101 protein-coding genes, 1 tRNA gene, 1 pseudogene and 1 riboswitch (1 of these 104 only partly in view) are annotated in these 114,033 nt (G+C 74.9%); of the genes and pseudogenes, 69 read left to right on the plus strand and 34 right to left on the minus strand.

The window, feature by feature from the left end; translation table 11 throughout:
• Positions 1-160: 160 nt before the first annotated feature.
• From LGQ04_RS09880 to LGQ04_RS09900, 5 genes are all read right to left on the minus strand, one after another.
• Positions 161-1,135, minus strand: coding sequence for an alpha/beta hydrolase (locus LGQ04_RS09880; protein WP_229243545.1), 975 nt, complete (start codon positions 1,133-1,135; stop codon positions 161-163).
• Between the two features lie 76 nt (positions 1,136-1,211).
• Complete coding sequence (locus LGQ04_RS09885; protein ID WP_229243546.1) at positions 1,212-1,922, minus strand: maleylpyruvate isomerase N-terminal domain-containing protein; 711 nt, start codon at positions 1,920-1,922, stop codon at positions 1,212-1,214.
• 58 nt (positions 1,923-1,980) lie between these two features.
• On the minus strand, positions 1,981-3,216 hold the full coding sequence (metX, locus tag LGQ04_RS09890) for a homoserine O-acetyltransferase MetX (RefSeq protein WP_372470039.1): 1,236 nt from the start codon (positions 3,214-3,216) through the stop codon (positions 1,981-1,983).
• A gap of 64 nt (positions 3,217-3,280) precedes the next feature.
• A complete protein-coding gene (locus LGQ04_RS09895; RefSeq protein WP_229243547.1) occupies positions 3,281-4,618 on the minus strand; it encodes a bifunctional o-acetylhomoserine/o-acetylserine sulfhydrylase in 1,338 nt (445 codons plus the stop codon).
• Positions 4,619-4,953: 335 nt separating this feature from the next.
• Positions 4,954-5,457: an inorganic diphosphatase gene (locus LGQ04_RS09900; RefSeq protein ID WP_229243548.1), complete on the minus strand. Its 504-nt coding sequence runs from the start codon at positions 5,455-5,457 to the stop codon at positions 4,954-4,956.
• A gap of 162 nt (positions 5,458-5,619) precedes the next feature.
• On the opposite strand from LGQ04_RS09900, the gene dacB reads away from it, so the two are divergent.
• From dacB to mshA, 21 genes are all read left to right on the plus strand, one after another.
• On the plus strand, positions 5,620-7,104 hold the full coding sequence (gene dacB, locus LGQ04_RS09905) for a D-alanyl-D-alanine carboxypeptidase/D-alanyl-D-alanine endopeptidase (protein WP_308016388.1): 1,485 nt from the start codon (positions 5,620-5,622) through the stop codon (positions 7,102-7,104).
• A gap of 44 nt (positions 7,105-7,148) precedes the next feature.
• Positions 7,149-8,273, plus strand: a complete 1,125-nt coding sequence (locus LGQ04_RS09910) for an Rv3626c family coenzyme F420 biosynthesis-associated protein (RefSeq protein ID WP_229243549.1) — start codon at positions 7,149-7,151, stop codon at positions 8,271-8,273.
• Positions 8,274-8,277: 4 nt separating this feature from the next.
• Positions 8,278-9,363 (plus strand): tRNA lysidine(34) synthetase TilS, encoded by a 1,086-nt coding sequence (gene tilS / locus LGQ04_RS09915; protein WP_229243550.1) that lies wholly within the window; start codon positions 8,278-8,280, stop codon positions 9,361-9,363.
• Between the two features lie 5 nt (positions 9,364-9,368).
• Positions 9,369-9,923 carry a hypoxanthine phosphoribosyltransferase gene (hpt, locus tag LGQ04_RS09920; protein ID WP_229243551.1) on the plus strand — a complete coding sequence of 185 codons (555 nt, stop codon included), beginning with the start codon at positions 9,369-9,371 and terminating at the stop codon, positions 9,921-9,923.
• Between the two features lie 121 nt (positions 9,924-10,044).
• Positions 10,045-12,144 carry an ATP-dependent zinc metalloprotease FtsH gene (ftsH, locus tag LGQ04_RS09925; RefSeq protein ID WP_229243552.1) on the plus strand — a complete coding sequence of 700 codons (2,100 nt, stop codon included), beginning with the start codon at positions 10,045-10,047 and terminating at the stop codon, positions 12,142-12,144.
• Positions 12,144-12,785 carry a GTP cyclohydrolase I FolE gene (gene folE, locus LGQ04_RS09930; RefSeq protein WP_229243553.1) on the plus strand — a complete coding sequence of 214 codons (642 nt, stop codon included), beginning with the start codon at positions 12,144-12,146 and terminating at the stop codon, positions 12,783-12,785. Before ftsH ends, folE begins: the two co-directional genes overlap by 1 nt.
• A 98-nt stretch (positions 12,786-12,883) precedes the next feature.
• Entirely contained in the window at positions 12,884-13,738 is an 855-nt protein-coding gene (gene folP, locus LGQ04_RS09935; protein WP_229243914.1) for a dihydropteroate synthase, read from the plus strand.
• A gap of 123 nt (positions 13,739-13,861) precedes the next feature.
• The gene (folK, locus tag LGQ04_RS17730; protein WP_308016389.1) at positions 13,862-16,270 is read left to right on the plus strand and encodes a 2-amino-4-hydroxy-6-hydroxymethyldihydropteridine diphosphokinase; all 2,409 of its coding nucleotides are present in this window, start codon (positions 13,862-13,864) and stop codon (positions 16,268-16,270) included.
• Positions 16,270-16,776, plus strand: coding sequence for a DUF3180 domain-containing protein (locus tag LGQ04_RS09945; RefSeq protein WP_229243554.1), 507 nt, complete (start codon positions 16,270-16,272; stop codon positions 16,774-16,776). Before folK ends, LGQ04_RS09945 begins: the two co-directional genes overlap by 1 nt.
• Positions 16,777-16,815: 39 nt before the next feature.
• Complete coding sequence (locus LGQ04_RS09950; RefSeq protein WP_229243555.1) at positions 16,816-17,349, plus strand: PH domain-containing protein; 534 nt, start codon at positions 16,816-16,818, stop codon at positions 17,347-17,349.
• A complete protein-coding gene (locus LGQ04_RS09955) occupies positions 17,346-18,962 on the plus strand; it encodes a PH domain-containing protein (protein WP_229243556.1) in 1,617 nt (538 codons plus the stop codon). Before LGQ04_RS09950 ends, LGQ04_RS09955 begins: the two co-directional genes overlap by 4 nt.
• Positions 18,959-19,909: a Rossmann-like and DUF2520 domain-containing protein gene (locus LGQ04_RS09960; protein ID WP_229243557.1), complete on the plus strand. Its 951-nt coding sequence runs from the start codon at positions 18,959-18,961 to the stop codon at positions 19,907-19,909. Before LGQ04_RS09955 ends, LGQ04_RS09960 begins: the two co-directional genes overlap by 4 nt.
• Complete coding sequence (panC, locus tag LGQ04_RS09965) at positions 19,906-20,895, plus strand: pantoate--beta-alanine ligase (protein WP_229243558.1); 990 nt, start codon at positions 19,906-19,908, stop codon at positions 20,893-20,895. Before LGQ04_RS09960 ends, panC begins: the two co-directional genes overlap by 4 nt.
• A gap of 44 nt (positions 20,896-20,939) precedes the next feature.
• The gene (panD, locus tag LGQ04_RS09970; RefSeq protein WP_229243915.1) at positions 20,940-21,395 is read left to right on the plus strand and encodes an aspartate 1-decarboxylase; all 456 of its coding nucleotides are present in this window, start codon (positions 20,940-20,942) and stop codon (positions 21,393-21,395) included.
• On the plus strand, positions 21,392-23,059 hold the full coding sequence (locus LGQ04_RS09975; RefSeq protein ID WP_229243559.1) for an L-aspartate oxidase: 1,668 nt from the start codon (positions 21,392-21,394) through the stop codon (positions 23,057-23,059). Before panD ends, LGQ04_RS09975 begins: the two co-directional genes overlap by 4 nt.
• A 113-nt stretch (positions 23,060-23,172) precedes the next feature.
• Positions 23,173-24,162, plus strand: a complete 990-nt coding sequence (gene nadC, locus LGQ04_RS09980) for a carboxylating nicotinate-nucleotide diphosphorylase (RefSeq protein ID WP_229243560.1) — start codon at positions 23,173-23,175, stop codon at positions 24,160-24,162.
• A 323-nt stretch (positions 24,163-24,485) separates the two neighbouring features.
• Positions 24,486-26,024 carry a lysine--tRNA ligase gene (gene lysS, locus LGQ04_RS09985; RefSeq protein ID WP_229243561.1) on the plus strand — a complete coding sequence of 513 codons (1,539 nt, stop codon included), beginning with the start codon at positions 24,486-24,488 and terminating at the stop codon, positions 26,022-26,024.
• Positions 26,025-26,038: 14 nt separating this feature from the next.
• A complete protein-coding gene (locus tag LGQ04_RS09990) occupies positions 26,039-26,245 on the plus strand; it encodes a hypothetical protein (RefSeq protein WP_229243562.1) in 207 nt (68 codons plus the stop codon).
• A gap of 125 nt (positions 26,246-26,370) precedes the next feature.
• Complete coding sequence (locus LGQ04_RS09995) at positions 26,371-26,700, plus strand: histone-like nucleoid-structuring protein Lsr2 (RefSeq protein ID WP_229243563.1); 330 nt, start codon at positions 26,371-26,373, stop codon at positions 26,698-26,700.
• A 91-nt stretch (positions 26,701-26,791) separates the two neighbouring features.
• Positions 26,792-27,931 carry a lactonase family protein gene (locus LGQ04_RS10000; RefSeq protein ID WP_229243564.1) on the plus strand — a complete coding sequence of 380 codons (1,140 nt, stop codon included), beginning with the start codon at positions 26,792-26,794 and terminating at the stop codon, positions 27,929-27,931.
• A 59-nt stretch (positions 27,932-27,990) separates the two neighbouring features.
• Complete coding sequence (gene mshA, locus LGQ04_RS10005; protein ID WP_229243916.1) at positions 27,991-29,244, plus strand: D-inositol-3-phosphate glycosyltransferase; 1,254 nt, start codon at positions 27,991-27,993, stop codon at positions 29,242-29,244.
• A 20-nt stretch (positions 29,245-29,264) separates the two neighbouring features.
• Here mshA and LGQ04_RS10010 read toward each other — a convergent pair whose 3' ends face one another.
• Positions 29,265-29,702 (minus strand): nitroreductase family deazaflavin-dependent oxidoreductase, encoded by a 438-nt coding sequence (locus tag LGQ04_RS10010; protein WP_229243565.1) that lies wholly within the window; start codon positions 29,700-29,702, stop codon positions 29,265-29,267.
• A gap of 125 nt (positions 29,703-29,827) precedes the next feature.
• On the opposite strand from LGQ04_RS10010, the gene LGQ04_RS10015 reads away from it, so the two are divergent.
• Positions 29,828-30,565, plus strand: coding sequence for a phosphoglyceromutase (locus LGQ04_RS10015; protein ID WP_229243566.1), 738 nt, complete (start codon positions 29,828-29,830; stop codon positions 30,563-30,565).
• Between the two features lie 114 nt (positions 30,566-30,679).
• Here the strand turns inward: LGQ04_RS10015 and phoU are convergent, their stop codons facing one another.
• Positions 30,680-31,363, minus strand: coding sequence for a phosphate signaling complex protein PhoU (gene phoU / locus LGQ04_RS10020; RefSeq protein WP_229243567.1), 684 nt, complete (start codon positions 31,361-31,363; stop codon positions 30,680-30,682).
• A gap of 220 nt (positions 31,364-31,583) precedes the next feature.
• On the opposite strand from phoU, the gene LGQ04_RS10025 reads away from it, so the two are divergent.
• The 6 genes from LGQ04_RS10025 (at position 31,584) to pstB (ending at position 37,869) form a co-directional block, all read left to right on the plus strand.
• A complete protein-coding gene (locus tag LGQ04_RS10025; RefSeq protein WP_229243568.1) occupies positions 31,584-32,828 on the plus strand; it encodes a sensor histidine kinase in 1,245 nt (414 codons plus the stop codon).
• A complete protein-coding gene (locus tag LGQ04_RS10030) occupies positions 32,825-33,529 on the plus strand; it encodes a response regulator transcription factor (RefSeq protein ID WP_229243569.1) in 705 nt (234 codons plus the stop codon). The genes LGQ04_RS10025 and LGQ04_RS10030 overlap by 4 nt, the downstream gene beginning before the upstream one ends.
• A 183-nt stretch (positions 33,530-33,712) precedes the next feature.
• Complete coding sequence (gene pstS, locus LGQ04_RS10035) at positions 33,713-34,855, plus strand: phosphate ABC transporter substrate-binding protein PstS (protein ID WP_229243570.1); 1,143 nt, start codon at positions 33,713-33,715, stop codon at positions 34,853-34,855.
• A 97-nt stretch (positions 34,856-34,952) separates the two neighbouring features.
• A complete protein-coding gene (gene pstC, locus LGQ04_RS10040) occupies positions 34,953-35,933 on the plus strand; it encodes a phosphate ABC transporter permease subunit PstC (protein WP_372470041.1) in 981 nt (326 codons plus the stop codon).
• A complete protein-coding gene (gene pstA / locus LGQ04_RS10045) occupies positions 35,933-36,997 on the plus strand; it encodes a phosphate ABC transporter permease PstA (RefSeq protein ID WP_229243571.1) in 1,065 nt (354 codons plus the stop codon). Before pstC ends, pstA begins: the two co-directional genes overlap by 1 nt.
• A 92-nt stretch (positions 36,998-37,089) precedes the next feature.
• Complete coding sequence (gene pstB / locus LGQ04_RS10050) at positions 37,090-37,869, plus strand: phosphate ABC transporter ATP-binding protein PstB (RefSeq protein WP_229243572.1); 780 nt, start codon at positions 37,090-37,092, stop codon at positions 37,867-37,869.
• 109 nt (positions 37,870-37,978) lie between these two features.
• Here pstB and LGQ04_RS10055 read toward each other — a convergent pair whose 3' ends face one another.
• The gene (locus LGQ04_RS10055) at positions 37,979-38,461 is read right to left on the minus strand and encodes a hypothetical protein (RefSeq protein ID WP_229243573.1); all 483 of its coding nucleotides are present in this window, start codon (positions 38,459-38,461) and stop codon (positions 37,979-37,981) included.
• A 321-nt stretch (positions 38,462-38,782) separates the two neighbouring features.
• Here LGQ04_RS10055 and LGQ04_RS10060 point away from each other — a divergent pair, with 321 nt between their 5' ends.
• The 3 genes and pseudogenes from LGQ04_RS10060 to ispF all read left to right on the plus strand — a co-directional run.
• Positions 38,783-39,265 (plus strand): CarD family transcriptional regulator, encoded by a 483-nt coding sequence (locus tag LGQ04_RS10060; protein WP_024841917.1) that lies wholly within the window; start codon positions 38,783-38,785, stop codon positions 39,263-39,265.
• A gap of 112 nt (positions 39,266-39,377) precedes the next feature.
• Positions 39,378-40,163 (plus strand): IspD/TarI family cytidylyltransferase, encoded by a 786-nt coding sequence (locus LGQ04_RS10065; RefSeq protein ID WP_229243574.1) that lies wholly within the window; start codon positions 39,378-39,380, stop codon positions 40,161-40,163.
• Positions 40,160-40,660, plus strand: a pseudogene (ispF, locus tag LGQ04_RS10070) (2-C-methyl-D-erythritol 2,4-cyclodiphosphate synthase); the annotation flags it as partial. The gene LGQ04_RS10065 and the pseudogene ispF, both read left to right, overlap by 4 nt.
• Before the next feature lies 1 nt (position 40,661).
• Here ispF and LGQ04_RS10075 read toward each other — a convergent pair.
• On the minus strand, positions 40,662-41,252 hold the full coding sequence (locus LGQ04_RS10075) for a DUF1795 domain-containing protein (RefSeq protein ID WP_229243931.1): 591 nt from the start codon (positions 41,250-41,252) through the stop codon (positions 40,662-40,664).
• A gap of 162 nt (positions 41,253-41,414) precedes the next feature.
• On the opposite strand from LGQ04_RS10075, the gene LGQ04_RS10080 reads away from it, so the two are divergent.
• Positions 41,415-42,053, plus strand: coding sequence for a TetR/AcrR family transcriptional regulator (locus tag LGQ04_RS10080; protein WP_229243575.1), 639 nt, complete (start codon positions 41,415-41,417; stop codon positions 42,051-42,053).
• 58 nt (positions 42,054-42,111) lie between these two features.
• On the opposite strand, the gene LGQ04_RS10085 is transcribed toward LGQ04_RS10080, so the two are convergent.
• The gene (locus LGQ04_RS10085) at positions 42,112-43,509 is read right to left on the minus strand and encodes a D-arabinono-1,4-lactone oxidase (RefSeq protein WP_229243576.1); all 1,398 of its coding nucleotides are present in this window, start codon (positions 43,507-43,509) and stop codon (positions 42,112-42,114) included.
• Between the two features lie 49 nt (positions 43,510-43,558).
• Here LGQ04_RS10085 and LGQ04_RS10090 point away from each other — a divergent pair, with 49 nt between their 5' ends.
• The 3 genes from LGQ04_RS10090 (at position 43,559) to rlmB (ending at position 47,421) form a co-directional block, all read left to right on the plus strand.
• Positions 43,559-44,842, plus strand: coding sequence for an alanine racemase (locus LGQ04_RS10090; RefSeq protein ID WP_229243577.1), 1,284 nt, complete (start codon positions 43,559-43,561; stop codon positions 44,840-44,842).
• A gap of 53 nt (positions 44,843-44,895) precedes the next feature.
• Entirely contained in the window at positions 44,896-46,323 is a 1,428-nt protein-coding gene (gene cysS / locus LGQ04_RS10095; RefSeq protein WP_229243578.1) for a cysteine--tRNA ligase, read from the plus strand.
• Between the two features lie 102 nt (positions 46,324-46,425).
• Positions 46,426-47,421, plus strand: a complete 996-nt coding sequence (gene rlmB, locus LGQ04_RS10100; protein ID WP_229243579.1) for a 23S rRNA (guanosine(2251)-2'-O)-methyltransferase RlmB — start codon at positions 46,426-46,428, stop codon at positions 47,419-47,421.
• Positions 47,422-47,493: 72 nt separating this feature from the next.
• On the opposite strand, the gene LGQ04_RS10105 is transcribed toward rlmB, so the two are convergent.
• From LGQ04_RS10105 to LGQ04_RS10125, 5 genes are all read right to left on the minus strand, one after another.
• Positions 47,494-48,744 (minus strand): DUF4032 domain-containing protein, encoded by a 1,251-nt coding sequence (locus tag LGQ04_RS10105; protein ID WP_229243580.1) that lies wholly within the window; start codon positions 48,742-48,744, stop codon positions 47,494-47,496.
• A 103-nt stretch (positions 48,745-48,847) separates the two neighbouring features.
• Complete coding sequence (locus tag LGQ04_RS10110) at positions 48,848-50,548, minus strand: discoidin domain-containing protein (protein WP_229243581.1); 1,701 nt, start codon at positions 50,546-50,548, stop codon at positions 48,848-48,850.
• 253 nt (positions 50,549-50,801) lie between these two features.
• Positions 50,802-51,926: an ABC transporter ATP-binding protein gene (locus tag LGQ04_RS10115; RefSeq protein ID WP_229243582.1), complete on the minus strand. Its 1,125-nt coding sequence runs from the start codon at positions 51,924-51,926 to the stop codon at positions 50,802-50,804.
• A 211-nt stretch (positions 51,927-52,137) separates the two neighbouring features.
• Complete coding sequence (otsB, locus tag LGQ04_RS10120) at positions 52,138-52,962, minus strand: trehalose-phosphatase (RefSeq protein WP_229243583.1); 825 nt, start codon at positions 52,960-52,962, stop codon at positions 52,138-52,140.
• Entirely contained in the window at positions 52,959-54,425 is a 1,467-nt protein-coding gene (locus tag LGQ04_RS10125; protein WP_229243584.1) for an alpha,alpha-trehalose-phosphate synthase (UDP-forming), read from the minus strand. The genes otsB and LGQ04_RS10125 overlap by 4 nt, the downstream gene beginning before the upstream one ends.
• A gap of 94 nt (positions 54,426-54,519) precedes the next feature.
• Here LGQ04_RS10125 and LGQ04_RS10130 point away from each other — a divergent pair, with 94 nt between their 5' ends.
• The 4 genes from LGQ04_RS10130 (at position 54,520) to LGQ04_RS10145 (ending at position 57,923) form a co-directional block, all read left to right on the plus strand.
• Complete coding sequence (locus tag LGQ04_RS10130; protein WP_229243585.1) at positions 54,520-56,196, plus strand: protein kinase domain-containing protein; 1,677 nt, start codon at positions 54,520-54,522, stop codon at positions 56,194-56,196.
• A gap of 70 nt (positions 56,197-56,266) precedes the next feature.
• Positions 56,267-56,839 carry a hypothetical protein gene (locus LGQ04_RS10135; protein WP_229243586.1) on the plus strand — a complete coding sequence of 191 codons (573 nt, stop codon included), beginning with the start codon at positions 56,267-56,269 and terminating at the stop codon, positions 56,837-56,839.
• 79 nt (positions 56,840-56,918) lie between these two features.
• Complete coding sequence (locus tag LGQ04_RS10140; protein ID WP_229243587.1) at positions 56,919-57,773, plus strand: DsbA family protein; 855 nt, start codon at positions 56,919-56,921, stop codon at positions 57,771-57,773.
• Between the two features lie 77 nt (positions 57,774-57,850).
• Positions 57,851-57,923: transfer RNA gene (locus tag LGQ04_RS10145), tRNA-Thr, on the plus strand.
• A gap of 96 nt (positions 57,924-58,019) precedes the next feature.
• Here the strand turns inward: LGQ04_RS10145 and LGQ04_RS10150 are convergent.
• Positions 58,020-58,886, minus strand: coding sequence for an SGNH/GDSL hydrolase family protein (locus LGQ04_RS10150; protein ID WP_229243588.1), 867 nt, complete (start codon positions 58,884-58,886; stop codon positions 58,020-58,022).
• A gap of 303 nt (positions 58,887-59,189) precedes the next feature.
• Positions 59,190-59,891 (minus strand): uracil-DNA glycosylase, encoded by a 702-nt coding sequence (locus tag LGQ04_RS10155; protein WP_308016390.1) that lies wholly within the window; start codon positions 59,889-59,891, stop codon positions 59,190-59,192.
• 125 nt (positions 59,892-60,016) lie between these two features.
• Between LGQ04_RS10155 and LGQ04_RS10160 the strand changes: the two genes are divergently transcribed.
• The 4 genes from LGQ04_RS10160 (at position 60,017) to LGQ04_RS10175 (ending at position 62,945) form a co-directional block, all read left to right on the plus strand.
• Entirely contained in the window at positions 60,017-60,337 is a 321-nt protein-coding gene (locus tag LGQ04_RS10160; protein ID WP_229243589.1) for a DUF3263 domain-containing protein, read from the plus strand.
• Positions 60,338-60,415: 78 nt separating this feature from the next.
• Positions 60,416-61,063, plus strand: coding sequence for a LytR C-terminal domain-containing protein (locus LGQ04_RS17735; RefSeq protein WP_229243590.1), 648 nt, complete (start codon positions 60,416-60,418; stop codon positions 61,061-61,063).
• A gap of 98 nt (positions 61,064-61,161) precedes the next feature.
• Positions 61,162-61,365: a cold-shock protein gene (locus LGQ04_RS10170; protein WP_024841969.1), complete on the plus strand. Its 204-nt coding sequence runs from the start codon at positions 61,162-61,164 to the stop codon at positions 61,363-61,365.
• 47 nt (positions 61,366-61,412) lie between these two features.
• The gene (locus tag LGQ04_RS10175) at positions 61,413-62,945 is read left to right on the plus strand and encodes a phytoene desaturase family protein (RefSeq protein WP_229243591.1); all 1,533 of its coding nucleotides are present in this window, start codon (positions 61,413-61,415) and stop codon (positions 62,943-62,945) included.
• Between the two features lie 260 nt (positions 62,946-63,205).
• On the opposite strand, the gene LGQ04_RS10180 is transcribed toward LGQ04_RS10175, so the two are convergent.
• Entirely contained in the window at positions 63,206-64,699 is a 1,494-nt protein-coding gene (locus LGQ04_RS10180; RefSeq protein ID WP_372470043.1) for a glycoside hydrolase family 15 protein, read from the minus strand.
• Between the two features lie 302 nt (positions 64,700-65,001).
• Between LGQ04_RS10180 and groL the strand changes: the two genes are divergently transcribed.
• The 9 genes from groL (at position 65,002) to LGQ04_RS17740 (ending at position 75,949) form a co-directional block, all read left to right on the plus strand.
• The gene (gene groL, locus LGQ04_RS10185; RefSeq protein ID WP_229243593.1) at positions 65,002-66,627 is read left to right on the plus strand and encodes a chaperonin GroEL; all 1,626 of its coding nucleotides are present in this window, start codon (positions 65,002-65,004) and stop codon (positions 66,625-66,627) included.
• 165 nt (positions 66,628-66,792) lie between these two features.
• Positions 66,793-67,095 (plus strand): urease subunit gamma, encoded by a 303-nt coding sequence (locus LGQ04_RS10190; RefSeq protein WP_229243594.1) that lies wholly within the window; start codon positions 66,793-66,795, stop codon positions 67,093-67,095.
• Between the two features lie 51 nt (positions 67,096-67,146).
• On the plus strand, positions 67,147-67,560 hold the full coding sequence (ureB, locus tag LGQ04_RS10195) for an urease subunit beta (RefSeq protein WP_229243595.1): 414 nt from the start codon (positions 67,147-67,149) through the stop codon (positions 67,558-67,560).
• Position 67,561: 1 nt separating this feature from the next.
• The gene (locus tag LGQ04_RS10200; RefSeq protein WP_229243596.1) at positions 67,562-69,280 is read left to right on the plus strand and encodes an urease subunit alpha; all 1,719 of its coding nucleotides are present in this window, start codon (positions 67,562-67,564) and stop codon (positions 69,278-69,280) included.
• A gap of 8 nt (positions 69,281-69,288) precedes the next feature.
• Positions 69,289-70,101 carry an urease accessory UreF family protein gene (locus tag LGQ04_RS10205; protein WP_229243597.1) on the plus strand — a complete coding sequence of 271 codons (813 nt, stop codon included), beginning with the start codon at positions 69,289-69,291 and terminating at the stop codon, positions 70,099-70,101.
• Complete coding sequence (gene ureG / locus LGQ04_RS10210) at positions 70,094-70,909, plus strand: urease accessory protein UreG (protein WP_372470044.1); 816 nt, start codon at positions 70,094-70,096, stop codon at positions 70,907-70,909. Before LGQ04_RS10205 ends, ureG begins: the two co-directional genes overlap by 8 nt.
• A 13-nt stretch (positions 70,910-70,922) precedes the next feature.
• Positions 70,923-71,768: an urease accessory protein UreD gene (locus LGQ04_RS10215; protein ID WP_229243598.1), complete on the plus strand. Its 846-nt coding sequence runs from the start codon at positions 70,923-70,925 to the stop codon at positions 71,766-71,768.
• 1 nt (position 71,769) lies between these two features.
• Positions 71,770-72,753, plus strand: coding sequence for an energy-coupling factor ABC transporter permease (locus LGQ04_RS10220; RefSeq protein ID WP_229243599.1), 984 nt, complete (start codon positions 71,770-71,772; stop codon positions 72,751-72,753).
• 28 nt (positions 72,754-72,781) lie between these two features.
• Complete coding sequence (locus tag LGQ04_RS17740; protein ID WP_229243600.1) at positions 72,782-75,949, plus strand: hypothetical protein; 3,168 nt, start codon at positions 72,782-72,784, stop codon at positions 75,947-75,949.
• Positions 75,950-76,000: 51 nt separating this feature from the next.
• Here LGQ04_RS17740 and LGQ04_RS10230 read toward each other — a convergent pair whose 3' ends face one another.
• The 4 genes from LGQ04_RS10230 to LGQ04_RS10245 form a co-directional block, all read right to left on the minus strand.
• Complete coding sequence (locus LGQ04_RS10230; RefSeq protein ID WP_229243601.1) at positions 76,001-76,294, minus strand: WXG100 family type VII secretion target; 294 nt, start codon at positions 76,292-76,294, stop codon at positions 76,001-76,003.
• 130 nt (positions 76,295-76,424) lie between these two features.
• Complete coding sequence (locus LGQ04_RS10235; RefSeq protein ID WP_229243602.1) at positions 76,425-77,168, minus strand: HD domain-containing protein; 744 nt, start codon at positions 77,166-77,168, stop codon at positions 76,425-76,427.
• 208 nt (positions 77,169-77,376) lie between these two features.
• Entirely contained in the window at positions 77,377-78,924 is a 1,548-nt protein-coding gene (locus tag LGQ04_RS10240) for a sensor histidine kinase (protein WP_229243603.1), read from the minus strand.
• Positions 78,921-79,661 (minus strand): response regulator transcription factor, encoded by a 741-nt coding sequence (locus LGQ04_RS10245; protein ID WP_229243604.1) that lies wholly within the window; start codon positions 79,659-79,661, stop codon positions 78,921-78,923. The genes LGQ04_RS10240 and LGQ04_RS10245 overlap by 4 nt, the downstream gene beginning before the upstream one ends.
• Positions 79,662-79,743: 82 nt before the next feature.
• On the opposite strand from LGQ04_RS10245, the gene LGQ04_RS10250 reads away from it, so the two are divergent.
• Positions 79,744-80,973: a winged helix DNA-binding domain-containing protein gene (locus tag LGQ04_RS10250; RefSeq protein WP_229243605.1), complete on the plus strand. Its 1,230-nt coding sequence runs from the start codon at positions 79,744-79,746 to the stop codon at positions 80,971-80,973.
• A gap of 66 nt (positions 80,974-81,039) precedes the next feature.
• Here the strand turns inward: LGQ04_RS10250 and LGQ04_RS10255 are convergent, their stop codons facing one another.
• Genes LGQ04_RS10255 through LGQ04_RS10265 form a run of 3 tightly spaced genes read right to left on the minus strand, consistent with a single transcriptional unit; the run spans position 81,040 to position 83,106 of the window.
• Positions 81,040-81,633: an NYN domain-containing protein gene (locus LGQ04_RS10255; RefSeq protein ID WP_229243606.1), complete on the minus strand. Its 594-nt coding sequence runs from the start codon at positions 81,631-81,633 to the stop codon at positions 81,040-81,042.
• 22 nt (positions 81,634-81,655) lie between these two features.
• On the minus strand, positions 81,656-82,333 hold the full coding sequence (locus LGQ04_RS10260; RefSeq protein WP_229243607.1) for a class F sortase: 678 nt from the start codon (positions 82,331-82,333) through the stop codon (positions 81,656-81,658).
• Positions 82,333-83,106: a GVDTG sorting domain-containing protein gene (locus LGQ04_RS10265; RefSeq protein ID WP_229243608.1), complete on the minus strand. Its 774-nt coding sequence runs from the start codon at positions 83,104-83,106 to the stop codon at positions 82,333-82,335. The genes LGQ04_RS10260 and LGQ04_RS10265 overlap by 1 nt, the downstream gene beginning before the upstream one ends.
• A 157-nt stretch (positions 83,107-83,263) precedes the next feature.
• On the opposite strand from LGQ04_RS10265, the gene LGQ04_RS10270 reads away from it, so the two are divergent.
• Positions 83,264-84,046, plus strand: coding sequence for a type 1 glutamine amidotransferase (locus LGQ04_RS10270; protein ID WP_229243609.1), 783 nt, complete (start codon positions 83,264-83,266; stop codon positions 84,044-84,046).
• A gap of 28 nt (positions 84,047-84,074) precedes the next feature.
• On the opposite strand, the gene LGQ04_RS10275 is transcribed toward LGQ04_RS10270, so the two are convergent.
• The 5 genes from LGQ04_RS10275 to LGQ04_RS10295 all read right to left on the minus strand — a co-directional run bounded on the left by LGQ04_RS10275 (position 84,075) and on the right by LGQ04_RS10295 (position 92,907).
• Positions 84,075-84,872 (minus strand): PspA/IM30 family protein, encoded by a 798-nt coding sequence (locus LGQ04_RS10275; RefSeq protein WP_229243610.1) that lies wholly within the window; start codon positions 84,870-84,872, stop codon positions 84,075-84,077.
• An 87-nt stretch (positions 84,873-84,959) separates the two neighbouring features.
• On the minus strand, positions 84,960-87,074 hold the full coding sequence (locus tag LGQ04_RS17435) for a TPM domain-containing protein (RefSeq protein ID WP_308016391.1): 2,115 nt from the start codon (positions 87,072-87,074) through the stop codon (positions 84,960-84,962).
• A 447-nt stretch (positions 87,075-87,521) separates the two neighbouring features.
• Entirely contained in the window at positions 87,522-89,219 is a 1,698-nt protein-coding gene (locus LGQ04_RS10285) for a DNA repair helicase XPB (RefSeq protein WP_229243611.1), read from the minus strand.
• On the minus strand, positions 89,216-91,801 hold the full coding sequence (locus LGQ04_RS10290; RefSeq protein ID WP_229243612.1) for a helicase-associated domain-containing protein: 2,586 nt from the start codon (positions 91,799-91,801) through the stop codon (positions 89,216-89,218). Before LGQ04_RS10290 ends, LGQ04_RS10285 begins: the two co-directional genes overlap by 4 nt.
• Positions 91,802-91,935: 134 nt before the next feature.
• Positions 91,936-92,907 (minus strand): hypothetical protein, encoded by a 972-nt coding sequence (locus tag LGQ04_RS10295; RefSeq protein ID WP_229243613.1) that lies wholly within the window; start codon positions 92,905-92,907, stop codon positions 91,936-91,938.
• A gap of 267 nt (positions 92,908-93,174) precedes the next feature.
• Here LGQ04_RS10295 and LGQ04_RS10300 point away from each other — a divergent pair, with 267 nt between their 5' ends.
• Genes LGQ04_RS10300 through LGQ04_RS10310 form a run of 3 tightly spaced genes read left to right on the plus strand, consistent with a single transcriptional unit; the run spans position 93,175 to position 97,561 of the window.
• Positions 93,175-93,558 (plus strand): cold-shock protein, encoded by a 384-nt coding sequence (locus tag LGQ04_RS10300; RefSeq protein ID WP_229243614.1) that lies wholly within the window; start codon positions 93,175-93,177, stop codon positions 93,556-93,558.
• Between the two features lie 2 nt (positions 93,559-93,560).
• A complete protein-coding gene (locus tag LGQ04_RS10305; RefSeq protein ID WP_229243615.1) occupies positions 93,561-94,499 on the plus strand; it encodes a DUF3027 domain-containing protein in 939 nt (312 codons plus the stop codon).
• Positions 94,496-97,561, plus strand: coding sequence for a sacsin N-terminal ATP-binding-like domain-containing protein (locus tag LGQ04_RS10310; protein ID WP_229243616.1), 3,066 nt, complete (start codon positions 94,496-94,498; stop codon positions 97,559-97,561). The genes LGQ04_RS10305 and LGQ04_RS10310 overlap by 4 nt, the downstream gene beginning before the upstream one ends.
• A 16-nt stretch (positions 97,562-97,577) precedes the next feature.
• Here LGQ04_RS10310 and LGQ04_RS10315 read toward each other — a convergent pair whose 3' ends face one another.
• Complete coding sequence (locus LGQ04_RS10315) at positions 97,578-97,829, minus strand: DUF2530 domain-containing protein (RefSeq protein ID WP_229243617.1); 252 nt, start codon at positions 97,827-97,829, stop codon at positions 97,578-97,580.
• A gap of 426 nt (positions 97,830-98,255) precedes the next feature.
• On the opposite strand from LGQ04_RS10315, the gene LGQ04_RS10320 reads away from it, so the two are divergent.
• The 9 genes from LGQ04_RS10320 to LGQ04_RS10360 all read left to right on the plus strand — a co-directional run bounded on the left by LGQ04_RS10320 (position 98,256) and on the right by LGQ04_RS10360 (position 107,850).
• Positions 98,256-99,773, plus strand: coding sequence for a sugar transferase (locus tag LGQ04_RS10320; RefSeq protein WP_229243618.1), 1,518 nt, complete (start codon positions 98,256-98,258; stop codon positions 99,771-99,773).
• A gap of 18 nt (positions 99,774-99,791) precedes the next feature.
• A complete protein-coding gene (locus tag LGQ04_RS10325) occupies positions 99,792-100,520 on the plus strand; it encodes a hypothetical protein (RefSeq protein WP_308016392.1) in 729 nt (242 codons plus the stop codon).
• 48 nt (positions 100,521-100,568) lie between these two features.
• A complete protein-coding gene (locus tag LGQ04_RS10330; RefSeq protein WP_229243620.1) occupies positions 100,569-102,044 on the plus strand; it encodes an NCS2 family permease in 1,476 nt (491 codons plus the stop codon).
• A 14-nt stretch (positions 102,045-102,058) separates the two neighbouring features.
• Positions 102,059-103,333, plus strand: a complete 1,275-nt coding sequence (gene manA, locus LGQ04_RS10335) for a mannose-6-phosphate isomerase, class I (protein WP_229243621.1) — start codon at positions 102,059-102,061, stop codon at positions 103,331-103,333.
• A 43-nt stretch (positions 103,334-103,376) separates the two neighbouring features.
• Complete coding sequence (locus LGQ04_RS10340; RefSeq protein ID WP_229243622.1) at positions 103,377-103,835, plus strand: MarR family winged helix-turn-helix transcriptional regulator; 459 nt, start codon at positions 103,377-103,379, stop codon at positions 103,833-103,835.
• Positions 103,832-105,178: an MFS transporter gene (locus tag LGQ04_RS10345; protein ID WP_229243623.1), complete on the plus strand. Its 1,347-nt coding sequence runs from the start codon at positions 103,832-103,834 to the stop codon at positions 105,176-105,178. The genes LGQ04_RS10340 and LGQ04_RS10345 overlap by 4 nt, the downstream gene beginning before the upstream one ends.
• 135 nt (positions 105,179-105,313) lie before the next feature.
• On the plus strand, positions 105,314-105,985 hold the full coding sequence (locus LGQ04_RS10350) for an ABC transporter permease (protein WP_229243624.1): 672 nt from the start codon (positions 105,314-105,316) through the stop codon (positions 105,983-105,985).
• Positions 105,986-106,086: 101 nt separating this feature from the next.
• Positions 106,087-107,067, plus strand: a complete 981-nt coding sequence (locus LGQ04_RS10355; RefSeq protein WP_229243625.1) for an ABC transporter ATP-binding protein — start codon at positions 106,087-106,089, stop codon at positions 107,065-107,067.
• A gap of 3 nt (positions 107,068-107,070) precedes the next feature.
• Positions 107,071-107,850, plus strand: coding sequence for an ABC transporter permease (locus tag LGQ04_RS10360; RefSeq protein WP_229243626.1), 780 nt, complete (start codon positions 107,071-107,073; stop codon positions 107,848-107,850).
• Between the two features lie 157 nt (positions 107,851-108,007).
• Here the strand turns inward: LGQ04_RS10360 and serC are convergent, their stop codons facing one another.
• Positions 108,008-109,177, minus strand: a complete 1,170-nt coding sequence (gene serC, locus LGQ04_RS10365; RefSeq protein WP_229243627.1) for a phosphoserine transaminase — start codon at positions 109,175-109,177, stop codon at positions 108,008-108,010.
• Positions 109,178-109,375: 198 nt separating this feature from the next.
• Here serC and LGQ04_RS10370 point away from each other — a divergent pair, with 198 nt between their 5' ends.
• The 3 genes from LGQ04_RS10370 to LGQ04_RS10380 all read left to right on the plus strand — a co-directional run bounded on the left by LGQ04_RS10370 (position 109,376) and on the right by LGQ04_RS10380 (position 112,341).
• Positions 109,376-110,083, plus strand: a complete 708-nt coding sequence (locus LGQ04_RS10370) for an iron-dependent transcriptional repressor DtxR (protein WP_229243628.1) — start codon at positions 109,376-109,378, stop codon at positions 110,081-110,083.
• Between the two features lie 137 nt (positions 110,084-110,220).
• A riboswitch (cyclic di-AMP (ydaO/yuaA leader) is annotated at positions 110,221-110,410 on the plus strand.
• Positions 110,411-111,214 (plus strand): C40 family peptidase, encoded by an 804-nt coding sequence (locus LGQ04_RS10375; RefSeq protein ID WP_229243629.1) that lies wholly within the window; start codon positions 110,411-110,413, stop codon positions 111,212-111,214. It begins immediately after the preceding riboswitch.
• A gap of 185 nt (positions 111,215-111,399) precedes the next feature.
• Positions 111,400-112,341, plus strand: coding sequence for a universal stress protein (locus tag LGQ04_RS10380; RefSeq protein ID WP_229243630.1), 942 nt, complete (start codon positions 111,400-111,402; stop codon positions 112,339-112,341).
• Between the two features lie 19 nt (positions 112,342-112,360).
• On the opposite strand, the gene LGQ04_RS10385 is transcribed toward LGQ04_RS10380, so the two are convergent.
• Entirely contained in the window at positions 112,361-113,212 is an 852-nt protein-coding gene (locus LGQ04_RS10385) for an ABC transporter permease (protein ID WP_229243631.1), read from the minus strand.
• A protein-coding gene (locus LGQ04_RS10390; RefSeq protein WP_229243632.1) for an ATP-binding cassette domain-containing protein crosses the window boundary here: on the minus strand, positions 113,212-114,033 show its 3' portion. 177 nt of this gene lie beyond the right edge of the window; the window shows 822 of its 999 coding nt (coding positions 178-999); the start codon falls outside the window, past its right edge; the stop codon is at positions 113,212-113,214. The genes LGQ04_RS10385 and LGQ04_RS10390 overlap by 1 nt, the downstream gene beginning before the upstream one ends.

Raw genomic sequence — 114,033 nt, forward strand, 5'->3', positions numbered from 1 at the left:
AGCTAAGCCCTTCAGCGCCGATGGTACTGCCCTGGAGACGGGGTGGGAGAGTAGGACGCCGCCGGACAACCCTTCACCGAAGGCCCACCCCACACGGGGTGGGCCTTCGGCATTTCCGCATGCAGGATCTTCACGACCAGAATTCTCGCGACCAGCGTTCTCACGACCAGCCGTACCCCGCGGTCCAGCGCACGATCTCGGCGAAGAACCGGGCGCGCGGGCCGGGCGCCGAGAGGGCGAGGTCGTGCATCCCGCCCGGGATCCGCACGAGGGTGACCACAGGCCCGAGGTGCTGCGCACGGCGGGCGAGCGGCTCGACGTCGAGCACGATGTCCGCGCCCCGCATGTCCTCCGTCCACCGAGTGCTGAACAACGACCGCTCCGCGAGCAGCACGAGGACCGGGCAGTCCACGGCCAGACCGGCGGCGACCCGGGCGTGGCCGGCGATGATCGCGCGCAGCCACCCTGCGCGGACGGGGAACGAGGGCACAGGACGCCACGCGTCGTCGATCGTCCACGTCGCGTCCGCGCGGTCGCGCAGCGTCCGCGCGTAGTAGCCCGGGTCGACGTTCGGCAGCGGTGCGCGCGGCTGGAACCGCGCGAGCTGCCGGATGGCCGGACCCGACACCGTCCGTGCCAGGGACGACCCCTGGAGCTCGAGCCACGGACTGTTGAGGACCAGGCCGCGCACCCGTCCCGGGTGCCGGTGCGTCCACAGCGCGGCGACGAGACCACCGGTGGAGTGGCCCATGAGCATGACCGCCGCGTGGTCGCCCAGGTCTGCCCGGATCGCCGACAGCGCGGCCTCGATGTCCGCGTCGTACGCGTCCAGGCTGTCGACGTAGCCCGGCGTGTGGTGCGGGCGTAGGCTCCGCCCGTACTTGCGCAGGTCGAGGGCGTAGAAGGCGGCGCCCTGCCCGTGCCAGAGCTCCGCCAGCTCCGTCTGGAAGAAGTAGTCGCTCCAACCGTGCAGGTAGAGCACCGCGCGCGCCGGCCGCAGGGCCTCCGGTGCCGGCGGTGCGTAGCGCACCAGGGTGGCGACGACGCCGCCCTCGTCGTCGTCGGGCAGCTCGAGGGTGCGGTGCTCGTACCCCGCGCCCAGGACGTCGGGCTGCCAGCCCCCGCCGGCCGTCATGAGCGGTCGGCGGACGCGCCGGACGAGGCCTCGACGGACGCGGTGCGCCGGGAGCGTGCCGGGAACGGGTGGTACGTCACAGCAGCGGGAGCATCCTGCCGAGGTCGGGCACCGCCTCGGACGTGTGCACGGGGACGAGCGCAAGGGCGAGCCGGTCCACGTCGTACGGTTCACGACCCGTCGCGAGGCGCGTCCACAGGAGCGGGTCGCGGATCTCGAGGCTCCAGCCGCCCCGTGCGACGACCACCCGCAGGAGCTCGTCGGCGACGGCGTCGAGAGCGGCACGGTCGACCGCGGACCCCGCGGCCGCGGGCAGCGAGCGGGCGAGGTCGTCGGCGTGGACGACGAGCTCGACGACCCGGGAGACCACCATGTCCCGGAGGGTGATCGGCCCGCGCCGCGCCTGGACGACCCGCTCGGTCGCGAGCTCGTCGAGACGGGTGAAGGCCTCGGCGGCCATCCGCTCGACACCACCGAGGCGGTCGGCGGCGAGCTCGTGGTCGAGCTCGCGCGTGACGGCGGTGATCTCGTCGGCGCGCTCGGGGTAGCTGCCGATGTACTCGGCGAACGTCAGGGGCACGGTGCCCGGCGGGACGGGCGTGCACCGTGCGAGGGCGCCGAGCGCGCGGCCGAGGTGGGAGACCAGCTCGCCGACGGTCCAGCCGTCGAGGACGCTCGACCGGTCCGCCGCACGGTCGAGCTCCGAGCCGAGCGCTCGTAACCACCCGTCCAGGAGGTCCCACTGGGTGCGCAGATGACCGCTCGCGGTCGAGGTCTCGGAATCCATGGGCCCATCGTGCCGCACGCGCGGCCGGGGGGCGGCCCGGACGGACCGGACGGACCGGTCAGCGCGCCGCGGTGCGCTCGCCGAGGAAGTCGGCGACGAGCGGGCCGAGCTGGTCGTGCTCGATGAGGAAGCCGTCGTGCCCGTAGTCGCTGTGCAGCACGCGCAGCGGCTCCGCGCCGGGGACGCCGGCGGCGATCCTCGCGCAGTCGGCGGGCAGGAACAGCCGGTCGGAGTCGACGGCGACGACGAGCGTGCGCGCGGTGATCGAGGCGAGGGCGGCGTCGACCCCGCCGCGGTCCCGCCCGAGGTCGTGCGTGAGCATCGAGCGGGTGAGGACGACGTAGGAGTTGGCGTCGAACCGTCGCGCCAGCTTGTCCCCGTGGTGGTCGAGGTAGGACTGCACGGCGTAGCGGCCGTCGGTGAAGGGGTCCTCGCCGCCCTGCGGGAGACGGCCGAACCGTGCGTCGAGCTCGTCGGCGGTGCGGTACGTGGCGTGCGCGATCTGCCGGGCGAGCCCGAGACCGACGTGCGGCCCGTCGCCGTCGGACGCGTCGTAGTAGTCGCCCCCGCGGAACCGCGGGTCGGCGTGGATCGCGCCGATCTGCGGGTGGGCCCAGGCGATCTGGTCCCCGGTGGTCTGCGCGCCCGTGGCGACCGCGGCGATCGCCTCCACCTCGATCCCCGCCTCGGGGCCGAGGACCGCCCACTCGAGCACGCGGTGGCCGCCCATGGAGGCGCCGATGACCAGGGCCCACGACGTGACCCCGAGCGTGCGGGCGAGCTCGATCTCCACCGCGACCTGGTCACGGGCGGTGACGCGCGGGAACCGGCTGCCCCAGGGGGCGCCGTCGGCGGCGGGGGAGGCGGGCCCGGTGGTGCCCTGGCACCCGCCGAGGACGTTCGGTGCGACGACGAACCAGCGGTCGGTGTCGATGGGGGCGCCGGGGCCGATCATGTCCTGCCACCAGCCGGCGGTGCGGTGTCCCGGACCTGCGGGGCCGGTCACGTGGGAGTCGCCGGTGAGGGCGTGGAGCACGAGCACCGCGTTGGAGCCGTCGGGCGCGAGGGTGCCCCAGGTCTCGTACGCGACGCGCACGTCGGCGATCCGTGCCCCGGACTCGAGGTCGAACGTGCCGACGTCCGCGAACCGCCGCTGCCCGGCGTCGTCCCCCTCGAGCCACGCCCCGGTGACGGGCACGGGGCCCGCCGTGCGGGCGCGCGCCGACGCGCCCGCGCGCCGCGTCGCGGAGCGGGCCTGCCGGGGACGGGGGTGCTCGTCGGTCACGGTGCTCACCGTCGGCCACTGTACGGCCGGGGCACCGGCGGCGCCCCGGCCGTCCAGATTCGCCATCGCGCGCTCAGGCGCCCAGCGCGGACTTCGCCGCGGTGAACCCGAGCTCGAGGTCGGCGAGGATGTCGTCGACGTGCTCGATACCGACGGCGAGACGCACCAGCCCGGGGGTGACCCCGGACAGCGCCTGCTCCTCGGGCGTGAGCTGGCTGTGCGTCGTCGAGGCCGGGTGGATGACGAGGGAGCGCACGTCGCCGATGTTCGCGACGTTCGAGTGGAGCTGCAGGGCGGAGACGAACGCCTGCCCTGCCTCGCTCCCGCCGTCGAGCTCGAACGCGAGCACGGCGCCCGCGCCGCGCGGCAGGTACTTCTGCGCGTTCGCGTGCCACGGGCTCGACGGGAGGCCGGCGTAGTGGACGGTGCGGACGTCGTCGCGCGCCTCCAGCCACTCGGCGACCCGCTGCGCGTTGGCGACGTGGCGCTCGACGCGCAGGGAGAGCGTCTCGATGCCCTGGGCGATGAGGAACGCGTTGAACGGGGAGATCGCCGAGCCGAGGTCGCGCAGGAGCTGCACCCGCGCCTTGAGGACGTAGGCGAGGTTCGCGCCGAGGATGCCGTTCACGCCGAGGTCGCGGGCGTAGACCAGGCCGTCGTACGACGGGTCGGGCGTGTTGAAGGTGGGGAACCGCTCGGGGTCGGCCGCGAAGTCGAACGTGCCGGCGTCGACGATGACACCGCCGATGGCCGCGCCGTGGCCGCCGAGGTACTTCGTCGCGGAGTGCACCACGACGTCGGCGCCGTGCTCGATCGGCCGCACGAGGTACGGCGTCGCGACGGTGTTGTCCACGACGAGGGGCACGCCGCTGGTGTGGGCCACCTCGGCGACGGCCTCGATGTCGAGGACGTCGGCGCGCGGGTTGGGGATCGTCTCGGCGAAGAAGAGCTTGGTGGTGGGGCGCACGGCGTCGCGCCAGGCCTGAGGGTCGTGCGGGTCGGTGACGAACGTGGTCTCGACGCCGAACCGGGGGAGCGTGTGGTGCAGCAGGTTGTAGGTGCCGCCGTACAGGCTCGGGGAGGCGACGACGTGGTCGCCCGCCTGCGCGACGTTGAGGATCGCGAACGTCTCGGCCGCCTGGCCCGAGGCGAGGAGGAGGGCGCCCACGCCGCCCTCGAGCGACGCGATGCGGTTCTCCACGACCTCCTGGGTCGGGTTGCCGATGCGCGTGTAGATCGGGCCGAGGTCCTTGAGCGCGAACCGGTCGGCGGCGACCGAGGCGTCGGGGAAGACGAAGGACGTGGTCTGGTAGATCGGCAGGGCGCGCGCCCCGGTGGCGGGGTCGGCGGACTGTCCGGCGTGGACCTGGCGGGTCTCGAAGGACCAGGCGGGGGACTGCTCGGTGCTCATGGGTTCGCTCCTGCGGTGGCGGGGATCGGACGGGAGGGGCCGTGGGGAGCGGCACGGTCGTCGACCGGTCCCACGGCACGAGCGGCGCACGCGGGTCGGGGGTGCCCGGGCGGTCGCCGCCGTCGGCGACCTCTCTCAGGGCAGGCGAACGTGCGCTGCGGTCAGCAACACATTCGACGGGTCATGGCTCGACAGTAGGCACGCACCTCCGGGAGCGACACCCCGTTCTCGCGATGTGAGACCAGATGGTGAGAAGCCGTCCGGGGCCGGGACGCACGACGGCGCCCCGCACCGCGAGGGTGAGGGGCGCCGTCGGGCAGCGGGGAGGGCCGGGGTCAGTGCCCGGGCGTGTGGTACCCCGAGTCGATCGCGCGCTGCAGCGACCGCTCGATCTCGGCCTCGGCCTCGGTGCGGCCCACCCAGTGGGCGCCCTCGACCGACTTGCCGGGCTCGAGGTCCTTGTAGACCTCGAAGAAGTGCTGGATCTCCAGGCGGTGGAAGTCCGAGACGTCGTCGATGTCCTGGCGCCACGCGGCACGCTGGTCGCCCGTGGGCACGCACAGCACCTTGTCGTCGCCGCCTGCCTCGTCGCGCATGCGGAACATCCCGAGCGCACGGCAGCGGATGAGGCACCCGGGGAACGTGGGCTCCTCCAGGAGGACCAGGGCGTCGAGCGGGTCGCCGTCCTCGCCGAGGGTGCCCTCGATGAAGCCGTAGTCGTCCGGGTAGCGCGTCGACGTGAAGAGCATGCGGTCGAGACGGATCCGGCCGGTCGCGTGGTCGACCTCGTACTTGTTGCGCTGGCCCTTCGGGATCTCGATCGTGACGTCGAACTCCACTGCTGTCCTCCAGTCGTACCGGCACCGCGGTCGTCGGGCGGTGGCTGGTCGGGTGTGATCGACGGACGACGCCGTCGTGCGGCTCCTAGTGTGACACGTGCGTCCCCGCCGTGAGGGCGCCGCGAGGCGGGTCCACGGCCTCCCGTGAGTGATAATGCGCACGTGCTCGAGACCGGACCCGTCCTGCGCGACGGCCGGCACGCACGCACGGCAGGTCACGACCGAGGGAGCCGCATGGGCTGGGGCACGCGCGCCGGTGTCGCCGTCGGCGTCGTCGTCGCGCTCACGGGTGGCTACCTCGTCGCGGACGCGGTCGACGTGGTCCCGGGCATGCTCACCACCGCCCCCCCGCCGCCCGAGCCCGCCCCCTTCCCCGACGCGCCCGGCGCCGTCCCCGCGCCGGCGCTCGCCGCGGGCCTCCCCGCGCTCGACCCCGCGGCCCCCGTGCCCGCCGTCGCGACCGTGCAGGACCTCACCGACGACCTCGTCGCCGACCAGCGCCTCGGGCCGCGCGTCGGCGCGCTCGTCGTCGACGCCGCCACGGGCGACGTCCTCGGCACGGCGGGGGAGACCACGGGCCACGTGCCCGCGTCCACGCTCAAGGTGCTCACCGCCGCCGCCGCCCTCACGTCGCCCGGCCCGCACGCCACCCTGCCGACCCGCGCGGTCCTCGACGGGCAGGACACGGTCGTGCTCGTCGGGGGCGGGGACATGATGCTCGCCGCGGGCGCCGGCGACCCGACGGCCGTCAACGGTCGCGCCGGGCTCGCCGACCTCGCCGCCCAGGTCTCCGCCGAGCTGCGGCTCACCGGCGCGACCACCGTGGCGCTGCGCCTCGACGACACCCTCTTCACCGGCCCGGCGGTCTCGCCGGCGGTCTTCGCCGGCAACGTCACCGCCGGGTACGTCGCCCCCGTCGCGGCGCTCGCCGTGGACATCGCACGGCTCGAGGACGAGGAGTACGCGCCACGCGCCGCCGACCCCGCCCTGGCGGCCGCCGAGGCGTTCGTCGCCGCCCTCGACGCCGAGGGGATCACCGTCTCCGGCGACGTGGCCCGGGCGCCCGCACCCGACGACGCCCGCGTCCTCGGCGAGGTCGAGTCCGCGCCGCTCGGCGAGGTCGTCGACTACCTGCTCCAGCACTCGGACAACACGATCACCGAGGTCGTCGGCCGGGTCGTCGCGCTCGACGCCGGGCTCCCCGGCTCGGGCGAGGGCGCGACCCGGGCCGTGCGGGCCGCGGTCGAGGGGCTCGGCGTCGACCTCACGGGCGCGACCCTCGCCGACCTCTCCGGCCTCGGGGACGGCTCCGTGCTCACGCCCCGCCAGCTCGCCGACGTCGTGCTGCTCCTCGCCGACCCCGGGCACCCGCAGCTGCGGACCGGCGCCGTGGGTCTCCCCGTCGCCGGGCTGTCCGGGACGCTCGACGACCGCTTCCTCGACAACGCGGGGCGCGGCGTCGTCCGCGCGAAGACGGGCAGCCTGCCCGACGTCACCTCGCTCGCCGGGACGGTCGTCACCGCGGACGACCGCCAGCTCGTCTTCGCGCTCATGACCGACGCCGTGCCCGACGGCGGCACGTACGGCGCGCGGATCATCCTCGACGACTTCGTGGGGTCGCTCGCGGAGTGCGGCTGCGGCCCCTGACGCGTCGACCCGTCGGTGCGCCGGGTGCGGGATACCGTGGAGCGGTGACGCTCGTCGAGAACGCCGACCGCCCGCCGCGGACCGCGATCGTGGATTGGGGCGCGGCCGCGCAGATCGCCGGACGGCTCGCCCCGCCCGGCCCGACCGCCTCGCGCGACGAGCTGGCCGACCTCGTCGAGGACCTGCGGGACGCGGCCTCCCGGGCCGTCCCCCACGTGCTCGACGTCACCCGCATGACCCCGGCCGGGGACCCGCGCCCGCACGAGCTGGGCACCGTCTTCGTCGTCGACCGCGCCCGGTGGGCGCGCGCCAACACGGAGATCATGAGCGCGCTCACCGAGGGCGTCGCCGACACGCTCCTCGACGACGGCACCGGTCGGCCCCCGCGCGTCCCCCAGGCGACCGCCCTCGTCGGCGCCGCCCAGGTGGGGTCCGTCCTGGCCGTCCTCGCGAGCCGCGTGCTCGGGCAGTTCGACCCCTACAGCGCACCCGCCGACGCCCCCGGGCCGGGCCGGCTCGTCCTCGTCGCGCCCAACGTCCTGCAGGTCGAGCGCGCGCTCGACCTCGTCCCGGCGGACTTCCGCCTGTGGGTCTGCCTGCACGAGCAGACCCACGCCCTGCAGTTCGCCGCCGCCCCCTGGCTCGCCGCCCACCTGCGCGAGCGGGCCGGCCGCCTCCTGGCCGACCTCTCGGCGTCCTCCCGGCGGCTCGCCGAGGCGCGCCTGCGGGAGAAGCTGCGGACCGTCGGGCGCGCCGTCCTCGACGCCGTGCGGGGCGAGGGCACCACGCTCGTCGACGGGTTCCTCACCGACGACGAGCGGCACCAGCTCGAGGACGTCTCCGCCGTCATGGCCCTGCTGGAGGGGCACGCCGACGTCGCGATGGACGCCGTCGGCCCCCGGACGGTCCGCACCGTGCGGAGCATCCGCCGCACCTTCGAGGCGCGGCGCGACGGCGCGGGCGCCTCCGGGGCGGACGTCGTGCTGCGGCGTCTCCTCGGCATGGACGCGAAGATCGCCCAGTACCGCGACGGCGCCGCCTTCGTCCGCGCCGTCGAGAAGGAGGTCGGCCGGGACGGTTTCAACGCCGTGTGGGCCGCGCCCGAGAACCTCCCCACGGCCCGCGAGATCGCCGACGCGCGCGCCTGGGTGCGCCGCGTCCACGGCTGAGCCGGTGGGCGGTCCCGACCCGGTCGTCGCCACGGCGCGTCGCGCCGTGCGCGGCGCGCTGCGCGACCTCGCGCCCCACGACCTCGTCCTCGTCGCGTGCTCCGGCGGGGCGGACTCGACGGCGCTCGCGGCCGCGACCGCGTTCGTCGCCCCCCGGCTCGGGCTGCGGGCGGGGGCTGTGGTCGTCGACCATGGTCTCCAGGACGGCAGCGCGGACGTGGCGGGCGCGGCGGCGGCGCGGTGCGCAGGACTGGGCCTCGACCCGGTGGACGTGCGCCGCGTCGTCGTCCCGCGCACCGGGGCCGGGCTCGAGGCCGACGCCCGGACCGTGCGGTACGCCGCGCTCGACGCGGCCGCGGACCAGCACGGCGCTCGTGCCGTGCTGCTCGGGCACACGCTCGACGACCAGGCGGAGTCCGTGCTGCTCGGCCTCGCACGAGGGTCGGGCGCGCGCTCCCTCGCGGGCATGGCCGACCGACGCGGCCGCCTGCGCCGCCCCTTCCTCGGGCTGCGGCGCGCCGACACCGAGGCCGTGTGCACCACCCTCGGGCTCGCCTGGTGGGACGACCCCACGAACGTCGTGCCCGACGCCGCGGGGCCCGTCCGCTCGCAGGTGCGGGCCCGCGTGGTCCCGGCGCTCGTCGACGTCCTCGGCCCCGGCGCCGTCCCGGGCCTCGCGCGGACCGCCGACCTGCTGCGCGACGACGCCGACCTGCTCGACGACCTCGCCGCGGACCTCCTCGACCGGGCGCTCGTCGGACCGTCCGGCGGTCCCGAACCGTCCGGCGGTCCCGGCGTGCCTGGCGCTCCCGGTGCCGCCGACAGGGGACCGGTCGGGCTCGACGTCGGCGTGCTCGCGGACGCGCACGCGGCGCTACGGCGCCGGGCGCTGCGGGCCGCGGCGCTGCGAGCCGGATGCCCCGCGGGCGACCTGTTCGCGGTCCACGTCGACGCCCTCGACGCCCTCGTCACGGCCTGGCGCGGCCAGGGGCCCGTGCACCTGCCGGGCGACCTGAGGGCGGCGCGCGCGTGTGGCAGGCTTTCCCTGGGCCCCGCCCCCTCCCACCGCACCCCCCCGACCCAGGAGTGACCCCCGTGGAAGCATCGGACGTCGCAGGCGACCTCGAGAACATCCTCCTCACCGAGGAGCAGCTCGGTACGCGGCTCGACGAGATCGCCGAGCAGATCGACCGCGACTACGCGGGCAAGGACCTCCTGCTCGTCGGGGTGCTCAAGGGCGCCGTCATGGTCATGGCCGACCTGGCCCGCCGCCTGAGCCACCCGGTGGAGATGGACTGGATGGCCGTCTCCTCGTACGGCTCGGGGACGAAGTCGTCCGGCGTGGTGCGGATCCTCAAGGACCTCGACGCGGACCTCACCGGCAGGCACGTGCTCATCGTCGAGGACATCATCGACTCCGGCCTCACCCTGTCGTGGCTGCTGTCCAACCTGCGCTCGCGCGGGCCCGCGTCGGTCGAGATCGCGGCGATGCTGCGCAAGCCCGACGCGGCCAAGACCGTCGTGGACGTGCGCTACGTCGGATTCGACATCCCGAACGAGTTCGTCGTCGGGTACGGCCTCGACTACGCGGAGAAGTACCGCAACCTGCCGTTCGTCGGGACGCTCGCGCCGCACGTGTACTCGGCCTGACCGGGCCACGCCCTGGGCGAACAGGGGCCCGTACCACAGCGGGCCCCCAGGCGGAGCGTGTAGTTTCGAGCCCGAACACTTGCGCGAGCGGAGGGATCCGGGGCCGCGCGCCCCGTCGCCGATGAACATCAAGAAGATTCTCAGCGGGCCGATCATCTGGATCGTGCTCGGCCTCGTGATCCTGTGGATCGCGTTCACGACCCTGTCCCGGCCGAGCGTCCAGCGGATCGACACGTCCGCCGGTCTCGAGCTGCTCGCGGGCGACACGGTGGACCAGGCGCTCCTCGTGGACGGCGACCAGCGCGTACGCCTCACGCTGTCCGACCCCTACGTGACCGACGAGGGCACGGACGACGAGCACGACTACGGGACGAACGTCGAGTTCTTCTACGTCGCGCCGCAGGGCGAGGCCGTCGTGGACGCCGTCGTGGCCGCCGAGCCGGAGGACGGGTACAACTCGGAGGTCGCGCAGCCGTCGTTCTGGACGTCGCTGCTCGGCCTGCTCATCCCGTTCCTCATCATCGGCGTGCTGTTCTGGTTCCTGCTGTCCCGCATGCAGGGCGGCGGCTCCCGGGTCATGGGCTTCGGCAAGTCGAAGGCGAAGCTCGTCTCGAAGGACACGCCCCAGGTGACGTTCGCCGACGTCGCGGGCGCCGACGAGGCCGTCGAGGAGCTGCACGAGATCAAGGAGTTCCTCGCCGAGCCGGACAAGTTCCAGGCCGTGGGCGCGAAGATCCCCAAGGGCGTGCTCCTGTACGGCCCGCCGGGGACGGGCAAGACGCTGCTCGCGCGCGCCGTCGCCGGCGAGGCGGGCGTGCCCTTCTACTCGATCTCCGGCTCGGACTTCGTCGAGATGTTCGTCGGCGTGGGTGCGAGCCGTGTGCGCGACCTGTTCAACCAGGCCAAGGAGAACTCGCCCGCGATCATCTTCGTCGACGAGATCGACGCCGTCGGCCGCCACCGCGGCGCGGGCATGGGCGGCGGGCACGACGAGCGCGAGCAGACGCTCAACCAGCTGCTCGTCGAGATGGACGGGTTCGACGTCAAGACGAACGTCATCCTCATCGCCGCGACGAACCGCCCCGACATCCTCGACCCCGCGCTCCTGCGCCCGGGCCGCTTCGACCGGCAGGTCGCGGTCGAGGCGCCCGACCTCAAGGGCCGCGAGGCGATCCTGGGCGTGCACGCGCAGGGCAAGCCGATCGTCGACGGGATCGACCTCGCCGCCGTCGCGCGCCGCACCCCGGGGTTCACCGGTGCCGACCTCGCGAACGTGCTCAACGAGGCCGCGCTGCTCACCGCGCGCAGCGGCGCCCAGCTCATCGACGACCGCGCGCTCGACGAGGCGATCGACCGCGTCGTCGCCGGGCCGCAGAAGCGCACCCGCGTGATGAACGTCAAGGAGCAGAAGATCACCGCGTACCACGAGGGCGGCCACGCCCTCGTCGCCGCGGCGATGCGCTACACGGACCCCGTCACGAAGGTGACGATCCTGCCGCGCGGCCGTGCGCTCGGCTACACGATGGTCATGCCGACCGAGGACAAGTACTCCACGACGCGCAACGAGCTGCTCGACCAGCTCGCCTACGCGATGGGCGGCCGTGTCGCCGAGGAGCTCGTGTTCCACGACCCGACCACGGGCGCGTCGAACGACATCGAGAAGGCCACGGCGATCGCCCGCAAGATGGTCACCGAGTACGGCATGAGCGAGCGCGTCGGCGCGATCAAGCTCGGCAGCGGGTCGGGCGAGCCGTTCCTCGGCCGCGACATGGGCCACCAGCGCGACTACTCCGAGTCCGTGGCGGGGACCGTCGACCACGAGGTCCGCAAGCTCGTCGACGCCGCGCACGACGAGGCGTGGGAGGTGCTCACCCAGTACCGCGACGTGCTCGACGCGCTCGTCCTCGAGCTCCTGGAGAAGGAGACGCTCAACCAGGCCGAGCTCGCGCGCGTGTTCGCCCCTGTGGTCAAGCGCGACGCGCGCGACGTGTGGCTGTCGAGCGAGCAGCGCGCCGTCTCCCAGCGTGGCCCGGTGCTCACCGAGGCCGAGAAGGCGTCGCAGAACGGCCACCCCGTCATCCCGCAGGACGAGGCCGCGGCGGCGAACGACGAGCTGCCGCCGGAGCGCGTCGGCGAGGTGCCGGCGGACGCCCCGCTCGACCGGGCCGTCGGTCAGGACGGGGCGGGCGACGGCGTCAGCGACGCCACGGGCCGGCCCTGATGACGCACCAGGACGGGGCGGGCGGGATCACCCGCGCGGGGTCCGCGGAGGACCTGCGCGCCCCGGCGGAGGTGCCGCCCTACGACGCCGACCGGGCCGAGGCGGCCGTGCGCGAGCTCCTGCTCGCGGTGGGGGAGGACCCGGACCGCGAGGGCCTGCGGGAGACCCCGGCGCGGGTGGCGCGCGCCTACCGCGAGATCTTCGCCGGGCTGCGGCAGGAGGCGGGCGACGTCCTCACCACGACGTTCGACCTCGGGCACGAGGAGATGGTGCTCGTCAAGGACATCGAGGTGTACTCGACGTGCGAGCACCACCTCGTCCCGTTCCACGGCGTCGCGCACGTCGGGTACATCCCCAACGTCGACGGACGCATCACCGGGCTGTCGAAGCTCGCCCGGCTCGTCGAGGTGTTCGCCCGCCGCCCGCAGGTGCAGGAGCGCCTCACCTCGCAGGTCGCGGACGCGCTCGTCGAGCACCTGCTGCCGCGCGGGGCGATCGTCGTGGTCGAGTGCGAGCACCTGTGCATGTCGATGCGGGGCGTGCGCAAGCCCGGTTCGCGGACGGTGACGTCCGCCGTGCGCGGCCAGATGCGCGACCCCGCGACCCGGGCCGAGGCCATGAGCCTCATCCTGGGCCGCTAGGCCCGGTCGACGCCGTGACCCGCGACACCTCGCCCCTCCCGGGCGACCTGCGCGTCGCCGGGCTCGACGACCTCGCCGGGCTGGGCCGGACGCTCGTCATGGGCGTCGTCAACGTCACGCCGGACTCGTTCTCGGACGGCGGCGAGTGGTTCGAGCCCGACGCCGCCGTGGCCCACGGGCTCGAGCTGCTCGCCGAGGGCGCGGACGTCCTCGACGTCGGGGGCGAGTCCACCCGCCCGGGCGCGGGCCGCGTGCCGGTGGCCGACGAGCTCGCCCGCGTCCTGCCGGTCGTCTCCGCGCTGGCGGAGCGGGGCGCCGTCGTCAGCGTCGACACGACACGCGCGGTCGTCGCGGAACGCGCGGTCGCGGCCGGTGCCCGCCTCGTCAACGACGTCTCGGGCGGGCTCGCCGACCCCCGCATGGCGGACGTCGTCGCCCGCACCGGGGTGGCGTACGTCTGCATGCACTGGCGCGGGCACGCCGACGTCATGGACGACCTCGAGGACTACGACGACGTCGTCACGGACGTGCGGTCCGAGCTGGCCGCCCGGGTCGACGCGCTCCTCGCGGCGGGGGTGCGGCGGGAGCAGGTCGTCCTCGACCCCGGTCTCGGCTTCTCCAAGTCGGGGACCGCGAACTGGCCGCTGCTCGCCCGTCTCGGCGAGGTCCGGGACCTCGGCCTGCCCGTGCTCGTCGGGGCGTCGCGCAAGCGTTTCCTCGGTCACCTGCTCGCCGGCGTCGACGGCGACCCGGCCCCACCGCTGGCCCGTGACGACGCGACCGCCGCCGTCACGGCCCTCGCCGCCGCCGCGGGCGCGTGGTGCGTGCGCGTGCACGCGGTGCGCGCGTCGGCCGACGCGGTGCGCGTCGCCGCGGCGTGGTCGCGCGGTGCCGAACCGTCGGGGCACCCCGACGGCGCCCCGGGCGACTCGACGGAGCGGCCCGCGACCTAGCAGGATGGGGCCGCGGGCCCGAGCACGGCAGGCAGCACGGACCGGACCGCCCGGTTCCACTCACGACAGCGGACCACGACCGCCCCAGGGCGACCGTGGTCCCTCGCCAGGACGGAGTACGACGTGACCACAGCGTTCGCAGGAGCGGTCCTCGACGCGGACGGGCGGCCGTTCGACCGGATCCGGCTCACGGGGCTCAGCAGCACCGGCCACCACGGCGTCTACGACCACGAGAAGGTGGACGGCCAGCTCTTCCGCGCGGACGTGGTGCTGCACCTCGACACGCGCGAGGCGGCCCGGGGCGACGACCTCGCCGACACGGTGAGCTACGCGGGCGTCGCGGAGGACGTCGTGGCGGTGCTCGCCGGATCGCCGGCCGACCTCATCGAGACCGTGGCGGAGCGCATCGCCGCGACGATCCTCACGCACCCGGACGTCGTCGCGGTCGACGTCGCGGTGCACAAGCCGCAGGCGCCGCTGTCCGTCCCGTTCGACGACGTCGAGGTCGTCATCCGCCGCGACCGGGTCGTCGCGCCGGTCGTCGCGCCCTTCGGGCGTCGCGACGGCCACGCGGCCGCGCCGATCCCCGTGGGCTCGGTCGCTCCCGCGCTCATCCACGGGGTGGAGGCGGGTCGCGAGCCGGAGCCCGAGCCGCTGCTCGCCGAGGCGCCGTCGGTGATGCCCCCGAGCATCCCGCCGGCGGGGTCGCCGTCGGCACCGCCCGTCCCGCCGCCCGCGGCGACCGAGCACCCGGCCCTGGTCGACGACCAGCCCGACGCCGCCGGCCCGGACGAGCACGACGACGCCCGCCTCCCGGCCGGGCCCGAGACCGGCCCGGTCGCGGACGAGCGCGACGAGGACGACCGCTCCGCGCCCCCTGCCGCCTTCGAGGAGCTCGCGCACCACGGTGCGACGGCGACCGACGCCCAGGCCGACCACCGTCCCGAGGACCGGGCGGAGACCGTCACCCCGGTGGCCGCGGGCGACGCGTCGCACCTCGCCGTCGCCCCGCCCGTCCCCGTCCCGCCGCCCGTGGACCCCCTGGCGACCGGGCCCACCGCCCCGGACGACGACGCCGCTGCGGCGGACGACGTGGCCGGTACCGACGAGGTGACCGGTGGGGACGACGTCGTGCCGCACCCCGCACCGTTCGACGCGCCCGCACCCCAGGACGTCCGGGACGAGGCGCACGACGTCGTGGCGGCGCCCGCCGAGCAGGAAGCACCGGCGGAGCGCGAGCACGACCGCATGGACGAGGTGCCCGCCGGGTTCGTGGAGGTCGTCCTCGCGCTCGGGGCCAACCTCGGCGACCCGCAGCAGACGCTGCACGACGCGATCACCGACCTCGACAGGATCGCGGGCCTGGAGATCACCGAGGTCTCCCCGCTGGCCCGCACGGCCGCCGTGGGCGGTCCGGAGCAGCCCGACTTCCTCAACATCGTGCTGCTCGCCCGGACCCGCCTGTCGGCCCGCGACCTGCTGCACGCGTGCCAGGGGGTCGAGAAGGCCCACGGCCGTGTCCGCGACGAGCGGTGGGGTCCGCGGACGCTCGACGTCGACCTCGTCGTGTACGGGAACCTGACGGCCGTCGCCGACGACCTGGAGCTCCCGCACCCCCGCGCCCACGAGCGCGCGTTCGTGCTCGAGCCCTGGGCGCAGATCGCGCCGGACGCCGTCCTCCCGGGGCTCGGCGGCGGGCCCGTGGCGGCGCTGGCGGCGACCGCGCCGGACCGGGGCGGCATCCGCTGGCTCGCGCTCGACTGGCTGACGGAGCCGGCGCCGAACCCGACGGGCGCCGTGCCCGTGACGACCGCCCGGCAGGACGCCGCGCCCCCGCCCCCGGAGGCGCCCGTGCACTCGGGGGAGGCCGCACCCGCCGGACCTGCCGCTCCTGTCCCGCCCGCGCCGTCGGCGGCCCCGTCGCCCGCGACCGCGCCGACGCCGCACCCTGCGGCGCGACCGGCCGAGCCGTTCCGCCACGACGAGTCGTTCCGCCCGGAGGAGCAGTTCCGCCTGGAGGAGCAGTTCCGACCGGAGGAGCGGTTCCGACCGGTCGAACCGTTCCGACCGGCCGAACCGACACACCCGGTCGACGACGTGCGCCCGGCCGAGGGGACACGGCCCGTCTTCTCCCCGGTCGCCGACGGACCGGTGCCCGCGCCGAACCCGGGCCCGCCCGCGGTCCGGCTGCCCGAGCCGCCGGAACGCCCTGCGCCCGCGCCGACGCCCGAGCACGACGGCATCATCCGAGGGGTGCCGTTCGCACCGGTCGCCGCCCCGGGGCCGCTCGCGGACCCGGCGCTGCACCCCGCGGCCCGCCCGGCCGAGCCCGCGCCGGCCCCGCCGTCGGCCCCCGCGCCGCCGTCGGCGCCCGTCGCTCCGCACGCCCCCGCGCAGCATCCCCCGGCGCAGCAGTCTCCCGCGCAGCAGCCCCCCGCGCCGCAGGCACCGCCTCGTGAGTCCGCGGAGCCGGTCTCGCCGTGGCCGGCGTTCCCGCCCGTGCACGACCCGTCGCGCGACCCGCAGCGCTGATGCGACGGACCTCGGTCGGCACTCTCCTGCTCGTCGCCGCCGTCACGACGGCGGTGGGCTGGCTCGTGGTGCGCTGGCTGGAGGGCCGGGGGACGTACCTGCCCGCGGTGCCGTGGGTGGTGGACGTCGCGATCGTCGCGCTCGCCGGGGCGGTGCTGTGGGCGGGCTGGACGGTGCGGTCCTACCAGAAGGGCAAGCGGCCGGGCCTGGACCCGATCCGGGCGGCGCGGACGTTCGTGCTCGCCAAGGCGGCCGCGCTCACGGGGGCCCTGCTCGCAGGGTGGTACGGCGCGCAGGTCCTCGCCGTGCTGGGTGACCTGGCGATCGAGGCCCGTCGCGACCGCGCGGTCGCGGCGGGTGTCGCGGTCGGGTGCGCGGTGGTCCTGGCGGTCGTGGGTCTCCTCGCGGAGCGCTTCTGCCAGCTCCCGCCGCCCGGCGAGGAGGACGAGGTGCGCGGGCGGCGTGGTTCGACGGAGGCGGACGGCGAGGCGGGCGCCTCGGCCTGAGCGCTGTCCGGTGCACCGACCGGATGGGAGAATCGAGACATGACCGACCAGGACCGTGCCACGACGTCCGCACCCGCGACCCCGGGCGCCGGCGGCCCGTTCGACCCGCCGGGCGTCGAGTGGACCCGCGTGTCGCCCCGCCTGGCGACGGCGCGGCTGCTGTCGGCCGGGATCGTCCTCGCGGTGCTCCTCGTCGTCGTGGTGGTGCTGCTCCTCCTGGTCGACCACTGGTGGCCGTGGATCCTCGTGGCGCTGCTCGTCGCGGACGCCGTGTGGACGGTGGTCGTCGTGCCACGGCAGGTCCGCGCCATCGGCTACGCGGAGCGGGACGACGACCTCCTCATCCGCAAGGGCATCATGTTCCGGACGCTCGTCGTCGTCCCGTACGGTCGCATGCAGTACGTCGACGTGCAGGCCGGCCCGTTGGCCCGCAGGCTCCGCATCGCGCAGGTCCAGCTGCACACGGCGTCCGCGTCGACGGACGCGACGATCGACGGTCTGGAGCCCGCCGAGGCGGACCGCCTGCGCGACCGTCTCGCGTCGCGCGGCGAGGCCCGGCTGGCCGGCCTGTGAGCGGGGGCGACGCCCGGGTCGAGGCGGTGCCGCGGCCGGGGGCGGACGAGCTCGAGTGGCACCGGGTGCACCCCGTCACCCCGCTGGTGCGGGGGTGGACCGTCATCGCGGTGCTGCTCGTCGTCGTCGGGCAGCAGGCGCTCAACGGGCTGCCGGAGGGGCAGAACGTGTTCGAGGGGGACCTGTGGTGGCAGGTCCTGCTGGGCGTGCTCGCGATCGGTCTCGTGGGTCTCGGGTACTCGGCGCTCGCGTGGCGCATGACGAGCTACGCGGTCGACGACGAGTCCGTGCACCTGCGCACCGGGGTCCTGTTCCGGCAGCAGCGGCGGGCGCGGCTCGACCGGCTCCAGGCCGTCGACGTGTCCCAGCCTCTCCTCGCCCGGTTCTTCGGCCTGGCGGAGCTCCGGCTCGAGGTCGCCGGGGGCGGCGACTCGGGCGTGAAGCTCGGGTTCCTCAAGGACGCCGACGCGAACCGGCTGCGGGTCGAGCTGCTCGCGCGGGCCGCGGGTCTGCGGGTCGACCACCCGGCGGCGACGGCGCCCCACGGCGTGGGGGCCCCGCACCCGGGCACGACGCCCCCGGGCGCCCCGGACGGGACGCCCCCTGGTGCGTCCCCCGTCGCGGGTGACCACGCGGCCCAGGTGCCCGCCCCGACGCTCGAGGCTCCCGAGCAGCCCGTGACGGCCGTCCAGCCGGGGCGTCTCGTCGCGTCGCTGCTGCGCTCGGGCGCCACGCTGGGTCTGGTCCTCGGCATCCTCGGGATCGTGGGCGTGGTCGTGGGCACGCGCGAGATCGGCATCCTCTTCAGCGCGCTGCCGGCCGTGCTCGGCTTCGGCGGCTACCTCTTCCAGCGGTTCACCGGGGAGTTCGGCTTCCGGTCCGCGATCTCGCCCGACGGGATCCGCCTGCGTCACGGCCTCCTCGAGACGCGCTCGCAGACGATCCCGCCCGGTCGCGTCCAGGCGGTGCGGCTGCTCCAGGGCCCGTTCTGGCGCGGACCGGACTGGTGGCGCGTCGACGTCAACGTCGCCGGGTACGGCCCGAGCGCGGACGGGACCCAGACGAAGAGCGTCCTGCTCCCGGTGGGCACCCGGGACGAGGCGCTCGCGGCGCTGTGGCTCGTGCTGCCGGACCTCGGCACACCGGACCCGCGCGCGCTGCTCGACGAGGGCCTGTCGGGGCGCGACGCGGGCGACTACTTCGTCGTGTCGCCGCGGCGTGCGCGCCTGCTCGACCCGCTGTCGTGGCGGCGCAACGGGTTCAGCGTGACGGACCGCGCGCTCGTGCTGCGCAGCGGTCGGGTGTTCCGCAGCCTCGTCGTCGTGCCGCACGAGCGCACCCAGTCGCTGGCGCTCCAGCAGGGGCCGCTGCAGCGCCGGTTCGACGTCGCGACGTTCGCGGTCCACTCGACCCCGGGCCCGGTCGTCCCGATGGCGCGGCACCTGGACGCGGGCGACGCCGCGCGCCTCCTCGACACGCAGGCCGCCCGTGCGCACGAGGCGCGCGCGCACCAGGGGCCCGAGCTGTGGATGCGTCGCGACGAGGTGCCGCTGGACGCGTCCGCGGACGGGCCGGCCGAGCCCGTGGCGTCGGGCGAGGGGCGGGACGCGTGAGCGGAGCACGCCCGGGCCGCCTCGGCGTCGGGGTGGTCGGCGCGGGCCGGGTCGGGGCGGTCCTGGGGAGCGCGCTGTGCGCCGCGGGGCACGCCGTGGTCGGCGCGAGCGGCATCTCGGAGGCGTCGCGGGACCGGGTGGAGGCGTTGCTCCCAGGCGTGCCCGTCCTGGAGGTGCCCGACGTCGTCGAGCGGGCGGAGCTCGCGCTCCTCGCCGTGCCCGACGACGCGCTGCCGGGCCTCGTCCAGGGCCTCGCCGACGTCGGGGCGTGGCAGCCCGGGCAGATCGTCCTGCACACGTCCGGCCGGTTCGGCGCGCGCGTGCTGGACCCGGCGCGCGCGGCCGGCGCGATCCCGCTCGCGGTCCACCCGGCGATGACGTTCACGGGGACGTCGCTCGACCTGGCCCGGCTGGAGGGCACGACGTTCGCGGTGACGGGCCCGGCGCCGGTCCTGCCGATCGGGCAGGCGCTCGTCGTGGAGCTCGGCGGGGAGCCGGTGGTCGTCGCGGAGGAGTCGCGCGGGCTCTACCACGCGGCTCTCGCCCACGGGGCGAACCATCTCGTGGTGCTCGTCGCGCAGGCGGCACAGGCGCTCGAGGCCGCGGGCGTGGAGCATCCGGGACGAGCCCTCGCCCCGCTGCTGTCCGCCGCGCTCGACGGGGCGACGCGCGCCGCCGACCGTGCCGCGGAGTCCGGCGCCGGGGCCGCCGGGGCCATCTCGGCGCTCACGGGACCGGTGTCGCGCGGGGACGTGGGCACCGTCGTCGAGCACCTCGCGGCCCTGCGCGGCCTGGCGGCGACGAGCGACGCCGAGGACGTGCTCGCCTCGTACGTGGCCCTGGGCGGGGCGGCCGCGCGCCGCGCGCACGCGAGCGGCCGGATCGACGCGGCGGCGGAGCGGGCCGTGCTCGACGCGCTGGACGACGCCGAGGAGGTCGGAGGATGACCGCCGGACCCACGCCGGGACCCGTCGCACCCCGGGTCGCGACGACACGGGACGCGCTGCGGGCGGCGCTGCGCGAGCCCGCCCCGGGCCGTGGTGCGCCGGGCGGGCGCGCGGTGGTCATGACGATGGGGGCGCTGCACGCCGGCCACCTCGAGCTGGTGCGTCGTGCCCGCGCCGCGGTCGGGCCGCGGGGCGAGGTCGTCGTGACGGACTTCGTCAACCCGCTGCAGTTCGGCCCGGGCGAGGACTTCGAGCGGTACCCGCGCGACGTCGCGGGCGACGTCGCGCTCCTCGCGGCGGCGGGCGAGGACGCGCGTGTCGACGTGGTCTTCGCGCCGTCGGTGGACGAGATGTACCCGGGGCTGCGTGCGGGCGCGCCGGTCGTGCGGGTGTCGTCGGGCCGGTTCGGGACGGCGCTGGAGGGCGCGGCGCGGCCCGGGCACTTCGACGGGGTGCTCACGGTCGTGCTCAAGCTGCTGCACCTCGTGCGGCCCGACGTCGCGGTGTTCGGCGAGAAGGACGCCCAGCAGCTCCTCGCGGTGCGCCGCATGGTCGCTGACCTCGACGTCGACGTGGAGGTGCTCGGCGTCCCGACCGTGCGGGAGGCGGACGGACTCGCCCGGTCCTCGCGCAACGCGTACCTCGCACCGGCCGAGCGCGAGCAGGCGCTCGCGCTGAGCCGCGCGCTGCGGGCCGGAGCGGACGCGGCGGCGGCGGGCGCGGGCGCGCTCGAGGTCCTCGCCGCGGCGCGGGGAATCCTCGACGGTGCGTCCGGTGTTGACCCGGATTACCTGGTGCTCGTCGACCCGGCTACCGTGGAGGACCTGGCGCCCGGCGCCGTCGGCCCGGGGCTCCTCCTCGTGGCCGCGCGCGTGGGCACCACCCGACTCATCGACAACACGGCCGTCACCCTCGCGCCCGCGACCCGGGCCGCGGGGGAACCCCCCGCGGGCGGCCGGACCCAGCACCCTGGAGGAACCGCGTGACCGCGCCGACCCCCCGTTCGCGCCCGGCGTCGCTGCAGCGCCCCATGATGATCGGCAAGATCCACCGGGCGACGGTGACGCAGGCCGACCTGCACTACGTCGGGTCGATCACCGTGGACGCCGACCTGCTCGACGCCGCCGACCTCTACCCGGGCCAGCAGGTCGACGTCGTGGACGTGACGAACGGGGCACGCCTGACCACGTACGTCATCCCGGGGGAGCGCGGCGCGGGCCAGGTGTGCATCAACGGTGCCGCCGCGCACCTCGTGAACCCGGGCGACGTCGTCATCCTCATCGCCTACGGCACGCTCTCCGACGAGGACGCGCGCACGTACCTGCCCCACGTCGTGTTCGTCGACGAGCACAACCGCGCCGTCGACCTGTCGGACGAGCCGGGGCTCGTCCCGGACGTGCCCGCGGCCGACGGGCTCGCCCCGAGCGGCGTGTCCTTCGCGTCGGTCCGGGCGGGCGTGCCCGACGCCGCGGCCTCCCGCGGGTGAGCCCCCTCGCCCGCACCCTCGCCGCCCCGGAGCCGGGGTGGACGACCACGGCGGACGCGATCGTCGTCGGCTCCGGCATCGCGGGCCTCACGGCCGCGCTCGAGCTGCGCACCCGCGTCCCTCGGGTGCTGCTCGTGACCAAGGGCGAGCTGTCGTCCGGCTCGACGGTGTGGGCGCAGGGCGGCATCGCCGCCGCGCTGGACCCGGAGGACTCCCCGGAGGCGCACCTCGCGGACACCCTCGTCGCCGGGGTGGGGCTGTGCGACCCGGTGGCCGTCGAGGTGCTCGTCACGGAGGGGCCCGCGCGGGTCCGCGAGCTCGTCGCGCGCGGCGCGAACTTCGACCGGGCGGACAACGGCGACATCGCGCTCACGCGCGAGGGCGGGCACCACGCCGACCGGATCGCGCACGCGGGCGGGGACGCGACGGGCGCGGAGATCTCCCGCGCGCTCGTCGCGCAGCTCGACGCGGTGCGCGCCGACCCCGGCATCGAGGTCGTGGAGAACGCCCTCGTGCTCGACGTCCTGACGACGGCCCCGGGCCCGGACGGGCGGCGTCGGGCGTGCGGCGTCACGCTCCACGTCAAGGGCGAGGGCACGCGCGACGGCGTCGGCGCGGCGCTCGCCCGCGCGGTCGTGCTCGCCACCGGCGGCGTGGGCCAGGTCTTCCGCTCGTCGACGAACCCCCCGCAGGCCACGGGCGACGGGATCGCCGCGGCGCTGCGCGCGGGCGCGGAGCTGGGCGACCTGGAGTTCGTCCAGTTCCACCCCACGGTGCTGTGGCTCGGGCTCGGCGCCAAGGGCCAGCTGCCGCTCATCTCCGAGGCCGTGCGCGGCGAGGGTGCGATCCTCCTCGACACCGACGGGCACCGGTTCATGCCCGCCCAGCACCCGCTCGCCGAGCTCGCGCCCCGCGACGTCGTCGCGCACGCGATCGTGCGGCAGATGACGGCGACCGGCTCGGACCACGTGCTCCTCGACGCCCGCCACCTGGGCGCCGACTTCCTCCGGGCGCGGTTCCCCACGATCACCGAGCGGCTCGCCGAGACGGGGATCGACTGGACGGAGGAGCCCGTGCCCGTCGCGCCCGCGCAGCACTACCACTCGGGCGGCGTCGTCACGGACCTGCACGGGCGCTCGTCGCTCGACGGGCTCTACGCCATCGGCGAGGTCGCCTGCACGGGCGTGCACGGCGCGAACCGGCTCGCGTCCAACTCGCTGCTCGAAGGCCTGGTGTTCGCCCACCGCGCCGCCCGAGAGATCACCGACCGGGTCGCGTTCGGCGACCTCGTGGTCGGCGAGCCCGCCCCGCGCCCCGGCCCCTCCGCGCTCGTCGCCGCCGCCGCACGGTCCCGCATCCAGTCCGTCGCGTCGGCCGGGCCGGGCGTCGTGCGCGACGCCGACGGGCTCGCCACCGCCGCACGCCGCCTCGCCGCGATCCGCACCGACGCGCACGAGGCGAGCGACGTCGTCGCGCAGCCGCAGGCCGCCGAGTGGGAGACCACGAACATCCACCAGGTCGCGTCGGCGCTCACCGCCGCCGCGGCGCTGCGCACGGAGAGCCGCGGCGGCCACTTCCGCACCGACTTCCCCGCGCAGGACCCGGCCTGGGAGCGGCGCGTCGTCGTGTCCCTCGCCGAGGACGGGACCCTCCTGGTGCGCTGACGCGCCGGTGCGCGCCGGTGCGCGCCGGTGCGCGCCTACGCGTGCACCACGCGCGGACCGCCGGCCCTCCGCGCGTGTCCCGACGCCCCGCATGAACGGTTACGGTGGCGACCGTGACCGCACCCGACCGCACCACCCCCGCGACCCGGCCCGACGACGCCCGCGAGCCGTCGCGCGTCGAGCCCGGCCTCGACCCCGCCTGGACGGCGCAGACCGTCGCCCGCGCGCTCGACGAGGACCTCGGCCCCGCGCCGGGCCGCGACGTCACCACGCAGGCGACCGTGCCGACGTCGGGCACCGGCACCGCGCACCTCGTGGCCCGCGCGGACGGCGTCGTCGCCGGACTCGTCGTCGTCGAGGAGGTGACGCGGCAGGTCGCCGACCGGATCGGGCTACCCGCACCCCGCGTCACGTTCCGTGCCCACGACGGCGAGAGCGTCACCCGCGGGGACGTGCTCGCCGAGCTCGACGGCCCCGTCCAGGTCCTGCTCGTCGCGGAACGCACGCTGCTCAACCTCGCCTCGCGCGCGTCCGGCGTCGCGACGGCGACCCGCGCCTGGGCCCGCGAGCTCGCCGGGACCGGCGCGCAGGTCCTCGACACGCGCAAGACGACCCCCGGCCTGCGCGCGCTCGAGAAGTACGCCGTGCGCGCCGGCGGCGGGACCAACAAGCGCATGGGCCTGTACGACGTCGCGATGGTCAAGGACAACCACGTCGTCGCCGCCGGGTCGGTGAGCGCCGCGATCGCAGCCATCCGCACCGCGTTCCCGGACGTGCTCGTCCAGGTCGAGGCCGACACCACCGACCAGGCCCTCGAGGCGCTCGACGCCGGGGCCGACTTCCTCCTGCTCGACAACATGCCCACCCCCGTCCTCGCCGCGACCGTCGCCGCCGTGCGCGCCCGCGAGGGGCACGGCAGGGTGCCCGCGAAGGTCGAGCTGGAGGCGACGGGGAACCTCACGCTCGACCGGGCGCGCGAGGTGGCCGGGACGGGCGTCGACTACCTCTCCGTCGGCGCGCTCACGCACTCCGCGCCGATCCTCGACCTCGCGCTCGACCTCCAGCCCGCCCCGGCGGGGGAGAACCTGGGCCGCGCGGGGTAGTACCCCGGTCGTGGGTGGCGGGCGGGTCCGACGGGCGGCCGTGCCGGGTCTGCCATCCGCGCCGCTCGTTCCTCGCGACGCTCCCGCCAGACCCGCCACGACCCGGCACGGCCGCCCGTCGGACCCTCATGACCCCGGCGCGGGCGTCCGTCGCACCCTCATGACCCGGCGCGGGCGCCCGTCGGACCCTCATGACCCGGCAGGGCGGCCCGCACGACCAGGTCGACGCCACCTCCGGCCGGTGCCCGACGTCGCTGCGCCGCCGCCCCGGAGGTGCGTCCGGCGCGCGTCGGGCCTGGCGCGGGCGTCGGTAGAATCGTCGGGTGACCTCTCCCGCTGCTGCTCCCGACCCTGCCGTGCCCGGACCCGTGCCGGACGCGGTCGACGACCTCCCCGAGCAGATCCAGGTCCGCCGGGAGAAGCGGGAGCGCATCCTGGCGCGTGGTGGCGAGGCGTACCCCGTGGTCGTGCCGCGCACGACGACGATCGCTCAGGTCCGCGCGGCGTACGCGCACCTGCAGACCGGCGAGGAGACGCAGGACGAGGTCGGCGTCGCGGGGCGTGTCGTGTTCCTGCGCAACACGGGCAAGCTGTGCTTCGTCACGTTGCAGGACGGCGAGGGGAACCGCCTGCAGGTCATGCTCAGCCAGGCGGTGGTGGGGGAGGAGTCGCTCGCCTCGTTCAAGGCGGACGTGGACCTCGGCGACCACCTGTTCGCGCACGGTCGTGTCATCAGCTCGCGTCGTGGCGAGCTGAGCATCTTCGCGGATTCCTGGCAGATCGCCGCGAAGGCGCTGCGCCCGCTCCCGGTGCTCCACAAGGAGCTCTCGGAGGAGGCGCGGGTACGCCAGCGCTACGTCGACCTCATCGCCAGGCCGGCAGCGCGGGACACCGTGCGCCTGCGCGCGGCCGTCGTGCGCTCGATCCGTGAGAACTTCTGGGAGCGTGACTTCGTCGAGGTCGAGACCCCGATGCTGCAGACGCGTCCCGAGGGCGCCGCCGCGCGCCAGTTCGAGACGCACATGAATGCGTTCGACATCGACCTGTTCCTGCGCATCGCACCCGAGCTGTTCCTCAAGCGCGCCGCGGTCGGCGGTGTCGAGAAGGTGTTCGAGATCAACCGCAACTTCCGCAACGAGGGCGTGGACTCGACGCACTCGCCGGAGTTCGCGATGCTCGAGGCGTACGAGGCCTACGGTGATTACGACACGATGGCGGTGCTCACCCAGGACCTGGTCCAGCGGGCCGCGCAGGACGCGCTCGGGACGACGCTCGTCACGCTCGCCGACGGCACGGAGTACGACCTCGGCGGTGAATGGACGCAGCTGAAGATGTACGACTCGCTGTCGGACGCGCTGGGCGAGCACATCACGCCGGAGACGTCGCTCGAGACGTTGCTGACGTTCGCGAACAAGAACGACCTCTCCTTCGACCCGAAGAACGTCAACCACGGAAAGCTCGTCGAGGGTCTGTGGGAGCACCTCGTGGGTGATCACCTCGTCGCGCCGACGTTCGTGCGCGACTTCCCGGTCGAGACGTCGCCCCTCACGCGGGACCACCGCAGCGTGCGCGGGCAGGTGGAGAAGTGGGACCTCTACGTGCGCGGCGTCGAGCTCGCGACCGCTTACTCCGAGCTGGTGGACCCGGTCGTGCAGCGCCGGCGCTTCGAGGCGCAGGCGCTGCTCGCGGCGGCGGGCGACGAGGAGGCCATGCGCATCGACGAGGACTTCCTCACGGCGATGGAGTACGCGATGCCGCCGTCGGGCGGGATGGGTCTGGGTATCGACCGCCTGCTCATGGCGCTCACGGGTCTCGGTATCCGCGAGACCATTCTCTTCCCGCTCGTGAAGCCGGTGAACTGAGGAACGAGGACGACATGGATAACTTTCTGCCCGCGCTCGGGGCTCTCGTCCCGTCGGTCGGGGTGGGTCTGCTGTTCTGGGTCGCGATGCGGTATATCGTGCGCGCGGACCGGAACGAACGTACCGCTCTTGCGCGTCTCGACGCCGAGGAGAACGCGACGCGCGGTGCGGAAGGCGCCTCCGTTCCCCGTTCTTCCGGCGTTCCCGGCACCCCGCGGTGACGAATGTCTCGGGTGCGCCCGAGAAAGAAGTCGGCGCGCCGACGGCGGCGACAATTGACGTGGGTTCTTCCGCGCTGGCATCCTGGCCAGGCAATGTCATTCCGGTGAAGCGTGAGGAAACCACAGTGGCCCAGAAAGTCCAGGTAATTCTCGTCGACGACCTCGACGGCGGGGCGGCGGACGAGACGGTGACCTTCGCCCTCGACGGCGTCTCCTACGAGATCGACCTCAGCGCGAAGAACGCGCAAGAGCTGCGCGACGCGTTCGCCAGCTGGGTGGGCAACGCCCGCAAGGTGTCGTCGCGCTCGACGTCCCGCCCGGCACGCCGGGGGCGTTCCTCCGGTGCGGCCGACGCGACGAAGATCCGTGAGTGGGCCCGCGAGAACGGCTTCCAGGTCAACGACCGTGGTCGTATCTCGCAGGAGGTCCAGAAGGCGTACGACGCCGCGCACTGAGCCGCGGCCGACCGGGGCGCCGTCCGACGTGGCTCGGGCGGCGCCCCGTCGTCGTGTCCGGGGGGACGCGCGGGCGAACTAGGCTCGAGGCATGACCGTCGCGACGCGCGCCCTGTGGATCGGCACCTACCCGCACCCCGCGTCGGCGGACCCCGAGGGGGTCTGGCGTGTCGAGCTCGACACGGAGCGGGGGGTGTTCGTCGGAGGGGTGCTGGTCGCGCCGTCGCCGTCGCCGTCGTTCCTGGCCCTCGGACCCTCCGGTGACGGGCCCGGTGCGGAGGGTGGCACGCTGTACGCCGTCGAGGAGGCGGAGCGGGGGACGGTGACGGCCTTCGCCGTCACGCCCGACGGCGGTCTCGCGCCCCGCGGCCCGGCCGTCCCGACGGGTGGTGCGCACCCCTGCCACGTCGTCGCGCGCGCGACCGAGGTGCTCGTCGCGAACTACGGGGACGGGGTCCTCACGGTCGCGTCGGTCGACGGCACGGGCGCTCTCGTCGGGGAGCCGCGCGGGTACGGGCACGCGGGCAGCGGTCCGGACGGGGACCGGCAGGGCGGCCCGCACGCCCACTTCGTCGCGGACGACGGCCGGGACGGGGTGCTCGTCGTCGACCTCGGCACGGACGAGGTCCGCCGCCACGACCCCGGTGCGCCCGCCGGGACTCCGGGGCGCGTCGTCGCGACGCTCCCGCCCGGCACCGGGCCGCGCCATCTCGCCGCGCTCCCCGGCGGCCACCTCGTGGTCGTGGGCGAGCTCGACCCTGCACTGTTCGTGCTGGCCCCGGCCGCGGACGGCACGTACGACGTGGTCGCCCGGTACCCCGCCGCGCACGCCGCGGCCCCTGCGGGAGGGCGCAGCTACCCGTCCCACGTGTCCGTCACCGCGGACGGAGCGCGCGTCGTCGTCGCGGTCCGCGGCGCGGACGTCCTCGCCGTCCACGCGGTCGACGCCGGGCCCCAGGGTGCGCCGCCCGCGCTGCGCCACCTCGCCGACACCCCGGTGGGCGGGGCGTGGCCCCGGCACCACGCCGTCCTGCGCCCGACCGGCGACGGGGAGCCTCTGCACGACCTCGTCGTCGTGGCGAACCAGAACGACGACCCCCTCATCGTCCGTGACGGGGACCCTGTGCCGGGCTCGAACCTCGCCCTCCTGCGCGTGCGGCGCAGCGACGGCCTCGGCGAGGTCCTCGACGTCCTCGCGCTGCCCGCCCCGGCGTGCGTCGTGGAGGCCTGAGCGCCGTGACGTCCGACCGCCCCGGGGCCGACCGCACGGACGACGCGCTGCGCGTCGCGATGCTGTCCGTCCACACGTCGCCCCTCGACCAGCCCGGTACGGGCGACGCGGGCGGCATGAACGTGTACGTCACCGAGCTGGCGCACGCCCTCGCCCGGCACGGCGCGCACGTGGAGATCTTCACGCGCGCGACGTCGTCCGCGCAGCCGCCGGTCGTCGAGGTGGCCGACGGCGTGACCGTGCGGCACGTGGTCGCCGGCCCGTTCGAAGGGCTCGACAAGAACGACCTGCCCGGCCAGCTCTGCGCCTTCACGGCCGGGGTGCTCCGGGCGGAGGCGCGCCGCCACGCCGGGTGGTACGACGTCGTGCACACCCACTACTGGCTGTCCGGTCAGGTGGGCTGGCTCGCCGCCGACCGGTGGGACGTTCCCCTCGTGCACACGATGCACACCCTCGCGCACGTGAAGAACGCGGCCCTGGCGCCCGGCGACGCCCCCGAGCCGCTGGGGCGGATCATCGGGGAGGAGCAGGTCGTCGCGGAGGCGGACGCACTTGTGGCGAGCACGGACGCCGAGGCGTCGGACCTCGTCCGCGACTACGCCGCGGACCCGGAGCGGGTGCACGTCGTGCCGCCGGGCGTCGACCTCGACCTGTTCTCCCCGGGGCTGCCCGACGGCGCGTCCCCGGCCCGGCGGGACGAGGCCCGGCGGGCGTTGCGGGACGAGCTCGGCCTGCCCGCCGACGGCAGGCTCGTGCTGTTCGCGGGACGCGTCCAGCCGCTCAAGGCACCCGACCTGCTCGTCCGCGCCCTCGGCGTGCTCGCCGACCACGACGAGCCGGTCCCCACGCTCGTCGTGCTGGGAGGCCCGAGCGGACGGCCCACCGCGGTCCGCGAGCTCGAGGCGCTGTCCCACCAGCTCGGGGTGAGCGACCGCGTCGTCGTGCGACCGCCCGTGGCGCGCGACCGGCTCGTCGACTACTACCGTGCCGCCGACCTCGTCGCCGTCCCCTCGCACAACGAGACGTTCGGCCTCGTCGCGGCGGAGGCGCAGGCGAGCGGGACGCCCGTCGTGGCGGCCGCCGTCGGTGGGCTCACGACCGTCGTCGTGGACGGTGAGTCCGGGGTCCTCGTGCCCGACCACAACCCGTGGACGTGGGCGCGCACCCTCGCGGACCTCCTCGCCGACGACGACCGTCGCGCCGCGCTCGCGATCGGCGCGCGTCGCGTCAGCGAACGGTTCGGCTGGGACGCCGCCGCGCGCCGCATGCTCGACGTCTACGCCGAGGCGACGAAGGTCCGCGCGGCGCGCTGACCGTCACGCCCTCTGGCGTGTCAGGCGGTGCGTTCGAGCACGAGGACGGGGATGACGCGGTCGGTGCGCTGCTGGTAGTCGGCGTACGGCGGGTAGGCGGCGACGGCGCGCTCCCACCACAGGTCGCGCTCCTCTCCGTGCACCTCGCGCGCCACGTAGTCGTGGCGCGCACCTTCGTCCTGCAGCTCCACCTGGGGGTGGGCGACCACGTTGTGGTACCAGACGGGGTGCTGGGGGGCGCCGCCGAGGGAGGCGACGACGGCGTAGGTGCCGTCGTGCTCCACGCGCATGAGCGGCGTCTTGCGCACGGCGCCGGTGCGCCGTCCCAGGGTCGTGAGGACGACGACGGGCATCCCGTTCAGGGTCGTGCTCCGGGTCCCGCCGGACGCCTCGTAGGACTCGGCCTGCTTGCGCGCCCGGTCGCTCGTGCTCGGTGCGTACTCTCCGTCGATCGGCATGCCCGTCCCAACGGGCCGTGGCCCGTGCCCATTCCCGCGGGACGTTCGTCCCGTGCCCGACGGCGCGGGTCACCACCACGTGGACCGGGATGCCCGTCCACGGCGTGGTGCGGCAGGATGGAACCATGACCTACACCCTCGTGCTGCTCCGCCACGGCGAGAGCGACTGGAACGCGAAGAACCTCTTCACCGGCTGGGTCGACGTGGCGCTGTCCGAGAAGGGCGTCGGCGAGGCGAAGCGCGGCGGGACGCTCCTCACGGAGGCCGGCGTGCTGCCCGACGTCGTGCACACGTCCCTCCTGCGTCGTGCCATCACGACCGCGAACCTCGCGCTCGACGCCGCCGACCGCCACTGGATCCCGGTCAAGCGGTCGTGGCGCCTCAACGAGCGCCACTACGGGGCCCTGCAGGGCAAGAACAAGAAGCAGACGCTGGAGGAGTTCGGCGAGGAGCAGTTCATGCTCTGGCGTCGCTCCTACGACGTCCCGCCGCCCGAGATCGAGCTGGGCTCGGAGTTCTCCCAGGACGCCGACCCGCGCTACGCCGACGCGCCGGTCGTGCGCACGGAGTGCCTCAAGGACGTCCTGGAGCGCGCGCTGCCGTACTGGGACTCGCAGGTCGTGCCCGACCTGACGTCCGGCAAGACCGTGCTCGTCGCCGCCCACGGCAACTCGTTGCGTGCGATCGTCAAGCACCTCGACGGCATCTCGGACGAGGACATCGCGGGCCTCAACATCCCGACGGGCATCCCGCTGCTCTACGAGCTCGACGAGAACCTGAAGCCGGTCACGAAGGGCGGGCGCTACCTCGACCCCGAGGCTGCCGCCGAGGCCGCCGCGGCCGTGGCCAACCAGGGCCGCTGACTCAGGTCACCAGGGCGTGACGACACGAAGGAGGCGCGGATCTCCACGATCCGCGCCTCCTTCGTCGACTCTCCCGGCCAGGCCCGCCACGCCCTCCTGGTGGCGGACGGCGGGCTAGGCCGTCGCGCGGCTTCCGCCCGACGGGACGCCGCGGTCGTCGGCGAAGTCGCCGGTGACGAGGTACGTCACGCGCTTGGCGACGGAGACGCCGTGGTCGCCGAACCGCTCGTAGTAGCGGCCCACGAGCGTCACGTCGATGGTCTCCTGCGGGGTCCCGGACCACGACGGGTCGAGCAGCGCGGTGAACGTGTCCTGGTGGAGCTTGTCCAGCAGGTCGTCGTCGCGCTCGATGTTCGCGGCGACGGTGAGGTCGCGGGTCGTGAGGAGCGTCGTGGTGCGACGCGCGACGCGCACCGCGGCGTCGTTCATCTGCTCGAACGTCTTGTGCACCGCCGGAGCGATCGCCCGGGACGGGTAGCGTCCGCGCGCGACCTGTGCGACGTGTCGGGCGAGGTCGCCCATGCGCTCGAGTGTCGCGCTCATGCGCAGCGCGCTCACGACGACCCGCAGGTCGGTGGCGACGGGCTGCTGCTGCGCGAGGAGGAGGACGCATCGCTCGTCCAGCTCCCGCTCGATCGCGTCGATGGTGTGGTCGGCGGCGATGACCTGCTGCGCGAGCTGCAGGTCGGCCGTGAGCAGCGCCTGGCCGGCGCGACCGATCGCCGACTCGACCAGCCTGCTCATCTCGGCGAGGTCGTCGCCGACCTGCTTGAGCTCGGCCTCGAAGATCTCCCGCATCGCTTCCCTCTCGTCATGACCGGGCCCCCTGGTGCACCGGTCCGTGGACGTGCCGGGCCGCCACGTGCGCCCGATCGCGTCCTGTGCTCCGGTCACCCTCGCAGCCCCGGGGGTCCGTGCGGTGAACGCCAGGGCGCGTCGAGGTGAACTCTTCGCCGGTCGCGGCCCGTACGCGGCGGATCGGCGCGGGACCGCACCGCCACGACCGTACGCTGGGCGTGTGGAAGCTGAGAGCCTCATCGAGGGCACGACGGTGCTGCTCGCCGGGATCGTGGGGGTCGTCGTCGGCGTGGTCGCCGCCGTCGCCTTCCGCCTGAGCGAGCACGCGCAGCGTGCGCGCCCGGCCGAGCCGGCGCGCGAGCTCGACGAAGGTCTCGTCCGCGTCCTCGCGGTGCTGCGGTCCGCAGCGGTCGTGCTCGACGACGAGGGCGACGTCGTGCGCGCGAGCCCGCCCGCGTACGCGCTGGGGGTGGTGCGGGGCGACGCGATCGCGCACGCGGCGATCCGCGACCTCATCGACGCGGTGCGTCGGGACGGGGTGATCCGCGACGAGGAGCTCGAGCTGCCGCGGGGTCCGGTGGGCCGGGGCACGGTGATGCTCCAGGTGCGGGTGGCGCAGGTCGGGCCCGACCACGTGCTCGTGCTCGCGGAGGACCGGACCGAGGCGCGCCGGGTGGAGGCGATCCGCCGCGACTTCGTCGTCAACGTGTCCCACGAGCTGAAGACACCCGTCGGGGCGCTCGCGCTGCTCGCCGAGACCGTGCAGGACGCCGCGGACGACCCGGTGGCCGTGCGCCGCTTCTCCGCGCGCATGCAGTCCGAGGCGACGCGCCTGTCCGCCCTGGTGCAGGAGATCATCGAGCTGTCGCGGCTCCAGGTGGCGGGGGCGCTCCAGGAGGTCACGGTGGTGCCCGTGCGCGGCGTCGTCGAGGAGGCGGTGGACCGTGCGCGCACGCGCGCGCAGGGCAAGGGCATCACGCTGACGACGGGGGGCGAGCTGGACGCCGAGGTGTACGGCGACCACAACCTCCTCGTCACGGCGGTGCGGAACCTGCTCGACAACGCGGTCGCCTACTCGGGGGAGAACACGCGCGTCGGGGTCGGGGTGAGCCGGTCGGGCGAGCTCGTGGAGATCGCGGTCGTGGACCAGGGGATCGGGATCGCGGCCGACGCGCAGGACCGCGTGTTCGAGCGGTTCTACCGCGTGGACCCGGCCCGGTCCCGCGACACGGGCGGGACGGGGCTCGGGCTGAGCATCGTCAAGCACGTGGCGGCCGACCACGGCGGCGACGTGACGATGTGGTCGGAACCAGGGCGGGGGTCGACGTTCACGATCCGCGTGCCCGCGGCCGAGACCGCGCCGGTGGGGCTGGGCGTCGACGACGTCGTCGCCGAGGAGCAGGACGTGCCCGGCGCGACGCCGGGCCACGAGGACGAGATCCGGAACAAGGAGGTAGGCGCGTGACGCGCATCCTGGTGGTGGAGGACGAGGAGTCGTACCGCGACCCGCTGGCGTACCAGCTGCGGCGCGAGGGCTTCGAGGTGGTCGAGGCGGCCACCGGTACCGAGGCGCTCGAGCAGTTCGACACGGTGGGGGCGGACATCGTCCTGCTCGATCTGATGCTCCCGGGGCTCAGCGGGACGGAGGTGTGCCGCGAGCTGCGCCAGCGGGGCGACGTCCCGGTCATCATGCTCACGGCGAAGGACTCCGAGATCGACAAGGTGGTCGGCCTGGAGCTCGGTGCCGACGACTACGTGACGAAGCCGTACTCGTTCCGCGAGCTCCTGGCGCGGGTGCGTGCCGTCTTGCGGCGCAAGGGCGGGGAGAACGGCGTGGAGGTCGTCGAGGACGGCACCCTCGAGGTCGGTCCGGTCCGGATGGACGTCGAGCGGCACACGGTCACGGTGGACGGCGACGTCGTCCCGTTCCCCCTCAAGGAGTTCGAGCTCCTCGAGCTGCTGCTGCGCAACGCGGGCCGGGTCCTGACGCGCGGGCAGCTCATCGACCGTGTGTGGGGGACCGACTACGTGGGCGACACGAAGACCCTCGACGTCCACGTCAAGAGGATCCGCTCGAAGATCGAGCCGGAGCCGGCGTCGCCGCGCTTCCTGCTCACGGTGCGCGGCCTGGGGTACAAGATCGCCGACGGCGTGACCGCGTCCTGAGCGTCCGCGGTCCGTCGCGGCGCCCGGGGCGGGCGCCGCGTCCGGAGCGGGGAAAACGTCTGTGCATTGTTCACCCGTCGTTCATCCGTGCTCGGCGCTCGCGTCACTCGTCGCTCCTACCGTCCTGGATGTCGCCGGCACTCGCCGGCGGTTCGCACAGCTTCGAACAGGATGGATCGACTCGTGAAGCTCAGCCGAATCTCCCGCGCAGGTACCGCGGTCATGGTGGGCGCCCTCGCCCTCACGCTGGCTGCCTGCAGCTCCGACGGCTCGGACGGCAACGACTCCGAGCCGGGCGGCTCCGAGAGCTCGTCGGGGTCCGACCTCGAGAGCCTCAGCGGCGACCTCGCCGGTGCGGGGGCCAGCTCGCAGGAGAACGCCGTCGCCGGCTGGATCGCCGGGTTCGGCGACATCGCCCCGGGCGTGACGGTCACGTACGACGCGGTCGGCTCGGGTGGCGGCCGCGAGCAGTTCATCGCGGGCGCGACGCTGTTCGCCGGGTCGGACGCCGCGCTGGACGAGGAGGAGCTCGCCGCGGCGCAGGAGCGCTGCTTCGGCGGTGACGTCCTCGAGCTCCCGCTCTACATCAGCCCGATCGCGGTCGTCTACAACCTCCCGGACGTCGACGCCGAGAACATCAACATGTCGGCCGAGACGCTCGGCAAGGTCTTCAACGGCGACATCACGTCGTGGGACGACCCGGCGATCGCCGCCGAGAACGAGGGCGTCGAGCTCCCCGCGATCGACATCATCCCGGTCCACCGCTCGGACGAGTCCGGCACGACCGAGAACTTCACCGAGTACCTGGCGGCGGCGTCGAACGGCGCCTGGCCGCACGAGGCCAGCGGTGACTGGCCGGTCGAGGGTGGCCAGTCCGGCGCCCAGACGCAGGGCCTCATCGACACGGTGACGGGCGCCGAGGGCGCGATCGGCTACGCGGACGCCTCGCGTGCCGGTGACCTCGGCACGGTCGCGATCAAGGTCGGCGAGGAGTACGTGCCGTACTCGCCCGAGGCCGCTGCCGCCGTCGTCGACGCGTCGCCGCGCGCCGAGACCGCGACGGACACCCAGCTCGTGGTCGAGCTCGACCGCACGACGACCGAGGCCGGCGCCTACCCGCTCGTCCTCATCTCGTACTCGATCGCCTGCGGCACCTACGACGACCAGGCGGACGCCGACAACGTCAAGGCGTACCTGTCCTACGTCGCCGGCGAGGAGGGCCAGGCCCGTGCGGCCGAGCCCGACGTCGCCGGGTCGGCGCCGATCTCCGAGGACCTCCACGCCGAGGTCCAGGCCGCGCTCGACGGCATCACGGCCCAGGGCTGACGCACCACGCCTCGAGCGGGCGGGAAGGACGGCATCGTCCCTCCCGCCCGCTCGGGCGGCCGGTCGGCAACCTGTCCTCTCGAACGACGGAGCACCAGTGAGCGTCACCAGTCCACCCCGGCAGCGCGGCGAGCAGTCGCCCGTCCGCCCGACCGCCCGGACGTCCGGCATCGGCGGCCGGGTCTTCTCCGGGCTCGCGCACGGCGCGGGCATCCTCATCCTCGTCACGCTCGCGGCGGTCGCGGCCTTCCTCGTCATCGAGGCGTGGCCCGCGCTGACGGCGAGCCCCGAGGAGCTCGCCGAGATCTCGTGGTTCTCCGGTGGTTCCCTCCTCGCCTACATCGGCCCGCTCGTCTTCGGCACGGTGCTGGCGTCGATCCTGGCGCTCCTGCTGGCCGTCCCCGTGTCGGTCGGCATCGCGCTGTTCATCTCGCACTACGCGCCGCGTCGCCTCGCGCAGGGTCTCGGCTACCTGGTGGACCTGCTCGCGGCCGTCCCGTCGGTCGTGTTCGGCCTGTGGGGCGCGCTGTGGCTCGCGCCGATCCTCGACCCGTTCTTCCGGTGGCTGTCGTCGTCGCTGGGCTTCATCCCGATCTTCGAGGGCTACCAGGCGCCGGCGCGCAACATCATGACGGCGGCCGTCGTCCTCGCGGTGATGCTGCTGCCCATCGTCACGGCGGTCTCCCGCGAGGTGTTCCTCCAGACGCCGACGCTCCACGAGGAGGCGTCGCTCGCGCTGGGCGCGACGCGCTGGGAGATGATCCGCCAGGCCGTCATCCCCTTCGGCCGCTCCGGCGTGATCAGCGCCGCGATGCTCGGCCTCGGGCGTGCGCTCGGCGAGACCATGGCGGTGCTCATGGTCATCTCTCCCGGGATGCTCTACTCGTTCTTCCTCCTCAAGCCGGGGCAGCACCAGACGATCGCGGCGAACATCGCGGCACAGTTCCCGGAGGCCTCGGGCCTGTCGGTGAGCGTGCTCATCGCCACCGGTCTCGCGCTGTTCGTCATCACGTTCGCGGTGAACTTCGCCGCCCGGGCGATCGTCGCCCGCCGCAAGGACTTCTCGGGAGCCAACTGATGACCGTCGACACTCCCGTCCAGGAGACGGCCCTCCAGCTCACCGCGACCGGGACGCGCCTGCCCCGCTGGGCTCCCTACGCGTTCGTCGGCGGCTCTCTCGCCGTGGCGTTCGTGGTGCTCCTCGTCGTCGCCGACCCGACGATCGCCGGCGTCCTCGGCCTGGGTGCCGTGCTCTACGCGGTGAGCCTGACCGTCGCGTCCCGCGTCGTCGAGGGCGCCCGGTACGCCACCGACCGCCTCGCGACGACGCTGGTCACCTTCGCGTTCCTGCTCGCCATGATCCCGCTGGTCTCCCTCGCGTGGACGGTCGTCTCCTACGGGATGGAGCGGTTCAGCTGGGAGTTCCTCACCACGGACATGATGGGCGTCTACGGGTCGATGACGAGCGGCGGCGTCTACCACGCGATCGTGGGCACGCTCCTCGTCACGCTCGCGTGCGCCGCCATCTCCGTCCCGCTCGGCATCCTCACGGCGATCTACCTCGTCGAGTACGGGCGCGGCGCCCTGGCACGGGGCATCACGTTCCTCGTCGACGTGATGACGGGCATCCCGTCGATCGTGGCGGGCCTGTTCGCGTTCTCGCTGTTCACGCTGATCCTCGGACCCGCCTACCGTGCCGGGATCATGGGCGCCGTGGCGCTCGCGGTGCTCATGACGCCGGTCGTGATCCGGTCCGTGGAGGAGATGCTGCGGCTCGTGCCGAACGAGCTGCGCGAGGCGTCCCTCGCGCTGGGCGTCCCGAAGTGGCTGACGATCGTCAAGGTCGTCCTCCCGACGGCCATGGCCGGGATCGTCACGGGCGTGATGCTGGCCGTCGCGCGCGTCATCGGCGAGACGGCACCGCTGCTGCTGACCATCGGCCTGGTGAACCAGGTCAACTGGGACCTCTTCGACGGCCGCATGGCGACGCTGCCCGTGTTCGCCTACCGTCAGTGGGCCCAGGGCGGGACCGGCGTCGACCGCGCCTGGGCCGCCGCGCTCACCCTCATCATCATCGTGATGCTCCTCAACCTCGCCGCCCGGCTGGTCAGCCGGTGGTTCTCCCCGAAGAAGGCCCGATGAGCATCGCGACGCCCGCCCGTGGTGGCGGCGACCCCTCGACCCCTCGTCGGCAGTCACCCGCTGCCGTCGGGACCCCGGAAGGACCCCAGGACATGAGCAACCGCATCGACGTCAAGGACCTCAATATCTTCTACGGCGACTTCCTCGCCGTGCAGGACGTCAGCATGACGATCGAGGCGAAGTCGGTGACGGCGTTCATCGGCCCGTCCGGCTGTGGCAAGTCGACGTTCCTGCGCACGCTGAACCGCATGCACGAGGTGATCCCGGGCGCGCGCGTCGAGGGCACCGTCGCGATGGAGGGCGTGGACCTGTACGGGAACGACGTCGACCCGGTCGCCGTGCGCCGTCAGATCGGCATGGTGTTCCAGCGCCCGAACCCGTTCCCGACGATGTCGATCCGGGAGAACGTGCTCGCCGGGGTGAAGCTCAACAACAAGCGGATCTCCCGCAAGGCCGCCGACGAGCTGGTCGAGTCCTCGCTGCGGGGCGCGAACCTGTGGAACGAGGTCAAGGACCGTCTGGACCGTCCCGGCTCCGGGCTCTCGGGCGGTCAGCAGCAGCGCCTGTGCATCGCCCGCGCCATCGCGGTGAAGCCGCAGGTCCTCCTCATGGACGAGCCGTGCTCGGCCCTCGACCCCATCTCGACGCTCGCGATCGAGGACCTCATCGCCGAGCTCAAGGACCAGTACACGATCGTCATCGTCACGCACAACATGCAGCAGGCGGCGCGCGTGAGCGACCGCACCGCGTTCTTCAACATCGCGGGGACGGGCAAGCCGGGTCGTCTCATCGAGATGGACGACACGGCGACGATGTTCTCCTCGCCCTCCCAGCAGGCGACGGAGGACTACATCTCCGGCCGCTTCGGGTGACGCTCCGGCGTGGCCGGTGCCACGCCGCACAGCACGACGGCGCCGCTCCCCTCGCGGGGTGCGGCGCCGTCGTCGTCCGGGGCGGGGCCGGCGTGGACGCCGGTCCCGGTCACGGCACCAGGTGCGCGTACTCCTCGAGCGTGCCGTCGAAGACGGGGAGGGAGAGGCTCTGCTCCTCGCCGGTGCTCACGGCGACCGTGACGGGCAGGACGGCGCCGGGAGCGGCGTCGACCTGGCCGAGCTGGGCGTCGAACCCGTCCTCGGTCCCGAGGTAGACGGTCTCGCCCGAGGCGACGGGCACGGTGAGGCCGGCACCGCCCTCCGGCGTCACCTCGAACTCCACGTCCTGCGACGAGTCGTTCGCGAAGGCGCCGATCAGGGTGCCCGGGTCGCCCTCGGCCGCGGTGACGACCATGAGGTTGAGGCCGCGGACGCCGTCGGCGAGGTCGACACGCAGGCCGTCGGAGGGGGAGTAGGGGCGGTCCGTCTCGATGGGGGAGCACGCCGCGGCGACGGCCACGCTCGCGACGACGACGGGGACGGCCCAGAACCGCGAGGTCCGGGCTGCTCGGGCGGTCGTGGTGCGGGTCACGTGCTCTCCAGGGGCGCGAGGGGACGGGCTTCGGGGCCCAGCCTAGTGCGTCGCGGGGCCTCGGACCGGCCCTCGGGGGCCTCCGGGGGCGGGTCGTGAGCGGGGTCACGTCGGGCCCGGAGAGGGGCGGCGAGGGTGCGGGCCGCCCGGTCCGGTCCGTACCCGGCCGGGCGGGCGCGCGGAGGGGACTTCGCAGAGCGGCGGCAAAGGCCTCTGACCTGCGCAGATACCGCCCTGGAGGGCCGGGGGGCGCAGGTGGGGCAACGGATTTCCACAGTTCCGCGTGGTAAGGTGGGCCTCCGCGAAAGGGGACATCTGAAGATGACGTTCACAGTAGGCGAGACCGTTGTCTACCCGCACCACGGCGCCGCACTGATCGAAGAGATCAAGACGCGTACGATCCGCGGCGAGGACAAGATCTACCTCAAGCTCAAGGTCGCCCAGGGCGACCTGACCATCGAAGTCCCAGCCGAGAACGTCGACCTCGTCGGCGTGCGTGACGTCGTCGGCCAGGAAGGCCTCGACCGCGTCTTCGAGGTCCTGCGTGCACCCTACACGGAGGAGCCGACCAACTGGTCGCGCCGCTACAAGGCGAACCTCGAGAAGCTCGCGTCGGGCGACGTGATCAAGGTGGCGGAGGTCGTGCGCGACCTCTCGCGCCGGGACGCGGACCGCGGGCTCTCCGCCGGGGAGAAGCGGATGCTCTCCAAGGCGCGGCAGATCCTCGTGTCGGAGCTCGCGCTCGCGGAGCACACCGAGGAGGAGAAGGCCGAGGCGATCCTCGACGAGGTCCTCGCGTCCTGACCCCTTCGGGCTCACGACACCACGGGAGGGTGGCCGTCCGCACGGACGGCCACCCTCCCGTCGTCGTGCCCGGTCCCGTCGGCGCGGGTCCGCGGGCCGGTAGCGTGTGGCCGTGCCGACTCTCGCCGTCCTCACCGCCGCCGGATCCGGGACCCGCCTCGGGCTGGACGTCCCCAAGGCGCTCGCCGAGCTCGACGGTCTCCCGCTCGTGGTGCACGCCGCCCGGCGGCTGTGCGCCTCCGGCGTCGTCGACCTCGTGGTCGTGACGTCCCCGCCGGGGGTGGAGGCGCACGTGACGGCACTGCTCGCCGCCGACCCGGGGGTCGACCGGCCGGTCCGGGTCGTCACCGGGGCCGGCACGCGTCAGGCGTCGGTCGCGGCCGGTCTCGCGTCGGGCCTCGCGGACCACCTCGTGGCCGACGGGACCCTGCCCGGTCCCGTCGACGTCGTCCTCGTGCACGACGCCGCGCGCCCCCTCGCGCCGCCGTCCCTCGTGGAGCGCGTGGTGCGGGCCGTGCGGGCGGGGCACGGCGCCGTCGTGCCGGGACTTCCCGTGACGGACACGATCAAGCGCGTCGCGCCCCCCGCGCCCGACGACCCGACCGCCGGAGGGTCGGCCGGGGCGCCGGCCGTGGAGCCGGTCGTGGCGACGGTCGACCGGTCGGTGCTGCGAGCGGTCCAGACCCCGCAGGGCTTCGACCGTGCCCTCCTCGAGCGTGCGCACGCCGCGGCGGCGCACCGCTCGGACGACGAGGCGGTCGCCGCGACCGACGACGCGGGCCTCGTCGAGGACCTCGGCCACCCGGTCCACGTGGTCGCCGGGGACGCCGCCGCCGCCAAGATCACCACCCGCCGCGACCTCGTCGTCGCGGGCCTCACCCTGGAGGAGCCACGATGACGGACCTGCCGAGCGCCGGCGCGGCGCTGCCGCGCACAGGGGTGGGTGTGGACGTGCACGCGTTCGCCCCGGAGGGCGAGGAGCGCGCGCTGTGGCTCGGCGGCCTGCACTGGCCGGGGGAGCGCGGCCTGGCCGGGCACTCGGACGCCGACGTCGCGGCGCACGCGGCCGCCGACGCCCTGTTCTCCGCGAGCGGGCTCGGCGACCTCGGGTCGAACTTCGGGACGAGCGCGCCGGAGTGGGCGGGCGCGAGCGGGGCGAGCCTGCTCGCGGAGGCCGCGCGCCGCGTCCGGGCGGCGGGGTTCGAGATCGGGAACGTCGCGGTCCAGGTGATCGGGAACCGGCCGCGCGTCGGGTCCCGGCGCGCGGAGGCCGAGTCGGCGCTGAGCGCGGCGGCAGGTGCGCCGGTGACCCTCACCGCCACGACGACGGACGGCCTCGGCCTGACGGGCCGTGGCGAGGGCGTCGCCGCCGTCGCGACGGCGCTGGTCGTCGCGGTCAGCCCGCAGGGCGGACCGCGGGCTCGACGACCGCGCTCGCGAGGACGTCGGCCGCCTGCGCCGCCCCCTCCTCGTCGTCGACCGCCGCGGAGGCCGTCAGGTGCACGACCCAGGCGTCGTCGCCGACCGACGACCCGACGAGCACGATCTCCTGCGCGACGGGCTCCCCGTCGACGTCGACCGTCCCGGAGAGGCGGTACGCGGGGACGTCGCCGACGGTCGTGGGCCCCTGCCCGGCCGCGTCCGGGGTCCAGCCACCGAGCCCGTCGAGGTAGTCCAGGGTGTCCGCGGCCTCGTCCTCGAGCGAGGCGGTCGTCGGCTCGCCCGTGACAGACACGTTCGCGCGGAACGCCGAGGAGGAGTCCTCCTCCGCGGCGGCGCGGACGAACGACGTGCCGTCCTGCGTGCCGGGCGACCAGCCTGCCGGCACGGTGATCGTCACCGGGACGCCCGGGACGTCGTACGCCTCCGGCGTCGCGGGGTCGTCCGTGGTCGTCCCCGTCGCGCACCCGGCGGTGGCGAGCACCCCGAGGAGGGCGGTCGCGGCCGCGGCGCGGGTCGCGGAGGTCGTCCGGGGTGGGAGGCGCACGGGGCTCCGTTCGTCGTCGGTGGCCTGGTGAACGGGCGGGACGCGTCGCCCCGACCGGGGTGCGCGCCCCGAGTGCCGGGCGCGTCGGTGCCCCCTAGTATCGCTGTGAGCGCACCGATGTGTTTGACTTTCCCAGAGCACGACACATGGGATGAATCGCACATGAACCGAATGTCCGTCGAGGAACGCCGGGCCCAGCTCGTGGACGCCGCGATGACCATCGCGGTCCGCGAGGGGGTCGAGGCGGTCACGATCCGGGGGGTCGCCGCCGAGGCGGGCGTCTCGCTCGGGGTGGTCCACTACTGCTTCGAGGACAAGGACGAGCTGCTCCAGGCGATGGGCAACAGCCTGGCGCTCGTCGCGTCGGAGCCGGTCCGCGCCGCGCTCGACGTCGAGGGGGACGTCGTCGAGCTCGCGCACGCCGCGGCCGACGGGCTGTGGACCGGGCTGACGCCGCGCCGGCACATGCGGCTCCTCACGTTCGAGTTCGCGACCGCCGGGGTGCGCAGCCGGGCGCTGCGGTCCGTCGCGCACACCCACCTCGAGCAGACGTGGGCGATGACGCGCGGCTTCCTCGAGGGCGTCGCGGAGCGCGGGGACGTCACCTACACGACCGACATCGCGTTCCTGTCGCGCATCGTCGCGGGCTACATCGACGGGATCGAGATCGCGTGGCTCGTGGAGCAGGACGACGAGACCGCGATCCGCAGCTTCCACGCCCTGGCCGAGTACGTGCTGTCGCTCATGGTCCGTGCCGACGGCACACCGGTCCGGCCGGACGGTCCCGCACCCCTGCCCTGACCCGGGCGGACGCCCGGCGGGCCGACGGCCCCGGCGGGGGACAGGACGGGGTCCGAGGTCAGCGCGCCTCGGGCCCCGGCGCCGTCCCGAGCACGCGGTCCACGTAGTCGTTCGCGAACACGCCCTGCGGGTCGACCGCGTCGCGGACCGCGACGAACGCGTCGAACCGCGGGTAGAGCTCGCGCAGGCGGGCGGCGTCGAGGCCGTGGAGCTTGCCCCAGTGGGGGCGGCCGCCGACCTCCGCGACGATCGCCTCGACCGCGTCGAAGTAGCGCCGGTGGTCGAGCCGCGCGTACTGGTGCACGGCGACGTACGCGGTGGGGCGCCCGTGCGCGGTCGACAGCCACACGTCGTCGGCGGCGGCGAAGCGCACCTCGACGGGGAACGGGACGTGCTCGCCCGACGTCTCGAGCCAGGCGTCGATCGCGGTGAGCACGTCGACGAGGTGCTCGCGGGGCACCGCGTACTCCATCTCGCGGAACCGCACGCGCCGGGACGTGACGAACACCTGGTGCGACGGCGCGACGTACGTGCGCGGCGCGAGGGCGCGGGCGGAGACGGCGTTGAGGCGGGGCGTGGCGCGGGGCACCGCGGTGGCGATGCGGTTGACGAGCTCGAACGCGCCGTTCGACAGGAGCTCCTCGTCGAGCCACGTGCGGGCGCGTGCGACGGCGCCCGGCCCGGCGGTGCGCAGCCGGTCGAGCTCCGCGGCCTCCTCGTCGGGCGTCAGGCGGTTGTTCCGCTTCGTCAGGGCGCGGCGCGTGTGCGGGAACCAGTAGAACTCGACGTGGTCGTTGCCCCCGACGAGCCCGTCGGGGTCGTCGTCCGCGGCGGCGAGGCCGTCGAGGACGCGGTCGAGGGGCCACGGCTCCTCCTGGGCGCGCAGGAGGAACGCCGGCACGACCTCCAGCGTCACGGCGGACAGCACGCCCGTCGTGCCGAGCCCCAGCCGGCTCGCCTCGAACAGGTCCGGGTCCTGCGTCGGTGAGGCCTCGCGCACCTGCCCGTCCGCGCCGACGACGCGCACGCCGCGCACCTGCGTCGCGAGACCGCCGAGCCGTGCCCCCGTGCCGTGCGTCCCGGTGGAGATCGCGCCGGCGACGGACTGCCGGTCGATGTCCCCGAGGTTGCGCATCGCCAGCCCGGCCGCGTCGAGCGCCGCGTTGAGCCGGTGGAGGCGGATCCCGGCGCCGACGGTGACGTGCAGGGCGTCGCCCTCGCGGCCGATCCGCTCGACGAGGCTCACCCGGTCGAGGTCGAGCAGGAGCCCGTCGGTGACGGCCGCCGGGGTGAACGAGTGCCCGGCGCCGACCGCGCGCACGCGCAGGCCGTCTCCCGCGGCGCGGGCGACGTGCGCGGCGAGGTCCGCCTCGTCGTGCGGGCTGGCCCGACGGCGCGGCGTCGCCGTCGCGGTGCGGGCCCAGTTGGTCCAGGGGAGGGTGGCGTCGCTGCTCACAGCCCGTACCCTCTCACGCGCCGGCGGCCCGGTGCCGTACGTTTCTCCCATGGTGGTGGGCGGTGTGCTGCGCGCGGAGGGGGGCCGCGCGGACGGCGCGGACGGCGGCGCGCAGGACCCGACCGGGCGGGGCGTCCCCGCGTCGCTGCTGGACCGCCTCGCGCGGGCGACGGAGCGGCTCGACGGGCCGCTCGCCGTCGTCGACCTCGACCGGTTCGACGCGAACGCCGACGAGCTCCTCGCGCGGTCGGGAGGCGTACCCGTGCGGCTCGCCTCGAAGTCCGTGCGCGCGCGTGCCCTCGCCGACCGCGCGCTCCGCCGCGGGTTCCGCGGCGTCATGGCGTTCTCCCTGCGCGAGGCGCTGTGGCTCGTCGAGCACGGCGTGCGCGACGTGCTCGTGGCGTACCCGACCGTCGACCGCGGGGCCCTCGCCGCGCTGGCCCGCGACGAGGTCGCGCGCCGCGAGACCACCCTCATGGTGGACGACGCCGCGCACCTCGCCCTCGTGCGGGACGCGCTCGCCACCGCGGGTCACGACGACGGCAGGGCACCCGTCCGGCTGTGCCTCGACGTCGACGCGTCGCTGCGCGTCGCGCTCGGCCCCCTGGGCGTCCACCTCGGTACGCGCCGCTCGCCCGTGCACACCCCGCGCGACGCCGCCGCCCTGGCCGCCCGGGTCGCGGCCGAGCCCGGGACGCACCTGCGGGGCGTGATGTTCTACGAGGCGCAGGTCGCCGGGCTGCCCGACACGAGCCCGATGGTCCGGCTCGTCAAGCGAGCCTCCGTCGCGGACCTCGCCACGCGGCGGGGCGAGGTCGTGGAGGCGGTGCGCGGCGCCGTCGGGCACGACCTCGAGCTCGTGAACTCCGGCGGGACGGGATCGCTCGAGACGTCCTCCGCGGACCCCGTCGTCACGGAGGTGACCGCGGGGTCCGGGCTGTTCGTCCCCGGCCTCTTCGACGCCTACCGCGCGTTCCGGCCGCGCCCGTCGGCCTTCTTCGGGCTCGACGTCGTGCGTGTCCCCGCACCGGGGTGGGCGACGGCGTTCAGCGGCGGGTACGTCGCGTCCGGGCCGGCGTCGTCCACGCGCCTGCCCGTCGTCGCGACGCCCGGCTGGTCCCTCACCGGCCGCGAGGGGGCGGGCGAGGTGCAGACCCCGCTGCGCCGCACCGGGCGGCGCGCCGCCGAGCTCGACGTGGGCGACCGCGTGTGGTTCCGCCACGCGAAGGCGGGGGAGATGATGGAGCGCTTCGACGAGGTGCACCTCGTCCGCGGCGACGAGGTCGTCGACGTCGTCCCCACGTACCGGGGCGAGGGCCGCGCGTTCGGCTGACCCGGACCGGACGGGTTCCGCCCGGGACGAGCCCTCCCGGTACCCTTGCGGACGTGACCCTTCGCCTGTTCGACACCGCCACGCGGGACGTGCGCGACTTCGTCCCCCGGACGCCGGGCGAGGTTGGCATCTACCTGTGCGGCGCGACCGTCCAGGCGGCACCCCACATCGGTCACATGCGCTCCGCCGTCGCGTTCGACGTCCTCGTGCGCTGGCTGCGCCGCAGCGGGTCCCGCGTCACCCTCATCCGCAACGTCACGGACGTCGACGACAAGATCCTCGCCAAGTCGGCCTCGGCCGGCGAGCCCTGGTGGGCGTGGGCCGCGACGTACGAGCGCGCGTTCAGCGCCGCGTACGACGCGCTCGGCGTCCTGCCCCCGACGTACGAGCCGCGCGCGACCGGGCACGTCACCGACATGGTGGGACTCATGGAGCGCCTCGTGGAGCGCGGGCACGCGTACACGACCGGCCCCGGCGACGTCTGGTTCGACGTGCGCTCCTGGCCCGAGTACGGCTCCCTCACCAACCAGCGCCTCGAGGACCTCAACCCCGTCCCCGACGACGTGCCCGCCGACGCGCGGGAGGCCGCCGCCAAGCGCGACCCGCGCGACTTCGCGCTGTGGAAGGCGCCGAAGCCCGACGAGCCCGCGACCGCGTCCTGGGACACGCCGTTCGGCCGGGGGCGGCCGGGCTGGCACCTCGAGTGCTCCGCCATGGCACGCCGCTACCTCGGCGACACGTTCGACATCCACGGCGGCGGGCTGGACCTGCGCTTCCCGCACCACGAGAACGAGCAGGCGCAGTCGCACGCCGCAGGGTACGGGTTCGCCCGGCACTGGCTGCACAGCGCCTGGGTGACGCAGGGCGGCGCGAAGATGAGCAAGTCGCTCGGCAACGGCCTGCTCGTGCGCGAGGTCCTCGCCACGACCAAGCCCGTCGTCCTGCGCTACGCGCTCGCGTCCGTCCAGTACCGGTCGATGCTCGAGTGGACGCCCGCCACAGTCACCGAGGCGCAGACCACGTGGGAACGGCTGTCCGGCTTCGTCGAGCGCGCCACCGAACGGGTCGGGGAGGTTGACGTCGACGACGTCGAGCTGCCCACCGCGTTCGTCGCCGCCATGGACGACGACCTCAACGTGCCCGCGGCGCTCGCGGTGGTGCACGAGCACCTGCGCGCCGGGAACTCCGCGCTCGCGGACCGTACCGCCGCGGCGGACGTCGTCGCGCGGCACCACCTCGTCGCGCTGCGGGCGATGCTCGACGTGCTCGGCCTCGACCCGGGCGACCCGCGCTGGGCCGACTCCGGGGACTCGCGCTACGCGGCGGCGCTCGACGCGGTCGTCGCCGCCGAGCTCGCGGCCCGTGCCGAGGCCCGCGCCGCACGCGACTTCGCCACCGCGGACGCGATCCGCGACCGGCTCGTCGCGGCGGGCGTCGTCGTCGAGGACTCCGCGGACGGCGCGCGGTGGAGCCTCGCCTGACGGAGCATGGCCTGAGGCGTCCCGACGCCAGCGGCACGGCACGCGGTGCCGCTGCCGCCCCCGACCGACCTGACCGACCGACACGACACGACGGGTAGACCCATGGCTGGCAACTCACAACGACGCGGCGCGACCCGCAAGGCCGGGAGCAAGAAGGGCGCGACCGTCGGCTCCGGCGGCCAGCGCCGCAAGGGCCTGGAGGGGCGCGGGCCCACGCCGAAGGCCGAGGACCGCGTGTACCACGCGGCCCACAAGCGCAAGGCCGCGGCCGAGAAGAAGGCCGCCGGCCAGCGACCGGGCGCCGCGCGCACCGGGCGTGCGGGCACGTCCGGGCCGAAGGGCCGCGGTTCCGCGCAGGAGATCGTCGCGGGGCGCAACTCCGTGCTCGAGGCGCTGCGCGCCCGCATCCCCGTGGAGGCGGTCTACCTGTTCTCCCGGCTCGACGCGGACGACCGCACGCGGGAGATCCTCGACATCGTCTCCGGGCGCGGCTACGACCTCCTCGAGGTGGGCAAGCCCGAGCTCGACCGGATCACCGACGGCGCCGTCCACCAGGGCGTCGCGCTCAAGGTGCCGCCGTACGAGTACGCCGACGTGGACGACCTGCTCGACGCCGCCGCCGCGAGCGACCGCCCGCCGCTCGTCGTCGCGCTCGACGGCGTGACCGACCCCCGCAACCTCGGGGCGGTGCTCCGCTCGGCGGGCGCGTTCGGCGCGCACGGCGTGCTCGTCCCCGAGCGCCGGGCCGCGGGCGTCACGGCGTCGGCGTGGAAGGTCTCCGCCGGCGCCGCCGCGCGCGTGCCCGTCGCCCGCGCGACGAACCTCGTGCGCGCGCTCGGCGAGCTGAAGAAGGCCGGCTGCTTCGTCGTCGGGCTCGACGCGGGCGGGGACACCGCGATCGGCGACCTCCAGCTCGCGACCGAGCCGCTCGTCCTCGTCGCCGGGTCCGAGGGCAAGGGCCTGTCGCGGCTCGTGCGCGAGGCGTGCGACGTCGTCGCGTCCATCCCCATCGGCTCCGACACCGAGTCGCTCAACGCCGCCGTCGCCACCGGGATCTCGCTGTACGAGATCGCCCGCCTGCGCGCCACCGACGTCTGACCCTGCCGACCTGTCAGCACCCCCTCGGCCTCCGGGTCGACGGGGTGCTGACACGTGCGGGACGGCGACGCGTCAGCCGAAGAGCTCCGGGTCCTTCTCGCCCGGCGCGAGCCCCAGGACCGACTTCTCGTCGGGGCGGTGCCGCAGCACGTTCTCCACGTACGACCGCGTCGCCTCCGGCATCGGCACGTCGCGCCCGGCCTGCTCGGAGACGTACCACCGGTGGTCGAGGATCTCGTGGAACAGCTGCGCGGGCTCCAGCTTGCGGCGCAGGTTCCGGGGCACGGCCTGGATCGTCGGCTCGAACACCCCGCTGAGCCAGTCGTGCGCGACGAACTCCTCGTCGTCGTTCTGCCGGTCCGCCGCCGCCCGGAACGAGTCCAGGTCGTTGAGGAGGCGCCTGGCCTGGTTCTCCTGCACGTCCAGGCCCGTGAGCCGCAGCAGACGTCGCGAGTGGTGTCCGGCGTCCACGACCTTCGGCTGGATCTGGACCGACGTGCCCCCGATGTCCGTGGTGATGGCGAGCTCGCCGACGTCGAACCCCAGGCTGTTCAGACGCTCGATCCGCGCCGCGACCCGCCACCGCTCGTCCGCGTCGAACGACTCCGAGAACGTCAGCGCCTCCCACAGCTCCGTGTACCGCGCGACGAGCGCGTCGCCGATCGCGACCTCGTCGACGTCCTCGTCCAGCAGCTCGCCCGCCGCCAGGTCCATGAGCTCGCCGATGATGTTGGTCCGGGCGAGGTCGACGTCGTACGACCGCTGACCCGGCGACAGCTCCCGGTGCAGGTCGCCGGTCTCCGCGTCGACGAGGTAGGCCGCGAAGGTCTCCGCGTCGCGCCGGAACAACGTGTTCGACAACGACACGTCGCCCCAGTAGAAGCCGACGAGGTGCAGCCGCACGAGCAGCACGGCGAGCGCGTCGATGAGCCGCGTGGCCGTGTCGGGGCGCAGCGCCTGGCTGTACAGCGCACGGTAGGGGAGGGAGAACTGCAGGTGCTCCGTGATGAGCACGGCCTCCAGGGGCTCGCCCTGCGGGTCCGTGCGGCCCGTGATCACCCCCACCGGGACGACGCTCGGCACCTCCAGCCGCCGGAGCTGGCGCAGCAGCTCGTACTCGCGGTACGCGACGCTCTCGCCGATCTCCTTGATCGCGATGACGCGTCCCGACAGCCGCACGAACCGCACGATGTGCCGGGAGATGCCTCGCGGCAGCGCGGCGAGCGTCTCCGCCGGCCAGTCCTCCAGGGGGACGTCCCAGGGGAGGTCGAGGAGCGCAGGGTCGGGGGCCGACGCCGTGATCTGCAGGTTGTGGACCGTCACCGCTTCATTGTCCACGGTCCGGGGACACCGACGCCCGCCGGCCTCGGGGAGAGGCCGGCGGGCGCGGGGCGAACCGTCCCTGGCCGGGCGGCCCGGTGCCGGGTCAGTCGCAGGTGAGCGCGTCGTGCTCGACCTCGACGGTCGAGGTGACGCTCTCGCCGTCGACCGTGCCGGTCGCCGTCACCGTCACCGTGCCGTCTTCGACGGACGCGGACCGCACGGCGAAGGCCTGGTACGCGCTCGCGCCCGGCGCGACGTCCGCGACGTCACGCGTGCCGTACGGCGTCGCGAGGGTGATGTCGACGGGCGACTCCTCCCCGTTCGTCGCGCGGACGGCGACGTAGGCGCGGTCGGCGAGGCACTGCGACCGGGCGTCCACGTCGAGGTCGAGCCCGGGCTGGCCGCCGCTCGGCGTGCCGAAGACCTCGAGCTCGTAGAGGGAGAAGCCCCACTGCGTCGCCCGCTCCGTGGCGTACAGGCGCACGTGTCGACCCGTGCCGGTGACGGCGAGGTCGTCGAAGCCGCCGTTCCCGTCGGTGACGGTGTGCACCGTGGTCCAGGTCTTGCCGTCGGGCGAGGTCTGGATCTCGTACCCGGACCCGTAGGCGGTCTCCCAGTCGATCACGACGCGGTCGAGGTCGTAGCTCGCGCCGAGGTCGACGGCGATCCACTCCGGGTCGCTCCACGCGCTGCTCCAGCGCGTGCCGGCGTTGCCGTCCACGGCCATCTCGGGCTCGTGGCCGGGCTCGTCGATGCTCGACGCCGTCACCGGCCGAACGAGGGCGAGGGAGTCCTCGTCCTCGTTCCCGCCGCCGTCGTCGGTCGTGTAGCAGCGCAGGTACTGGTAGGACTCCGCGGACGTCTCGAACGACGGCGCCCAGTCCCACTCGTAGGTGTAGTACTGCACGTACGGCTCGGCCGCGGCGAAGATCGCCGGGAGGTCCATGTCACCGTTGCCGAGGGCGACCTGGCGCATGTCGCCGGGCGCGTCGATGTTCACGGCGTCCTTGACGTGGAGGAGCTCGATGCGGTCGCCGTGCTCCTCGATCCACGCCGGGACGTCGATCCCGGCGTCGGCGGCCCAGCCGACGTCGAGCTGGAACGTCACGTAGCGCGGGTCGGTGTTCGCCTCGATGACCTCCCACGCGCTGACCATCTCGCCCGTCTCGGGGTGCGGGTAGCGCGTCGTGAACTCGCTCTGGTGGTTGTGCAGCGCGATCTTGTCGATGCCGTTCTCGTGCGCGTACCGGCCGAGTCGGTCGACGTGCTCCGCGGTGGCGAGCGCCTCCTCGTACGTGCCGTAGCCACCGCCCATCCCGCCGGTGCCGATGTAGTCCTGGCCCAGCGCGACGGCGTAGGCGACGGTCGCGGGCCACGAGTCCCAGCTCGTGCTGCCGTGGCTCGACGACACCTCGAGACCGTGCGAGTCGAGGATCGCGGCGTAGTCCTCGACGGGCATCGAGTAGGGCTGGTCGTACGGCTCGACGTGGGTGAACCCGGCGGCGGCGACCTCGCCGAGGACGCGGTCGAGCGTCTCGGGCGACGGCGTGCCGGAGCCGATCTCGCCGACGTGCGTGTAGAGCTGGATGGAGATCTTCGAGTCGGGGAGGCCGTCGCCCTCCTCGCAGGTCGCGGCGGAGGCGGAGGTCGTGGCGGCGGTCGTGGTGGCGGTCGGTGGGGGAGCGGAGGTGGTGGATGGTGTCGCGAGGGCGGGCGCCGCGGCGAGCGTGCCCGCGAGGAGCGCACCGCCCGTCAGTGCCGTGCCGACGCGTCGGGCGCGTGCTGATGCGTGCGCGATCTGCATGTGACTCCAATTGACAACGCTGTCTACTTGGGTTGACGAGCATGCGACTTCTGATGCCGCGGATGCAAAAGCAGTCTCGTGGTGCTCCACGGACGTGTCAAGGACCCGACCCTGCGGTGCCGAACCCGGGGTTGTGCGGCACGATCGCCCGATCGTGCCGAGCAAGCCGGGGTTCGGGGGTGTGCAGCCCGGGAACGCCGCAGGGCGGGCCCGACCCGGAGGTCGGACCCGCCCTGTCGGAGCGGTGCGGGGATCAGCCGAGGCGCTTGCCCGTCGCGTAGGAGAAGACGTGCGAGTGGCCCGGGCGGATCGTCACGTAGATGCGCTCGCCCTTGGCGGGCACGTTGCGCGGGTCGACGCGGACGATGACCTGGTTCTCGCCGGCGCCCGAGGTGACGTGCGCGTCGAGGGCGCGCGGGCCCACGAGCGTGCCGTACACGAATGCGTCGGAGCCGAGCTCCTCGACGATGTTCACCTCGACCGGGAACGACGCCTCGTTGGCCTGCGACACGACGTCGAGGGCCTCGGGGCGGAAGCCGAGCGTGACGTGGTTCTTGTCGGCCTCGGTGAGCTGGCCCGTGATGTCGCGCTCGAGCCCGACGCGCGCCTCGCCGATCTTGGCGTAGCCGTTCTCGACCTCGAACTGCGCGAGGTTCATGGCCGGGGAGCCGATGAAGCCGGCGACGAAGACGTTGGCCGGGGTGTCGTACATCTCGCGCGGCGTGCCGACCTGCTGCAGGAGGCCGTCCTTGAGGACCGCGATGCGGTCACCCATCGTGAGGGCCTCGGTCTGGTCGTGCGTGACGTAGACCGTCGTGACGCCGAGGCGGCGCTGGAGCGACGCGATCTGCGTACGGGTCTGGACGCGGAGCTTGGCGTCGAGGTTCGACAGCGGCTCGTCCATGAGGAACACCTGCGGCTGGCGCACGATCGCGCGGCCCATGGCGACGCGCTGGCGCTGACCGCCGGAGAGCGCCTTCGGCTTGCGGTCGAGGTACTCCGTGAGGTCGAGGATCTTCGCGGCCTCCTCGACACGCTGGCGGATGTCCGCCTTCGGCGTGCCGGCGATCTTCAGCGCGAAGCCCATGTTGTCCGCGACGGACATGTGCGGGTAGAGCGCGTAGTTCTGGAAGACCATCGCGATGTCGCGGTCCTTCGGCTGGACGTCCGTGACGTCGCGGTCGCCGATGTAGATGTGTCCGCCGTTGACGTCCTCGAGGCCCGCGAGCATGCGGAGCGACGTCGACTTGCCGCAGCCCGAGGGGCCGACGAGCACGAGGAACTCGCCGTCCTCGATGTGCAGGTTGAGCTGGTCCACAGCGGGACGCTCGGTCCCGGGGTAGAGCCGGGTCGCGTGGTCGTAGGTGACCGTAGCCATGACTGGTACATCCCTCCACCGGCAGGTACGTGCCGGACGATCCGTTGTGCAGTGACGTGTCCTGTCGACGTTGCTCAGGCCTCGATGGTGGTCGAGCGTGTCTTCGACGACACAGAAGAAGTCGGGCCCCCGGGCGTGAACGGACGGGGTCCCGACGTCATCGTGCAGCCGATCCTACCCCTGCGGTGTGAGTGCTCCGTCACACCGGAGGTCACGATCCGGTCGCGGTCTCCTCCAGGGCGCGGGCGAGCTCGTCGAGCGCGGCGGCGAGCTCGTCGACGTCGGCCACGCGCCGCGCCGCGAGCGTCTTGCCGGGTCCGACCTTGATCCCGAGGTCCTGCTCGCCCAGCACCGAGAACACCGTCTCGTCGGTCGTGTCGTCGCCCGCGTAGAGGATCCGGGCGGGCTGCCCCGGCATCCCCACCTCCTGCGCGACGGCGGCCCGCAGCCGGTCCGCGGCCTCGCCCTTGGACGTCTCCAGGACGGCGATCTCGACGACGTCCTTGCCGTGCATCGCGTGCAGCCCGAGGTGCTGCGCCACGGCGTCCGCGGCGGAGATCGCGGCCCGGGTGTCGTCGGGGGAGGCGAGGCGCGTGTGCAGGACGGCGGCGCTCGGCTTGTCCTGCACCCACGCGCCCTCGCGCCCGGCGACGGCGTCCGCGAGCCCCGCCCGCAGCGCGCCGAGCGCGCGCTCCTGGTCGGCCGCGAGCCGCAGCGGGACGGCGTCGACGCCGTCGGCGGTCACCCGCCCGGTCTCGGCGCCGTGGCTGCCCACGAGGAACGCGCCGACCGGCGGCGCCCCGCACGCCGCGAGGTCGCTGAGGTTGCGGCCCGAGACGAGGGCGAGGCACGTCGTCGTCCCGCGGACCGCGGCGGCGAGACGGTCCACGGCGGCCCGGGCGGCGGGAGCCATGCGTGCCGCGAGCGGGTCGTCGACGAGCGGGGCGAGCGTGCCGTCGAAGTCGAGCGCGACGAGCCGGGGCCCGGGGCCCTCGGCGAACGCGCGGACGGCGGCCGCGAGGTCGGGCGCGCTCACGCGTCGCCCCCCGGCGCGGTGACCCGGCCCACGGGGCGCGGGACGCGCGACGGCATCGCGGTGAGGACGCCGAGGAACGACTCGGACCACTTCGCGACGTCGTCGGACAGGACGCGGCGCCGCAGCCGGCGCATGCGCTTGCGCTGCTCACGGTGGTCCATGTGCGCGGCGGCGACGATGATGTCCTTCATCCCGTCGATGTCGTGCGGGTTGACGAGCAGGGCGCCGGACGCGAGCTCGTCGGCCGCGCCGGTGAACTCCGACAGCACGAGCACGCCGCGGTCGTCCGAGCGCGCGGCCACGTACTCCTTCGCGACGAGGTTCATGCCGTCCCGCAGGGACGTCACGAGCATGACGTCCGCGGCGAGGTAGAGGGCCGCCATCTCGTCGGCGGGGTACGAGTGGTGCAGGTAGTGGATCGCGGCGTGGCCGATCTCCGCGTACTCGCCGTTGATGCGCCCCACCGCGCCCTCGACGTGCTCGCGCAGCTCCTGGTAGGCGTCGACGTTCTCCCGGCTCGGGCTCGCCACCTGGACGAGCGTCGCGTGCTCGACGTCGAGGCGCCCGTCCTGCAGCAGCTCGCCGTACGCCTTGATGCGGTGCCGGATGCCCTTGGTGTAGTCGAGGCGGTCGACGCCCAGCATCATGACGTCCGGGTCGCCGAGGTCGGCGCGGATCTCGCGGGCGCGCTGCTGCACCTCGGGGGTGCGGGCGAGCTCGTCGAACCGGCGCGAGTCGATGGAGATGGGGAACGCGGCCGCGCGCACGTGCCGGTCGTGCCCCTCCTCGCCCGGGACGGTGATCATCGGGCCGCGCGTCGTATACGCGCGCAGGCGCCGCACCGCGCGGATGAAGTTCGCGGCGTCGCCGGCGCGCTGGAAGCCGACGAGGTCCGCGCCGAGGAGCCCGTCGAGGACCTGGCGGCGCCACGGGAGCTGCTGGAACAGCTCCAGGGGCGGGAAGGGGATGTGGTTGAAGAAGCCGATGCGCACGTCGGGGCGCTTCTCGCGGATCATCTTCGGCACGAGCTGCAGCTGGTAGTCGTGGACCCACACCACGGCGCCGTAGGCGGCCTGCTCGACGGCGGCGTCCGCGAAGCGCTGGTTGACGCGCCGGTACGCGTCCCACCAGGTGCGGTGGTACGTCGGGGGAGAGATGACGTCGTGGTAGAGCGGCCACAGGGTGTCGTTGGAGAAGCCCTCGTAGTACCGCTCGATCTCGTCGGCGCTCAGCGTGACCGGGACGAGGCGCATGTCGTCGGCGTCGAACGGCTCGGTCGCGAGATCCGGGGCGCCCGACCAGCCCACCCACGCGCCGTCGGCCGCCTGCATGACCGGGGCGAGCGCGGTGACGAGACCGCCGGGGGAGCGGTTCCAGTCCACGTCACCGCCGGGACGGACGGTGAAGTCCACCGGCAGCCGGTTGGCCACGACGACGAGATCGAACCCCTCTTTGCCTGACAATCGATTTCTCCTTGAGCTTCGATGAACCACGCCTGGGCCTGCCAGGATAGTGGGCCGACCGGCCGCACAGGCCGTCAGCGGCTACCTTGTCACCATGGAGGAGTCCACGCAGCGCGTCGCGGCGACGACCGGCCGCGGGCCCGCCCCCGGCAGCGAGGTCGGGGGCTACCTCATCGGGGCGCGGCTCGGCTCCGGGGCCATGGGCACCGTCCACAGCGCGCACGACGGCGGCGGGAACCTCGTCGCCATCAAGCTCCTCCACGCGCACGTCGACCTCGACGCCGCCGCCCAGGGGCGCGAGCGGCTCCGCCGCGAGGCGCTCGCCCTCCAGCGGCTGCGCCACCCCGCCGTCGCCCAGATCCTCGACGTCGAGCTCGACGGGCCCGACGCGTTCATCGTCACCGAGCTCGTCGACGGCCCGACGCTCGAGGACGAGGTCGCCGACGGCGGCCCCCTCGACGCGTGGGACCTGTACGAGCTCGCCGACCAGCTCGCCGCCGCGCTCGAGGTCGTGCACGCCACCGGCGTGATCCACCGCGACCTCAAGCCCAGCAACGTCCTCGTCTCGTCGCGCGGGCCCGTGCTCATCGACTTCGGCATCGCCCACGGCCTCGACGACGCCCGCGTGACGTCCACCGGGCTCGTCATGGGCACCCCCGGGTACCTCGCGCCCGAGCTCCTGGAAGGCGCGACGCCCGGGGCCGACACCGACTGGTGGGGGTGGGCGGCGATGCTCGCCTACGCCGCGACCGGACGGGCCCCCTTCGGCGTGCGGCCCACCGACGTCGTCCTCGCCCGCGCCCGCAGCGGCCGGCCCGACCTCGCGGGCCTCGGACCCGTGACCGCCGGTGCGCTCGCCGCCGCCCTGCACGCCGACCCCGCGCAGCGGCTCGGCCCCACCGAGGTCGTCGCGGCGCTGCGCCAGGCGGCCGACGCGGGCGACGCCCCCACCCGGCTCGTGGGCCCCCCGACCGGTCCGACCGCCGTCGTGCCCCCGCCCCTGCCGGTCACCCAGACGCAGGTGAACGACGGGCGCACCGTCGCCGTGCCCGTCGGCGACCCCGCCGCGCAGTTCGTCGGCGGCGACGCGCCCCCCGACCAGGACCTGCTCGACGAGCTCGGCGCGCCCCGGCCCGAGGCCGAGGGCGAGCCGCTGTACGTGCGCCCCGTCCCGGCGTCGCGCCGCGCCGCCCTCACCCTGCTCGCCGTGCCGCTCGTCCTCCTCGCGGCGGTGCTGCCCGGCGTCGCGTTCGGCGTGCTCGCCCTGATCGTCGTCCTCGCCCGCGTCGTGGGCGTCACGACCGAGTCCCTGCACACCCGGCGCGAACGGCGCGGCGTCCAGCGCAGCGACACCGCCCGGTCCGTCGCCGCGTCGCCCTGGTACGTCTTCCGCGCCCTCATCGGCGCCCTGCCGTCGCTCCTCGTCGCCGCGTGCGCCGGGGTGCTCGTCGTCGTCGCCGGCTGGTGGCTGCTCGACGCCGACCGCTGGGTCGTGCTGCGCGACACCGACGGCGGCAACGCGCCCCTCGTGACGTCCCTCGTGCTGTGGCTCGCGATGCTCGCCGCGGTGGTGCTCGCGTGGGTGGGGCCGCTCACCCACCTCACACGCTACGGGACGCGGACGGCCCTCGCCCGCGTCGCCCCCGGCCGCACCGGCACGCTCGTGCTGCTCGGCGTCGGGGTCGTGCTCACCGTCGTGTGCGTCGTGCTGGTCGTCTCCGACCGCCCCGTGGAGTGGTGGCCGTTCCCCGGCCCGCCCGACCTGCGCTGAGCCGCCCCGACCCGCCCCGTCCTCCGGACGCTCCCAGCGCGGTCCCAGCCGCCCTGTGTACGCTGGCGCCGTGCTGCGGACGACCGTCCCGCGCGCGAGGTCGCGCGGTCAGGTGGGCACGTCCGTCGTGCCCGCGACCGGACGGTTCGGCACCCCCGTCGTCCTCCTCGTCCTCCTCGCCGCGACCGCGGTGACGCAGCTCGCCGACCGCGGCTTCGCCGTCGTCCACCAGTGCGTCACCGTGCCCGGTCCGTGGCGGCTCGCAGGAGTGCACCTCGCGCTCGTGCACGAGGCCCCCGACTGCCCCTCCGGCACGGCCCTGGGCGGCGAGCACGCCGCCGTCGTCACCGTGCTCGGCGTCCTCGCGCTCCCGGTCCTGCTCGCCCACGTCGCCGCCGGCCTCGTCGTCTGGGGCGCAGCGGCGTCCGTGCGCCGCACCCAGGAGCGCGTCCGGGCGCTCGCCACCGGCACCACGGCCGTCCTCCGGGCCGCCCTCGCGCGCGTCCTCGGGACGCCCCTGCCCCGGACCGCACCCGGCACCGTCCGGCCCGCCGTGCCCGACGCCGTCCCCGCCGCCCTGCACCACCTCGCCGACGCCGTGGTGCGCACCCGGCGCGGACCCCCGCGCCTCGCCCTCGCCTGACGGCCGCCCGCGCCGTCGGCGACGCGCCCCCGCCCAGTCGTCCGCGGACGACGACCCGAACCGCACCCGAAGGACCACCATGCCCAGCAACGAAGCCCAGACCAAGGCCCAGCGCCGCGAGGCCGCCCGCGCGGAGGCCCTCGCGCTCCGCGAGGCCCAGGCGAAGCGCGACCGCCGCAACCGCTACATCACCATCGGCGCGCTCGTCGCCGGCCTCCTCGTGCTCGTCGGCGTGTTCCTCGCCATCTGGATCCCCGCGATGCAGGACCGCAACGAGACCATCGACGCCGTCGCCGCCGGCAACCTCGACGACGTGACGAACCCCGCCAACTCCGACGGCGGCGGCATCACCATGGGAGCCGACGGCACCGCAGGCACCGACAACGGCGCCGAGGCCGTCGAGGTCGGCGTGTACCTCGACTACATGTGCCCCGTCTGCGGCGACTTCGAGGAGACCAACGGCGCCTCCATCGACGCGCTGCGCGAGGCCGGCGACATCACCGTCGTGCTGCACCCCGTCGCGATCCTCGACCGGTTCTCCCAGGGGTCGCAGTTCTCCACCCGCGCCGTGGCCGCCGCCGGCCTCGTCGCCGACCAGGCCCCCGAGGCGATGAACGACTTCAACGCCCTCATGTTCGCCAACCAGCCCGCCGAGGGCACCGAGGGCCTCACCGACGAGCAGATCGCCGACCTCGCCGAGCAGGCCGGCGTGCCCGCCGACGTCGCCGCGCAGATCGCCGACGGCACCGCCACCGAGCAGTTCGCCGACTGGGCCGCCACCGCCACCAACGTCGCCACCAACGACGAGGCGCTGATCAACCCGCAGTCCGGCGGCTTCGGCACCCCGACCATCACGATCGACGGCGAGCGCTGGGACGGCAACTGGTCCGACCCGAGCGCGCTCACCACCGCCGTGCAGGGCGCGCAGGGCTGACGCCCCGGCCCACCACGCACACGCCCGGGGCCCCGGCGAGCAGGTAGTCTGTTCGCTCGCCCGGACCCCGGGCGCACGCCGCCTTAGCTCAGCTGGTAGAGCGCTCGCCTTGTAAGCGAAAGGTCGTCGGTTCGAACCCGACAGGCGGCTCCCCTCGAAGCCCCCGACCGTCCCGGTCGGGGGCTTCGCCGTTCGGGGGCTGCGCCGGTCGGGCGCATCGCCGTCCCGCTGGACGTCGCCGGCCGTTCAGTCCTGCGCGAGCGGAACCGGCAGCAGCTCCGGCGCCTTCGGCACCCGCCCGTCACCCGACGACACCCCCGTCAGACGACGGTGCACCCACGGACCCACGTGCGCCCGCACCCACTGCGCGTTCTGGCGCGCCCGGTCGATCGCCGGCGACGGAGGCAGCGGCGACAACGGGTCGTCCCAGTCCACGTCGTCCGGCACCTGCCCCAGGCCCACCAGCGCCGCCTGCGCCACCCGACGGTGACCCTCCGGCGTCAGATGGATGCGGTCGTCCGACCACATGCGCCAGTCCTGCAGCGCCCGCAGCCCCCACAGGTCCACCACGAACGCGCCCTGACGGCGCGCGATCGCCCAGACGTGCGCGTTGAACACGCCCACGCGCGACCGCGTCATCCCCACGAGCGGGGAGTGCGAGGCGTCGAACCCCGTCCCCAGCAGCACGTCGATCCCCGCCGCGCGCAACCGCGCCACCGCGTGCTCCAGGTTGCGGGCCAGCCGGTCGACGTCGGCGCTCGGGCGCAGGATGTCGTTCCCCCCGCCCACCAGGCTCACCAGGTCCGGCCCCATCGCGAGCGCCGCCGGCACCTGCTCCGTGAGGATCGACCGCAGCTTGCGGCCACGGATCGCGAGGTTCGCGTACCGCAGCGGCTCCTCGCCCACGGCCACCCGCCGCACCGCGAGATGCTGCGCCAGCAGGTCCGCCCAGCCGCGCTGACGGTCCTCCTGCCCCGGGTACGGGTCCCACAGCCCCTCGGAGAACGAGTCGCCGACGGCGACGTAGCTCGTCCAGCGCGGCGCGTCGGCGTCGGGTGCGGGCGTCCCGGCGGTCGGGGAGGTCGAGGGGTTCTGCGTCGTCACCCGGCCCATTGTGCTCCTCCGGTGCGTCGCGCGGGCGGCTGCGGGTCGTGGTGATGTGCCAGGTGGTGCTTCGGGCGGTCGCCACCGCGGTGGTTCCCGGGACGCGCGCGCGGTCTCCATCCGCCGCTCGTTCCTCGCGGCTCCCGCCAGGCCCGCCACGACCGCGCGCGCGTCCCGTCCACCACCGCTCAGCCCGACCGCGCGTCTCTCCCGCGCGCATCCCGTCCACCACCCCTTAGCCCGACCGCGCCCCTCGGCAGGTCCGCCGCGATCGCGCACACCGCCGCGATCGTCGCCGCCGGTCGTGGTGGCTCAGGCGGTGGGCAGGTGCCAGTCGACGGGGTCGGCGCCCTGGGCGGCGAGGAGGTCGTTCACGCGGGAGAAGGGGCGGGAGCCGAAGAAGCCGCGGCGCGCCGACAGGGGGCTCGGGTGGGCGCTCGCGACGACGGGGGTGTCACCGAGCATCGGGCGCAGCGTCGCGGCGTCGCGGCCCCACAGGATCGCGACGAGCGGCTGGTCGCGGGCGACGAGGGCGCGGATCGCGGCCTCGGTCACGGCCTCCCAGCCCTGACCGCGGTGCGAGCCCGGCTCGCCGGGGCGCACCGTGAGGACCCGGTTGAGCAGCATGACGCCCTGGTCGGCCCACGCGGTGAGGTCGCCCGTCGCGGGGCGGGGGGCGCCGACGTCGTCGGCGAGCTCCGTGAAGATGTTCTGCAGGGACCGCGGCACCGGGCGCACGTGGGGCTGCACGGAGAAGGACAGCCCCATCGGGTGGCCGGGCGTCGGGTATGGGTCCTGCCCGACGACGAGGACCCGCACCTGCGCGAGGGGGCGCGAGAACGCGTTGAGGATCGCCGACGGCGCGGGGAGGTACTCGCGGCCGGCCGCGACCTCGGCACGCAGCATGTCGCCCAGGGCGTGCAGCTGCGGCTCGACGGGCGCGAGCGCCTCCGCCCAGTCGGGCGCCATGATGCTCGCGAGCGGGGGGCGGGTCGTTCCGGGTGCGCTCTCCACGGCCACCGAGCCTAGCCCGAGCCCGGCGAGGACGAATGACACCGGTGTGGTTCGCTGCGTACCCTGGGTGCGGCGCGCGGGACCTGGCGGTCCGGCCGCCGCGGACCAGGACGCGGGAGGAACCGATGAGCGAGGCGGCGTACGTGCTGCACGGCCCCGACGGGGCGGACGCACCGGGCACCGGTGACGACGCGGCGTCGGGCCTGGGTGAGCGGGACCGGGAGATCCTCGCGTTCGAGCGGCAGTGGTGGAAGTACGCCGGCGCGAAGGAGCAGGCCGTGCGCGAGCTGTTCGACATGTCCGCGACCCGCTACTACCAGGTCCTCAACGCCCTCATCGACTCGCCCGCGGCGCTGGAGCACGACCCGATGCTCGTCAAGCGCCTGCGCCGAATGCGCTCGACCCGGCAGCGGGCACGCACGGCCCGTCGGCTCGAAGGACTGTGACCCGCTCCGTCCGCGCGTCGTGAAGGCCGGGCAGAGCGGACGTTTAGTCATCTGCGTCACGGAGGCTACCCTGTCGGCGTGACGAAGAGCCGCTACCCCTACGGGCCTGACGAGTTCGACGCTCCCGCGCCGCAGGGGGCGCCCGTCGGCGTCCATCGTTCGCCGCGCGGCCGGTGGAGCAAGACGTGGCCGTTCCTGCTGGTCGCCGTCGTGTTCGCCGGGCTCGCGTTCGGCGGCTTCTCGCTCCTCACGGACGGCAGCGGCGAGGCTCCGCCGCAGGCGCAGTCCACGGAGCCCCCGGCGGAGGAGACCACGGAACCGCCGGCGGAGACCGAGACGCCCGCCGAGACCGAGACGCCCGCCGAGACCGAGACCCCGGCGGACGAGCCCGAGGAGACGACGGACGCCCCGGACATCGACGCACTCTTGGCCGTGGCCGACCCGAGCGCCTTCGTTCGGGTGCTCAACGACGGCGGCCCGACCGGCTCCGCAGCCGCCGGCAAGGACGCGCTCGACGGGCGTGGCTTCAGCAACGTCGAGGCCGACGACTACCCGGGCGACTCCGGCGTGACCGGCAATGTCATCTGGTACACGGAGAACCGCGCCGAGACCGCCGCCGCCGTCGCCGCGATCCTCGGCATCCCCGCCGAGCAGGTGAGCGAGCAGGCCCTGCGCTCCGGTGACGTCATGGTGGTCATCACCTCGGAGCTGACCCCCGCGGGCTGACCTGCGGCTCGACCTACCGTCGACGGCGCCCCGCGGCTAGGCTCGGCCTACCACGGGGTGCGCGGCGCCCCGCCGGCGACGACGCACGAGGAGAACCGATGGCCCAGGGCACCGTGAAGTGGTTCAACGCCGAGAAGGGCTACGGGTTCATCACCCCGGCCAGCGGCGGCCAGGACCTGTTCGTCCACTTCAGCGCCATCCAGACCGACGGCTACCGCACCCTCGAGGAGGGCCAGGAGGTCGAGTTCGAGCTCGGGCAGGGCACCAAGGGCCCGCAGGCCGAGCAGGTGCGCCCGCTCTGACGCGGCACGGACTCTGACGCGGCACTGACCGACGGCGCGGTCCGACGATGGCGGAGAACCTCGACGCGGTCGTCGTCGGCTCCGGCCCGAACGGCCTCGCGGCCGCCGTCACGCTCGCCCGCGCCGGGCTCGCCGTGCAGGTCCTGGAGGCGCAGACCACCGTCGGCGGGGGCGCCCGCACGCTCGACCTCGGCCTCGCGGACGGCCTCGTGCACGACGTCTGCTCCGCGGTGCACCCGATGGCGTGGGCGTCGCCGTTCCTCGACGCGTTCGACCTCCCGGCCCGCGGCGTGGACCTGCGCGCCCCCGAGGTGTCGTACGCGCACCCGCTCGACGGGGGCCGGGCGGGCGTCGCGTACCGCGACCTCGACCGGACCGTGGAACGCCTCGGGCCCGACGGCGTGGCGTGGCGCAGCCTGCTCGGCCCGCTCGCCCGGGGGTGGCGGGACGTGGTCGCGGTCGCCCTCGGCGACCGGCGCTCCGTCCCCGGCAGCGTGCTGAGCCCGGCCGGTGCGACGGTCGCGGCCCGGTTCGGGGCGGCGGTCGTCGAGCAGGGCACGGCGGCGTGGGGCCGCCGGTTCACGACGCCTGAGGCGGCGGCGCTCCTCACGGGTGTGGCGGCGCACGCCATCGGCCCGTTGCCCTCCCCGGCAGCCGCCGGAACCGCGCTGCTGCTCGCCACCCTGGGACACGCCCCTGGCGGCTGGCCCGTCCCGCGCGGAGGGTCGGGGGAGATCGTCCGCGCGCTCGTCGACGACCTGCGCGCCCACGGGGGCACCGTCGTCACCGGTCACCGGGTCGCGTCGCGCGCGGACCTGCCGCCCGCCCGCGCCCACCTGTTCGACACCGCGCCGGGCGTCGTCGCCGAGGTCTACGCCGACCGGCTGTCCCCGCGCACCGCCGCGGCGCTGCGCCGGTTCCGACACGGCGACGCCGCGGCCAAGGTCGACCTCGTGCTCTCCGGGCCCGTGCCGTGGGCGGACCCCGAGGTCGGGCGCGCGGGCACGGTGCACCTCGGCGGGACACGCGCCGAGATGGTGCGCGCCGAGTCCGACGTCGCGGCCGGTCGCCACGCGGAGCGGCCGGTCGTGCTGCTGAGCGACCCGACCGTCGTCGACCCGGGCCGGGCCGCGGGCGGGCTGCGCCCCCTGTGGACGTACGCGCACGTGCCCGCCGGGTCCACGCGGGACGTCACGGAGGACGTCGTCGCGCAGGTCGAGCGGTTCGCGCCGGGCTTCCGGGACGTCGTCGTGGCGTCGCGCTCCACCCCCGCCGCCGAGCTCGCCCGCCACGACGAGAACTACGTGGGCGGGGACATCGCGGGCGGCGCGGTGAGCCTGCGCCAGATGCTGGCCCGCCCGACCGCGCGCCTCGACCCGTACGCCGTCGGCCTCGACGGGGTCTACCTGTGCTCCGCCTCGACCCCGCCCGGCCCGGGCGTGCACGGCCTCGGCGGCTGGTACGCGGCGCGGCGGGTGCTGCGGCGCGAGTTCGACGTGCGCGAGGTGCCGGACCTCGCCCCCGGCTCGACCACGGCAGTGCCGCCGAGAGAGAGCCCGGGTCCCGCGAAGGAGGACTGAGGTCGGTCGAGGTAGTACCAGGGTTCTCCCTCGACCGACCAGGGTTCTCCTTCGCGCGACCACGGCGGCGTCCCGGCTGATGCACGAACGGCTCGAGCGATGCACCCGGAGGTGCATCGCTCGAGCCGTGGTGCATCGCTCGCTGGCGGGCCGGTCGGCCGCCGGTCCTCGGCGGTGTACGACACCCAGCCGGAGCGGCGCACGCTCCGGCCGAGCAGCACGAGCTCGCCGACGCTCGGGCCGAGCGCAGGCTCCGCCGGCTACCCCGCGGGTGCGCCGAGGACGGTGCCGCCGTCGAGGTCGGGGGTCGTGTCGAGCTCGACCAGGGCGAGGACGACGAGCGCGGAGCTCCACGACAGCGGTGCGACGGCCGCGGGCGAGCCGTCGGCGAGGACCTTCTCGGGGATCGCGCCGGACGCGGTGCGGTGGTCGTCGACCCAGCGCAGCCACTCGCGTGCGTCGGCGCGGTCGTCGGCGTCGGGGGACGACGCCGCGGCGAGCGCGTAGAGCGTGGTCTGCGGCGTCCAGGAGATCCCGTCCTCGCGCCACCCCGCCCCGGGGGCGAGGCCGCCGGCGGGGCGCAGCATCGAGGTGACGGACGCGCGCCAGGCCGCGCGGGCGCCGTCGAGCGGTGCGGGCTGGAACGGGGGCAGCACGAACGCGACGGACGCGTCCCGGGGCCCGCCGGTGACGTGCCGCGGGTACCCCTGCGTCCCGAACGCGCGCTCGACGGCGTCCCGGAGCCGGTCGGCGGCGTCCGCGGCGGCCAGCGCCCGGACCCGGGCCGTCCCGACGCCGTCGTGCCGTGCCGCGACGCGGTAGACGTCGTCGGCGGCCTCGAGCCCGGCGAGCAGCGGGCCCGCGGTGCCGAGCGTGAGCGACGTGGGCTCGACCTCCCAGTAGTCGCTCGACGCGGGCGGCAGGGCATCGGTGCCGTCGACGAGGGACAGCGCGTGGTCGGTGGCGGCGTCGACGAGGGGGCGCAGGGCGCGCACGACGTTCGCCCGGTCGCCCTCGGGCGTCTCGGCGAGCACGACGGCGCACGCCCACAGGACCCAGCCCGTCCCGTCGGACTGGAGGCCGCGGTCGTCGGGCACGCCGGAGCCGTCGGGGAGGTAGCGGGCGTGGAACGACCCGTCGTCCTCCTGCACCTGGGTGAGGAAGCCGAGGACGCGCACGGCGTCGCCGACGTGCCCGGTGCGGGCGAGCGCCGCGGCCGTGAACGACGCGTCGCGGGGCCAGACGTACCGCCACCTGGGGGAGGGGGCGGCGAGGGCGGCGCCGTTGTCGAGCACGAGGGCGCGCAGGTCGAGGAGCGCGGCCTCGCCGAGCGCGGCGTACGGGCCGTCGGCGCCGGGCACGACGCCGTCGGCGAGCCACTGCCGGGAGGCGTGCGCCGCGGCGTCGGCCGCCGTGGGGTCGAGGAGGGTCGCGGCGTCGAGGGGGGTGCCGGCGACCTGGGCGAGGCGGTTCGCCTCGCCGTCGGCGGGGTCGACGCCGGCGGCGAGCGCGGCGGGGTCGAGGCTCGCGGGGTCGAGCACGCGGCTGCCGTCGAGGTAGGTGGCGGCGGCGCCGGGGGGCAGGCGGAGCACGGCGTCGCCGGTGACGGCGACGCCGTCCTGGTAGAGGTCGATGTGCTCGCCGGTGGGTGCGGCGGCGGCGGTCGCCGCGGTGAGTCCGAGCGCCGGGACAAGCACGAAGCCGGCCACCGCGCCCAGGCGCCACGTCGGTGTTGCGCGGATCACACCGGGCATCCTAGGGGAGGTGGGGAGGGTGCCGGGTCGCCGCCGGGTTTCGCCGGTCGCGATACGGGCGCCGGGCGGGGTGCGGCGTCTTGCACTCGCAGGAGGCGAGTGCCAATAATGGCGTTAGCACTCTCGTAGTCAGAGTGACAGAAGCACCAGCGCAGGCAGCCGCTCCGGCGGGTGCGGCGCAACCCACCAGGTCGACAGGTGAGGCCCGGCCCGGGCGGCGTGACAGGAACGCCGACCGGCGCGGGTCGTCCGTCGCGGGCGCCGGCCGACCGCCACACGCCACCAGCGGAGGATCATTCCCCATGGCCAAGATCATCGCGTTCGACGAGGAGGCTCGTCGGAGCATGGAGCGCGGGCTCAACCAGCTCGCGGACACCGTGAAGGTCACGCTCGGCCCCAAGGGCCGCAACGTCGTGCTCGACAAGAAGTGGGGCGCGCCGACGATCACGAACGACGGCGTCTCCATCGCCAAGGAGATCGAGCTCGAGGACCCGTACGAGAAGATCGGTGCGGAGCTCGTCAAGGAGGTCGCCAAGAAGACGGACGACGTCGCGGGTGACGGCACCACCACGGCGACCGTGCTCGCCCAGGCGCTCGTGCGCGAGGGCCTGCGCGTCGTCGCGGCCGGCGCCAACCCGATCGCCGTCAAGCGCGGCATCGAGAAGGCCGTCGACTCCGTGACGGAGCAGCTCCTCAACGCGGCCGTCGAGGTCGAGACGAAGGAGCAGATCGCCGCGACCGCCGCGATCTCCGCCGGCGACCCCGCGATCGGCGAGCTCATCGCCGAGGCCCTCGACAAGGTGGGCAAGGAGGGCGTCATCACGGTCGAGGAGTCGAACACGTTCGGCCTCGAGCTCGAGCTCACCGAGGGCATGCGCTTCGACAAGGGCTTCCTCGCCCGCTACTTCGAGACGGACCCCGAGCGCCAGGAGGCCGTGCTCGAGGACCCGTACGTCCTCATCGTCGAGTCCAAGATCTCGAACGTGAAGGACCTGCTCCCGGTCCTCGACCAGGTCATGAAGCAGGGGCGTTCGCTCCTCATCATCGCCGAGGACGTCGAGGGCGAGGCGCTCGCCACGCTCGTGCTCAACAAGATCCGTGGCACGTTCAAGTCCGTCGCCGTCAAGGCCCCGGGCTTCGGCGACCGCCGCAAGGCCATGCTGCAGGACATCGCGATCCTCACCGGCGGCCAGGTCATCACCGAGACGGTGGGCCTCAAGCTCGAGAACGCGACGCTGGACCTGCTCGGCCAGGCGCGCAAGGTCGTCGTCACGAAGGACGAGACCACGATCGTCGAGGGTGCGGGCGACGCGGACCTCATCGCGGGTCGCGTGAACCAGATCCGTGGCGAGATCGAGAAGTCGGACTCCGACTACGACCGCGAGAAGCTTCAGGAGCGCCTCGCGAAGCTCGCGGGCGGCGTGGCCGTCATCAAGGCGGGTGCCGCGACGGAGGTCGAGCTCAAGGAGCGCAAGCACCGCATCGAGGACGCGGTGCGCAACGCGAAGGCCGCCGTCGAGGAGGGCATCGTCGCCGGTGGTGGCGTCGCGCTCATCCAGGCCGGTGCCGTGGCGTTCGAGAAGCTCGAGCTCGACGGTGACGAGGCGACGGGTGCGCAGATCGTGCGCGCCGCGATCGACGCGCCGCTCAAGCAGATCGCGGTCAACGCGGGCCTCGAGGGCGGCGTCGTGGCGGAGAAGGTGCGCAACCTCCCGTCCGGCCAGGGCCTCAACGCGGCGACCGGCGAGTACGAGGACCTCCTCGCCGCCGGCGTGAACGACCCGGTCAAGGTCACGCGCTCCGCGCTGCAGAACGCCGCCTCCATCGCGGCGCTGTTCCTCACGACCGAGGCCGTCGTGGCCGACAAGCCGGAGAAGGCCGCGCCGGCGGGCGACCCGACCGGTGGCATGGGCGGCATGGACTTCTGATCCACGCCTGACCCCCACCTCCCGGTCCGTCCGGGAAGGTCGCAGGACATCGAGGGCCGTCGGCCGGGTTCGCCCGGTCGGCGGCCCTCGTCGTGCGCGGGGCGGCACACACGCGTATAACGCCGTGTATACGCGGCGGACATACGTGACGGGCAGGATCACCCCATGCACCTGACTCCTGGTGACACCGAGAAGCTGCTGCTCGCCGTCGCGGGCATGGTCGCCCGTGACCGGCACGAGCGCGGCGTGCTCCTCAACTACCCGGAGACGGTCGCGCTGCTCACGACGTGGGTGGTCGAGCGTGCGCGCGAGGGCGTGAGCGTGGCCGAGCTCATGGTCGCGGGGCGCGAGGTGCTGGGGCGCGACGAGGTCATGGACGGGGTCGCGGAGATGCTGCCCGACGTCCAGGTCGAGGCGACGTTCCCCGACGGGCGCAAGCTCGTCACCATCCACCAGCCGATCGCCTGACGGGCGACGGTCACGGCGGGCGAACCGGCGGGCGACGAGGACGGAGCGGCGATGGCGGGCATCAGCACGAGCGGGCCGGGGGCGGTGCGGCTCAAGCGGGGCGCGGAGGACGTGCCGCTGGTCCTCAACGCGGACCGGTCCGACGACGAGCGGCTCACCCTCGTCGTGACGAACACGGGGGACCGTCCGGTGCAGGTGGGGTCGCACCTGCACCTGCCGGACGCGAACGCGGCGCTCGACCTCGACCGCGCGGCGGCGCACGGCTTCCGGCTCGACATCCCGTCGGGGACGTCGCGGCGGTTCGAGCCCGGTGCGTCCGCGGAGGTGGAGGCGGTCGCGCTGCGGGGCCGACGCCGGGTGCCCGGCATCCAGCGCGGCAAGCCCGACGGCGGGGCGCTGGGGCCCGTGGGTGGCGACCCGGCGGCGTCGGGCACGGGGGCCGTGACGGGCGACGGGGAGGGCTGACGTGGTCACGATCTCCCGCGCGCGGTACGCGGCGCTGTACGGCCCGACGACGGGCGACCAGGTGCGCCTCGGCGACACCGACCTGTGGATCGAGGTCGAGGAGGACCGCACGTTCGGCGGCGAGGAGGCCGTGTTCGGGGGCGGCAAGTCGGTCCGCGAGTCGATGGCGCAGGGCACGACCACGCGCGCGGAGGGCGCGCCGGACACGGTCGTCACGAGCGCGCTCGTGCTGGACTGGTGGGGGATCGTCAAGGCGGACGTCGGGATCCGTGACGGGCGGATCGTCGCGCTCGGCCGCGCCGGCAACCCCGACGTGGCGGACGGGGTCCACCCGGACCTGCGCATCGGGCCGTCGACCGACGTCGTCTCGGGCGAGGGCAAGATCCTCACGGCGGGCGGCATCGACTCGCACGTGCACCTCATCTCCCCGTCCCAGGTGCACGAGGCGCTGGCGACGGGCATCACGACGGTCGCGGGCGGAGGCACCGGGCCGAGCGAGGGCACCAAGGCCACGACGGTCACGCCCGGCGCGTGGCACCTCGAGGCGATCCACCGCTCGCTCGACCGCCTGCCCGTCAACGTGCTGCTGCTCGGCAAGGGCAACACGGTGAGCGCGGAGGGGTTGCGCGAGCAGGCGATGGCGGGCGCGGGCGGCTACAAGGTGCACGAGGACTGGGGGTCCACGCCCGCGGCGATCGACGCGGCGCTGCGGGCCGCGGACGACTGGGGCCTGCAGGTCGCGCTGCACTCCGACTCGCTCAACGAGGCGGGCTTCGTCGAGTCGACGCTGCGCGCGATCGGCGGGCGGTCCATCCACGCGTTCCACGCCGAGGGGGCGGGTGGCGGGCACGCCCCCGACATCCTCACGGTCGCGAGCCACCCGAACGTCATCCCCGGCTCGACCAACCCGACCCTGCCGCACACCGTGAACACCGTCGCCGAGCACCTCGACATGCTCATGGTGTGCCACCACCTCAACCCCGCCGTCCCGGAGGACCTCGCGTTCGCCGAGTCGCGGATCCGCGGCACGACCATCGCGGCCGAGGACGTGCTCCACGACCTGGGTGCCATCTCCATCACGTCGTCCGACGCCCAGGCGATGGGGCGCATCGGCGAGGTCGTCACGCGCACGTGGCAGGTCGCCCACGTCATGAAGGCCCGGCGCGGCGCCGACCCGGGCGGCGCGCCCGGCCCTGCCCTCCCCGCGGACAACCTGCGCGCCCGCCGCTACGTCGCGAAGTACACGATCAACCCGGCGGTCGCGCACGGGATCGACGCGTACGTGGGGTCCGTGGAGCCGGGCAAGGTCGCGGACCTCGTGCTGTGGGAGCCGAAGCTGTTCGGCGTCCGGCCGAGCGTCGTCATGAAGGGCGGCGCGCTCGTGTGGGGAGCCCTCGGCGACCCCAACGCCTCCATCCCGTCGCCGCAGCCCGTGCTCATGCGACCGGCGCTCGCCGACGCCGTCGGCGCGGACGTGTCGATGTCGTTCGTCTCGCCCGCGGCGCTGGACGACGGCCTCGCCGAGCGCCTCGGGCTCGCCCGCCAGCTCCTGCCGGTCGCGGGCACGCGCGACGTCGGCAAGGCGCAGATGCGGCTCAACGACTACCTGCCGCGGATCGAGATCGACCCCGAGTCGTTCGCGATCGAGGTCGACGGCGAGCTCATCGTGCCGGCGCCCGCCGAGCGGCTTCCCCTCGCGCAGCTCTACTCGCTGTTCTGAGGCGCGCCGTGGACGACGGGGCGGCGCGTGCCGCGCAGGGGCGGGCCGAGCTGATGCTCGCGCTCCTCGCCGACGCGCGGCTGCCCACGGGCGGGCACACGCAGTCCGCGGGGCTGGAGCCCGCCCTGCGCGCCGGCATGCCGGCCGCCGCCGTGCCCGACTACGTCCGTGCGCGTCTCGCGACGGTGACCCGCGTCGAGGCGGCGACCGCGGTCGTCGCCCGGCACGCCGTCCTCGCGGCTGCGGCCGACCGTGCGCCCGACGGCGCGTGGTCCCCGGTCCCGACGGTGGCCGGGGCGCTCGTCGCGACGTGGTCCGCGTGGGCCGCGCGGACGCCGTCGGCGGCGCTGCGCGAGACGTCCCAGCGGCTCGGGCGCGGGTACCTGCGGCTCCTGCGCCGCCTGTGGGCGGGGGAGGCGGGCGTCGTCGCGCTCGACGCGGCGGTGCGCCACGTCGACGAGGGCGACCGGGCGGCGTCGGACGGTGACGGGCGTCGGGGCCGGGAGGGCCGCACGGCGCCGCCGCGGCCGGTCGTGCTGGGGGTGACCGCGGCGTGCGCGGGGCTCTCGGCCGTGCAGGTGGCGCGGCTCGTCGGCTACGAGGACGTGCAGACCGTCGCGGCCGCCACGCTCAAGCTCGCCCCCGTCGACCCCGTCGAGGCCACGGGGTGGGTCCTCGTCGCGCAGCCCGCGATCGACGCGCTCGCCCACGACGTCGCCCACCTCACCGACCCCCGCGCGATCCCCGCGCTCGGCGCACCGCTCGTCGAGCAGTGGGCCGAGACCCACGCCCGCACCACCGAGAGGCTGTTCAGTGCCTGACACCCACACCGACACCGACATCCACGCCCACGACCAGGCGCACCCCGCGTCGGCCCCCGCCCGCTCGCTGCGCCTCGGCGTCGCCGGACCCGTCGGCACGGGCAAGAGCTCGCTCATCGCGCTGCTGTGCCGCGAGCTCGGCGCGACGCTGCGGCTCGGCGTCATCACCAACGACATCTACACCGACGAGGACGCGCGGTTCCTGCGGTCCGCGGGCGTCCTCGACCCGGAGCGCATCCGCGCGGTCGAGACGGGCGCATGCCCGCACACCGCGATCCGCGACGACGTCACGGCGAACCTGCTCGCCGTCGAGGACCTGGAGGCGGACTTCGCGCCGCTCGACGTCGTGCTCGTCGAGTCCGGCGGCGACAACCTCACCGCCACGTTCTCGCCCGCGCTCGTCGACGCCCAGATCTTCGTGCTCGACGTCGCGGGTGGCGGCGACGTCGCACGCAAGGGCGGGCCGGGCATCGCCCGGGCCGACCTCCTCGTCGTCAACAAGACCGACCTCGCGCCGTACGTCGGCGTGGACGTCGAGCAGATGGTCGCCGACGCGACCGCCGCGCGCGACGGCGCACCCGTCCTCGCGCTCTCCCGCCTGGACCGCGCGTCCGTGGACGCGCTCACGGCGTGGCTGCACGGCCTGCTCGCCGCGCACCGCGCGGGCAGCCACGTGCCGCAGGACCCCGGACCCATGGCGCCGCACTTCCACGCGGACGAGGACGGCGGATACCTGCACACCCACGACGACGGGGGCGCCGCGCACGCGCACCCGCACGAGGACGCCCCGTCGGGCACGCAGGCCTGACGGGGGAGCGCGCATGGACGGGACGACGCACGTCGGGGTGACCCGGGCGGGAGGGCGCGTGCGGTGCGACCTGCGGCCGGGTGCGCTCAGCGCGCGCGTCCTGTCGACCGGGCCCGCGTCGGCACGCGTCGCCCTCGTCGCGACGCGGGCCCTGCTCCTCGGCGGCGACCACGTCCGGTTCGAGGTCCGGGTCGGGGCCGGGGTGGAGCTCGAGCTCGTCGACGTGAGCGGCACGGTCGCGTACACCGGGCGCGGGCGGGCGGCGTCGTGGGACGTGGACGCGGACGTGGCGGACGGCGGCCTGCTCGTCTGGGACGCCCTGCCCTTCGTCGTCGCGGAGGGGGCCGACGTCGAGCGGCGCACCACGGTCCGCCTCGGCGCCGACGCGGTGGCGCTCCTCCGCGAGACGCTCGTGCTCGGCCGGACGGGGGAGACGGGCGGGAGGCTGCGCGCGTCCACCCGTGTCGAGCGGCGGACCGGTGAGCCCGGCGCCCCGGCCGGGTCGGAACCCGCGTGGCCACCCGTGCGCGAGCTCTTCGTCGAGGACCTGGACCTCGGCCCGGACCGGGGCCTGCCCGGGATCCTCGGGCCGGCGCGCGTCGTCGACTCCGTCCTCCTCGCGGGGACACGCCCGCCGCCCCCGCACGCGGGAGCCGGACGCACCCCGCTGCGCCTCGACCTCGACGGGCCGGGCGCGGTCGCCCGGCACCTCGGCGCGAGCACGCACGACGCCGGCCTCGACGCCGTCGTCGCCACCTGGGCCACCGCCGCGCGGACCCGCCACCGGGCAGGTCCGCGCGACCCCGCGCCGTCGGCCACCCACGACCACCGCACCACCCTGCAGACGACAGGAGCCTGAGATGCACGTCCCCGACCACTTCCTCGACGACCCCACGTCCGCGACGACCGCCGTCGTCTCGCTCGCCGCCGTCGGCTACGCGGCGTACCGCGCGCGGGCCGACCTCACGCCCGGCCGCGTGGCGCTCGCGGCCGCGACCACCGGCCTCGTGTTCGCCGTCCAGATGCTCAACTACCCCGTCGCGGCGGGGACGAGCGGCCACCTCATGGGCGGCGCGCTCGCGGCGGCCCTCGTCGGCCCGTGGCTCGGCGTGCTGTCGGTGACGCTCGTGCTGGTGGTCCAGGCGCTCGTGTTCGCCGACGGCGGGCTCACCGCCCTCGGGACGAACGTGCTGCTCATGGCCGTCGTCGGCACCCTCGTCGGCTGGGTCGCGACGCGCGGCGTCCTGCGCCTGACCCGCGGGCGGTGGGCGCCCGCGGCGGCGGGCGCGGGGGCGCTGGCCAGCGTCCCGGCGTCCGCGCTCGTGTTCGCCGGGCTGTTCGCCGTCGGCGGCACGGTCGCGGTCCCGGTCGGCGTGCTCGTCGGGCAGATGCTGTCGGTGCACCTGGTCATCGGGCTCGGCGAGGCGCTCATCACGGCGGGCGTGGTCGCCCTCGTGCTGGCGGTCGCGCCCGGCGTCGCGGTCGTCGAGCGGTACGCCCGCACCGCCCGCTCGGTGCCCGACGCCGCGCCGTCGCCCGCCCCCGCCGCGGTGCGCCGCGCCGTCGTCACCCTGGGCGCCGGGGCGCTGCTCGCCGCGGTCGTCCTGTCGTCGTTCGCGGCGGCGACGCCCGACGGACTCGAGGCGACCGCCGAGGCCGTCGGGTTCGCGGGCGCCGCGCGCGACCACGCTTTCGCCGGCGCGCCGCTCGCCGACTACGGCGCGGTCGGTGGGCTCTTCGTCGGCGTCGTCGGTCTGCTCGGTGTGGGACTCGCCGTGGGAGCGACCCTCGCGCTGCTCGCGGGGCTCCGCGCGACGGGCCGGGAGGGCGCCGCGGCGTCCTGACCGCTCCCCGGGGGCCTACGCTGTCGCCGTGCACGACGACGTCACGCCTCGCCGCCCCTGGTACGCCGCCACGACCGCGGCCGTCCTGCTCGCGCTCGGCCTCGGGACGGCGGTCGGCCTCGGCGACGTCCTCGCGGTCGAGGCCACCCCGGCCGTCGCGGCGCCGGAGGAGCCCGCGGCGGCACCGCCGACCCCGGTGGTCGCGCCGCCCGGGGTGCTGGCCGTCGTCGTCCCGGACGGGGAGCGCGTCGCGCTCGCGGCGGACGCGCTCGTGGGGGCGCTCTCCGCCCGCGGTCAGGAGGCGACGGTGCGGGTCGCCCCCGAGGGGACGACGCCCGATGCCGGTCCCGCGCCCGGCGAGCTGACCGTGGTCCTGGGCGCGGACCTCGCGAGCGAGAACGCCGAGGCGTACCGCGTCACGGTCGACGGGCAGGGGTGGCGCGTCGACGCGGCCGGGCCGGCCGGGGCGGCGCGCGGGTTGTACGACGTCGCGGACCGCGTCCGTACGGGCCGTGACGCGCTGCCCGCGGCGCCGGGCGACTCCGGGGACGGCGTCGTGGTCGAGCCGGCGCTCGGGATGCGGCTCGTCGACAAGGGCGCCGTCGGCATCGAGCCCGACCCCGACGCGTGGCGGACCGGCGACCCGTACTCGCACAACGGCGGGTCGTTCGCCGACACGATCCTCTCGGCCGCGCCCTACGTCGACCCGGAGTCCCTGGCCGACGACGCGGCGGACCTCCGCGGCTACGTCGCCCACCAGCTCGCGCAGGGCTTCAACGGCGTCGTCGTCCCGGGGTTCCTCGAGTACGTGTCGTTCGCCGGGGTGGGCGACGGCACGCAGGTCTACGACGCCCAGGACGAGCACGCCCAGCGGGCTCGCGTCATGCAGGAGTCCTTCGGGCCGCTGTGGCAGGACGCCGACGACGTCGGCATGGACGTCTACCTCCAGACCGACATGCTCATGCTCACGACACCCCTGCAGGAGTACCTCGACGCGCGCGGCCTCGACACGGCCGACCCCGAGCTCTGGGACGTCTACGCGGCCGGTCTCGACGAGGTGTTCGACACGATGCCCGCGGTCGACGGCGTGATGATCCGCATCGGCGAGGCCGGGCGCATCTACGACCTGCCCGGCTGGGACTACTGGTCCGAGCTCGCCGTGACCGACGAGGAGTCGGTCCGCGCGATGCTCACGGCGTTCACCCGTGTCGCGGAGGAGCACGGCAAGGACGTGATCTTCCGCTCCTGGTCCGTGGGCGTCGGCGCCGTCGGCGACATGCACACCAACCCGGACTCCTACGAGGCCGTGCTCGCCGGTCTCGACTCGCCCGCTCTCGTCGTGTCGACCAAGCACGTCGCGGGCGACTTCTACTCGTGGCTCCCGCTCAACCCGACGCTCGACGTGGGCGACCAGCGCCGCATCGTCGAGCTGCAGTCGCGGCGCGAGTTCGAGGGCTTCGGCGCACTGCCCAACGACCTCGGCCCCGCGTACGCCGCGGCGCTCGCCCACTACCTGGAGGCGAACCCGCACGTCGAGGGCGTGTGGGCGTGGGCGCAGGACGGCGGCCCCTGGAAGGCCGGTCCGATGAGCCTGTACGGCAAGTCGGGCTTCTGGCAGCTCTACGACCTCAACACGTACGCCGCGGCGCGGCTCGCCCTCGACCCCACGGCTGACCCGGAGGAGGTCACCGCGTCGTGGGCGCGTGCCACGTTCTCCGACGACCCGCAGACCGTCGCAGCGATCGGCGAGGCGATGGCGCTCTCGCGCGACGCCGTGCGCGACGGCCTCTACATCGGGCCGTTCGCCCAGAACCAGGTGCGGGCGCTCGGGCTCGAGCCCCCGCCCATGATGTGGATCTTCGAGTGGGACATCCTCTCCGGCGACGCCGCCGCGCTGGACTCGATCTCGTCCATCGTCGGCCGCGGGAGCGCGGACGTCGACGCCGCGCTCGCGCAGGGGCACGACGCCGTCGCGACCGCCGAGCGCATGCGCGAGCTCGTCGTGGAGACCGACCCGTCGACCTGGCGCGACGCGGCTCTGCGCGAGGAGTTCGTCGCCGCGCTCGACTACGAGGTCGACCTGTTCACGGTGCTCGCCGACTACCGCGACGTCGTGCTCCAGCACGGGCGGTGGCTCGCGACCGGAGCGCCCGACGCCCGTGCCGCCTGGGCCGAGGCGCGCGAGGACTACGACGCGGCGCGCTCCCGTCACGTCGCCACGTACGGCGACGACCTGTCCCTGCCCGCGTACACCTTCACCGCGGCCGACCTCGGCGTGCAGCGGGCGGAGCGTGACCTGTCCGTCGCCTGGGTCGCGAGGGTCCTCGGCGTGCTGCTCGTCGCCGCGCTGCTCCTCGGTACGACGCCGGGCGGCCGGCTCCTCGCAGCGCTCGCCGTCCGGGCCCGTCGGCGCGACGCCCGACAGGACGCCGACGGCGTCACCACGTCCGTCCCCGGGGCGGTCGCGCTGCGTGCGCTGTGGCTCGGGGCGACGCGACCGTGGCGCGTCGCCCCGCTCGGCCCCGAGGTGACGCGGACCGACCGCGTGCTCGTCGTGGTGGTGCCCGTCGCGGCCCTCGTCCTCAGTCGGGTCGCCTACACGTGGGCCCTGTCCTGGGTCCACCTCGCGATCGTCCTCGGCGCGTGGCTGCTGTTCGTCGCCGTGCTGCGCGCGGGTACCGGGCGCGGCGGTGCGTTCGCGCTCGCCGGGGCCGTGGGCGGCGCCGCCGTCCTCCGGACGGTGCTGCTCCTCGGCGCGCTCGCGCCCACCGGGCCCGGCGGGTACTGGTACGGGCTCTGGGCGGAACCGGGTCCCCGCACGGTGTACGTGACTCTCGCCGTCGCCGGCTTCGCCTGGGTGGTCGTCGCGGCCTGGTTCGCGCTGCGGTCGCTCGGGGTCGGGCTTCTCGGCGCGACGGGCCGCACGCTCCTCGCCGTCGCGGCACCGCTCCTCGTCGGCGGGGTCGTCGTCATGGCGATCGGGCTCGAGACGACTCTCACCGCCTGGAACGACCAGATGATGGTGCTGCCCTGGGGCCTGTCGCGCATCCTCGGCCTGACGGTCCACCTGGGGATCCCCACGACGCTTCCGCTCGGCGTCGCCCTCGTGGGTGCCGTGCTCGGCGCGCTCGGAGGCGCCGCCTGGTGGCTCGGCGCACGGCGGCGCGGGAACCGGCTGAGCGACGCCGTGCGCTGAGCGCGGGCGGCGGAGCCGTGGCGCTCCGCCGCCCGCGCGGCCTCGGTGCGCTCAGCGCGTGACGAACAGGCGGGACGCCTGGGCCTCGGCGTCGGCGTAGGTCTGCGCGGCGGACCCGAGCGCCGCGGTGACGGCGTCGAGCGCCGCCTCGACCTGGACCTGCGTCGCCTGCCACTGCGTCATGACGCCCGTGAACGCCGTGGCCGCGCCGCCCCGCCAGGACGCCTGGAGGTCGGTGAGGTGGCGCATCATCGCGGCGACCTCGGTGCGGATCACCGTGACCGAACCGTTCACGGCCGCTCCGGCCTGCGCGACCCGTGCGCTGTCGACCTCGTACCTGCTCATCTCGTCCTCCTCCGTGCCCGGTGCGCGGGCGACGCGGTGCCGCCGGGGCACCCACCGGGGTGCGTGCGGACGAGGCTAGGACAGGCGTGCGCCCGACGACCCGTGCCCGGGTCGTCCCTGTGGACGACGCTCAGGCGGTGTGCACGCTCGGTGTGGTTGTGGACGGCGAGGACGCCTGCGCCAGCTTGATCTGCTCCTTGCGCAGGCGCTGGAGCTCCGCGTCGAGGTTCTGCCGCGCCGGCTCCTCCCACGCCGCGCCCAGCGGGCTCGAGAAGAGCGAGCGCCGGTCGAGGAGCTTCGTGAGGATCGCGATGCGGGCGCGCACGTAGTCCGCGGTCGGGATGTGCGCGTACTCGTCGCGCACGTCCTTGAGGTACTCCTTGTACCGCTGGGGCTCGGCCGCGAGCATCGCGAGGTCCGCGTCGCACAGGACCGCGCAGTCGAAGTCCGTCGGGTCGGGCGCGTGGCGCACGAGCGCGTTGACGAGGTGGGCGACCCGGCGCGCCGCGTCGGCGGGCACGCCGAGACGGGCGAGCTCGTCGAGGGCGAGCGCGGCGCTCGCCGTCTCGTCCTCGCCGCCCTTGTTCGCGTACGTGGCACGGCCCTTCGCGTCGAAGACGGCGCCGTGGTACCACGCGGCGAGCCGGACGAGGTCCGGGTCGTGGGTCTCCTGCCAGAGCTCGTCGACCCGTCCCAGGACGTCCGCGAGGTGGCGCAGGTTGTGGAAGTGGCGTCCCGGCTTGTCCCACCGGTCGAGCAGGGCCTGCCCGACGGCGCGGATCTCGTCGTCCGGGGCGGTCGCCCCGGCGCCGCGGACGCTGCGGACGAACGAGGAGAGGAACCACTGCGGTGCGTCGACGCTTGTGACGCCCATGAACTCAGCCTTCTTCGACGACGTGGGGGTGGCCGGCCGGTGCTCCCGGCCGGGAGGTCCGGCGTCGTCAGGCGGCCGGTCCCTCTGCTCCAGCCTAGGACGGTCCGCCCACGACGCCGCGCCATCGTAGCCGGACGCAGGTCGCTGTTCCGTCACAGAAGAGTCACGGAACGGTCGCGAACGGGCGACTCGCAGGTCGGCACGGGCCTCAGTCGGCCAGGGGGAGCTCCAGCCGGACCGTCAGCCCGCCGCCCTCGGTCGCGCGGACGGACACGTGACCGCGGTGGGCGCCGACGATCGCGGCGACGATGGCGAGCCCGAGACCCGACCCCCCGGACGCCCGGTTGCGGGACGAGTCCGCGCGGTAGAAGCGCTCGAACACGCGCCCCTCCTGGCCGGCGGGGATCCCCGGACCGTGGTCGCGCACCTCGAGCACCGCGGTCGGTGCCGGCCCGGGGCGGCCCGTTCCCGTCCCCGTTCCCGTCGCCGGGTCGGGGAGCGGCGGTGCCGCCACCGTTCCCAGGGCGATCTCCGCCGCGGTGCCGCTCGGCGTGTGGCGTGCGACGTTGCCGATGAGGTTCGCGAGGACCTGGCGCAGGCGGTCCTCGTCCCCGACGACGCGCACGGCGTCCGGGACCGGGGCGCCCGCTGCCAGACCGACCACCCGCACCTCGCGCGTCGGGTCCAGCGCGTGCAGGTCCTGCGCCGAGTCGCGCACCAGCGCCGCCAGGTCGACGGGCTCGCGGCGCAGCGGTCGGCCCTCGTCGAGCCGGGCGAGCGCGAGCAGGTCGTTGACGAGCGTGCCCATGCGCGTGGCCGAGTCCTCGATGCGGCCCATCGTGTCCTCGACCTTGTCGGGCGTGTCGAGCGCCCCCATCCGGTACAGCTCGCCATAGCCGCGGATCGTCGCGAGCGGGGTCCGCAGCTCGTGGCTCGCGTCCGAGACGAACGTCCGCATCCGCGCCTCCGACGCCTCCTGCGCCGCGAACGCCTCCTCGATCTGCGTGAGCATCGCGTTGAGCGACCCGGCGAGCGACCCGACCTCCGTCGTCGGGGGTGCGGGGCGCACGCGGCGCGCGAGGTCGCCCGCGGCGATGTCCGCCGCCGTCTCCTCGATCTCCCGCAGGGGCCGCAGCGCGCGCTGCACCGCGAGGTAGGCGACCGCACCGCCGATCAGCGCGATCCCCAGCGCGGAGAGCGCGAGCGTGCGACCGAGGACCTTGACCGTCTCGTGGATGCCGGTGAGCGGCAGGGCGACGAACACGGTGCCCACGACCTCGTCGTCCAGGAGGACGAACCGTGACACGACGCGCCACTGCGCCGGGTCGGTCCCGCCCGTGGAGGACACGGTGAAGGGCTGGCCGTCGAGGCGCTCGATCTCCTGGTCGGACAGCGCGGGGATGTCGGGCTCGCCGTAGAGCCGGACCGTCGAGGGCCAGCTCAGGGGGCTCTCGCCGCCCTGCAGGTCCCGCGCGAGCACGTAGTAGTCGCTCGGCAGCGCGCTGCGCGGGGTCTCCGGGCGGATCGTCGACCGCGCGACCGTGCTCGCCGACCGTTCGAGCTGGCCGTCCACCTGGTCGACGAGGTACCCCGACACGACCGTCGTCGTCGCGAGGGCGGCGATGCCGAGGCCCGCCGCGAGGAGCAGGACGATGATCGCGACGAGCCGCGCACGCAGCGGCACCCGCGCGAACCAGCTCCACCCCTCGGTGGGGACGGGCCGCCCGAAGGGGCGGGGCGTCGTCGGGCCCGTCACGCCGAGGCCGCGCCGGGCGGCTGCCGCAGCAGGTACCCGACGCCGCGCTTGGTGTGGATGAGCGGCGGCAGCGCGACGGGCGCGCCGTCCGGACCGGGGACGGTGAGGTTGTCGATCTTGCGGCGCAGGTAGGAGATGTACGACTCGACGATGTTCGCGTCGCCGCCCCAGTCGTACTGCCACACGTGGTCGAGGATCTGCGCCTTGGACAGCACGCGCCCGGCGTTGAGCATGAGGTACCGCAGGAGCTTGAACTCGGTCGGCGAGAGGTCGACGTCCTGGCCCGCGCGGCGCACCTCGTGCGAGTCCTCGTCGAGCTCCAGGTCGGCGAAGCGCAGCACGGCGTCGTCGACCGGCTCGGCGTGCGTGCGGCGCAGCACGGCGCGGATGCGCGCGACGACCTCCTCGAGGCTGAACGGCTTGGTCACGTAGTCGTCGCCGCCCACGGTCAGCCCGGTGATCTTGTCCCGCGTGTCGTCCTTCGCGGTGAGGAACACGACGGGGGTGTGCTGGCCCTTCTCGCGCAGGCGGCGCGTCACCGTGAACCCGTCCATGTCGGGGAGCATGACGTCCAGCACCACGAGGTCGGGCTCGACGTCGCGCACGAGCCGCAGCGCCCCCTGGCCGTCCGCCGCGGCGTGGACCTCGAACCCGGCGAAGCGCAGGGAGGTCGCGAGGAGCTCGCGGATGTTCGGCTCGTCGTCCACGACGACGAGGCGTGCCTCGGGGGTGCTCATGCTCCCAGTGTGCGCGCGACGACTGGGAGCCGCCTGGGAGCCTGCTCCACCGGCCGTGGGCGGCACGGGGCAGGATCGGTCCATGCGGATCACCGTCGCCCAGCGCCGTCGCCGGCTCGTCGCGCACCAGCTCGCCCTCGCCGTCGACCACCCGGGCCTGCCCGCCGCGCGGACCGCCGAGGACGTCGTGGACCGCCTGCTCGCGCTCCACGCCACCGACGCCCCGAGCGTCTACCTCTCCGTGCTCGCCCGTGCCCCCGGCCTCGTGCTCGACGACGTGCGCGACGCGCTCTTCGGGCGGCGCACCCTCGTCAAGGTGCTCGCGATGCGCCGCACGATGTTCGTCGTGCGCCGCGAGGTGGTGCCGGTGGTGCACGCGGCGGCGGGGGCCGCCGTCGGGCGCCGGCTGCGGGTACGCCTGCTCAAGGAGCTCGCGACCCTGCCGACGGACCCGCCCGTCGACGACGCCGAGGCGTTCCTCGCGGAGGCGGAGCGGCAGGTGCACGCGGCCCTCGCCGAGCACGGGCCGCTCGACGGCGCGAGCCTGTCCCGGGCGGCCCCGCTGCTGCGGACGGCGTTCCTGCCCACGACGGACAAGTCGTGGGACGTGCGGCGCACCGCGACGAGCCAGCTCCTGTCGATGCTCTCCGCGGAGGGGGTCGTCGTGCGCGGGGAGCCGCGCGGCTCGTGGTCGTCCAACCGGCACGAGTGGGCCCCGATGTCGGACTGGTTCCCCGGCGGCGTCCCCGAGCTCGACGAGCCGACGGCGCGCGCCGACCTCGCGCGGGCCTGGCTCGCCGTGTTCGGGCCGGCGACCGAGAAGGACCTGCAGTGGTGGACGGGCTGGAACCTGCGGGACACGCGCGCGGCGCTCGCGGCGCTCGACCTGCAGGACGTCGAGGTGGAGACGGGGCCGCCCGACGACCCGGCCCCGCTGCCCGGGGTGATGCTGCGCGGGACCGACCTGCCCGGCGCGCAGGACGTCGCGGTGGACGAGCACCTCGCCCTCCTGCCGTCGCTCGACCCGACGACGATGGGCTGGACCGCGCGCGACTGGTACCTGGGACCGCACCGTGGACAGGTCTTCGACACCATCGGCAACGCCGGGGCGACGGTCTGGTGGCAGGGGAGGATCGTCGGCGCCTGGACCGTGCGGCGCGGCGGCGAGCCCGCGTACCGCCTCCTGGAGGACGTCGGGGCGGACGCCGAGGCCGCGGTCGCCGCGGAGGCCGCGCGCATCGCGGGTCTCCTCGGCGGCGACGGGACGACGGCGTCGTTCCCCACGCCCCTGTACCGCGAGCTGCACGCCTGACCGTGGGTGCGGGGGATTCGTCGTCGCGAGGCGCTCCGGACGACGGATCCCCCGCACCCAGGGAGGTCAGAGGTAGCGCAGCGGGTCGAACTCGTCGAGCGGGATGATCCGCACGCGCGGCAGGACCGCCGTGAACGCGCCCGCGTGGTCCTCCAGGTCGAAGATCTCCAGGCCGCGCGTCGTCAGCTCCGACAGCCGCACGTTGACGAACTCGCGGAACGCGAGCACGCCCACCCGGCGGTCGGCGTCACCGAGCAGCGTCTCCACCTGCGGGAGGAAGTCGCCGTCGTGGCTCGCGAGGAGCACGTCGCCCGGGCGGTCCCGCAGCGCGTCGAGCGTGCGCTGGATGCCGATGTCCACGACCTTCTCGCTGCCCGACCCGGACAGCGGGATGGGCCGGTACCCCATCGCGAGCAGCGCCTGCACGAACGACATCGGCATCTGCCCCGACGACGCGTTGAGGAAGAACAGCGGCGTGACGTCCTGGCCCCACGCCTGGCGGGCGAAGTCGACGATCCGGTCCCAGCGCGGCCGTTCCTCCGGCGCGGGCCGGTGACCGAGGACGTTCATGCCGAGCGTCGCGTCGATGTTCTCCCCGTCGACGACGAGGTACGTGCGCCGCGGGGGCGTCAGGGCGGCGGCGCTCTGGGAGTCGGACATGGCGCCAGCCTAGCCGTGGCCGTCAGGCCAGACGGGCCGAGATGACCGTGTTGTCGGTGTAGTGGCCGGTCGCCGGGTCCACCGTCCCCCCGCACGTGATGAGGCGCAGCTCCGGTCCCGGCGTGTTCCCGTACACGGTGGCGGTGGGGAACTCGTCCTTGCGGAACTGCTCGACCGTCTCGACGACGAACGTCACCGACGACCCGTCGGCGCGGTCGACCGTCACCTCGTCGCCGGGGGAGAGGCGTGCGAGGTCGTGGAAGACCGACGGCCCGTTCTCGGTGTCCACGTGGCCCTCGATGACGGCCGGGCCGTCGGCACCCGGCCGCGGCGAGCCGTCGAACCACGCGGCACGGTCCACGTCCTCGCCCTGCGGGACCGCCATCGTGCCGTCGTCCTGCAGCCCGAGCGTGACGAGCGCGGAGTCGACGCCGATCGCGGGGACGCGCACGCGCGTGGGCGGCGGCTGCTCGGCCGGTGCGGTCGGCGTCGGCCCGGGGCGCACGGGCGCGGCCGCCCCGTCCCCGCGGTCCGGCGGAGGGGTCGAGGGGTCGGGGGTGGGCGCGGCGCCGGACGTCGTCCGCACCTGCGGCGGCGCGGGCTCCTGGCCGGCGACCCCGACCGCCACCGCCGCGCCCCCACCGAGGAGGAGCGCGACGGCGACGGCGGGGACGACGCCGCGCCGGACGTCGTGGCTCATCAGTCCTGCGCCGCCGCGCGACGACGGGTCAGCAGGAGGGCGCCGCCCGCGAGGAGCGCCGCCGCCCCGCCGGCGAGCAGACCCGCGTTCTCGACGCCGGCCGTCGAGCCGGAGCCGGTCTGGACGCCGCCCTGCGGCATCTCGGACATCTGCGAGACCGTCATGATCCCGCAGAGGGCCGGGTCGGTGGCCTCGGCGGGCAGCGACGGGTCGAGGTCGGACACGGTGTCGCCGTCGTAGGCGCCGCTGCCGTCGTGGTCGACGCCGTGCAGCACGACCGCGGCCTGCCCGCCGGCGACCGCGTCGGCGACCTCCTGCGAGACCTCGATCGAACCGCGCTCGTACATCAGCGCGCCGTCGGGCGCGGTGTCGAAGCGGTCGACGGCGAGGGCCGAGTCGGCCGACGTGTCGCCCTCGGTCGTGAGCGACACCTGGACGGACCCGTAGGCGGGGACGCCCTCGCTCGTCGTGAGCGTCCCGCTGCCGTCGGCGTCGTCGCTCGCCGCCGGGCACTCGTGACGGGCGTCCGGTGCGAAGTGGATGTGCGCGGCGTGCGGGCTGTCCGGCAGCAGGCCCGTCGCCTCGACCTCGACGTTCAGCGTCGTGCCGTCGATCCACACCATGGCGGTGCCGCCACCGTCGACGCCGTTGAGCGGGACGGGCGTGAGCTCGCCCTGCGTGGTGTCGGCGGCGGACGCCGGTGCCGCCACGGCCAGGGCTGCGGCGAGCGAGAGTGCGGGGACGCTCAGTGCGGTGCGTGCTCGGGTGCGCATAGGTCGTGCTCCCTTCCGGGCCGCGACGTTCGCGGCCGTGCAGGGGGTTCGACGCCCTTGCGGCACCGGATGGGTGGTCCGCCGGTCCCGTTCCGCGCCGGTGCTCCGAGGTCGCGGTTTGCGCCGTACCGGGGGCCACTGGGTACGGTCGTCCTTCGTGACCACGTTCGACACCACCGCAGAGAGCGTCCGCACCGCGGCCCCGATCGCCGCGCCCGACGCGCGCGTCACCGTCGTCCAGAGCTCGCCGGACGTCACCCTCGACACCTTCGCCGAGCACCTGCGCGCGGACCTGCGGGTCGTGCGGGCGTACGACGGCGAGCCCGTCCCCACGCTCGACGAGGTCGGCGACGGCCTCCTCGTGCTCGGCGGGCACGTGTCCGCGCACGACGACGCGCGCGCACCCTGGCTGCCCGCCCTGCGCGACCTCCTGCTCGCCGCCGCCGGGTCCGGCGTGCCGACGCTCGGGATCTGCCTCGGCGCCCAGCTCCTCGCCGTCGCGGGCGGCGGTCGTGTCGAGGTCGGTGCCCCGCCCGGCCGGGAGGTGGGCGCGACGCGGCTCTTCTGGCGGCACGAGGCGGCGGACGACCCGCTGCTCGGCGCCCTCGCGAGCGGCGACGCGCCCGTGGAGCACGTGGTGAGCGCGCACGCCGACGCGATCGTCGAACTGCCGGCCACGGCGGTGTGGCTCGCGTCGTCGAACATGTACCCGTACCAGGCGTTCCGCCTCGGGTCGGCCGTCGGCGTCCAGTTCCACCCCGAGGCGTCCTGGGCAGGCCTTGCCGGCTGGTGCGACCGCTACGACGACGTCGACACCGCGGCCGTGCTCGCCGGGCTGGACCCGCACGCCGACGCGATCGCCGACGGCGGCCACCGCCTCGCGCTCGCGTTCCTCGCCGAGGTGCGCTCCGCCGTCGGGCAGCGGGCCGTCCCCGCCTGACCCGTCCCCGCGTGCCGGGCGCTCGCGGTCACCAGTCCGACGGGGGTGCGTCCTGCGTGCCCGTCCCGATCTGCGGGGTGACCTGCGTGGGGGAGACCTGCGGCGCGGGCGCCGAGCCCTGCTTGAGCGCGGCGAGCCGCGCCTCGATCTCCACCGACTCGCCCGACTGCTCCAGCTCGGCGAACTGCGCGTCGATGCTCGACGCCGCGACCTCGGCCTGGCCCAGGGCGAGCGCCTCCTCGCGCCGCACCATCTCCTCGTAGCGGGACAGCTCGCTCGTCGGGTCGAGCACGTTGATGGAGCCGAGCGCGCCCTGCACGGTCTGCTGCGCCTGCGCGCTCTTCTGCCGGGCGACGAGCGAGTCTCGCCGGGACCGCAGGTCGGCGAGCTTGTCCTTCATCGTCGCGAGACCGGTCTTGAGCTTCTCGACCGTCTCCCGCTGCGACGCGATGAGCGGCTCGGCCTGGCGCACCTCGCCCTCCGCGGTGATCTGCCGCCCCAGCGCCACCTTGGCGAGGGCGTCGAACTTCTCCGCGTTCGCCGTGTCGCCGGCCGCGCGGTAGCGGTCCGCCTGCGCGGACGCGGCGGCGGCCTTCTGGCCCCACTCCTGCACGGCGGCGACGTCCTCGTTGTGGTCCTGCTCGGCGAGGCGCAGGTTCCCGATGGTCTGCGCGACGGCCTGCTCGGCCTCGGCGATGTTGTTCGTGTAGTCGCGCACGAGCTGGTCCAGCATCTTCTGCGGGTCCTCCGCGCTGTCGAGGAGCGCGTTGATGTTCGCCTTCGTGAGCTGGGCGATGCGCCCGAAGATGCTCTGCTTCTCCGCCATGCTGCCTCCCTGGTCGATGCTGCCGTTCTTCCGTCGTCCGACCCCCGGCCCGAGTCGTGAGTCCGCGGGTGCCGCGCAGGTGCGGCGCTAGAAGCGCCCGCCGCGCCCCGAGCGTCCGCCCGAGGCCCGTCCGCCCGAGGACCGGCGGCCCGAGGACCGCGCGGACCGACCGCCGGGTCGCCCGCCCCCGAACCCGCCCCCGCCGAATCCCCCGCCGAAACCGCCGCCGAAGCTCCCGCCGCCGAACCCTCCGGACCGTCCGCCGCCCCCGCGCAGGATCGAGTCGAGCAGGATGCCGCCCAGCACCATGCCGCCGACGCCACCGGACCCGCCGGACCCGCCGCCGGTCCCGCCCCGTGAGGCGTCCCAGCGCTCCGCGTCCTGCTGCGCGAGGCGCGCGGCGGACTGGGCCTGCGCGTCGGCCTCCTGCGCGCGGTGCAGGGCACCCGCCGGGTCGGACGGCTGCAGGGCCCGTGCCTCGCCGAGCAGCCGGATCGCCTCGGCCAGGCGCGTGCGTGCCTCGGGCCCGACGGCGCCCCGCCGCGTCTCCACGTAGTCGTGCGTCGCGCGGACCTGCGCGTCGACCCGTTGCACCGTCTCCCGCAGGAGCGCGTTCGCCCGCGCGGCCTGCTCGGCGTGCTGACGGAACGGTGCGAGGGCGGCGTCGAGCGCCGCCTCGGCGTCGGTGAGACGGCGCAGCGCGGCCAACGGGTCGCCGCCGTCGCGCACCCCCGCCGCGACGTCCGCCGCCGCGCGCGCCTCGTCGAGCGCGGGCGCGACGGACGCGTCCTGCGGTGCGAGGCGCGCGGCGTCGGCCACGTCCGCGCGGATCGACGCGAGGCCACGTTCCAGGCGGGCGCCCGCGTCCGCGAGGTCCGTGCCCGCCCGCTCCACCGCGTCGAGGAGCGTCACGGCCTGACCCACCGCGTTCTGCGCCGCCCGCGCGAACGCGACCGCCCCCGCGCGGTCCTTCGCCGCCAGCGCCTCGCGCCCCCGCGACACCGCCCCCACCGCGTCCGCGAGCAGCGCCTCCGCCTGCTCCGGGTTCGGCGCGACCGACGCCAGCGCCGACGCCGGGTAGGTGTGCGCGAGCGTGCCCAGCGCGGCGCGCGCCGCCGGCACCCGCGCCGCGACCTCGTCGGCGCGGCGCTCCGTCTCGTCGAGGACGCGCGGGGCGTCCGCCTGCAGGTCGCGCAACGCGTCGAAGCCCGCGGCCTGCGCGTCGAGACGGTCCGCCACGTCGTCGCACAGCTCGACGACGCGCGCCAGCATCGCCCGCGCCTCGGGCTCGGTCTCCGGCTCGGCGTCGTCCAGGCGGCGCCGCAGCGCGAACGCCTCCGCGACGGTGCGGCGCGCGTCGTCGAGGACGGTCGAGAACTCGCGCGTCGCCTCCACGCCGAACTGCGCCTGCGCGAACCCGAGCTCCTGCTCCGACGTGCGCAGGGCGTCGTCGACCGACACGAGCGCCGCGCTCGCCCGCCGGTCCAGCTCCTCCGTCGGCACCTGCTCGGCGTCGGCCGCGCCGCCGGTGCCGCGCCCCGGCGTGCCCGCCCGGCGGCGCCGGTTCACGACCGCCCGGACCACGAGCACGACGAGCAGCACCAGCACGCCGACGACGACGAGCACGAGGAACCCGCTCACGCCGCCCCCGCCCGCGGCGTCGCGCATCGTGTCCGCCGCCGCGACCGCCGCACCCGCCCAGTCGTCGGCCCGCAGGTGGTCCTCCACCACAGACTCCACGCGGTCCAGGTCCGCGTCGGACAGCGCGACGTTCGTGTCGTACGACAGCCCGTACCGACGGTCCTGCGTCGCGACCGCGAGGAGCACGTCGTCCACGCCCAGCCCCGACGCGTTCGCCGTCGCGTTCGCCCAGTCGATGCCGTCCAGGCCGTCGAACCCCGGGACGTACACGACGAAGAGCTGCAGGTCCGTGTCGGCGGCCAGCGCGTCCAGCGCGTCCTGGACCTCCTGCGTCGCGTCGCCCAGCACGCCCTCGGGGTCGGTGATCTCACCCGCGACGTCGAGCGGCGCCTCGACGCGCACGGAGGCCGCGGACGGCGTCGTCACCGCGGAGGCGTGCGGGGCGAGCAGCAGCGACACGCCGAGGACCGCACCCGCGAGGATCGGGACGACGCCGCGCAGCGACCGTCTGCCGCGCCCCGTACCCCGGGACGGGACGAGACCGCGCGCGAGCACTCCCACGGCCCCGATCCTTCCCCGGCACCCCGGCACCTGCAATCGCTACGGACGGTGCCGAGGCAGAACCGTCGTCGAGGCGAGGGAGAACCGTGGTCGTGCGAGGGAGAACCGTGGTCACGCGAAGGAGAACCGTGGTCCCGCGAGGAGAACCGTGGTCACGCGAGCGAGAACGCACAACGAGCTGCCCGACGTCGGGCACCCCAGCAGCGTGGTGACGTCACCTGGAAGGCAGCCGCCCCAGGGCCTCCCGAGGTGGGGCTCCCGCGATCTGTCTCGCGCAACCACGGTTCTCCCTCGCGGGACCACGGGTCTACCTCGGGCAACCACGGTTCTACCTCGCGGGATGCCCACCCGTCACTGCACGACGCCCAGGTCCTCCGCGCTTGTGGTCGGCCCGGGCGTCGTTCCGTGCCGGGCGGGTGCCCGCTCCTTCGTCGCGGGCCCCACCCGTCACTGCACGACGCCCAGGTCCTCCGCGTCGACGATGCGGTAGGCGTACCCCTGCTCGGCGAGGAACCGCTGCCGGTGCGCGGCGAAGTCCTGGTCGACGGTGTCGCGCGCGACGACGGCGTAGAAGTGCGCCGTGCGGCCGTCGGCCTTGGGGCGCATGACGCGGCCGAGGCGCTGCGCCTCCTCCTGGCGGGACCCGAACGACCCGGAGACCTGGACGGCGACGGACGCCTCGGGCAGGTCGATGGAGAAGTTCGCGACCTTCGACACGACGAGCCGGGAGACCTCGCCGGAGCGGAACGCGTCGAAGAGGCGTTGACGTTCGCGGACCGTCGTCGCGCCGGTGATGAGGGGCGCGTCGAGGTGTTGCGAGAGCTCTTCGAGCTGGTCGAGGTACTGGCCGATGACGAGCACCTGGTCGTCGGGGTGCTGGGCGACGATCTGCTCGACGACGCGGTTCTTGCCGGTCGCGGTGGCGGCGAGGCGGTACTTCTCCTCGGGTTCGGCGATGGCGTAGGCCATGCGGTCGGGCTCGGGCAGGGTGAGGCGCACCTCGACGCAGTCGGCGGGGGCGATGTAGCCCTGCGCCTCGATGTCCTTCCACGGGGCGTCGTACCGCTTGGGGCCGATGAGGGAGAACACCTCGTCCTCGCGGCCGTCCTCGCGCACGAGGGTCGCGGTGAGGCCGAGGCGTCGCCGCGCCTGCAGGTCGGCGGTCATGCGGAAGATGGGCGCGGGCAGGAGGTGCACCTCGTCGTAGACGACGAGGCCCCAGTCGCGGGCGTCGAGGAGCTCGAGGTGCGTGTAGACGCCCTTCCGCTTGGTCGTGAGCACCTGGTAGGTCGCGATGGTGACGGGCTTGATCTCCTTGCGCGCGCCGGAGTACTCGCCGACCTCGTCCTCGGTGAGCGACGTGCGGCGCACGAGCTCGTCGCGCCACTGGCGCGCGCTGACGGTGTTGGTCACGAGGATGAGGGTCGTGGTGCTCGACCGGGCCATCGCGCCCGCGCCGACGATGGTCTTCCCGGCGCCGCACGGGAGGACGACGACGCCGCTCCCGCCGTGCCAGAACCCGTCCACGGCCTGCGCCTGGTAGGGCCGCATCTCCCACGGCTTCGGCTCCTCGCCCTCGGCGCGCGGCGGCGTCGTGGGGCTGAGCGCGATGGGGTGCTTCTCGCCGTCGACGTACCCGGCGAGGTCCTCGGCGGGCCACCCGAGCTTGACGAGGACCTGCTTGAGGTGGCCGCGCTCGGACGGGTGGACCTTGACGCACGCGACGACGCCCTCGCCGACGGGTTCGACGTGCTCGCCCACGAGCCCGGCGGTCCGCTTGGACTTGAGCACCTCGGCGAGCACGGCGCGGTCGGTCGCCTCGAGGACCAGGCCGTGCACGGGGTGCTGCGCGAGCGTGAGGCGCCCGTAGCGCGACATCGTCTCGGCGACGTCGACGAGCAGGGCGTGCGGCACGGGGTAGCGCGAGTACTCGATGAGCGTGTTGACGACCTGCTCCGCGTCGTGGCCGGCGGCGCGCGCGTTCCACAGCCCGAGCGGCGTGAGCCGGTAGGTGTGCACGTGCTCGGGCGCGCGCTCCAGCTCGGCGAAGGGCGCGATGGCGCGGCGCGCGTCGTCGGCGCGCGGGTGGTCGACCTCGAGCAGGAGCGACTTGTCGCTCTGCACGATGAGGGGTCCGTCGGTCATGCGTCCTCCTTGCCGTGCGGTGCCGCCGCGGGGGTGGCGGGGGCGACGGACGCGATGCGATGCACCGCGACCGTGAGCTCGGCGTCGCGCGCCGGGTCCTGCGCGCGCAGCCGTCCCGCGTCCAGGGTCAGCGGGCGCACGAGGCGCCGGGCGGGTGAACCTGCCGGTCCGACCACCTCGAGCCACACCGACGAGCCGTCGGCGATCGCCTCGCGCAGCAGCCCCAACGCCTCCGCGGGGTCGGTTGTTCCGCCGCCGTCGGAGGTGGCGCGGCGCGTGCCCGACGCCGCCCGGCCGGCCCCGGCACCTCGCTCGCCGTCCTCGCGCCGCACCCCGTTCACGGGTGCGCCCGCCGCGCCGTCGTCGGGTGCGCCGTCCGGTGCTCCGCCTCGTCCGGGCCTGCGGGAGCGCTCGTCACGCCCCGTCCGGCCTGGGTCGCGGTCCGCGGCGCGCAGGCGCGCGACGAGCAGCGCGTACCGCGCGACCTGGGCGTCGCCGCCGTCCGTGCCACCGCCGTCCGCACCGTGGTCGCCCGGCCCGAACCCGGCGGCCGCGGCGCGGGCCCGCCGACGCCCGACCACGACCCGGCCGCCGCCCTGCGCGCGGGGCCGCCGCCCGCCGTCGGGCACGAGCACGCGCCCGTCCGGCCCTTCGACGGCCGAGACGACCCCGTGCTCGCGCAGCGCGGCCTGGAGCTCGGCGGCGGGGACGGCGGCGGCGACGACCGTGGGGGCGAGGCGCACGAGGCCGAGGTGCCGCAGGCCGGGCGCCTCGGCGAGACCGGCGAGCAGCGCGGGGTCCTCCGCGCGGACGTAGCTCGACGCGGTGCCCACGCGAACTCGGCCGTGGCGGCGGGCGGCGTCGCGCACGAGGTAGTCGAGCGGTTGGGGGACGGGGGTGCGCGAGTGCGCGGCGAGGTCGTCGAGGAGGTCGTCGGCGGTACGCCCGTGGTCGAGGGCGCGCACGACCGACTCCGCGGTGAACCGGACCGTGGTCGCCGCGCCGCGCGACTCGACGTCGGCGGCCACCTCGACGAGCCGTTCCAGCGCGCCCGACGGTCGCCCGGGGACGATCCCGGTGAGGTCGCCCTGGAGGAGGATCTCGTCGACCTGGGCCGGCAGGACCGCCTCGAACGCCGCGGCGAGGTCGTCCTCCGTGGACCCGCCGAGGAGCGCGAGGCCCGGCGCGGACAGGGCGCCCGCGCCCGTCACGCCGAGCAGCGCCGCCTCGCGCAGCAGCCCGGCGACCGCCTGCTCGGGCGGCACGGCGCGCGGGGTGCGCCACCGCAGCACCTCGACGACGTCGCCCGCCGTGGGCCCCCGGCCGGGGAGCGTCGCGAGCACGTCGAGCACCGACGCGCGCAGCCGCGGCACCCAGGGCCGCCACAGCTCCGGGTCGAGCGCGCCGCGCAGCGCCCCCTTCTCGTCCCGGCTCCCGACGAGCCACGGCGTGCGCCGCGACCGCCACCAGCCGCGCGCGAGCGTCGCCCACCGGTCGCCCAGGTCGTCGTCCAGCCAGTCCTCGGCCGCGGGGGTCGCGGTGAACGACGGCGGGTCGTCGCCGTCGTCCTCGACGAGCCCCGCGGCGGCGGCGAGCTCGACGACCGCGGCGGCGGTGGCGTCGTCGGTCTCGAGCGTCGTGGCGGTGCGGCGCAGGTCGCGCACGCCGAGCCCGCCGGAGCGCAGCACGCCGGGAGGGTTCTCCTGCCAGGCGGTGACGAGTCGTGCGACGAGCCGGACGGCCTCGAGCCCGGCGGACGCGGACTCGGCGCCGACGGTCCCCGGCGGGACCTCGCGCAGGCCGGGCACGGGCGGCGTGGTCCGGACCTCGCGCGCGGTGCGACCGCCGCGCAGCGCGAGCCCCACCTCGCGCGGGAGCACGACGTGCCGGTCGTCCGTCGGGCGCAGGTAGTCGTGGTCGACCAGCCAGCCGACGGCGCGGCGCGCGGCGGGGTCGGAGCGCGGTGCGACCCCGACGGGCGGCCCCCAGGTGAGCGCGTCGAGGATCGCGGCCGCGCCGGGCGGCGCGTCGTCGGGCAGCGGCACGACCGCGCCCGGCGTCGTGGGCGTCGACACGCCCGTCGCGGGGCCGAGCCCGGCCGGGTAGGGGCCGAGGATCTCCGCGAGCCCGGGGGAGGGGCGTCGTCGTGCCGGTCCGGCGCTCGCGGCCGGCTGTGTCGCGGCCGGCTGTGTCGCGTCCGGTTCCGCCGCCTCCGGCGACCACACGAGCGCCGCCGCGTCGAGGTCGTCGAGCGTGCGCCCCACGAGGGCGACGCCCTCCGGGCCGTCAAGACCGAGGGCGTGCGCGACGTCGGCCGGGCTCACCGGACCGGACACGGGGTCGAGGACGAGCACGGCCTCGAGCACGTGGAGCTCGAACGCGTCGAGTCCCGCCAGGACGCGTTCGAGGCTCGTGCGGCTCGACGCGCGCGCGGCGAGCGACAGGAGGGTCGACGGCGACGGCGAGCCCAGGTCCGGGCGGCGCCTCAGCAGCGCGACGAGTCGCGCGTCGTCGCTCGCGCGCAGCACGTCGCCGAACGTCGCGGACCGTCCGGGCCGCGGTCCGGTCTGGGAGGTGGCCATCCGTTCGATGCTACGCGTGCGCGGTGCACCAGGTCGGCGCACCGAGGTCGGCGGACCGGGGCGAGGTCGGCACTCCCGGTCCGCCGAGTTCGTCCAGGTCTGCCGACCTCGGTGCACACCGGGGCCCCGACCGATCAGGACACGCCCTGCCGACGGCGCAGCGGCGGCAGCGCACGATCCACCCGGAGCCCTGCCATCACCTCCGGCGGGACGCGGCGCAGGACCCGGCGCGCGACGTCCGAGGGGTCGTCGTACGCGGTGCACCGCAGCACCCGGAACCCGAGGCGTTCGATCGCCTCCTGCCGCCGCTTCTCGGCGACGAGCACCGAGCCGGGGTCCGACGCCGGGGCGACCCCGCCACGATCCGTCCGGTACTTCACGAGCCCGTCGAACTCGAGCAGCAGCCGCCAGGCCGGCCACCCGACGTCGGCCCGGACGTCGCCGACCTCCGTGCGCAGCGGGACCTGGGTCGTCGGCCGCGGTAGTCCGAGGCGGAGCACGAGATAGCGCATCCACGACTCCCACGCCGACTCGGCGCCGTCGTCCGCGAGCGCCAGCACGTGGCGGGCGCGGCGGGTACCGCGTCCCGAGCCGGCCGCGTCGAGGAGCACCGCCACCTCCTCGCGGCGCACCCCGGCGGCGAGGGCGGAGTCGGCGAGCACCAGTCCGTCGAGCGCCGGGAGCGTGCGCAGGCAGTCGGCCACCGTCCGGGGCAGGGACGTGACGGGCAGGCCGCGTACGACGCGACGGTCGGCGGGCGCGACGGAACCGACGTGGCGGCGGAGGTCCTGCGCGGCGGATCCCGAGCGCCGGTAGGACTGCACGACGTCGGTGCGGTCGGGGGTCTCCCAGAGCCGGAGCCGGTGGACGAGCGCCGCGGTGGTGTGGCTGAACACGTGGTCGGCGCGTAGCGACCGGTGGACGGCGCGGGCGGTGTCGAGGAGGCGCTCACGTCCTGCCGCGTGCCTCGACGGCTGCGGTGGGGGTGCGTCACGGTAGGCGCCGTGCCGGAGGCGTTCCCACTCCCCGGTGGCGGAGGCGTGGCGCACCCGCTCCTCGGGGTGGTCGCGGGCGAGGTGGATGCGGTCGTCGTCGGGGGTGAGCACGCGGCCCAGCGTGCCTGCGTGTCCGTGCCGTGGGGACGGGGCGGGTCCAGGTCTGTGGATGGAGGCCACGGGACGACGGCCTGTGGACGGCGTGGCGGCGGTGCCGAGCTCGGCGGACGCGGGCGAGCTCGGCACGTCCGGTCCGCCGACGTCGGCGGGGTCTGCCGACGTCGGCGCGGGTGCCGCCGGGCCGGGAGGATGCGGCGACCTGCCGGGGCGGCCGGTAGCCTGGGGGTCCTGGTCCCTTCGAGCACGAACGAGGTTCACGTGCCCACCGGCAAGGTCAAGTGGTTCGACACCGAGCGCGGGTTCGGCTTCATCGCCGCCGACGACGGCGGCGAGGTCTTCCTGCACGCCTCCGCGCTCCCCGCGGGAGCACCCGCGCCCAAGCCGGGCTCCCGGCTCGACTTCAGCGTCGCCGACGGTCGTCGCGGCCCGCAGGCGCTGTCCGTCACGCTCCTCGACCCGCCCCCGTCGGTGGCCAAGGCGAAGCGACGCTCGGCCGAGGAGATGGCGGTGATCGTCGAGGACCTCATCAAGGAGCTCGACGGCGTCGGCAACGGCCTGCGCCGCGGCCGTTACCCGGAGAAGAGCAAGGCGACGAAGGTCGCGGCCGTGCTGCGCGCGGTCGCGGACGAGATCGAGGTCTGAGCATGGGTGCCGTCGCAGCCGCCACGGAGCGCGCGCAGGGCGTGTCCGCCCGGGCCGCGCGCGACACCGTCCTCGTCGGCGCGGCCGACCTCGCGCGCGCCGCCGCGGAGGAGGTCGCGCAGAGCCCCGCCGACGTCGGCGAGCACCTGGGGACCGTCGCGGAGGCCGACCGCCTCATCTCGCACCGGTTCGCGTGCACGACGCGCGGGTACGCGGGCTGGCACTGGACGGTCACCCTGGCGCGCGTGCCCCGTGGCCGCACCGCGACGGTGTGCGAGGTGGAGCTCCTGCCGGGCGACGGCGCGCTCCTCGCGCCCGCGTGGCTGCCGTGGTCGGAGCGGCTGCGCCCCGGTGACGTCGGGCCCGGGGACGTCCTGCCGTTCCGCGCCGACGACCCGCGCCTGGAGCCCGGCTACGTGGCGACGGGCGACGAGGAGCAGGACGCCGTCGCGATCGACGAGCTCGCCCTCGCGCGCGCCCGTGTGCTGTCCCCGCAGGGTCGTGACGAGGCGGCCGAGCGGTGGTACCGCGGCTCGCGCGGCCCCACGGCGCGCGGCGCCGTCGCGGCGAGCGCCGAGTGCGGGTCCTGCGGCTTCCTCGTCCCGCTCCAGGGCGCGCTGGGCCAGGTGTTCGGCGTGTGCGCGAACGCGTGGTCGCCCGACGACGGCAAGGTCGTGAGCCTCGACCACGGCTGTGGCGCGCACTCCGAGACGGACGTGGACCCGCAGCCCAGCGACTGGCCGGACACGGCGCCGCTCGTCGACGAGCTGCACGTCGAGCTCGTCTCCGTCCTGGAGGCCGCGGCCACGGGCTCCGCCGCCACGGACACGGACGCCGCCACGGGCACAGACCCAGCCACCGACACCGCCGCGGACACCGACGCCGCCACCACCGACTCCGCCGAGACGCGCCCCGCCGCCGAGGACGAGCCCTCCGCGTGACGCCGGACCCCTTCGGGACCGAGGCGCTGCGACGCGCTGTCCTCGAGGCCTGGCGCTCGTCGCCGACGCGGCTGCGCGAGGACGCCAACACGGAGGAGGACCACGCCCACGGGTCGTACCGCGGGCGGGTCGTCGTCGAGCTCGCGCAGAACGCCGCCGACGCCGCGACGCGCGCCGGCGTGCCGGGTCGCGTGCACCTGGGGCTGCGGGCGCCGTCGGGCCCCGAGGACCCCTGGGTGCTGCGGGTCGCGAGCACGGGTGCGCCGCTCGACGCGGCGGGCGTGGCGTCGCTGGCCGCGATGCGCGCCTCCGCGACAGGGTCCGGTGCGTCGGGCGCGACCGTCGGTCGCTTCGGGGTGGGGTTCGCCGCGCTGCGCTCGGTGGCCGACGAGATCCGGATCGGCTCGGGGGAGCGGGCGGTCGAGTTCTCCCTCGCGCGCACGCGCGCCGTTCTCGCGGGCGAGGAGGCGCTCGCCTCCGAGGTCGGACGCCGGGGCGACCGCCTCCCGGTCCTGCGCCTGCCGTTCCCGGCTCGCACCGACGTGCCCGCCGGGTACGACACGGTGGTCGAGGCCGTGCTGCGCGACGACGAGGCCGTCGCCGCCGTCCGGTCCGAGCTCGCGGACGTCGGGGACGCGCTGCTCCTCGCGCTCCCCGCCCTGGCCGAGGTCGTGGTCGACGACACGACCACGCGCCGCGTCGCGGACGTCGCCGACCGCTGGACGGTGCTGCGCCGGTCCGGGACGGTCGACGCCGCGCTCCTCGCCGACCGGCCGGTGGAGGAGCGCACGCGCACGGGGTGGTCGGTGGTGTGGGCGCTGCCGCGCGGGAGCGGGACGGCAGCTGACGCCGCGCCCGACGTCGTGCACGCCCCGACGCCGACGGAGGAGCCGTCGTCGTTCCCCGCGCTCCTCGTGGCGTCGTTCCCGCTCGACCCGTCCCGGCGGCACGTGTCCTCGGGGGCGCTCGCGGACCACGTGGCGCGGCGCGCCGGTGAGGTGTACGCGGAGCTCCTGGCGTCCGTGGCGCCCGAGCGCGGCGCGCGCGTCCTGGAGCTCGTCCCCACGGGGCTGCCGCGCGGTGCCGTGGACGCGGCCGTGCGCGACGCCGCGGTCCGGGCGCTCGCCACGACGCCGTTGCTGCCGTCCGCGGCCGGCGACGAGGACGGGTCGCTCGACGGCGGCGCGGACCTCCTGCGACCGGACCGCGCCCGCCTGCTCGCGGGCGACGTCGGGTCCGACGCGCGGCTCCTCGCCGCCCTCGGGGGCTCCGACCTGGTGGCGGTCCCGCCCGCGCTGGCGGGTGCGGCGTGGACCCTGGGCGTGCAGGTGGTGGACCTCGGGGACGTCGTGGACGCGCTGCCGACGTCGTGGCCGCCCGCGCGGTGGGCCGCGCTGTACGACGCGGTGGCGCCGTGGGCGGGCGACCGCCGGGTCGTGGACGCGCTCGGCGCGGTGCCCGTGCCGCTGGCGGACGGGCGCACGGTCCGGGGCCCGCGCGGGCTGCTGCTGCTCGACGACGGCGGGTCCGGGGCGCGGGACCTCGCCGACCTCGGGCTGCGCGTCGTGGACTCCCGCGCCGCGCACCCCCTGCTCGAACGCCTGGGCGCCCGGACCGCGGACGTGCGCACGGTGGCGGCGGACCCTGCGGTGCGTGCGCACGTCCTCGCCGCGGCGCGCGACGCCGAGGACGGGGAGGACGTCGTGGACCGCGTGGACCGGCTGCTCGGGCTCGCGGCGGCGGTCGTCGCGGGGCACGAGGGGTCGGCGGCACGGGTCGGTGCGGTCGACGCCGCGACGGTGGGCGCCCTCCCGTTCTGGTGGGGCGAGCTGCCGCTGGTCGACGCGTCCGGGGAGCGGGCCCCGGCCCGGTCCCTCGCCCTGGACGGGTCGTGGGCGGCGCGGTCGCTCGACCTCGACCTGGTCGACGCCGACGTGGCCGCGCGATGGGGCGAGGAGGTCCTGCGGGCGGTGGGGGTCGCCGTCGGGCCGACGGTGCTGCGCGTGCACGACGTCCTCACCCCGCTGCCCGGCGAGGAGCCCGACCTGCGCAGCGCCGAGCCGGAGGGCTGGCTCCCGGACTGGGACGCGTACCTGGCCCACCTCGGGGACGTGCTCGGGCCGGGCGTGTTCGTCGGGGACGTGGTCGCGGTCGCGGACCTCGACGCGGTGCCCGACGACGCGTGGCCGGGCGTGCTCGCGGACCTCGCCGCGGACCCGGGCGCGCGGGCGGCGCTGCTGCAGCCGGTGCGGGCACCGGGCGGGGCGGGCGTCGCGGCGTCGTACACCGCGTGGTGGCTGACGGAGGAGCTCGGGGGGCCGTTCGCGCTGGGCGGGGTGCCGTTCCTGCGTCCCGTCCCGCCCGCGCTGCACGGCCTGGACGACGACGTGCTCGTCGCACTCGGCGGCGTCCGGGACCTGGGCGACGTCGAGGCCGCGCGGTGGCCGGAACTCCTGGACGGTCTCGGGCCCGTCGGCTCCCGGGTCCCCGCCGAGGACGCACTCGCCCTGTGGCGTGCTCTCGCGGTCCTCGCCGAGCGGGGCGAGCAGCTCGACCCCGCCCCCGACCGGGTCCCCGCGATCGGGTCGTCCGGGGTGCCCGTCGTCGCGGAGGCCCGCGACGTGGTGGTCGCACCCGACCCCCGGTGGGCGCCGTCGCGCCCCGTGGTCCCGGTACCGCCGTCCCTGGTGGACGACGCCGCCGACCTCCTCGACGTCGACGTCCCCCCGCAAGACGGCCCCGACCCCGACGGCCCGGGCACGGCGGAGCCGGTGCCTGCGGGCGCGGCGCGCGCGCTCCCGGGGCTGCCGTCGACGTGGTGGCGGCACGGGCGCCTGACGGTGGCGGGCGTCGTCGTGCCGTGGTGGGTCGTGGGCGACGGGGAGCGGGCCCGGGTCCACGCGGTCGACGTGGCGGGGCTCGCCGCGGGGCTCGCGGCGGCGTCGGGCCGTTTCGCGGCCCGCCACGTCCTGGTCGACGTGCTCACCGACGCGCTCGCGGGCGGCGACGTCGACGCCGCGCTGGCGCGGTCCGCGTGGGACTCGCCGGCCGGGGCCGGCTGACGGACGGAGCCGTCGGTCAGCGGTCGGCGGGTGCGCGGTGCCGGTGCTCCCACCACAGTGCCGCGCCGCCGAGGAGCAGCCCGGCGACGCACGTCGAGACCCCGCGCGGTCCGGCCGTCCCGGTCACGAGGAGGACGCCGCACACCACGAGCGCCACCGTCCACAGCCCCATCCCCGCGAGGATCACGGCGCGCAGGTCCACGCGCTGCGGCTCGGGCTCGGCGCGGCGACGGTCGGGGTGCAGGAGGAGCGTGACGAACGAGGGCACGCGGTCATCGTATCGACAGGTCGATTTCACCCGGGGGGCCCTGTCACGCCGGACCCTGGTGCGCGATCCTGTCCTGGTGTGAGCAGCCGACAGGGCGTGACGCCCGGCACGCGAGGACGGGTGCCGACGCAGGGGGCCGCGCGGTGCGACGGGGCAGGCGGAGGTGGCCGGCTGTACGGCGGGTACTCCGACGGTAGCCCGCCGGGGCTCCGCGGAACACCATTTGTGGACACTCGTCCAACAAACTTCTGGCCCGGCTCGCGCGCCGCGTGTCCGCGGGAACACGCCGCTCGTGAGGCGTCGGACGGCCGCGCGCGGCCGACCTTCTCACCCGGGTGAAAGCCCGGCTAAACCCTCGTTGGAAAACTTCGTCGAACCCTAGGATGAGTCGCCATGCAGGGGATTGAGCAGACCGGAGGTGGACGGATGTCCCAGAGCGTCTCCGTGGCCGGACGGCGCACGCTGCGCACCCTGCTCACCACCTCGCCGGCAGCGCGCGTGCGGGCCGCCCGCGCCGCGTTCCACGACCACTCGTGGCAGGTCTCCTACCGGCGCCGACTCGCCGTCACCGACACCGCCGTGATCGTCGTCGCGGTCCTCGTGGCGTACTTCGTCCGCTGGGACAAGTTCATCGAGGAGCCCGTGCGCGCCGACGTCCGCGTGCCGTACGTCGTGCTCAGCCTGCTCGTCGGCCTCGCCTGGTCCCTGTCGCTCGTCGCGTCCCGCACGCGCGACCCCCGCGTCATGGGCAGCGGCCCCACCGAGTACCAGCGCGTGTTCGACGCGACGTGGCGCCTGTTCGCGGTGCTCGCGGTGCTCGCCTTCCTGCTCCGTTTCCCCGAGGCGCGCGGGTACCTCGCGTTCGCCTTCCCCCTCGGCCTGGGCGGGCTGCTGGCCGGCCGGTACGCGTGGCGCCAGTGGCTGCACCGCCAGCGCGGCCGAGGCCTGGCGCGCACCGCCGTGCTCGCCATCGGGCACCGCGACCAGGCGGAACGGCTCATCCGTGACCTCAACGGTCGGTCCGAGTCGGGCTACCGGGTCGTCGGCGTGTGCGTGCCGGCGGGAGCCGTGGGCGCCGACGAGGAGATCCGTGGGGTGCCGGTGCTCGGCGAGCTGCGGCACGCCGGCGAGGTCGCGACCCGGATCGGCGCCGACACGGTCGCTGTCTCCGGCTCGGACGCCATCACCGCCGAGGTGGTGCGCCGGCTCGGCTGGGAGCTCGAGCCGTACGGCGTCGACCTCATGCTCACGGCCGAGCTCGCCGACGTCGCGGGCCCCCGGATCACCATCACTCCCGCCGAGAGCGTCGCCCTGCTGCACGTCGACGCCCCCCGGTTCACCGGCCCGCGCTTCGCCGTGAAGTCGGCCACCGACTGGATCGGTGCGGCCGCGCTCGTGCTGCTGCTCCTGCCCGTGCTCCTCGTCGTGGCGCTCGCCGTCCGGTGCACGAGCCGCGGACCGGTCCTGTACCGGCAGGAGCGGGTCGGGCGCAACGGCCGGACCTTCCCGATGTTCAAGTTCCGCTCCATGCGCGAGGGCGCGGACCGTGAGGTCCTGTCGCTGGCCGACGTCGACGACGGCTCGGGACCGCTGTTCAAGGTGCGCGAGGACCCTCGCGTCACGCGTGTCGGCCGCGTGCTGCGCCGCTACTCGCTCGACGAGCTGCCGCAGCTCTTCAACGTCCTGCGGGGCGACATGAGCCTGGTCGGTCCGCGCCCGCCGCTGCAGCGCGAGGTCGAGCAGTACGAGACGTCGGTCCGGCGGCGGCTCCTGGTCAAGCCCGGTCTCACCGGCCTCTGGCAGGTGGGCGGCCGTTCCGACCTGTCGTGGGAGGAGAGCGTGCGGCTCGACGTCTACTACGTCGAGAACTGGACCCTCTTCGGAGACTTCCTCATCCTCGCGCGGACCGCCCGCGCCGTGTACTCCGGGCACGGCGCCTACTGAGGTCGGGGGCGGTGCACCGTGCGGGTCTCGGTCGTCGGCTGCGGTCGGCGCGGCGTGCTGCACGCGGCCTGCCTCGCCGCGGCGGGGCACGACGTCGTCGCCCTGGAGCCCGACCGGGCCGCGCGCCGCGCCCTGCGTGACGGCCCACTCTCCACGGAGCCCCGGTTGCGCCGGCTGCTCGCCCTCGCGCTCGTGAGCGGGCGGTTGCGCGTCACCGGCGACCGGACCGCGCTCGCCGGCTCCCGGGTCCACGTCCTGTGCACCGGGCGGGGAGCCCCGCGCGCGTGCGGTGACCCGGCCGTCGACGACCCGTCGGGCGACGCGACCGCGCGCGCCCGGGCGATGCTCGTCGCGCTCGAGGAGCTCGCCCCCCACCTCGGGCCGGGCGACCTCGTCGTCGGCCGGGACCGTGTCCCGTGCGGGACCGCGGACCTGCTCGCCGCGGCGCTCGCGTCCGACGGCGTGCGGGCGACCGTCGTGTGGGTGCCCGACGAGCACCGTCGTGGGCGGGCGGTCCTCGACACGCTGCGCCCGGCGCGACTGCTCTACGGGGTGCCCGACGGCGCCCTCGGCCCCCGTGCCGTCGGCATCCTCGACGCGCTGCACGACCTCCAGCTCGCGGGCGGCGTCCCGCGCACGACGACGGACCTGCGGACCGCCGAGGACGCCCGTCCGGTCCGGGACGGGCGCGCGGACGCGCCGTTCACCGACGCGTCACCACCGTTCGTCCGGCTCGGGGCTGCCTGAGGGCGCGTCGTTACCGTGTCGAAACCTGGCTCTGGCAGCATTCTCCCCATGTCTTCCCCCACCTCCGTCCGTGAGGACGAGCAGGCCCCGCCGCCTGCCTCGAACGCGCTCGACCGCTTCTTCAAGATCACCGAGCGCGGCTCGACCGTCGGCGCGGAGATCCGCGGCGGTCTCGTCACGTTCTTCGCCATGGCGTACATCGTCGTCCTCAACCCCCTGATCATCGGGACGGTGCAGGACGGGACGGGGGCGTTCCTCGGGGGCGGGGCGGAGCCGGACTTCGGCAAGGTCGCCGCCGCGACGGCGCTCGTCGCGGGCGTCATGACGATCGCGATGGGCGTGTTCGCCAACTTCCCGCTGGGCCTGGCCGCGGGACTCGGCCTCAACGCGGTCGTCGCCTACTCGATCGCGTCCCTGCCGGGCGTGACGTGGGCGGACGCCATGGGCCTCGTCGTCATCGAGGGCCTCATCATCCTCCTGCTCGTGCTCACCGGGTTCCGCGAGGCCGTGTTCAAGGCGGTCCCCGTCGAGCTGAAGACGGCGATCAGCGTCGGCATCGGCCTGTTCATCGCCCTCATCGGCCTCGTCAACGCGGGCTTCGTCACCGCCGGCAGCGGCACGCTCCTCGCGCTCGGCGACCTCGGCACGTGGCCGGTGCTCGTGTTCGTCGTCGGTCTGCTGCTGACGATCGTCCTGTGGGTCCGCAAGGTGAAGGGTGCACTGCTCGTCTCGATCCTCACCGCGACCGCGCTCGCCGTCGTGCTGGAGAACACGCTGCACATCGGGGCGAAGGCGCCCGACGGATCGAACCCGGACGGCTTCAACCTCAACGCGCCGACGTTCGACGGGGTCGTCGACGTGCCGGACTTCGGCCTCATCGGGCAGTTCTCGCTGCTCGGGTCGTTCCAGAACATCGCGCTCGTCACCGTCGTGCTGCTCGTCTTCTCCCTTCTCATCGCCGACTTCTTCGACACGATGGGCACGATGGTGGCCGTCGGTGCCGAGGGTCGTCTCCTCGACGCGCAGGGCAACCCGCCCCGCACGCGCGCCATCCTCGTCGTCGACTCGATCGCGGCGGCGGCGGGCGGCGCCGGGTCGGTGTCGTCGAACACGAGCTACGTCGAGTCGACCACGGGCGTCGGCGAGGGGGCGCGCACCGGCCTCGCGGCCGTCGTCACCGGCGTGGCGTTCCTGCTCACCACGTTCCTGTCGCCGCTCGTCGCGCTGGTGCCCTACGAGGCGGCCGCGCCGGCGCTCGTCTTCGTCGGGTTCCTCATGATGACGCAGGTCGCGGGGATCTCCTGGCGCGACGTCGAGATCGCGATCCCCGCGTTCCTCACCATCATCGTCATGCCGTTCACCTACTCGATCGCCGACGGCATCGGGGCGGGCTTCATCGCGTTCGTCGTCATCAAGCTCGCGCTGGGCAAGGTGCGGGCGATCCACCCGCTCATGTGGGTCGCGGCGGCCATGTTCGTCGTCTACTTCCTCCTCGGTCCGATCCAGGAGGCGCTGGGCCTGTAGGCCCACGCGGCGGCATGACGGGGGCGGTGCGGCGGACGGCTGCGTTCTACCGGCTCGACAACACGGTCCAGCGGTACGACTGGGGGTCGACCACCGCGATCCAGGGTCTCCTGGGCGCGGAGGTCGACGGTCGGCCCGCGGCCGAGATGTGGATGGGCGCGCACGTGCTGGCGCCCTCCCGGGTGACCGCGGTGCCCGGTTCCGGCGGCGACCCCGGCGGGGCGGTGTCGGGCACGCTCCTGGACCTCCTGCGGGCGGACCCGGTGGGCGTGCTCGGCACCCGCGTGCTCGACACGTACGGCCCCCGCCTGCCGTACCTGCTCAAGGTGCTCGCGGCGGACCGCGCGCTGTCCCTGCAGGTGCACCCGCACCCGCACCGGGCGCGCGCGGGGTTCAACCGGGAGAACCGGGAGGGGGTGCCCCGGGACTCGCCGGAGCGCAGCTTCCACGACGACCAGCACAAGCCCGAGATGGTGGTCGCCGTCTCCCGGTTCGAAGGGCTCTCGGGCTTCCGCCGCCCCGCCCGCATCCTCAAGCTGCTCGACGGGCTCGACGGCGACCTCGTCGCGAGGATGCGCACGGAGATCGAGGCACGGCCGACCGAGCCCGGCATCCGGGCCGCGTTCACCCTCGCGCTGCACGCCCGGGCGGAGCCGGGCCTGGCGGCGGACCTCGCGCGGACCGTCGCGTCGGTCCGGGACCGGGCGGGGCGTGCCGGTGGTCCCGGGCCCCGCACGTCCCGGCGCGCGGACGCGACGGTGCTCTCCCTCGCGGAGCAGCACCCCGGCGACCCGGGCGCCGTCGTGTCGCTCATGCTCAACCGCGTGACGCTCGAGCCGGGCGAGTCGATGTTCGTCCCGGCGGGCCACGTGCACGCCTACCTGTCCGGGTGCGCGGTCGAGGTCATGGCGAGCTCCGACAACGTGCTGCGTGCCGGGCTGACGACCAAGCGGGTCGACGTCGACGCCCTCCTCGAGTGCGCCACGTGCCTCCCGGGTCCCGCGGCACGGCCGCGGGTCGTGCGCGACGACGTCTCCGGCCTCACCACGTACCGCGCCTCGGTCCCCGAGTTCGCGCTCGTCACGGGCGAGGTGCGGGGCGACCGCGCGCTCGCCCTGCCCGACGCCGGCCCGCGCGTCGTCCTGTGCCTCGCCGGGGAGCTGGAGCTCGCCGCGGGGGCCGACGGCGCGCTGCGGCTCTCCCGGGGCGAGTCGGTGTTCGTCCCGCACGCGGCGGGGGCGCTCTCGGTCCGGGGCGACGGGCAGGTCGTGGTGTCGTACGTCCCCTGATCGGGCCTGTCCTTACCCGAGGTAATGAGTTAGGGTAAGCATCATGCCTGCTGCGGACCCTGCTGCGCCCACGCGCGACCAGTGTCGTCCCGCACCCCTCGGCGGCGAGCTCCGCGTCGCCCTCACCCGCATCTCCCGTCGACTGCGCTCGCAGCGCGGGGAGGCCGACCTCCCGGAAGGACAGTTCGGCGTGCTCACCGTGCTGCACAAGCACGGCGAGATGTCGCCGGGGGCGCTCGCCGAGCACGAGCGGGTGCGCCCGCCGTCGATGACGCGGGCCGTGAACCGCCTCGTCGAGCTCGGCCTGGTGGAGAAGGTCGAGCACGCCACGGACCGGCGCCAGGTGGTCGTCCGCCTCACGGACACCGGCACGCACGAGGTCTCCGAGACCCGGCGCCGACGCGACGCGTGGCTCACGCAGCAGCTGACCGCCCTCGCCCCCGACGAGAGAGAGACCTTGGCCCGCGCCAGTGAGCTGTTGATCAGGATCGCCGCCCGATGAGCGCGACGTTCACCTCCCTCAAGTACTTCAACTACCGCGTCTGGTTCGCTGCCGCCCTCGTGGCGAACGTCGGCACGTGGATGCAGCGCATCGCCCAGGACTGGCTGGTCCTCACCGACCTCACCGACGAGTCCGGCGTGGCCGTCGGCATCGTGACAGCGCTGCAGTTCGCGCCGGTCCTCGCCCTGTCCGCGTGGGCGGGCCTCCTCGCCGACCGGCTCCCGCGACGTCGGCTCCTCATGGCCACGCAGGGCGCGATGGGACTGCTCGCGCTCGGCCTCGGCGCCCTCGTGCTCTCCGGCCACGTCCAGCTCTGGCACGTCTACGTCTTCGCCACCCTGCTCGGCGTCGTCACCGCGTTCGACAACCCGGTACGGCAGACGTTCGTCGCCGAGATGGTGCCCGCCGACAAGCTGTCCAACGCCGTCGGGCTCAACAGCGCGTCGTTCAACGCGGCCCGGCTGATCGGCCCGGGCGTCGCCGGCCTGCTCATCGCCGTCGTCGGCACCGGGTGGATCTTCGTCGTCAACGGCGTGAGCTTCGCGGCGACGATCCTCGCGCTCGGCGCCATGCGCACCCGCGAGCTGCACGCCCTGCCCAGCGTGCCACGGAGCAAGGGGCAGATCCGCGAGGGCATCCGCTACGTGCGCGGCCGCACGGACATCGTCGTCATCATGGTGGTCGTCGGCGTCGTGTCGACGTTCGGGCTCAACTTCCAGCTCACCTCCGCGATGATGGCGAAGGTCGAGTTCGGGATGGGCCCGGGGGAGTACGGCATCCTCGGCTCGATCCTCGCCATCGGCTCCCTCACCGGCGCGCTCCTCGCCGCGCGGCGCGAACGGCCCCGCGTCCGGCTCGTCATCGGGTCCGCGTTCGGCTTCGCCGTCGCCACCGGTGCGATGGCGCTCATGCCGACCTACCCCAGCTTCGCCGTCGCGTGCATCCCCGTCGGCCTCGCGTCCCTCACGATGATGACCGCGGCCAACTCGACCATCCAGATGAGCGTCGACCCCGTCATGCGCGGACGCGTCATGTCCCTCTACATGATCGTCTTCCTCGGCGCCACGCCCGTCGGCTCGCCCGTCGTCGGGTGGATCGCCGAGGCGTGGGGACCTCGCTGGGCCATCGGCGTCGGGTCGATCACCGCGGCGCTCGTGTCCGTCGGGGCGGCCGTGTGGGCCGTGCGCAACTGGCACCTCGAGGTCCGCTACCGCGTCCTGCAGCGACCCCACCTCGTCGTGCGCTACCTCGACGGCGGCACCGCCGTGGAGAGCGGAGCCCGCGCCGAGACCCGTCGCCGGCTCGGTGCCGAGGACGCCGAGGAGGCGGCCCGAGCCGCCTGACCACGGGTGCTCGTCCCCACGCCCTCCACGAACATCGCAAAACCGACTTCTTGACAGTCCGACGCCTCGCGCTGTTGACTCTCCGGCGTCACGGCCCGAGGCAGTGGGGCGACGGGGGACTGGCGGGGGGCCGGTGTGCACGAACGAGCGGTTGCGACGCGTTCTTCTTTTGTCGAGCTCTCCGTCGTCAACGGGCGGCACCTCGTCCGTGATCCCCGGACCGGGCTCGCGACGGTCTTCGTGTTCGCGTTCTACCTCGTCGTCGTCTTCGTGCTCGACGCGACCTTCGCCGACGGCGCCGCGCAGGTCGACCTCGTCCGCCTGAACCTGGGAACCGCGCTCGGGGTCGGCCTCATGAGCATCGCGTTCCTCGGTACGGCGGTTCCGCTCGTCGCCCTGCGCGAGCGCGGCACGCTCAGACTGCTCGGCACCACACCCGTGCCCCGCGGGCTGTTCCTCCTGTCGATGCTGCCGGTGCGTGTCGTGCTCGCCGCCGGGGAGGGCCTCGTCGTCCTGGTGATCGCTGCGGCCGCCGGCTACACGGGCGGCGCGGGCGCCGGGCGCCTCGCCGTCACCATGATCCTCGGCATCGCGATGCTCTTCGCACTGGCGTTGCTCTTCGCGGCACGCGCCCGCAGCGCGGAGACGGCGCAGCAGGCCATGGCCACGTTGCCCCTTCTTCTCATCGCGCCCGGCGGAGGGATCATCCCGGTCGGCTTGCTCCCCGACGCGGTGCAGGTCGTGTGCAACGCAATTCCGACCACGTGGCTGATCGCCGCACTCGGGGTCGACCTCGCCGGGACTTAGGCCTTCGCGAGCGTTCCCGTGCTGTGGGGGCTGATGGCCGTCGTGACCGTCACCTCCGGCTGGTTCGCGGCGCGGAGGTTCGTGTGGGACCAGGGGGACAGGTGAACCAGGTGCAGGGGGGCGACGTGCAAGGCGAGGGCGGCGAGAAGGTCATCGAGGTCGACGGACTCGTCAAGCGGTACGACGACGTCCGCGCGGTCGCCGGCATCACGTTCGCCGTCTCCCGGGGTGAGATCTTCGGCCTGCTCGGTCCCAACGGGGCGGGGAAGACGACGACGATCGAGTGCCTCGTGGGGCTGCGCGACCCGGACGAGGGGACCGTACGCGTTCTCGGGATCGACCCCGCGGTCGACCGGGCCACGGTCACCGCCCGCCTCGCGGTCCAGCCGCAGTCGGCCAGCCTCTTCGACACGCTGACGGTGCGCGAGACGCTCCGCCTCTTCGCGTCCTTCCATGCCCGCCCGCTGACTCCGGACGAGGTGATCGAGCAGATCGGCCTGGAGGAGAAGTCCCGCGCCCGGGTGAAGAACCTGTCCGGCGGTCAGCTCCGGCGGCTGCTGCTCGGTGTCGCGCTGATCTCCGACCCGGAGAACGTCGTTCTGGACGAGCCCTCCGCCGGTCTCGACCCTGCTGCCCGGCGTGCACTGTGGACGGTCATCGCGGAGCTCGGGCGACGGGGTACGACCGTCGTGCTGTCGACGCACCACATGGACGAGGCGACCGAGCTCTGCGACAGGGTGGGCATCGTCGTCGGGGGGCGGCTCGTCGCGCTCGACGCGCCCGACGAGCTGGTCCGGCAACGGAACGCTGACGCGGTCGTGTCGTTCTCGGTCGGTGCGGACACCGAGCGCGCGCTGCTCGAGAGCCTCGGGGAACCCGGCACCGTCACCGTGGACCGCACTGGCCGGACGTGTCGGGTCAGCGTGCGGACCTCCGAGCCGGACGCCGTGATGCGTCGGGTGACGTTCACCGGAGGCGTCTCGGCATCAGACTTCGCGATCCGACGCGGGACGCTCGAGGAGCTCTTCCTGGAGCTCAGCGTCGCCCCGGAGTCCTTCGGCTCAGCACGTGGGAACCGTTGACCCGTGCGTCGTGATGTCCGTTCCTCGGCAGTTGTGGAGCTGTCGCGCGGCATGGCGTCGGAGCTGTTCCGGAGCAACCGCGCCGTTGTCGCGATGCTCGTCTCCTTCGGGTGTCTCCTGGCGGTGAGCGCTCTCGTCGACCACCTCGTGGGGAAGGCGACGGGTGTCCGATCGACGGTGCTCGACGACAACCTCGCGGTCCTCCTCGTCGTGGGCCTGGCAACCGTCGCGGTCTCGGGGACCGCGTTGTCACTGGCCACCATGCGTCACCGCGGGACGTTGCGGCTCCTCGCGACGACTCCCGTCCCCCGGGCAGCGATCCTGGGGAGCCAGGTTCCTGTGCGTGCGGGTGTCGCGTTCGTCGAGACGGCGGTGGTGGTCGCCCTCGCGGCCACCCGCGGACTCCTGACTCCGGCTGAGCTCCCCGCGCTGCTCGGCGTCGTGGGGGGCGGGTTCGCCATGCTGCTGGGTCTCGGCCTGCTGCTCGGCGCCCGCATGCGCGATCCGGACCTCGCGCTGCAGGTCGGAGGCGTGGTGCCGGTGGTCGTGCTCTTCACGGCGGGCAGCGTGATCCCGACGGACTCCGTCCCTCGCGCGTTGTCCCTCGCGATCGACGCGCTGCCGACGACATGGTTCGTGCGTTCGCTCGACAGCCTGTTGACAGGGTCGCCGCCCGTGCTCCCCCTGCCGGTCGCGGCAGGTGTGCTCATTCTCGCGGGAGCACTTCTCGTCGCCCTCGGTGTGCGCTTCTTCGACTGGGGCCGGGAGCCCGTTCGTCGGTGACGGGTCGCCCTTCCGTCGCGAATCGCAGGCGTGCGTCCACCGGTTTCGCACCCCCAGACCGAGCACCGCCAGCGACCCTGCCCGTCGGCGTCGCTCGCCGGTCCGAGGAGAGTGACGACGACCCTCGCCCGACCTCCTCGGCTCGGCCGGCGCGGCCTCAGGCCAGTCGCTCGACCACGTGGTCGACGCACGCCGTGAGGGCGCGGACGTCGTCGGGCTCGATCGCGGGGAACATCGCGACGCGCAGCTGGTTGCGGCCGAGCTTGCGGTAGGGGAAGACGTCGAGGACGCCGTTCGCGCGCAGCGCGGCGACGACGGCGGTCGCGTCGACCGCGTCGTCGAGGTCGATCGTGCCGACGACGGTCGAGCGCTCGGCCGGGTCGGCGACGAACGGCGTCGCCCAGTCGCGCGTCTCGGCCCAGCCGTAGAGGTGCGCTGCGGACTCGGCGGAGCGACCCGCGGCCCAGGCGAGGCCGCCGTTGCCGAGCAGCCAGTCGACCTGCTCCGCGAGCATGACGAGCGTGGCGACCGCCGGGGTGTTGAGCGTCTGGTCCTGGCGCGAGTTCGCCGCCGCGGTGCGCAGCGAGAGCGACTCGGGCACCCACCGGGTGCCGCTCGTCTCGACCTCGTCGGCTCGCGCGAGGGCATCGGGGGAGCAGACGGCGAGCCACAGGCCGCCGTCCGACCCGAAGACCTTCTGCGGGGCGAAGTAGTAGACGTCGGTCTGGCCGACGTCGACGGGGAGCGCGCCCGCGCCCGACGTCGCGTCGACGAGGGTCAGTGCACCGCGCTCGCGGGACCCGGGCACGCGGCGCACGGGCGCCATCGCGCCCGTCGAGGTCTCGTTGTGCGGCGTGGCGTGGACGTCGACGTCGTCGGCGGGGGCGAGGTGCGCGACCGTCCCGGCCGGTGCGGAGATCACCTGCGACGGGTCGAGGAACGGTGCTGCGGTCGTCGCGGCGGCGAACTTCGCGCCGAACTCCCCGAACGCGGCGTGCTGGGCCTTGCGCCGCACGAGGCAGGCGGTCGCGACGTCCCAGAAGGACGTGGACCCGCCGTTGCCGAGGACGACCTCGTACCCGTCCGGCACGTCGAAGAGCGTCGCGATCCCCTCGCGCACGCGGCGCACGAGCGCGCGGACGGGCTCCTGGCGGTGCGACGTCCCGAGAAGGTTCGTGCCGGCGTCGGCCACGGCCCGCACCTGGGCGGAGCGGACCTTGCTGGGACCGGAGCCGAAGCGCCCGTCGGACGGCAGCAGGTCCGCGGGGACCCGGATGGTGGCGGGGTCGGCGGGGCGGACGTCGGCGGGGCGCGCGGGCTCGGTCACAGCGTCACCCTACGCGCGCGCGGAGGACGACCGGGCGGTCGATCCAGGGCTGACGGGGTCCGTGTCACGGGAGCGTCGGCGCAGTCCCGCGAATCCCTCCCGGGAGCGTCAGCGGATCGTCATACACTGGCCCGACGGCCCGCCCGGACGGGCAGGTGCGCCCGAAGGGCGGCCCGAGCCGACGACAGGGGAGCCGACGTGACCGATCTGATCGACACCACCGAGATGTACCTGAAGACGATCTACGAGCTCGTCGAGGAGGGGATCGTCCCGCTGCGTGCCCGGATCGCCGAGCGGCTCGGGCACTCCGGCCCCACGGTCTCGCAGACGGTGGCCCGCATGGAGCGGGACGGTCTCGTCGTCGTCACGGGGGAACGCCACCTCGAGCTCACGACGGCCGGGCACGACAAGGCGACGCGCGTCATGCGCAAGCACCGCCTCGCGGAGCGCCTGCTGACGGACGTCATCAAGCTCGACTGGGAGCACGTGCACACCGAGGCGTGCCGCTGGGAGCACGTGATGAGCGAGCTCGTCGAGGAGCGTCTCGTCGCCCTCCTCGACCACCCGCACGAGGACCCGTACGGCAACCCTATCCCGGGTCTCGCCGAGCTGGGGGAGCCCTGCGAGGACGTCGAGTTCCTCGACGGCGTGGTCTCGCTCCCGGCGCACCTCGAGCAGGTCGGCGCGGGTGAGGACGAGGTGGACGTGGTGTTGTGCCGCATCGCCGAGCCCGTCCAGGTCGACGTCGACCTCCTCGCCGGGCTGGCCGAGGCCGGCGTCCTCCCGCGGCGGACGGTCACGGTGCGGCGCGACGGCCCGGGCGTCGTCGTGCGCGGGCGGGGCGCGTCGGTGGAGCTCGACCTGCCCGACGACGTCGCGCGTCACCTGTTCGTGGCCCGCGCCTAGCCGGACATCCGGGGAGAATGGCTACCTGACCTGCGACGACGGGTTCGTTCTAGCCATGTCGTAATGGGAACGTGACTTTTGCGGGGGCGTCATGTACGGTCGTCCTGCTCCACCGGAAAATCTCTCCGACGGAGTCCTCGAGCGGAACGCCGAACCCTGTCGCCGCCCGAGGTCCACGACGACCTACGACAGGGACGGGGGACCCACTTCCGGGCGCTGGTGACAGTGTCCTTGGGGTGAAGCCCGGCAGACCTCGGTCTGCAGGGCCGGGTGCTTTCTCCCACCCGAACCCGACAGCTGACCTCGCAGGCGTACAGGAGACCTACAGTGACCGTGAGCACGACTCGCGCCCGCCACCGCGCGGCGCGGCGTCCCATGACGCCACTCACCACCATCGCCCAGGCCGCGTCGGACCAGGTGTCCACCGTCGGTCGCCGGACCGCCGTCGTCGCCGCCTCGTCCGGGCTGATCGTCTCGATGATCGGTGCCGCGGCGCCCGCCACCGCGGCCCCCGTCGACAGCGAGCCCAAGCTCAACTCGGTCGACCTCAGTGCGCTCACCGCGCAGGCGCGTCAGGCGCTCGAGGCCGCCCCGACCGTGACCGTCGCCGCCGACGCCGCGTTCACCATCGAGGCCGCCCCCGTCAAGGTGACTCCCGCCCCTGAGCCGGAGCCCGAGCCGGAGCCGGAGCCGGTCGTCGAGCGCACCGAGCAGACGAGCCGGACCCAGGAGCGCCAGTCCACGCAGGCCGAGGCGCCCGCGCAGGAAGAGGCCGCGGTCTCCGCGCCCGCCTCCGCGCACGGGAGCACGATCGTCTCGATCGCCGCGCGCTACGTGGGCGTCCCGTACGTCTACGGCGGCACCACGCCCGACGGCTTCGACTGCTCCGGCTTCACGAGCTACGTCTACGCCCAGGTCGGCATCAGCCTGCCGCGCACCTCGGGCGCGCAGGGCTCGGTCGGCACCAAGGTGCCGCGTTCGCAGGCCCAGCCCGGCGACCTCATCTGGACGCCCGGCCACATCGCCATCTACGCCGGCGACAACATGCAGATCGACGCCCCGCGCCCCGGCAAGACGATCCAGTTCCGTCAGATCTGGCAGTCGAACCCGACGTTCATCCGCGTCGCCTGACCACAGCACCGCGCGCGCTCTCACGAGCGTCCGGGTCCTCGAACCCCGTCCACACCGCTTGTCGCGGCAGGGCGGGGTTCGTGGCATTCTTGACGTGTTCGTGACCTGTCGCGGACGGACACGGGGCTCTTCTCGGGCTAGGTTGGTCGTCCGGTGGCACGTGCCCCACGAGAGGAGCGTCATCGATGACCCGCACCGACACCGTCCTCGTCGGGGTGGACGGCTCGGCCCCGAGCCTCCACGCCCTCGACTGGGCGGCCGCCTACGCTCAGCGGGTCGGCTGGTCCCTGCACATCGTGTGCACCTACTCGCTCCCGTCGTTCACCGCGGCGTCGCTCGACGGCGGCTACGCCGCGCTCGACGACTCGGCCATCCAGGAGGGCGCCCGGGCCGTGCTGGAGGAGGCCCAGGCGCGAGCCGAGGCGGCCGGGGTCCGGACCAGCGCGACCGTCACCACCGGTGATGCAGCGGGCGTGCTCGTCGAGATGTCCCGCGAGCACTCGCTCGCCGTCGTCGGGACCCGAGGCCGCGGCGGGTTCACCGAACGGCTCCTCGGCACGGTCTCGTCCGCGCTCCCCGCGCACGCCCACTGCCCGACGGTCGTCGTCCCGCTGCGGCCGCAGGGCACGACGGAGGGCGCCGACGAGGCCGGGCTGCCGCCGATCGGCCCGTTGCGACGCATCGTGGTCGGGGTCGACGGCTCTCCCTCGGCCGAGATCGCCCTGCGGCACGCGATCCGCCAGGCGCAGGCATGGGACGCACAGCTCGTCGCCGTGGCCGGCGTGCCCGTCGGCGCCGGGGCAGGGCTGCTCGCCTGGCTCCCTGCCTCGATCGACCACGAGCAGGTCCTCGCCGACGTCACGGAGGGGCTCAACGTCATCATCGACCGGCACGAGGCCGAGAACCCCGGGCTGACGATCAAGCGGATCGTCCTCGACGGCACGGGTGCCGAGCTCCTGACGGAGTTCTCCACCGCGTCCGACCTCATCGTCGTCGGGTCGCGCGGGCGCGGCGGGTTCCGCGGCCTCTTGCTCGGCTCGACCAGCCAGGCCGTGCTGCACCACTCCGCGTGCCCCGTGATGGTCGTGACGAAGAAGTGCGACGACGAGGCGGCGCCGCCGAGCTGAGACGCCGCCCCGTGCCGGGTCAGCTGCGGTTGCGGTAGAGGCGCATCGTGATCGGCGCGAGGACCGCCGTGAGCACGACGGACGCGACGAGCACCCACATGATGCCGCTGAGGTCCGGGTCGCCGGCCATGAGGCTCCGCACGGCGGTGACGAGGTGCGTGACGGGGTTGACGTCGACGAAGCGCTGCAGCACGGTCGGCATCGTCGAGGGGTCGACGAAGATGTTCGACGCGAAGGTCAGCGGCATGAGGACGAGCATCGACGTGCCCATGACGGCGTTGGGCGACCGCAGGACCAGCCCGAGGGCGGTGAACACCCAGCTCAGCGCGAACGAGAAGACGAGCAGCAGCAGGACGCCCAGGACCACCCCGACGGCGCCGCCCGGGGGGCGGAACCCGAGGACGAGGCCGAGCGCGAGCGTCACCACGGACGCGATCGTGTAGCGGACCGTGTCGCCGAGCAGCGCGCCGACGATCGGTGCGGGCCGCCACACCGGGAGCGAGCGGAACCGGTCGAACACGCCCTTCGAGATGTCCGTGTTCATCGTGTACCCGGTGTAGATCGTCGTGAACAGCACGGCCTGCACAAGGATCCCGGGGAGCAGGAACTGCAGGTAGCTCTGCACGTCGCCGGCGAGCGCCCCGCCGAACAGGTACGTGAACATGAGCGTGAAGATGATCGGCGACACCGTGACGTCGAACAGCTGCTCCGGGACGTGCTTGATCTTCAGCAGGGCGCGCCACGTGTACGTGAGGGTCGCGGACACCGGCGACGGCCTGCTCGGTCGGGTCTCCAGCGCCACGGCCTCACGGAGCGCCCCGGCCTCCGGCGCGCGCAGCTCCGCAGCGGTGGTGGTGGGCTCGGTCGCCATCAGGCCACCTCCTCCATCGTCGTGTCGGGTTCGTCGACCGGTTGGCCGGTGAGGGCGAGGAACACCTCGTCGAGGCTCGGCTGCCCGAGCGTGAACTCCGGGACGACGATGCCCGCGTCGCCGAGCGCGGGGAGGACCCCGGCGACGGCGGTGGCGCCGTCGTCGGGCACCCGTGCGGAGAGGGCGTACGGGTCGTTCGCGAGGGAGACGTCGGTGCCGAGCACCCGCCCGACGATCTCGGCGGCCTGCGTCCGCTGCGCGGAGTCCGCGAGGCGCAGATGGACGGCGCCCTCGCCGACGGACCGCTTGAGCTCCGTCGCGGTGCCCTCGGCGATGACGTTGCCGTGGTCGATCACCGCGATCTTGTCCGCGAGCTGGTCCGCCTCCTCCAGGTACTGCGTCGTGAGGAGCACGGTCGCGCCGTCGGCGACGAGCACGCGCACGATGTCCCACACCTGGTTGCGGCTGCGCGGGTCCAGGCCGGTCGTCGGCTCGTCGAGGAACAGCACGCGCGGGCTCATGACGAGGCTCGCGGCCAGGTCGATCCGTCGACGCATGCCGCCCGAGTACGTCTTGACCTGGCGGTCCCCGGCGTCGCCCAGGCCGAACGCGTCCAGCAGGTCGGCCGAGCGGCGTCGCGCGGACCCTCCGAGGAACCCGTACAGCCGGGCGAGCATCACGAGGTTCTCGGTGCCGGTGAGGTCCTCGTCGACGGACGCGTACTGGCCGGTGAGCCCGACGACGGAGCGCACCTTGTCGGCGTCGCGCACCACGTCGTGGCCGAGGACCGTCGCGGTGCCCGCGTCGGGCTGCAGCAGCGT

This window comes from Cellulosimicrobium marinum, from assembly GCF_020551945.1.
Taxonomy (GTDB): Bacteria; Actinomycetota; Actinomycetes; order Actinomycetales; family Cellulomonadaceae; genus Cellulosimicrobium; species Cellulosimicrobium marinum.

Excerpts from the sequence above, each read along its gene's own strand:
- LGQ04_RS10190 (WP_229243594.1), top strand. The coding sequence starts at position 66,793 with ATGCACCTGACTCCTGGTGACACCGAGAAGCTGCTGCTCGCCGTCGCG.
- LGQ04_RS10330 (WP_229243620.1), top strand. The coding sequence starts at position 100,569 with ATGTCTTCCCCCACCTCCGTCCGTGAGGACGAGCAGGCCCCGCCGCCT.
- ureB (WP_229243595.1), top strand. The coding sequence starts at position 67,147 with ATGGCGGGCATCAGCACGAGCGGGCCGGGGGCGGTGCGGCTCAAGCGG.
- LGQ04_RS10220 (WP_229243599.1), top strand. The coding sequence starts at position 71,770 with ATGCACGTCCCCGACCACTTCCTCGACGACCCCACGTCCGCGACGACC.
- rlmB (WP_229243579.1), top strand. The coding sequence starts at position 46,426 with ATGGCTGGCAACTCACAACGACGCGGCGCGACCCGCAAGGCCGGGAGC.
- LGQ04_RS10385 (WP_229243631.1), bottom strand. The coding sequence starts at position 113,212 with ATGGCGACCGAGCCCACCACCACCGCTGCGGAGCTGCGCGCGCCGGAG.
- LGQ04_RS10265 (WP_229243608.1), bottom strand. The coding sequence starts at position 83,106 with ATGCGCACCCGAGCACGCACCGCACTGAGCGTCCCCGCACTCTCGCTC.
- LGQ04_RS10255 (WP_229243606.1), bottom strand. The coding sequence starts at position 81,633 with ATGTCCGACTCCCAGAGCGCCGCCGCCCTGACGCCCCCGCGGCGCACG.
- LGQ04_RS09885 (WP_229243546.1), bottom strand. The coding sequence starts at position 1,922 with ATGGATTCCGAGACCTCGACCGCGAGCGGTCATCTGCGCACCCAGTGG.
- manA (WP_229243621.1), top strand. The coding sequence starts at position 102,059 with ATGACGGGGGCGGTGCGGCGGACGGCTGCGTTCTACCGGCTCGACAAC.
- LGQ04_RS10275 (WP_229243610.1), bottom strand. The coding sequence starts at position 84,872 with ATGGCGGAGAAGCAGAGCATCTTCGGGCGCATCGCCCAGCTCACGAAG.
- LGQ04_RS10345 (WP_229243623.1), top strand. The coding sequence starts at position 103,832 with ATGAGCGCGACGTTCACCTCCCTCAAGTACTTCAACTACCGCGTCTGG.
- LGQ04_RS09950 (WP_229243555.1), top strand. The coding sequence starts at position 16,816 with ATGACCGACCAGGACCGTGCCACGACGTCCGCACCCGCGACCCCGGGC.
- LGQ04_RS10140 (WP_229243587.1), top strand. The coding sequence starts at position 56,919 with ATGCCCAGCAACGAAGCCCAGACCAAGGCCCAGCGCCGCGAGGCCGCC.
- LGQ04_RS10175 (WP_229243591.1), top strand. The coding sequence starts at position 61,413 with ATGGCGGAGAACCTCGACGCGGTCGTCGTCGGCTCCGGCCCGAACGGC.
- LGQ04_RS10340 (WP_229243622.1), top strand. The coding sequence starts at position 103,377 with ATGCCTGCTGCGGACCCTGCTGCGCCCACGCGCGACCAGTGTCGTCCC.
- LGQ04_RS09990 (WP_229243562.1), top strand. The coding sequence starts at position 26,039 with ATGGATAACTTTCTGCCCGCGCTCGGGGCTCTCGTCCCGTCGGTCGGG.
- mshA (WP_229243916.1), top strand. The coding sequence starts at position 27,991 with ATGCTGTCCGTCCACACGTCGCCCCTCGACCAGCCCGGTACGGGCGAC.
- LGQ04_RS10260 (WP_229243607.1), bottom strand. The coding sequence starts at position 82,333 with ATGAGCCACGACGTCCGGCGCGGCGTCGTCCCCGCCGTCGCCGTCGCG.
- LGQ04_RS10010 (WP_229243565.1), bottom strand. The coding sequence starts at position 29,702 with ATGCCGATCGACGGAGAGTACGCACCGAGCACGAGCGACCGGGCGCGC.
- panD (WP_229243915.1), top strand. The coding sequence starts at position 20,940 with ATGATGATCGGCAAGATCCACCGGGCGACGGTGACGCAGGCCGACCTG.
- LGQ04_RS10115 (WP_229243582.1), bottom strand. The coding sequence starts at position 51,926 with ATGGCTACGGTCACCTACGACCACGCGACCCGGCTCTACCCCGGGACC.
- LGQ04_RS10180 (WP_372470043.1), bottom strand. The coding sequence starts at position 64,699 with ATGCCCGGTGTGATCCGCGCAACACCGACGTGGCGCCTGGGCGCGGTG.
- pstA (WP_229243571.1), top strand. The coding sequence starts at position 35,933 with ATGACCGTCGACACTCCCGTCCAGGAGACGGCCCTCCAGCTCACCGCG.
- LGQ04_RS10160 (WP_229243589.1), top strand. The coding sequence starts at position 60,017 with ATGAGCGAGGCGGCGTACGTGCTGCACGGCCCCGACGGGGCGGACGCA.
- LGQ04_RS10215 (WP_229243598.1), top strand. The coding sequence starts at position 70,923 with ATGGACGGGACGACGCACGTCGGGGTGACCCGGGCGGGAGGGCGCGTG.
- LGQ04_RS10250 (WP_229243605.1), top strand. The coding sequence starts at position 79,744 with ATGCGGATCACCGTCGCCCAGCGCCGTCGCCGGCTCGTCGCGCACCAG.
- LGQ04_RS10090 (WP_229243577.1), top strand. The coding sequence starts at position 43,559 with ATGGTGGTGGGCGGTGTGCTGCGCGCGGAGGGGGGCCGCGCGGACGGC.
- LGQ04_RS09895 (WP_229243547.1), bottom strand. The coding sequence starts at position 4,618 with ATGAGCACCGAGCAGTCCCCCGCCTGGTCCTTCGAGACCCGCCAGGTC.
- pstB (WP_229243572.1), top strand. The coding sequence starts at position 37,090 with ATGAGCAACCGCATCGACGTCAAGGACCTCAATATCTTCTACGGCGAC.
- LGQ04_RS10235 (WP_229243602.1), bottom strand. The coding sequence starts at position 77,168 with ATGGGCGTCACAAGCGTCGACGCACCGCAGTGGTTCCTCTCCTCGTTC.
- LGQ04_RS10170 (WP_024841969.1), top strand. The coding sequence starts at position 61,162 with ATGGCCCAGGGCACCGTGAAGTGGTTCAACGCCGAGAAGGGCTACGGG.
- LGQ04_RS10380 (WP_229243630.1), top strand. The coding sequence starts at position 111,400 with ATGACCCGCACCGACACCGTCCTCGTCGGGGTGGACGGCTCGGCCCCG.
- LGQ04_RS09945 (WP_229243554.1), top strand. The coding sequence starts at position 16,270 with ATGCGACGGACCTCGGTCGGCACTCTCCTGCTCGTCGCCGCCGTCACG.
- LGQ04_RS10080 (WP_229243575.1), top strand. The coding sequence starts at position 41,415 with ATGAACCGAATGTCCGTCGAGGAACGCCGGGCCCAGCTCGTGGACGCC.
- LGQ04_RS10320 (WP_229243618.1), top strand. The coding sequence starts at position 98,256 with ATGTCCCAGAGCGTCTCCGTGGCCGGACGGCGCACGCTGCGCACCCTG.
- LGQ04_RS10230 (WP_229243601.1), bottom strand. The coding sequence starts at position 76,294 with ATGAGCAGGTACGAGGTCGACAGCGCACGGGTCGCGCAGGCCGGAGCG.
- LGQ04_RS10245 (WP_229243604.1), bottom strand. The coding sequence starts at position 79,661 with ATGAGCACCCCCGAGGCACGCCTCGTCGTCGTGGACGACGAGCCGAAC.
- LGQ04_RS10285 (WP_229243611.1), bottom strand. The coding sequence starts at position 89,219 with ATGACCGACGGACCCCTCATCGTGCAGAGCGACAAGTCGCTCCTGCTC.
- LGQ04_RS10110 (WP_229243581.1), bottom strand. The coding sequence starts at position 50,548 with ATGCAGATCGCGCACGCATCAGCACGCGCCCGACGCGTCGGCACGGCA.
- LGQ04_RS10060 (WP_024841917.1), top strand. The coding sequence starts at position 38,783 with ATGACGTTCACAGTAGGCGAGACCGTTGTCTACCCGCACCACGGCGCC.
- LGQ04_RS10150 (WP_229243588.1), bottom strand. The coding sequence starts at position 58,886 with ATGGGCCGGGTGACGACGCAGAACCCCTCGACCTCCCCGACCGCCGGG.
- groL (WP_229243593.1), top strand. The coding sequence starts at position 65,002 with ATGGCCAAGATCATCGCGTTCGACGAGGAGGCTCGTCGGAGCATGGAG.
- LGQ04_RS10130 (WP_229243585.1), top strand. The coding sequence starts at position 54,520 with ATGGAGGAGTCCACGCAGCGCGTCGCGGCGACGACCGGCCGCGGGCCC.
- LGQ04_RS09880 (WP_229243545.1), bottom strand. The coding sequence starts at position 1,135 with ATGACGGCCGGCGGGGGCTGGCAGCCCGACGTCCTGGGCGCGGGGTAC.
- folP (WP_229243914.1), top strand. The coding sequence starts at position 12,884 with ATGGGCGTCGTCAACGTCACGCCGGACTCGTTCTCGGACGGCGGCGAG.
- phoU (WP_229243567.1), bottom strand. The coding sequence starts at position 31,363 with ATGCGGGAGATCTTCGAGGCCGAGCTCAAGCAGGTCGGCGACGACCTC.
- LGQ04_RS10000 (WP_229243564.1), top strand. The coding sequence starts at position 26,792 with ATGACCGTCGCGACGCGCGCCCTGTGGATCGGCACCTACCCGCACCCC.
- LGQ04_RS10290 (WP_229243612.1), bottom strand. The coding sequence starts at position 91,801 with ATGGCCACCTCCCAGACCGGACCGCGGCCCGGACGGTCCGCGACGTTC.
- ftsH (WP_229243552.1), top strand. The coding sequence starts at position 10,045 with ATGAACATCAAGAAGATTCTCAGCGGGCCGATCATCTGGATCGTGCTC.
- LGQ04_RS10015 (WP_229243566.1), top strand. The coding sequence starts at position 29,828 with ATGACCTACACCCTCGTGCTGCTCCGCCACGGCGAGAGCGACTGGAAC.
- panC (WP_229243558.1), top strand. The coding sequence starts at position 19,906 with ATGACCGCCGGACCCACGCCGGGACCCGTCGCACCCCGGGTCGCGACG.
- LGQ04_RS10305 (WP_229243615.1), top strand. The coding sequence starts at position 93,561 with ATGGGTGCCGTCGCAGCCGCCACGGAGCGCGCGCAGGGCGTGTCCGCC.
- folE (WP_229243553.1), top strand. The coding sequence starts at position 12,144 with ATGACGCACCAGGACGGGGCGGGCGGGATCACCCGCGCGGGGTCCGCG.